This is a genomic window from Serratia sp. HNCC26DJ244, from assembly GCF_057180565.1.
In genome coordinates this window covers 173,014-288,356 of record NZ_JBXUGO010000003.1, presented here as the reverse complement: position 1 = coordinate 288,356, position 115,343 = coordinate 173,014, and the positions used below count along the sequence as shown (strand labels likewise).

At 48.8% G+C, this 115,343-nt stretch carries 111 protein-coding genes, 1 tRNA gene and 2 pseudogenes (2 of these 114 only partly in view); 46 read left to right on the top strand and 68 right to left on the bottom strand.

Annotated features, from left to right (window positions below; translation table 11 throughout):
• From dtpA to gstA, 3 genes are all read left to right on the top strand, one after another.
• Positions 1–1,125: the 3' portion of a dipeptide/tripeptide permease DtpA gene (gene dtpA, locus AC2A06_RS04415; RefSeq protein WP_473197770.1), read on the top strand. The gene continues 387 nt to the left of window position 1, outside the view; the window shows 1,125 of its 1,512 coding nt (coding positions 388–1,512); the start codon falls outside the window, past its left edge; it ends in the stop codon at positions 1,123–1,125.
• A gap of 234 nt (positions 1,126–1,359) precedes the next feature.
• Complete coding sequence (locus AC2A06_RS04410) at positions 1,360–1,623, top strand: YjbD family protein (RefSeq protein ID WP_037386039.1); 264 nt, start codon at positions 1,360–1,362, stop codon at positions 1,621–1,623.
• A 156-nt stretch (positions 1,624–1,779) separates the two neighbouring features.
• Positions 1,780–2,385, top strand: a complete 606-nt coding sequence (gstA, locus tag AC2A06_RS04405; protein ID WP_023490184.1) for a glutathione transferase GstA — start codon at positions 1,780–1,782, stop codon at positions 2,383–2,385.
• A gap of 162 nt (positions 2,386–2,547) precedes the next feature.
• On the opposite strand, the gene pdxY is transcribed toward gstA, so the two are convergent.
• The 4 genes and pseudogenes from pdxY to AC2A06_RS04385 form a co-directional block, all read right to left on the bottom strand.
• Positions 2,548–3,408 (bottom strand): pyridoxal kinase PdxY, encoded by an 861-nt coding sequence (gene pdxY, locus AC2A06_RS04400; RefSeq protein WP_023490183.1) that lies wholly within the window; start codon positions 3,406–3,408, stop codon positions 2,548–2,550.
• A 92-nt stretch (positions 3,409–3,500) separates the two neighbouring features.
• On the bottom strand, positions 3,501–4,775 hold the full coding sequence (gene tyrS / locus AC2A06_RS04395) for a tyrosine--tRNA ligase (RefSeq protein ID WP_484379481.1): 1,275 nt from the start codon (positions 4,773–4,775) through the stop codon (positions 3,501–3,503).
• A 140-nt stretch (positions 4,776–4,915) separates the two neighbouring features.
• Positions 4,916–5,569: a pyridoxamine 5'-phosphate oxidase gene (gene pdxH / locus AC2A06_RS04390; RefSeq protein ID WP_473197773.1), complete on the bottom strand. Its 654-nt coding sequence runs from the start codon at positions 5,567–5,569 to the stop codon at positions 4,916–4,918.
• Between the two features lie 33 nt (positions 5,570–5,602).
• Positions 5,603–5,704, bottom strand: a pseudogene (locus AC2A06_RS04385) (anhydro-N-acetylmuramic acid kinase); the annotation flags it as partial.
• Positions 5,705–6,189: 485 nt separating this feature from the next.
• Between AC2A06_RS04385 and AC2A06_RS04380 the strand changes: the two are divergent.
• Positions 6,190–6,654: an outer membrane lipoprotein gene (locus tag AC2A06_RS04380; RefSeq protein ID WP_484379480.1), complete on the top strand. Its 465-nt coding sequence runs from the start codon at positions 6,190–6,192 to the stop codon at positions 6,652–6,654.
• 199 nt (positions 6,655–6,853) lie between these two features.
• Here AC2A06_RS04380 and slyA read toward each other — a convergent pair whose 3' ends face one another.
• The 3 genes from slyA to AC2A06_RS04365 all read right to left on the bottom strand — a co-directional run bounded on the left by slyA (position 6,854) and on the right by AC2A06_RS04365 (position 9,168).
• Positions 6,854–7,288, bottom strand: coding sequence for a transcriptional regulator SlyA (gene slyA / locus AC2A06_RS04375; RefSeq protein WP_023490178.1), 435 nt, complete (start codon positions 7,286–7,288; stop codon positions 6,854–6,856).
• A 566-nt stretch (positions 7,289–7,854) separates the two neighbouring features.
• Positions 7,855–8,751 carry an aldo/keto reductase gene (locus AC2A06_RS04370; RefSeq protein ID WP_023490177.1) on the bottom strand — a complete coding sequence of 299 codons (897 nt, stop codon included), beginning with the start codon at positions 8,749–8,751 and terminating at the stop codon, positions 7,855–7,857.
• Positions 8,752–8,928: 177 nt separating this feature from the next.
• A complete protein-coding gene (locus AC2A06_RS04365; protein WP_023490176.1) occupies positions 8,929–9,168 on the bottom strand; it encodes a DUF1289 domain-containing protein in 240 nt (79 codons plus the stop codon).
• 123 nt (positions 9,169–9,291) lie between these two features.
• Here AC2A06_RS04365 and nemA point away from each other — a divergent pair, with 123 nt between their 5' ends.
• The 3 genes from nemA to rnt all read left to right on the top strand — a co-directional run bounded on the left by nemA (position 9,292) and on the right by rnt (position 11,917).
• A complete protein-coding gene (gene nemA / locus AC2A06_RS04360) occupies positions 9,292–10,389 on the top strand; it encodes an N-ethylmaleimide reductase (protein WP_484379479.1) in 1,098 nt (365 codons plus the stop codon).
• A gap of 182 nt (positions 10,390–10,571) precedes the next feature.
• The gene (gene gloA, locus AC2A06_RS04355) at positions 10,572–10,976 is read left to right on the top strand and encodes a lactoylglutathione lyase (RefSeq protein ID WP_484379478.1); all 405 of its coding nucleotides are present in this window, start codon (positions 10,572–10,574) and stop codon (positions 10,974–10,976) included.
• Positions 10,977–11,230: 254 nt separating this feature from the next.
• Positions 11,231–11,917 (top strand): ribonuclease T, encoded by a 687-nt coding sequence (rnt, locus tag AC2A06_RS04350; protein ID WP_023490173.1) that lies wholly within the window; start codon positions 11,231–11,233, stop codon positions 11,915–11,917.
• Positions 11,918–11,985: 68 nt separating this feature from the next.
• On the opposite strand, the gene AC2A06_RS04345 is transcribed toward rnt, so the two are convergent.
• Positions 11,986–12,333: a Grx4 family monothiol glutaredoxin gene (locus tag AC2A06_RS04345; RefSeq protein WP_473198010.1), complete on the bottom strand. Its 348-nt coding sequence runs from the start codon at positions 12,331–12,333 to the stop codon at positions 11,986–11,988.
• 459 nt (positions 12,334–12,792) lie between these two features.
• Here AC2A06_RS04345 and AC2A06_RS04340 point away from each other — a divergent pair, with 459 nt between their 5' ends.
• Positions 12,793–13,608: a C40 family peptidase gene (locus AC2A06_RS04340; RefSeq protein ID WP_484379477.1), complete on the top strand. Its 816-nt coding sequence runs from the start codon at positions 12,793–12,795 to the stop codon at positions 13,606–13,608.
• A gap of 216 nt (positions 13,609–13,824) precedes the next feature.
• Positions 13,825–14,403, top strand: a complete 579-nt coding sequence (sodB, locus tag AC2A06_RS04335) for a superoxide dismutase [Fe] (protein WP_023490170.1) — start codon at positions 13,825–13,827, stop codon at positions 14,401–14,403.
• A 150-nt stretch (positions 14,404–14,553) separates the two neighbouring features.
• Here sodB and cydH read toward each other — a convergent pair whose 3' ends face one another.
• Positions 14,554–14,643, bottom strand: a complete 90-nt coding sequence (gene cydH / locus AC2A06_RS04330; RefSeq protein ID WP_484379476.1) for a cytochrome bd-I oxidase subunit CydH — start codon at positions 14,641–14,643, stop codon at positions 14,554–14,556.
• Between the two features lie 689 nt (positions 14,644–15,332).
• Between cydH and purR the strand changes: the two genes are divergently transcribed.
• Positions 15,333–16,358 carry an HTH-type transcriptional repressor PurR gene (purR, locus tag AC2A06_RS04325; protein ID WP_484379475.1) on the top strand — a complete coding sequence of 342 codons (1,026 nt, stop codon included), beginning with the start codon at positions 15,333–15,335 and terminating at the stop codon, positions 16,356–16,358.
• On the opposite strand, the gene punR is transcribed toward purR, so the two are convergent.
• On the bottom strand, positions 16,355–17,299 hold the full coding sequence (gene punR, locus AC2A06_RS04320) for a DNA-binding transcriptional activator PunR (protein WP_484379474.1): 945 nt from the start codon (positions 17,297–17,299) through the stop codon (positions 16,355–16,357). The two genes, purR and punR, sit on opposite strands and share 4 nt — an antisense overlap.
• A gap of 129 nt (positions 17,300–17,428) precedes the next feature.
• Here punR and punC point away from each other — a divergent pair, with 129 nt between their 5' ends.
• Complete coding sequence (gene punC / locus AC2A06_RS04315) at positions 17,429–18,631, top strand: purine nucleoside transporter PunC (RefSeq protein WP_484379473.1); 1,203 nt, start codon at positions 17,429–17,431, stop codon at positions 18,629–18,631.
• A 130-nt stretch (positions 18,632–18,761) separates the two neighbouring features.
• Here the strand turns inward: punC and AC2A06_RS04310 are convergent, their stop codons facing one another.
• From AC2A06_RS04310 to AC2A06_RS04290, 5 genes are all read right to left on the bottom strand, one after another.
• Entirely contained in the window at positions 18,762–19,409 is a 648-nt protein-coding gene (locus tag AC2A06_RS04310) for a riboflavin synthase subunit alpha (RefSeq protein WP_484379472.1), read from the bottom strand.
• Between the two features lie 127 nt (positions 19,410–19,536).
• The gene (locus tag AC2A06_RS04305) at positions 19,537–21,462 is read right to left on the bottom strand and encodes a DNA topoisomerase III (RefSeq protein WP_484379471.1); all 1,926 of its coding nucleotides are present in this window, start codon (positions 21,460–21,462) and stop codon (positions 19,537–19,539) included.
• Positions 21,462–22,580: a tRNA 2-selenouridine(34) synthase MnmH gene (gene mnmH, locus AC2A06_RS04300; protein ID WP_484379470.1), complete on the bottom strand. Its 1,119-nt coding sequence runs from the start codon at positions 22,578–22,580 to the stop codon at positions 21,462–21,464. Before mnmH ends, AC2A06_RS04305 begins: the two co-directional genes overlap by 1 nt.
• Positions 22,574–23,623: a selenide, water dikinase SelD gene (gene selD, locus AC2A06_RS04295; protein ID WP_484379490.1), complete on the bottom strand. Its 1,050-nt coding sequence runs from the start codon at positions 23,621–23,623 to the stop codon at positions 22,574–22,576. Before selD ends, mnmH begins: the two co-directional genes overlap by 7 nt.
• Positions 23,624–23,872: 249 nt before the next feature.
• On the bottom strand, positions 23,873–24,424 hold the full coding sequence (locus AC2A06_RS04290; protein WP_484379469.1) for an NAD(P)H nitroreductase: 552 nt from the start codon (positions 24,422–24,424) through the stop codon (positions 23,873–23,875).
• 167 nt (positions 24,425–24,591) lie between these two features.
• Here AC2A06_RS04290 and sppA point away from each other — a divergent pair, with 167 nt between their 5' ends.
• The 3 genes from sppA (at position 24,592) to pncA (ending at position 28,233) form a co-directional block, all read left to right on the top strand.
• Complete coding sequence (gene sppA, locus AC2A06_RS04285; RefSeq protein WP_484379468.1) at positions 24,592–26,445, top strand: signal peptide peptidase SppA; 1,854 nt, start codon at positions 24,592–24,594, stop codon at positions 26,443–26,445.
• 121 nt (positions 26,446–26,566) lie between these two features.
• Positions 26,567–27,583 (top strand): asparaginase, encoded by a 1,017-nt coding sequence (ansA, locus tag AC2A06_RS04280; protein ID WP_484379467.1) that lies wholly within the window; start codon positions 26,567–26,569, stop codon positions 27,581–27,583.
• A 17-nt stretch (positions 27,584–27,600) separates the two neighbouring features.
• Positions 27,601–28,233 carry a bifunctional nicotinamidase/pyrazinamidase gene (gene pncA / locus AC2A06_RS04275; RefSeq protein ID WP_023490158.1) on the top strand — a complete coding sequence of 211 codons (633 nt, stop codon included), beginning with the start codon at positions 27,601–27,603 and terminating at the stop codon, positions 28,231–28,233.
• Between the two features lie 88 nt (positions 28,234–28,321).
• Here the strand turns inward: pncA and AC2A06_RS04270 are convergent, their stop codons facing one another.
• Positions 28,322–28,594: a YeaC family protein gene (locus AC2A06_RS04270; protein ID WP_473197790.1), complete on the bottom strand. Its 273-nt coding sequence runs from the start codon at positions 28,592–28,594 to the stop codon at positions 28,322–28,324.
• A gap of 128 nt (positions 28,595–28,722) precedes the next feature.
• Positions 28,723–29,124 carry a peptide-methionine (R)-S-oxide reductase MsrB gene (msrB, locus tag AC2A06_RS04265; RefSeq protein ID WP_484379466.1) on the bottom strand — a complete coding sequence of 134 codons (402 nt, stop codon included), beginning with the start codon at positions 29,122–29,124 and terminating at the stop codon, positions 28,723–28,725.
• 346 nt (positions 29,125–29,470) lie between these two features.
• On the opposite strand from msrB, the gene gapA reads away from it, so the two are divergent.
• Together gapA and AC2A06_RS04255 are read left to right on the top strand one after the other, a co-directional pair.
• A complete protein-coding gene (gene gapA / locus AC2A06_RS04260) occupies positions 29,471–30,466 on the top strand; it encodes a glyceraldehyde-3-phosphate dehydrogenase (RefSeq protein ID WP_023490155.1) in 996 nt (331 codons plus the stop codon).
• A gap of 207 nt (positions 30,467–30,673) precedes the next feature.
• Positions 30,674–31,549 carry a D-hexose-6-phosphate mutarotase gene (locus tag AC2A06_RS04255; protein WP_484379465.1) on the top strand — a complete coding sequence of 292 codons (876 nt, stop codon included), beginning with the start codon at positions 30,674–30,676 and terminating at the stop codon, positions 31,547–31,549.
• A 166-nt stretch (positions 31,550–31,715) separates the two neighbouring features.
• Here AC2A06_RS04255 and AC2A06_RS04250 read toward each other — a convergent pair whose 3' ends face one another.
• Positions 31,716–32,465 carry a MipA/OmpV family protein gene (locus AC2A06_RS04250; RefSeq protein ID WP_484379464.1) on the bottom strand — a complete coding sequence of 250 codons (750 nt, stop codon included), beginning with the start codon at positions 32,463–32,465 and terminating at the stop codon, positions 31,716–31,718.
• A gap of 447 nt (positions 32,466–32,912) precedes the next feature.
• Here AC2A06_RS04250 and yeaG point away from each other — a divergent pair, with 447 nt between their 5' ends.
• The 3 genes from yeaG (at position 32,913) to AC2A06_RS04235 (ending at position 36,971) form a co-directional block, all read left to right on the top strand.
• Positions 32,913–34,847 (top strand): protein kinase YeaG, encoded by a 1,935-nt coding sequence (gene yeaG / locus AC2A06_RS04245; RefSeq protein WP_473197794.1) that lies wholly within the window; start codon positions 32,913–32,915, stop codon positions 34,845–34,847.
• 139 nt (positions 34,848–34,986) lie between these two features.
• Entirely contained in the window at positions 34,987–36,258 is a 1,272-nt protein-coding gene (locus AC2A06_RS04240; protein WP_473197795.1) for a YeaH/YhbH family protein, read from the top strand.
• A gap of 155 nt (positions 36,259–36,413) precedes the next feature.
• Positions 36,414–36,971, top strand: a complete 558-nt coding sequence (locus tag AC2A06_RS04235) for a 3'-5' exonuclease (protein ID WP_484379463.1) — start codon at positions 36,414–36,416, stop codon at positions 36,969–36,971.
• A 36-nt stretch (positions 36,972–37,007) separates the two neighbouring features.
• On the opposite strand, the gene AC2A06_RS04230 is transcribed toward AC2A06_RS04235, so the two are convergent.
• On the bottom strand, positions 37,008–38,267 hold the full coding sequence (locus AC2A06_RS04230) for a D-amino acid dehydrogenase (RefSeq protein WP_484379462.1): 1,260 nt from the start codon (positions 38,265–38,267) through the stop codon (positions 37,008–37,010).
• Between the two features lie 409 nt (positions 38,268–38,676).
• Here AC2A06_RS04230 and AC2A06_RS04225 point away from each other — a divergent pair, with 409 nt between their 5' ends.
• On the top strand, positions 38,677–40,212 hold the full coding sequence (locus tag AC2A06_RS04225) for a SpoVR family protein (protein ID WP_484379461.1): 1,536 nt from the start codon (positions 38,677–38,679) through the stop codon (positions 40,210–40,212).
• A 63-nt stretch (positions 40,213–40,275) separates the two neighbouring features.
• Here AC2A06_RS04225 and fadR read toward each other — a convergent pair whose 3' ends face one another.
• The gene (fadR, locus tag AC2A06_RS04220; protein ID WP_023490147.1) at positions 40,276–40,998 is read right to left on the bottom strand and encodes a fatty acid metabolism transcriptional regulator FadR; all 723 of its coding nucleotides are present in this window, start codon (positions 40,996–40,998) and stop codon (positions 40,276–40,278) included.
• A gap of 256 nt (positions 40,999–41,254) precedes the next feature.
• On the opposite strand from fadR, the gene nhaB reads away from it, so the two are divergent.
• Both nhaB and dsbB read left to right on the top strand, forming a co-directional pair.
• The gene (gene nhaB / locus AC2A06_RS04215) at positions 41,255–42,838 is read left to right on the top strand and encodes a sodium/proton antiporter NhaB (RefSeq protein WP_484379460.1); all 1,584 of its coding nucleotides are present in this window, start codon (positions 41,255–41,257) and stop codon (positions 42,836–42,838) included.
• A gap of 188 nt (positions 42,839–43,026) precedes the next feature.
• Positions 43,027–43,563, top strand: coding sequence for a disulfide bond formation protein DsbB (gene dsbB, locus AC2A06_RS04210; RefSeq protein ID WP_037386030.1), 537 nt, complete (start codon positions 43,027–43,029; stop codon positions 43,561–43,563).
• A 131-nt stretch (positions 43,564–43,694) separates the two neighbouring features.
• Here dsbB and AC2A06_RS04205 read toward each other — a convergent pair whose 3' ends face one another.
• The 3 genes from AC2A06_RS04205 to AC2A06_RS04195 form a co-directional block, all read right to left on the bottom strand.
• Positions 43,695–44,141: a YcgN family cysteine cluster protein gene (locus tag AC2A06_RS04205; protein WP_023490835.1), complete on the bottom strand. Its 447-nt coding sequence runs from the start codon at positions 44,139–44,141 to the stop codon at positions 43,695–43,697.
• A 167-nt stretch (positions 44,142–44,308) separates the two neighbouring features.
• Entirely contained in the window at positions 44,309–44,965 is a 657-nt protein-coding gene (locus AC2A06_RS04200) for a fumarylacetoacetate hydrolase family protein (RefSeq protein WP_484379459.1), read from the bottom strand.
• 99 nt (positions 44,966–45,064) lie between these two features.
• Entirely contained in the window at positions 45,065–45,337 is a 273-nt protein-coding gene (locus AC2A06_RS04195; RefSeq protein ID WP_023490833.1) for a YcgL domain-containing protein, read from the bottom strand.
• A 136-nt stretch (positions 45,338–45,473) separates the two neighbouring features.
• On the opposite strand from AC2A06_RS04195, the gene minC reads away from it, so the two are divergent.
• The 3 genes from minC to minE are packed head-to-tail and all read left to right on the top strand — an operon-like array spanning position 45,474 to position 47,277.
• The gene (gene minC / locus AC2A06_RS04190) at positions 45,474–46,166 is read left to right on the top strand and encodes a septum site-determining protein MinC (protein ID WP_484379458.1); all 693 of its coding nucleotides are present in this window, start codon (positions 45,474–45,476) and stop codon (positions 46,164–46,166) included.
• Between the two features lie 25 nt (positions 46,167–46,191).
• Complete coding sequence (gene minD / locus AC2A06_RS04185) at positions 46,192–47,004, top strand: septum site-determining protein MinD (protein WP_023490831.1); 813 nt, start codon at positions 46,192–46,194, stop codon at positions 47,002–47,004.
• 3 nt (positions 47,005–47,007) lie between these two features.
• A complete protein-coding gene (minE, locus tag AC2A06_RS04180) occupies positions 47,008–47,277 on the top strand; it encodes a cell division topological specificity factor MinE (protein WP_023490830.1) in 270 nt (89 codons plus the stop codon).
• Between the two features lie 109 nt (positions 47,278–47,386).
• Here minE and rnd read toward each other — a convergent pair whose 3' ends face one another.
• The 5 genes from rnd to yoaA form a co-directional block, all read right to left on the bottom strand.
• A complete protein-coding gene (gene rnd / locus AC2A06_RS04175; RefSeq protein ID WP_484379457.1) occupies positions 47,387–48,508 on the bottom strand; it encodes a ribonuclease D in 1,122 nt (373 codons plus the stop codon).
• 87 nt (positions 48,509–48,595) lie between these two features.
• Positions 48,596–50,284, bottom strand: coding sequence for a long-chain-fatty-acid--CoA ligase FadD (gene fadD, locus AC2A06_RS04170; RefSeq protein WP_484379456.1), 1,689 nt, complete (start codon positions 50,282–50,284; stop codon positions 48,596–48,598).
• Between the two features lie 143 nt (positions 50,285–50,427).
• Positions 50,428–51,006 (bottom strand): Slp family lipoprotein, encoded by a 579-nt coding sequence (locus AC2A06_RS04165; protein ID WP_484379455.1) that lies wholly within the window; start codon positions 51,004–51,006, stop codon positions 50,428–50,430.
• Between the two features lie 105 nt (positions 51,007–51,111).
• On the bottom strand, positions 51,112–51,810 hold the full coding sequence (gene tsaB / locus AC2A06_RS04160; RefSeq protein ID WP_484379454.1) for a tRNA (adenosine(37)-N6)-threonylcarbamoyltransferase complex dimerization subunit type 1 TsaB: 699 nt from the start codon (positions 51,808–51,810) through the stop codon (positions 51,112–51,114).
• An 81-nt stretch (positions 51,811–51,891) separates the two neighbouring features.
• A complete protein-coding gene (yoaA, locus tag AC2A06_RS04155; RefSeq protein ID WP_484379453.1) occupies positions 51,892–53,796 on the bottom strand; it encodes a DNA repair helicase YoaA in 1,905 nt (634 codons plus the stop codon).
• 134 nt (positions 53,797–53,930) lie between these two features.
• Between yoaA and AC2A06_RS04150 the strand changes: the two genes are divergently transcribed.
• Complete coding sequence (locus AC2A06_RS04150) at positions 53,931–54,275, top strand: RidA family protein (RefSeq protein ID WP_023490824.1); 345 nt, start codon at positions 53,931–53,933, stop codon at positions 54,273–54,275.
• 40 nt (positions 54,276–54,315) lie between these two features.
• Here the strand turns inward: AC2A06_RS04150 and mdtI are convergent, their stop codons facing one another.
• The 4 genes from mdtI to zwf all read right to left on the bottom strand — a co-directional run bounded on the left by mdtI (position 54,316) and on the right by zwf (position 57,858).
• Positions 54,316–54,645 (bottom strand): multidrug/spermidine efflux SMR transporter subunit MdtI, encoded by a 330-nt coding sequence (mdtI, locus tag AC2A06_RS04145; RefSeq protein WP_023490823.1) that lies wholly within the window; start codon positions 54,643–54,645, stop codon positions 54,316–54,318.
• Positions 54,632–55,000, bottom strand: a complete 369-nt coding sequence (gene mdtJ / locus AC2A06_RS04140; protein ID WP_484379452.1) for a multidrug/spermidine efflux SMR transporter subunit MdtJ — start codon at positions 54,998–55,000, stop codon at positions 54,632–54,634. Before mdtJ ends, mdtI begins: the two co-directional genes overlap by 14 nt.
• A 571-nt stretch (positions 55,001–55,571) precedes the next feature.
• The gene (locus tag AC2A06_RS04135) at positions 55,572–56,213 is read right to left on the bottom strand and encodes a bifunctional 4-hydroxy-2-oxoglutarate aldolase/2-dehydro-3-deoxy-phosphogluconate aldolase (RefSeq protein ID WP_023490821.1); all 642 of its coding nucleotides are present in this window, start codon (positions 56,211–56,213) and stop codon (positions 55,572–55,574) included.
• A gap of 169 nt (positions 56,214–56,382) precedes the next feature.
• A complete protein-coding gene (gene zwf / locus AC2A06_RS04130) occupies positions 56,383–57,858 on the bottom strand; it encodes a glucose-6-phosphate dehydrogenase (RefSeq protein WP_023490820.1) in 1,476 nt (491 codons plus the stop codon).
• A 469-nt stretch (positions 57,859–58,327) separates the two neighbouring features.
• Between zwf and AC2A06_RS04125 the strand changes: the two genes are divergently transcribed.
• Positions 58,328–59,200 carry a MurR/RpiR family transcriptional regulator gene (locus tag AC2A06_RS04125; RefSeq protein WP_037386048.1) on the top strand — a complete coding sequence of 291 codons (873 nt, stop codon included), beginning with the start codon at positions 58,328–58,330 and terminating at the stop codon, positions 59,198–59,200.
• Positions 59,201–59,382: 182 nt separating this feature from the next.
• Positions 59,383–60,825 carry a pyruvate kinase gene (gene pyk, locus AC2A06_RS04120; protein ID WP_484379451.1) on the top strand — a complete coding sequence of 481 codons (1,443 nt, stop codon included), beginning with the start codon at positions 59,383–59,385 and terminating at the stop codon, positions 60,823–60,825.
• 118 nt (positions 60,826–60,943) lie between these two features.
• Here pyk and lpxM read toward each other — a convergent pair whose 3' ends face one another.
• The 3 genes from lpxM to znuA all read right to left on the bottom strand — a co-directional run bounded on the left by lpxM (position 60,944) and on the right by znuA (position 64,295).
• Positions 60,944–61,912, bottom strand: a complete 969-nt coding sequence (gene lpxM, locus AC2A06_RS04115; protein WP_037386045.1) for a lauroyl-Kdo(2)-lipid IV(A) myristoyltransferase — start codon at positions 61,910–61,912, stop codon at positions 60,944–60,946.
• Between the two features lie 67 nt (positions 61,913–61,979).
• Entirely contained in the window at positions 61,980–63,314 is a 1,335-nt protein-coding gene (gene mepM, locus AC2A06_RS04110; protein WP_023490816.1) for a murein DD-endopeptidase MepM, read from the bottom strand.
• Between the two features lie 21 nt (positions 63,315–63,335).
• On the bottom strand, positions 63,336–64,295 hold the full coding sequence (znuA, locus tag AC2A06_RS04105; protein ID WP_484379450.1) for a zinc ABC transporter substrate-binding protein ZnuA: 960 nt from the start codon (positions 64,293–64,295) through the stop codon (positions 63,336–63,338).
• 77 nt (positions 64,296–64,372) lie between these two features.
• Between znuA and znuC the strand changes: the two genes are divergently transcribed.
• Together znuC and znuB are read left to right on the top strand one after the other, a co-directional pair.
• Positions 64,373–65,122, top strand: a complete 750-nt coding sequence (gene znuC / locus AC2A06_RS04100) for a zinc ABC transporter ATP-binding protein ZnuC (RefSeq protein WP_023490814.1) — start codon at positions 64,373–64,375, stop codon at positions 65,120–65,122.
• Between the two features lie 3 nt (positions 65,123–65,125).
• A complete protein-coding gene (gene znuB / locus AC2A06_RS04095; protein WP_473197810.1) occupies positions 65,126–65,911 on the top strand; it encodes a zinc ABC transporter permease subunit ZnuB in 786 nt (261 codons plus the stop codon).
• Positions 65,912–65,961: 50 nt separating this feature from the next.
• Here the strand turns inward: znuB and ruvB are convergent, their stop codons facing one another.
• From ruvB to aspS, 6 genes are all read right to left on the bottom strand, one after another.
• A complete protein-coding gene (ruvB, locus tag AC2A06_RS04090) occupies positions 65,962–66,969 on the bottom strand; it encodes a Holliday junction branch migration DNA helicase RuvB (protein WP_473197811.1) in 1,008 nt (335 codons plus the stop codon).
• 18 nt (positions 66,970–66,987) lie between these two features.
• The gene (gene ruvA / locus AC2A06_RS04085) at positions 66,988–67,602 is read right to left on the bottom strand and encodes a Holliday junction branch migration protein RuvA (protein WP_473197812.1); all 615 of its coding nucleotides are present in this window, start codon (positions 67,600–67,602) and stop codon (positions 66,988–66,990) included.
• 145 nt (positions 67,603–67,747) lie between these two features.
• Positions 67,748–68,269, bottom strand: a complete 522-nt coding sequence (ruvC, locus tag AC2A06_RS04080; protein WP_473197813.1) for a crossover junction endodeoxyribonuclease RuvC — start codon at positions 68,267–68,269, stop codon at positions 67,748–67,750.
• A gap of 73 nt (positions 68,270–68,342) precedes the next feature.
• Positions 68,343–69,086 (bottom strand): YebC/PmpR family DNA-binding transcriptional regulator, encoded by a 744-nt coding sequence (locus tag AC2A06_RS04075; RefSeq protein ID WP_023490809.1) that lies wholly within the window; start codon positions 69,084–69,086, stop codon positions 68,343–68,345.
• A gap of 20 nt (positions 69,087–69,106) precedes the next feature.
• The gene (nudB, locus tag AC2A06_RS04070) at positions 69,107–69,553 is read right to left on the bottom strand and encodes a dihydroneopterin triphosphate diphosphatase (RefSeq protein ID WP_023490808.1); all 447 of its coding nucleotides are present in this window, start codon (positions 69,551–69,553) and stop codon (positions 69,107–69,109) included.
• On the bottom strand, positions 69,553–71,337 hold the full coding sequence (aspS, locus tag AC2A06_RS04065) for an aspartate--tRNA ligase (RefSeq protein ID WP_484379449.1): 1,785 nt from the start codon (positions 71,335–71,337) through the stop codon (positions 69,553–69,555). Before aspS ends, nudB begins: the two co-directional genes overlap by 1 nt.
• A 580-nt stretch (positions 71,338–71,917) precedes the next feature.
• Between aspS and AC2A06_RS04060 the strand changes: the two genes are divergently transcribed.
• The 4 genes from AC2A06_RS04060 to cmoB all read left to right on the top strand — a co-directional run bounded on the left by AC2A06_RS04060 (position 71,918) and on the right by cmoB (position 74,888).
• The gene (locus AC2A06_RS04060) at positions 71,918–72,490 is read left to right on the top strand and encodes a hydrolase (protein ID WP_484379448.1); all 573 of its coding nucleotides are present in this window, start codon (positions 71,918–71,920) and stop codon (positions 72,488–72,490) included.
• Positions 72,491–72,683: 193 nt separating this feature from the next.
• Positions 72,684–73,079: an MAPEG family protein gene (locus tag AC2A06_RS04055; protein WP_023490805.1), complete on the top strand. Its 396-nt coding sequence runs from the start codon at positions 72,684–72,686 to the stop codon at positions 73,077–73,079.
• Positions 73,080–73,176: 97 nt separating this feature from the next.
• Entirely contained in the window at positions 73,177–73,920 is a 744-nt protein-coding gene (gene cmoA / locus AC2A06_RS04050; RefSeq protein WP_484379447.1) for a carboxy-S-adenosyl-L-methionine synthase CmoA, read from the top strand.
• Positions 73,917–74,888 (top strand): tRNA 5-methoxyuridine(34)/uridine 5-oxyacetic acid(34) synthase CmoB, encoded by a 972-nt coding sequence (gene cmoB, locus AC2A06_RS04045; RefSeq protein WP_484379446.1) that lies wholly within the window; start codon positions 73,917–73,919, stop codon positions 74,886–74,888. The genes cmoA and cmoB overlap by 4 nt, the downstream gene beginning before the upstream one ends.
• Before the next feature lie 236 nt (positions 74,889–75,124).
• Here the strand turns inward: cmoB and cutC are convergent, their stop codons facing one another.
• Entirely contained in the window at positions 75,125–75,883 is a 759-nt protein-coding gene (cutC, locus tag AC2A06_RS04040; protein WP_484379445.1) for a copper homeostasis protein CutC, read from the bottom strand.
• A 211-nt stretch (positions 75,884–76,094) separates the two neighbouring features.
• The gene (locus tag AC2A06_RS04035; protein ID WP_484379444.1) at positions 76,095–76,658 is read right to left on the bottom strand and encodes a VOC family protein; all 564 of its coding nucleotides are present in this window, start codon (positions 76,656–76,658) and stop codon (positions 76,095–76,097) included.
• Positions 76,659–76,819: 161 nt separating this feature from the next.
• On the opposite strand from AC2A06_RS04035, the gene argS reads away from it, so the two are divergent.
• Positions 76,820–78,550, top strand: a complete 1,731-nt coding sequence (gene argS / locus AC2A06_RS04030) for an arginine--tRNA ligase (RefSeq protein WP_484379443.1) — start codon at positions 76,820–76,822, stop codon at positions 78,548–78,550.
• Positions 78,551–78,620: 70 nt separating this feature from the next.
• On the opposite strand, the gene AC2A06_RS04025 is transcribed toward argS, so the two are convergent.
• Complete coding sequence (locus tag AC2A06_RS04025; RefSeq protein WP_484379442.1) at positions 78,621–80,282, bottom strand: FAD-dependent oxidoreductase; 1,662 nt, start codon at positions 80,280–80,282, stop codon at positions 78,621–78,623.
• Between the two features lie 41 nt (positions 80,283–80,323).
• On the bottom strand, positions 80,324–81,184 hold the full coding sequence (locus AC2A06_RS04020) for an MBL fold metallo-hydrolase (RefSeq protein WP_484379441.1): 861 nt from the start codon (positions 81,182–81,184) through the stop codon (positions 80,324–80,326).
• Positions 81,185–81,298: 114 nt separating this feature from the next.
• On the opposite strand from AC2A06_RS04020, the gene AC2A06_RS04015 reads away from it, so the two are divergent.
• Genes AC2A06_RS04015 through AC2A06_RS04000 form a run of 4 tightly spaced genes read left to right on the top strand, consistent with a single transcriptional unit; the run spans position 81,299 to position 83,367 of the window.
• Positions 81,299–81,640 (top strand): ArsR/SmtB family transcription factor, encoded by a 342-nt coding sequence (locus AC2A06_RS04015; protein ID WP_023490799.1) that lies wholly within the window; start codon positions 81,299–81,301, stop codon positions 81,638–81,640.
• Entirely contained in the window at positions 81,630–82,058 is a 429-nt protein-coding gene (locus AC2A06_RS04010) for a YeeE/YedE family protein (protein ID WP_023490798.1), read from the top strand. The genes AC2A06_RS04015 and AC2A06_RS04010 overlap by 11 nt, the downstream gene beginning before the upstream one ends.
• Positions 82,059–82,096: 38 nt before the next feature.
• Entirely contained in the window at positions 82,097–82,528 is a 432-nt protein-coding gene (locus tag AC2A06_RS04005; protein WP_023490797.1) for a DUF6691 family protein, read from the top strand.
• Between the two features lie 41 nt (positions 82,529–82,569).
• Complete coding sequence (locus AC2A06_RS04000; RefSeq protein ID WP_484379440.1) at positions 82,570–83,367, top strand: sulfite exporter TauE/SafE family protein; 798 nt, start codon at positions 82,570–82,572, stop codon at positions 83,365–83,367.
• A 109-nt stretch (positions 83,368–83,476) separates the two neighbouring features.
• Here the strand turns inward: AC2A06_RS04000 and murJ are convergent, their stop codons facing one another.
• The 4 genes from murJ to rimJ form a co-directional block, all read right to left on the bottom strand.
• Positions 83,477–85,015, bottom strand: coding sequence for a murein biosynthesis integral membrane protein MurJ (murJ, locus tag AC2A06_RS03995; protein ID WP_023490795.1), 1,539 nt, complete (start codon positions 85,013–85,015; stop codon positions 83,477–83,479).
• Between the two features lie 133 nt (positions 85,016–85,148).
• Positions 85,149–86,066 (bottom strand): Gfo/Idh/MocA family protein, encoded by a 918-nt coding sequence (locus AC2A06_RS03990; protein ID WP_484379439.1) that lies wholly within the window; start codon positions 86,064–86,066, stop codon positions 85,149–85,151.
• A complete protein-coding gene (locus AC2A06_RS03985) occupies positions 86,059–86,703 on the bottom strand; it encodes a YceH family protein (protein ID WP_473197826.1) in 645 nt (214 codons plus the stop codon). The genes AC2A06_RS03990 and AC2A06_RS03985 overlap by 8 nt, the downstream gene beginning before the upstream one ends.
• A gap of 8 nt (positions 86,704–86,711) precedes the next feature.
• A complete protein-coding gene (rimJ, locus tag AC2A06_RS03980) occupies positions 86,712–87,296 on the bottom strand; it encodes a ribosomal protein S5-alanine N-acetyltransferase (RefSeq protein WP_473198011.1) in 585 nt (194 codons plus the stop codon).
• Positions 87,297–87,454: 158 nt separating this feature from the next.
• Here rimJ and mdtH point away from each other — a divergent pair, with 158 nt between their 5' ends.
• The 3 genes from mdtH to AC2A06_RS03965 all read left to right on the top strand — a co-directional run bounded on the left by mdtH (position 87,455) and on the right by AC2A06_RS03965 (position 90,085).
• Positions 87,455–88,660: a multidrug efflux MFS transporter MdtH gene (gene mdtH / locus AC2A06_RS03975; protein WP_484379438.1), complete on the top strand. Its 1,206-nt coding sequence runs from the start codon at positions 87,455–87,457 to the stop codon at positions 88,658–88,660.
• A 152-nt stretch (positions 88,661–88,812) separates the two neighbouring features.
• Positions 88,813–89,460, top strand: coding sequence for a glutaredoxin 2 (grxB, locus tag AC2A06_RS03970; protein WP_484379437.1), 648 nt, complete (start codon positions 88,813–88,815; stop codon positions 89,458–89,460).
• Between the two features lie 61 nt (positions 89,461–89,521).
• The gene (locus AC2A06_RS03965; RefSeq protein WP_484379436.1) at positions 89,522–90,085 is read left to right on the top strand and encodes a lipoprotein; all 564 of its coding nucleotides are present in this window, start codon (positions 89,522–89,524) and stop codon (positions 90,083–90,085) included.
• Positions 90,086–90,196: 111 nt separating this feature from the next.
• On the opposite strand, the gene AC2A06_RS03960 is transcribed toward AC2A06_RS03965, so the two are convergent.
• Complete coding sequence (locus AC2A06_RS03960) at positions 90,197–91,288, bottom strand: DUF4431 domain-containing protein (protein ID WP_484379435.1); 1,092 nt, start codon at positions 91,286–91,288, stop codon at positions 90,197–90,199.
• Between the two features lie 74 nt (positions 91,289–91,362).
• Here AC2A06_RS03960 and AC2A06_RS03955 point away from each other — a divergent pair, with 74 nt between their 5' ends.
• On the top strand, positions 91,363–92,346 hold the full coding sequence (locus AC2A06_RS03955) for a DUF4424 family protein (protein ID WP_484379434.1): 984 nt from the start codon (positions 91,363–91,365) through the stop codon (positions 92,344–92,346).
• 99 nt (positions 92,347–92,445) lie between these two features.
• On the opposite strand, the gene AC2A06_RS03950 is transcribed toward AC2A06_RS03955, so the two are convergent.
• The 3 genes from AC2A06_RS03950 to AC2A06_RS03940 form a co-directional block, all read right to left on the bottom strand.
• Complete coding sequence (locus AC2A06_RS03950) at positions 92,446–93,042, bottom strand: TorD/DmsD family molecular chaperone (protein WP_484379433.1); 597 nt, start codon at positions 93,040–93,042, stop codon at positions 92,446–92,448.
• 42 nt (positions 93,043–93,084) lie between these two features.
• Entirely contained in the window at positions 93,085–93,822 is a 738-nt protein-coding gene (locus tag AC2A06_RS03945; RefSeq protein ID WP_484379432.1) for a PHP domain-containing protein, read from the bottom strand.
• Positions 93,823–94,475: 653 nt separating this feature from the next.
• Positions 94,476–95,636, bottom strand: a complete 1,161-nt coding sequence (locus AC2A06_RS03940; protein ID WP_484379431.1) for a glycosyltransferase family 9 protein — start codon at positions 95,634–95,636, stop codon at positions 94,476–94,478.
• A 180-nt stretch (positions 95,637–95,816) separates the two neighbouring features.
• Between AC2A06_RS03940 and AC2A06_RS03935 the strand changes: the two genes are divergently transcribed.
• On the top strand, positions 95,817–96,002 hold the full coding sequence (locus AC2A06_RS03935) for a SymE family type I addiction module toxin (protein ID WP_484379489.1): 186 nt from the start codon (positions 95,817–95,819) through the stop codon (positions 96,000–96,002).
• Between the two features lie 62 nt (positions 96,003–96,064).
• On the opposite strand, the gene allS is transcribed toward AC2A06_RS03935, so the two are convergent.
• From allS to AC2A06_RS03895, 8 genes are all read right to left on the bottom strand, one after another.
• On the bottom strand, positions 96,065–97,027 hold the full coding sequence (allS, locus tag AC2A06_RS03930) for an HTH-type transcriptional activator AllS (RefSeq protein WP_484379430.1): 963 nt from the start codon (positions 97,025–97,027) through the stop codon (positions 96,065–96,067).
• A gap of 217 nt (positions 97,028–97,244) precedes the next feature.
• The gene (locus AC2A06_RS03925) at positions 97,245–98,558 is read right to left on the bottom strand and encodes an MFS transporter (RefSeq protein WP_484379429.1); all 1,314 of its coding nucleotides are present in this window, start codon (positions 98,556–98,558) and stop codon (positions 97,245–97,247) included.
• 270 nt (positions 98,559–98,828) lie between these two features.
• Positions 98,829–99,506 carry a hypothetical protein gene (locus AC2A06_RS03920; protein ID WP_023489925.1) on the bottom strand — a complete coding sequence of 226 codons (678 nt, stop codon included), beginning with the start codon at positions 99,504–99,506 and terminating at the stop codon, positions 98,829–98,831.
• Positions 99,507–99,639: 133 nt separating this feature from the next.
• Positions 99,640–100,338 (bottom strand): DUF5058 family protein, encoded by a 699-nt coding sequence (locus AC2A06_RS03915; RefSeq protein ID WP_023489924.1) that lies wholly within the window; start codon positions 100,336–100,338, stop codon positions 99,640–99,642.
• 75 nt (positions 100,339–100,413) lie between these two features.
• Entirely contained in the window at positions 100,414–101,823 is a 1,410-nt protein-coding gene (locus AC2A06_RS03910) for a YlbE family protein (RefSeq protein WP_484379428.1), read from the bottom strand.
• Complete coding sequence (gene fdrA, locus AC2A06_RS03905) at positions 101,823–103,367, bottom strand: acyl-CoA synthetase FdrA (protein WP_484379427.1); 1,545 nt, start codon at positions 103,365–103,367, stop codon at positions 101,823–101,825. Before fdrA ends, AC2A06_RS03910 begins: the two co-directional genes overlap by 1 nt.
• 616 nt (positions 103,368–103,983) lie before the next feature.
• Positions 103,984–105,045, bottom strand: a complete 1,062-nt coding sequence (locus AC2A06_RS03900) for an SEL1-like repeat protein (protein WP_484379426.1) — start codon at positions 105,043–105,045, stop codon at positions 103,984–103,986.
• 228 nt (positions 105,046–105,273) lie between these two features.
• Positions 105,274–105,414 carry a hypothetical protein gene (locus AC2A06_RS03895; protein WP_484379425.1) on the bottom strand — a complete coding sequence of 47 codons (141 nt, stop codon included), beginning with the start codon at positions 105,412–105,414 and terminating at the stop codon, positions 105,274–105,276.
• Positions 105,415–105,504: 90 nt separating this feature from the next.
• On the opposite strand from AC2A06_RS03895, the gene AC2A06_RS03890 reads away from it, so the two are divergent.
• Positions 105,505–105,594, top strand: a tRNA-Ser gene (locus tag AC2A06_RS03890).
• A gap of 318 nt (positions 105,595–105,912) precedes the next feature.
• Here AC2A06_RS03890 and katG read toward each other — a convergent pair.
• A complete protein-coding gene (katG, locus tag AC2A06_RS03885; protein ID WP_484379424.1) occupies positions 105,913–108,099 on the bottom strand; it encodes a catalase/peroxidase HPI in 2,187 nt (728 codons plus the stop codon).
• A 1,071-nt stretch (positions 108,100–109,170) separates the two neighbouring features.
• Here katG and dauA point away from each other — a divergent pair.
• A complete protein-coding gene (gene dauA, locus AC2A06_RS03880) occupies positions 109,171–110,862 on the top strand; it encodes a C4-dicarboxylic acid transporter DauA (RefSeq protein ID WP_484379423.1) in 1,692 nt (563 codons plus the stop codon).
• A 129-nt stretch (positions 110,863–110,991) separates the two neighbouring features.
• Here dauA and kdsA read toward each other — a convergent pair whose 3' ends face one another.
• The 6 genes and pseudogenes from kdsA to hemA all read right to left on the bottom strand — a co-directional run.
• A complete protein-coding gene (gene kdsA / locus AC2A06_RS03875; protein ID WP_473197840.1) occupies positions 110,992–111,846 on the bottom strand; it encodes a 3-deoxy-8-phosphooctulonate synthase in 855 nt (284 codons plus the stop codon).
• Between the two features lie 34 nt (positions 111,847–111,880).
• Positions 111,881–112,690 carry an invasion regulator SirB1 gene (gene sirB1 / locus AC2A06_RS03870; protein WP_023492099.1) on the bottom strand — a complete coding sequence of 270 codons (810 nt, stop codon included), beginning with the start codon at positions 112,688–112,690 and terminating at the stop codon, positions 111,881–111,883.
• A pseudogene (locus AC2A06_RS03865) lies at positions 112,687–113,062 on the bottom strand (SirB2 family protein). Before AC2A06_RS03865 ends, sirB1 begins: the two are co-directional and overlap by 4 nt.
• Positions 113,063–113,090: 28 nt before the next feature.
• Positions 113,091–113,945 carry a peptide chain release factor N(5)-glutamine methyltransferase gene (gene prmC / locus AC2A06_RS03860; protein ID WP_484379422.1) on the bottom strand — a complete coding sequence of 285 codons (855 nt, stop codon included), beginning with the start codon at positions 113,943–113,945 and terminating at the stop codon, positions 113,091–113,093.
• A complete protein-coding gene (gene prfA, locus AC2A06_RS03855; protein WP_023492096.1) occupies positions 113,945–115,030 on the bottom strand; it encodes a peptide chain release factor 1 in 1,086 nt (361 codons plus the stop codon). The genes prmC and prfA overlap by 1 nt, the downstream gene beginning before the upstream one ends.
• Before the next feature lie 39 nt (positions 115,031–115,069).
• A protein-coding gene (gene hemA, locus AC2A06_RS03850) for a glutamyl-tRNA reductase (protein WP_484379421.1) crosses the window boundary here: on the bottom strand, positions 115,070–115,343 show its end. It continues 983 nt past the right edge of the window; only the last 274 of its 1,257 coding nucleotides appear in the window; its start codon lies off the right edge, out of view — the gene reads right to left on this strand; it ends in the stop codon at positions 115,070–115,072.

Genomic DNA, 115,343 nt, shown 5'->3' with positions numbered 1-115,343 from the left:
AAAGCCAACCCCTCTTCTTTGCTGTCTACCTGCTATGAGAAAGATGACCCACGTTTGGACGGTGCATTTACCATGTACTATATGTCCATCAATATCGGTTCATTTTTCTCCATGCTGGCTACCCCATGGTTGGCCGCTAAATATGGCTGGAGTGTCGCCTTCTCACTGAGTGTGGTGGGGATGCTGATTACACTGGTCAATTTTATGATGTGCCGCAGTTGGGTTAAGCAATACGGCTCCAAACCCGACTTTCAACCGTTGCAGATACAGAAACTGCTGATGGTTCTTGTGGGGGTTGTGGTACTGATCGCAGTGTCCAGTTGGTTGCTGCATAACCAGACCATTGCACGCTGGGCGCTGGCAGTGATCTCTGTAGGGATCATTGTGATCTTTGCCAAGCAAACCTTTATGTTAGAAGGTGCGGCACGCCGCAAGATGATCGTCGCCTTTCTGCTGATGTTGGAAGCCGTGGTGTTTTTTGTGCTGTACAGCCAGATGCCAACCTCACTGAACTTCTTCGCTATCCATAATGTTGAACACAGTATTCTGGGGATTACCTTTGAACCAGAGCAATTCCAGGCATTGAACCCATTCTGGATCATGCTGGCCAGCCCACTCTTGGCGGCACTGTATAACAAGATGGGTGATCGCCTACCGATGCCACACAAGTTTGCCTTTGGGATGTTCCTCTGTTCCGGTGCCTTCCTGGTGCTGCCATGGGGCGCCACCTTCGCCAACGAACAAGGCATTGTATCGGTTAATTGGCTGATTCTGTGCTATGCCCTGCAAAGTATTGGTGAACTGATGATCTCTGGGCTGGGCCTGGCAATGGTCGCACAACTGGTTCCTCAGCGGCTGATGGGCTTTATCATGGGTTCCTGGTTCCTGACCACCGCAGCGGCAGCATTGATTGCCGGCAAGGTGGCAGGGCTGACTGCTGTCCCTGCTGATATCAACGATGCCCATGCCTCACTGGCAATTTACAGCCACGTATTTATGCAGATCGGCATTGTTACTGCGGTTATTGCCGTAATTATGGCGTTAACCGCACCGAAACTGTATCGCATGACGCTTGATACAGAGGAAGATACGGAAAATAAAGCACAAGTCGTGACAGCTAACTAAGTCTAACGCCCACCGCTGCAACTTGAATTATAACCAGTATTGACTCTGAATAATTTGAGTTGCAGCCTCCCGGAAGCTGTTAAATCACTCTCAGTGTAAACTGAACATAGCCAGCAACCACCGAGGGCAACACCCGTCCTGACGATATCTTGCAAAAAAATGGCGATAAACAACAAATTTTCGGTTATAAAACCAGTACAGTGGCAGTTCAACTTCACAACATAGGGTGTCATGATGAAAAAGTTAACGCTGAAAGAGATGACAGAAAGTGAACAACGTGAAGTAAAAACGGAGTTGGATAGAGCGCGCAAAAACCTTGAACGCCCGTTAACCAACTCTGAACAGAATAAGATTAAAGAGCAAGCCATTGACCGCATTATGGCGGCACGAGAAAAAATAGCCAAAGTGGCGCGGGCAGAACGCAAAGCCAACCGTGCCAAACCGACAGACAGCACCTTCAACTGGACAGCCTCCATCAGTACCCGGCCCCACCGTTAATCATTTACTATTTCAGCCCGGCTGCCAAAATAGGTGGCCGCGTTGATGTCGTTAAAAGGTAAAAAAATTGTTGGCAAAAACGCTGTAATTTTGCCGCCAGAGCACTAGGATGTGTAGTTGAACTTGTCTGTCCTTCATCTTATCAAGGAGTTTTCGATGAAATTGTTCTATAAAGCTGGCGCTTGTTCCCTGTCACCACATATTGTCTTGCGTGAAGCTGGACTCGATTTTACTGCGGAGAAAGTCGATTTAGCGCAAAAGATAACAGAAAGTGGCGCCAACTATCTGACAATCAACCCTAAAGGGCAAGTCCCGGCATTAGTGCTTGATGATGGTAGTCTATTAACCGAAGGTGTAGCGATTGTGCAATATCTGGCAGACCGCGTACCGGATCGTAATTTGCTCCCAGCAGCAGGAACCCTTGCCCGCTACCACGCGATCGAATGGTTGAACTATGTGGCCACTGAGATGCATAAAGGTTTTAGTCCGCTGTTTAACCCCAAGACACCTGATGAATATAAAGTCATTGTGCGTGAAAAGTTAGCGTCTCAATTCAGCTATCTGGATTCAGTGCTAGAGAAACAGGATTATCTGTTAGGTCAGCGTTTCAGCGTAGCCGATGCTTACCTGTTCAACGTGTTATGTTGGGCGCCGCATATGCAGTTTGATCTCAAAAAATACCCTCATCTGCAGGCTTACGTTGAGCGCGTAGCAGCGCGCCCTGCGGTAGAAGCGGCGTTAAAAGCTGAAGGTTTAAAGTAAGTTGATGACCCCGGCTACCAGTGAGCCGGGGATCTAGACCCAAATTCAATGAAGTTGCAGGTAGGCGGCAACTGAGCGAAGCCCCAGGAGCTTACACCAGTAAGTGACTGGGGTGAGTAAAGGCAGCCAACACCGCTGCAGCTCCATTGGTGACGGGTATATTTAACATTTTACTGCGCGGAACTGACATTCCGGCTCAACAATACGGTCTTGTGCTGCCACTACCTGCAACTCGTACTCCCCCATCGCCTGGGTGGTTAACATCACTTCATATACCGCCGCCGTAACATGTTCCAGTGCTTTAGCCAGCCCCTCCCCCTTAAGCAAGTTCACCAGTAGCAGGCCACTCGTCAAATCCCCCACCCCCACGGGATGGTGTGAGCCGAAATCCACCAGAGGACGGCTGATATGCCAGGCTTCGTCGGCGGTGACTAACAGCATCTCAAAACAATCCAAATCATAACCAGCTCGGCTGAGGTGTTTTATCAATACCACTTTCGGCCCTTTGGCGATCAACTCCCGCGCCGCAGCAATCGCCTGCTCAACATTATGAACATCATGCCCCGCCAACTTTTCCAGCTCCAACAGGTTCGGGGCCACAATATCGCAACAAGGCAAAGCTTGTTGGCAGAAGAACTCTGCGACACCCGGTGCCACAATGCAGCCCTTTTCAGGGTGACCCATCACCGGATCACAGAAATACCAGGCATTGGGATTAGCCTGTTTGACTTGGCGCACAATGTCCAGAATATGGCTGCCCTGCTCGGGTGAACCGATATAACCACTTAACACCGCATCGCAGGTTTTCAGTTTATCGATATTTGCAATGCCTTGGGTTATTTCTGTCAAGTGACTGGCAGGCATGACACAACCGGTCCACTGCCCGTACTGCGTATGATTAGAAAATTGCACGGTGTTCAGTGGCCAAACATTAACCCCCATTCGGCGCATGGGAAACTCTGCTGCACTGTTACCCGCGTGCCCGAAGACCACATGAGATTGTATGGAAAGAATATTTTTCATGAAAACAAACCTGGTTAAACATAAAAAAGAGGATCATCACCTGACAACCCAAAAAAACAAAGGGGCCAAATGGCCCCTGAGTACAAAGCTGATTATTCCCAATCAACCAGGCAGTAATGTTTTTTACCACGACGTAGTAGCGTGTAACGGCCAAACAGGCGGTCACTATCAGTAAACTGATATTCGGGATTAGATTGTTTTTCGCCGTTGATAGTCACTGCATTGGAGCTGATCATGGTCCGCGCCTGCCCCCGGGAAGGCACCAGCTCGGCATTGACCAACGCCTGCTGCAGGTCGGCATCATGCTCCAGCTTGATGGTTGGCATCCCATCTTGTGCCAATTGGGCAAAGTCTGCTGAAGTCATTTCATGCAAGGCACCGGAGAACAAGCTCTGGGTGATACGCTTCGCGGCGGCCAGCCCTTCAGCACCATGTACCATCCCTGTCACTTCTTCTGCCAGTACATATTGAGCACGTGGCGCTTTACCGCTATTTTTATCCTCTTCTTCAAGAGCATTAATCTCTTCAAGGCTCAAGAAGGTAAAGAATTTGAGGAAACGATAAACGTCTGCATCTGCGGTATTGATCCAGAACTGGTAGAATTTGTATGGGCTGGTTTTTTCTGGTGCCAGCCAGACCGCGCCCCCTTCTGTTTTACCAAATTTGGTGCCGTCCGCTTTGGTGATCAATGGTACCGTCAGGCCAAATACCTGCTTTTGATGCATACGACGGGTCAGATCAATACCTGAAGTAATGTTACCCCATTGATCCGACCCACCGATTTGCAACTCCACCTGATGACGGTTATAGAGTTCAGAAAAGTCAAACCCTTGCAGCAGATTGTACGAGAACTCGGTAAAAGAGATACCGGAATCATCACGGTTCAAACGCTGTTTTACCGCTTCTTTGTTGATCATCTGGTTGACAGAAAAGTGCTTGCCGATATCCCGCAAGAAAGTCAGCACATTCATACCACCAAACCAATCATAGTTGTTGGCTGCAATGGCACTGTTGCTGCCACAATCAAAATCAAGGAACGGGGAAACCTGCTTGCGAATTTTCTCGACCCATTCGTTAACCGTTTCTGTGGTGTTCAGCTTACGCTCAGCCGCTTTAAAGCTGGGATCACCAATCAGACCGGTGGCACCGCCGACCAACGCCACTGGCTGATGACCCGCCAGTTGGAAACGTTTCAGGCACAACAACGGCACCAGATGGCCCAAATGCAAGCTGTCTGCGGTCGGATCAAAGCCGCAATACAGCGCGATTGGCCCTTGCGCCAGTCGTTCTGCTAACGCGTCCTCATCCGTTACCTGGGCCACCAGGCCCCGCTCTTGCAATTGTTTAATCAGGTTGCTGCTAGCCATCAATTTCTCCATCTTTAAACGAATGTACCTTTGCCGGTACACAACCTTCACCCATTGGCGAAATAATAAAATTCGAGATAGCGCATAGAATAAAGCGCCAGCGATATCTGTGCCAGCGCTTAAAAGAGATTTTCTTGCTATTAGGGGGCTAGGCGGTCAATTTTCCAGTCATTTTCTACCCGTTGGTATAGGAAACGGTCATGTAACCGGTGCTCCCCTCCCTGCCAAAACTCAACAGAGTCAAATTTAACCCGAAAACCACCCCAGAAGCTGGGCACCGGTATTTCACCCTGTTGGAATTTTTGCTTCAACTCAAGAAACTTGCTTTCCAAGATGCCTCTGGTGGAAATACGTGTTGATTGTTGTGAAACCCAGGCACCAATCTGGCTATCTTTGGGGCGACTACTGAAATACTTCATCACCTCCAAAACAGATAAGCGTTCAGCCTGACCAAGGAAAGCCACCTGACGATCCAGCATATGCCAAGGGAAGAGCAGACTAATACGTGGATTATTCGCTAACTGCTGTGCTTTACGGCTACCGAGGTTAGTGTAAAAAACCAAGCCTTGGTCGTCATAATGTTTAAGCAAGACAATGCGCTGGAAAGGTTGCCCCTGCTCATCAACCGTAGCGACACACATCGCGGTGGGATCAGCCAGGCGCGCTTCACACGCCTGCTTTAACCAACGTTCGAACAAATCGAGCGGATTAGCCGTCAAATCGTGACGACGCAGCCCTCCTTTGATATATTCACGTCGCAAATCTGCCACATCAAATTCATTTTTATCAGTCATTTAGATTACCAACCAACAGTAAATTTATCAGATAGCCTGTTGGGCCACCGTATGTTCATCGATCGCAGCAAGGACTACATCAACCCCATCCAGACTGGTGCCAGACATAACACCGATATAGCGACCTGATCTCATAGCAATACCTTAGATTCTATTTCGAGTGACAATCGTTTTGGCCCCGTTATACTCATCACTATTCAACCTGACAACGTATTGCTGCAGCTTGAAGACGATAGGTATCTGCCCAAAATAATTCGAGTTGCTTGCAGGCAGTAAGTTCTAGAGTCCCCAGCAGCATAGCCCGCTATGTGACTGGGGCGATAGATGTTGCCAACATACTACCGACTTGAATTATGTATGAAGGGTATAATGCAATCTGAAGTATGATGAGTATACATGTGACTCAAAATATTTAGAGTATACTTGCTGAACATTTTTTATAAGCCTGATTTGAATATGCCCAAAATTATTCGAGTTGCTTGTAGCGGCAAATGAACGCTGGCGGCCCCGTAAGGGCGAGTCTCATTAATGAGGCGAATAACCGCCGTCAACACCCAAGCAGCCTGAATGATGACGAGTATCGATGGTCAAATCAGGATGATTAACCGCAGGAGTTTTATATGATTAAGCGTATTCTCGTTGTTGCTCTGACCGGGGTCATGTTGGCTGGATGTGCAGACCCAACAACATCCGGTGATGTCTATTCAGCCTCCCAGGCAAAGCGTGTACAGACTGTCACCTTTGGTACCGTAGTCTCTGTTCGCCCGGTACAAATTCAAGGTAGCGAAAGCGCAAATACCATTGGTGCTATCGGTGGCGCCGTACTGGGTGGGTTGCTAGGGAATACCATTGGTGGTGGTAGTGGCCGTAATATTGCAACCGCCGCAGGTGCAGTAGCCGGTGGCGTGGTGGGTAACAGTATAGGTAGTGTTGCCGGCCGCAGCAGTGGTGTCGAACTGGAAATCAAAACCGACAATAAAGAAAATATTGTCGTGGTACAACGTGCCAGTGCAACCCAGTTCAACCCTGGCCAGCGTGTTCGTATGGCGCAAAATGGTGATACTGTGACGGTTTCCCCACTGTAATATTTCCAGCCTAATGCGGTAGCAGCCAAACGATTGGCAAGTGAGGCTCATGGATGAGCCGGCCCATGCCTTCTGCGCATATCTTAAAATGAATAGCGCTGTATTAAAGAGTGCCTTTCGCTATTTTTTATCAAATAGAAACCGAAACCTAACAGAATATCAGGCTTCTATTTGATGCTATGCCGAAAAATCACCTGCTCTACGCTTGTTCTTGCAGCTTGATAATGTTTCGTTCAAGTTTGCTAATCAAACCGGTTAATAGTTTCAATTCTTCCGGCGAAATGCCATCAAGAATTTCCCCTCTGACCATAGTGATAGTTCGGTTCATTTCCTGAATAATCGGCTCAGCAGCCTCCGTGAGTTTAATCAGTTTGGCACGCCGATCATTAGTACAAACATGACGAGTAATCAGCCCTCTGGCTTCCAGTTGATCCAGTGTCCGTACCAGTGACGGCTGCTCGATGCCAATCGCTTTTGCTAATTGGTTTTGTGATTGTTCTGGCGGCAACCGATTAATGGTGTACAGAGTCAACCAATGAGTTTGTGTCAGCTCCAATGGCTTGAGCCGATAATCAATGAGCGCACGCCAAACACGAACCAATCGCGCTAAATCTGGACCCAATGTAGATTCCACTTATTTATCCTCATAATTAGCATGCTAATATTGATTTCCCGAAACCTGTTTTTAAGTTTATGCAAATTGCAAAACATCAGCAACTCGCATCAGGTAATAAGGTTATATTAAAAATACAAATGTATATGATTCATACTTTTGAATAATATCATGGTTCTACCAGTTATTGATTATCATTTACACTTTTTGAATTACTTCAACATGCAGACACCGGATACGATGAGTTGATATCACCACGATAGTCACGTGTCGCTTTAGCATACAAAGCCCACATGGATTGATTGGCCACATTAATAGTAAGGCTATTGTAACCATGCCTGTTCAGCACTGACCAAAACATCATCACCGAAAAAGACATTCAGCATCGAACATTAGACGCCGCGTTACAGGCGTTTCAACGGATGAGCGACTCTCGGAACCCGCAGTTGCTGATTTAGCAGGGCTGGTGATTTAGTACGGGTTAATTTGGCGGCTTTATTGTCATTACAGCAATTACAGCAAACAACAATTGCGGAGCAACCTGTATCTCGCTGATGCAGGTTGCTACCAATCAACGGAGGCCTGTCTTAAGGCACATCATAACCTAACGCCGCTTTACGAATCCGGAACCACTGCTGGCGGCTGAGCTCAAGTGAGGATGCCTTCAATGCTGACCGTACTCGGTCGATTTTACCCGTTCCGATAATCGGCAACGGTTGAGAGGGCAAGCGCATCACCCAAGCGTAAACCACTTGCTCAATGGTTTCAGCCCCTATCTCCTTGGCCACCGCATTCAGTTCATCACGTAATGGCTGGAATTGAGCATCACTGAATAGCCGCCCCCCACCAAGGCATGACCAAGCCATCGGTTTTATCCGCAGTTGTTGACACTGATCCAATGTACCATCAAGAATGGCGGGCTGGTGCAGCGGTGAAATTTCTACCTGGTTAGTGACCAATGCAAATGGCAAACGTGACTGTAACAGGGAAAACTGCGCAGGAGTAAAATTGGATACGCCAAAATAGCGTACTTTGCCGCTTTTATGCAGAGCAACAAAGGCTTCTGCAACTTCATCGGCATCCATTAGCGGGTCCGGGCGATGGATCAACAGCAGGTCGAGATAATCAGTATGCAGATTAGACAGTGACTGCTCAGCACTGTGCACAATATGCTCGTGGGTGGTGATATAATGACCTATGGTATTGCCTGGCTTGTCCAGGGTCGCGATACCACATTTTGACACCATCTCCATTTTTTGACGCAATGAAGGTTTCAGTTTGATTGCCTGACCAAAAGCTTGTTCACAGGCATAACCACCATAAATATCCGCGTGATCGGTTGTCGTCACGCCTAATTCAAGATGCTGTTCAATAAACGCCAGCAACTGTTGTGCTGACATGCCCCACTCCATCAACCGCCAGTAACCACAAATCATGCTCGAAAACTCGGGCCCCTGCGGTGATAGCTTAATACGATCCAGCATAATTAACCTCGTGACACTATTTAACTTAGCGCCAGCATACACAAGCGAACTATAACTGGGAATCTCAAAATAACCCTATTGAAATAGGTGCTTCATCTATTACGAATCGGCTAATGAATCGCCGACTCAAAATGAATTGCTGGCTCAAAATGAATTGCTGTCTCAAAACAAGCTGTCTCAAAATAAGGAAGGCTGCTCGGGTGGGATTTCATCCGGCTGCTTTTGCGCACGTTGCAAGCGCAGATAACGCTGGCGGCATAGACGCAGCACTTCGCGTTTCTGTGTATCGTTCATTTTCATCCAGCCAAAACGTTCCTCGCGGCTACGCAAGCAGCCACGACAATAACCGCGCTCATCCGCCTGGCAAATGCCACGGCACGGGCTAGGGATGTCAAAAAACTCAAGTTGCTGTGCCACGCATCCTCCGGCGTTGTATCCTTAAGTTTTTCACCTTACCTCAAGACTGTAATTTGAAACAACTTAGGTATATAACGATAGTATTAACTTAAGCGCATGGGTTGGTCTATATAAGGATATATTATGAAGCTCGAAAAGCTATTCTCTCCGATTAAAGTGGGTCATCTCACATTACCTAACCGCATATTTATGGCACCGTTGACGCGTCTACGCAGCATTGAACCTGGTGACATTCCTACCTCCTTGATGGCGGAACATTATGCGCAGCGTGCCAGTTCGGGGCTATTGATCAGTGAAGCGACCCAAATCTCTTACCAGGGAAAGGGTTATGCCGGTGCACCTGGCATACACACGCCAGAACAAATCGCTGCATGGCGTAAAATCACCCAAGCCGTTCATGAAAAACAGGGCCATATTGCCGTACAGTTATGGCATGTGGGGCGTATTTCCCATAATAGCTTGCAGCCCAACCACCAAGCCCCTGTGGCCCCTTCGGCGATTAATGCTGAAACCCGCACTACGGTTCGTGATGAAACCGGTGCCTTGACACGTATACCGACTTCGACTCCACGGGCGCTAGAACCCACTGAAATCCCACAGATAGTCAATGAGTTTCGTCAGGCAGCGGCCAATGCACTTGACGCCGGTTTTGACTATATTGAGCTGCATGCGGCACACGGTTATTTATTACATCAGTTTATGTCCCCCGAAGCTAACCAGCGCACGGACCAATATGGCGGCACGATTGAAAATCGTACCCGCCTGACTCTGGCGGTGCTTGATGCCACCATCGCAGAGATCGGTGCTGACCATGTCGGTATTCGCATTTCACCACTGGGCCCATTCAACGGTCTGGATAATGGGGACGATCAACAAGAAGCCGCGCTCTATCTAATTGAAGAGTTGAACAAGCGTCGCATTGCCTACCTGCATATTTCCGAGCCTGATTGGGCGGGTGGCGAACCCTTCTCGGTTGCTTTCCGCGATGCCATCCGTGCCCGTTTCAGTGGAGTGATTATCGGATCCGGTGGTTACACGGCAGAAAAAGCTGAAGTAATGATTGAGCAAGGTTTGGTCGATGCTGTCGCTTTTGGCCGCAGCTATATCTCCAACCCGGACCTGGTGGAACGTTTTAAGCAACGAGCCCCACTGAACGAACCGCAACCTGCTACCTTTTATGGCGGTGGTGCCGAAGGTTATACCGATTACCCAGTCCTATGACTCTGGGCCAGGGAAATTGACCGTCATAGCAATAAGTAAGCCAGCAGCAATTTCTTTTTTGTGACACCGTAACACTGATTATTGCTGTGTTCGTCTCGTTGAGTTGTCTTATAGGACAACGCTATACTGTTTCCGCTTCAATACATTGCCGTTCACTACGGCCTATCTACTTAGAGGGAATTATGCGCCTACTTCATACCATGATCCGCGTTGGTGATCTGCAACGCTCGATTGATTTTTATACCAAAGTATTGGGCATGCGTTTGCTGCGCACCAGCGAAAATGCCGAATATAAATACTCATTGGCGTTTGTTGGCTATACCGATGAAAAGGATGGCTCAGTAATCGAGCTCACTTATAACTGGGGAGTCGATAGCTATGACATGGGTTCCGCCTTTGGTCATCTGGCACTGGGCGTTGATGATGTGGCCGCTACCTGCGACATTATTCGCCAATCGGGAGGTAAAATCACTCGTGAAGCGGGCCCAGTAAAAGGGGGCACCACGGTGATTGCCTTCGTTGAAGATCCCGACGGTTACAAAATTGAACTGATCGAAAATAAGTATGTAGGTCATGGTCTAGGCTAATCGACGTTTAGGGCGCTTTAGCGCGCCCTTGTTTATACCCGTCACCAATGAAACTACAGGGTGTTGACTACGCGCGTTCGCCCTAGTCACATAGTTATCTATGTTCCCAGGGAGTTATGAACCTCATCCATGAGGTTCACCCTGCGGGCCAGCGCAAGCGCTGTTCAAAACGCACTGCGTTTTGTCCTGCAACACCATTGAACTTGGGTATATATCTGCTCTCTGCGCTGCATTAAGGGCATAAATTTGGCATAATGCGCGCTGTATTCGATCAAGATAAGAAACCGATGACCGAAAAAAATGATCTTAATGCCCTCAGTGGCCGTTTTCGTGGATTTTATCCCGTTGTTATTGATGTAGAAACTGCCGGATTTAACGCCAAGAGCGATGCGCTGCTGGAGATTGCCGCCGTCACCTTGAAAATGGATGAGCACGGTTGGTTACAACAAGATGAAGCGCTACATTTTCATATAGAACCGTTTGAAGGTGCCAACCTGCAACCGGAGGCGCTGGCTTTTAATGGCATTGACCCACATAACCCGCTGCGTGGTGCAGTGAGCGAATATGATGCGTTACACGCGATTTTTAAAGCGGTACGTAAAGGCATTAAAGACCAAGGGTGTAATCGCGCAATTATCGTCGCCCATAATGCCAACTTTGATCACAGCTTTCTGATGGCGGCAGCGGAACGTGCCAGCCTGAAACGTAACCCATTCCACCCGTTTGCCACCTTTGATACCGCCGCATTAAGTGGGTTGGTATTAGGGCAAACGGTTCTCGCTAAAGCCTGTATTACTGCGGGTATCGCGTTTGATAGCAGTCAGGCACACTCGGCGTTGTATGATACCGAGCAAACCGCCCTGCTATTCTGCGAATTGGTTAACCGCTGGAAACGCCTGGGCGGCTGGCCAATTACCGGGGACCTGACGGAAAAATCTTAAGCTCAGAGCAGGTTTGTTCCCTGCCTATACCAGGCAGGGAATGATTATCACTTAATATCTGCTCACTGTTATGGCTGTATCTCTTGCTGATCTTTGTATTTTTCAGCCGTTTGTTTGATTAATGGTTGCAGTTCACCACGCTGATACATCTCAACAATGATATCGCAACCACCAATCAATTCACCGTCTACCCATAATTGTGGGAATGTTGGCCAGTTAGCATACTTAGGCAACTCTGCACGAATATCCGGGTTTTGCAGAATATCCACATAGGCAAAGCGTTCACCACAAGCGGAGAGTGCCTGCACAGCCTGAGCAGAAAAACCACAACTGGGTAATTTCGGCGAGCCTTTCATATACAATAGAATGGGATTAGTGGAGATTTGCTGCTGAATTTTTTCAATCGTGCTCATTATTGCTTCCTCAAGCTATACCATGGCGACAAATACATCATACGGATATTGTAGCGGTAGCAACAGACCAAGAAAACACTATCTTTTGCATGGGTATGCTCCCTCCTCCGCCCTATACTTAAGTGATTTGATTGATTTGACACAGTGCGATGAAGGTTAAATAGCATTTATGCGCGCCCTAATGTTAAGCCAAGGCGGTGAGACTTATCCCTATGGTAAATATTTTTTGACGATCTGTGATTGATGAATAATAATTTTCAATGCTACTGCTGCACGCAATTTGATCTTTCAATGTGCTATTTTTTGACCTGATAAAAAGTCATTAATGTTTTCTCACAAAATAAATCATTATTTATGAGATCAATAGCACGTTATATGGTTAACTTCGGGATTATTGTACTCGGATTTAGCCAGTACATTATTTATACATTTTCTGTTTGAGCCAAGGTTGGTAATATCGACATGCGGTTAATTACAACATTTTTAATGCTGCTATTCACACAACTGTTCTTTAACCTTGCCCATGCTGCGCCGCGGGCTGATGTTTCTGCTGAGCAACGCAAAAACCACGTTAAGCAAGCTCAGCCAAATGCTGGTAAGAAAAAGAAAGCCGATAAAACCAGCAAAAAAGCAAAGCTCGCCTCTCCACCAAAAGCAGTAAAAGCGTCATCCTCTGCAGTGAAGACCAGCAATAAAACCAGCAGCCTGAAGTCAAAAACTAGCACCCGAAAAATCGCCGGTACTAAAGTGACCCCCAGCAAAAAAGGAAAAACAAAGGGTTATGGCCGTCATCGTGAAGCCGGTAAGGCTACGGCAAAATTGCTGACACAGGAAAAAACACTAAAACTTAGCCCTGAGCACAAAAAACGTTTTCAGCGTGCCAAGCAAACCGCCGTCAGTAAGCTGATGGGACAAATGGGTAAACCTTATAAGTGGGGAGGCTCATCACCAGGTACAGGGTTCGATTGCAGTGGTTTGATCTATTACGCCTACAAAGACGTCGTCAAGATCAAAATGCCGCGGACTGCTAACGAAATGTTCCACTTACGTGATGCCGCCCCTGTCAAACGTAGTGAATTGGAAACAGGTGATCTGGTGTTTTTCCGTATCAATAATCGCGGCACTGCGGATCATGTTGGTGTCTATATCGGTAACGGCAAGTTTATCCAGTCGCCACGCACGGGTGAAGAGATCCAAATCACTCAGTTGAATAATGACTACTGGCAAAACCACTATATTGGTGCCCGCCGTGTGGTTACACCTAAAAACATCCGCTAATCCACCTACCTGGCTGAGTAGTTAAACTCAGCCTCTCCTTTTTTTCTCTTGTTATTTAGTTAGTTACTCAATTAGTACACATTGGATCTTTTATTCACTCGGAAAGTTGATAAGATTAACAACTATGAAATATCTATAACAATTCTGTGTTTCCTCTCTCCGCGGCTCTGACTGGCGCTAACGAGAGAGAACTCTGTATATAAAAAGGAGAAAGCAATGCCGTTTCAATTACCTGCACTACCGTATGAAAAAAATGCGCTTGAGCCTCATATTTCCGCTGAAACTCTGGAATACCACTATGGTAAACACCATAACACCTATGTGGTTAACCTGAATAACTTAGTGAAAGGTACCGAGTTCGAAGACAAAACCCTGGAAGAGATCGTCAAAACTTCCACCGCTGGTATCTTCAACAACGCCGCACAGGTATGGAACCACACCTTCTATTGGCACTGCCTGTCACCACAAGGCGGCAATGAGCCAACGGGTGCTGTCGCTGAAGCCATCAACAAATCTTTCGGTTCTTTCGCTGCATTTAAAGATCAATTCACCGATGCCGCAATAAAGAACTTCGGCTCCGGCTGGACCTGGCTGGTGAAAAAAGCTGATGGTTCACTGGCAATCGTCAGTACTTCCAATGCAGCAACCCCACTGACTGGCGCTGACAAGCCGTTATTGACGGTTGACGTTTGGGAACATGCTTATTATATCGACTATCGTAATGCACGCCCTAAATACCTGGAAAACTTCTGGGCGTTGGTCAACTGGGCATTTGTAGCAGAAAACCTGGCTTAATCGCAGGCAATTGCTCAGAGAACAGTGACCTATAGAGCTGTTACTCATAAAGCTATTACCAATAAAGAAGGCGCGGAATTTTTCCGCGCCTTAATTTATTGTACTCGTCATTAACATTGCTGTGGCTGACCGCCCAGCAACCTGAATGAACTAATTCAATGCGGCAATAAGGCCGAACGTCACAATCATTACCAATGCACAGCAGGTGGTAAACAATGACATCTTCAAATTGGTATCCATAAACGTCTCCCTCTCTATGATCTTCGTCGTACTGTAAGTGGTATGGTTCCTGGTTGCCCTGTCGTGACGTAGCTGCCTTAGTAACCGGGGGGCTGCTTACTGATTTGCCCCGTTATGACTACTTATTGTTACTGCTCATTGCGACTACTCATTGCAACCGGAATAAACTCAGGTATGTGGTTACTCAAGCATAAGCGACGCAGCCAATACAGCAAATCATTTTTCCCACAGTTCGTGACTTATCTCTTGTTATCCCAGTAGTCTATGCCCCCATTACAATCTAAATGACGGCGTATCCGTTATGGCTCGAATAAACTTGATGTTAAATACATGATTAGCTCTTCCACTTTGCTGCAATATACGACAAAATCGCCCATTCATAACCGCATACCGGTGTAATGCCCTCCTGTTTAAGCGACTGACGAATTCAGTACTAAAAACTCAGTTTTCGCTTATCTAAATAGCTATGCCTCCAGGTGGGTATGATGCAGGTTAGCTGAGCGTTGAGCGCATGGATGCGCGATACGAGCCCCCACGGATGGGTTCACGGCGTGTCAGCGTTCCGCATCGTGCCCACAAGCCAGATGCTTAACGTGAAGCGACATCAGGTACGGTTATCTAGACAGGTAGGCAAACGATTAACATCATACCTACATAATGGACATGTAGGTTTAGGAGTCATTTTTTACATGGCAACGATTAAAGATGTAGCCAAGCGCGCGGGCGTTTCCACAACGACCGTTTCACACGTTATTAATAAAACGCGTTTCGTCGCCGAAGAGACTAAGGTAGCCGTTTGGGCTGCAATTAAGGAGCTACATTATTCGCCCAGTGCAGTGGCCCGTAGTCTGAAGGTTAATCATACCAAATCGGTGGGTTTGCTGGCGACCTCCAGCGAGTCCCCCTACTTTGCCGAAGTGATCGAGGCAGTAGAAAACAGTTGCTATAGCCAAGGCTATACCTTGATCTTATGCAACTCACACAATGATTTGGACAAGCAACGAGCCTATCTGTCGATGCTGGCGCAAAAACGCGTTGATGGCTTGCTGGTAATGTGCTCCGAATATCCAGAGCCTTTACTGGAAATGCTGGAAGATTACCGCAATATCCCTATGGTGGTCATGGATTGGGGCAGCGCACGCAAGGATTTTACTGATACCATTATTGATAATGCTTTTGCTGGCGGTTACCTGGCTGGCCGTTATCTTATCGAACGTGGGCACCGGGATATCGGCGCGATTCCTGGCCAACTTTCGCGTAATACCGGCGGTGGACGTCATCAGGGATTCCTCAAAGCGCTACAGGAAGCACATATCGACATCCGCGAAGAGTGGATCGTTCAAGGTGATTTCGAGCCGGACTCTGGTTACCAAGCCATGCACCAGATCCTGTCGCAAAAGCAACACCCAACCGCCGTTTTCTGTGGCGGTGATATTATGGCGATGGGTGCCATCTGTGCTGCTGATGAACTGGGGTTGCGCGTACCACAAGATATTTCGGTGATCGGGTATGACAATGTGCGTAATGCTCGCTACTTTACCCCGGCACTGACCACTATCCATCAACCCAAAGAACGCTTGGGTGAAATGGCCTTCACCATCCTGCTGGACCGCATTACCAGCAAGCGTGAACAATCCAAAGTAATCGAAATTCACCCAACCCTGATCGAACGCCGTTCCGTCGCCGATGGTCCTTTTATCGATTACCGTCGTTAATCGCTCACGCCGGGAAGCTGCAGACTTTCCGGCGAGTTCTCGCTCAGCCATTCCTGATTAAGCGTTTCACTGTCACCCAGATAGTTGAGTAACCAAGACATGGCGGGTGACTGCGCTTTTTGCTGCCAGGTAAGGCAACAAGCACTCGGAGGAAAGGGTTCACGCAGTTGTAACTCCACCAACTCTCCGCTTTGTACCAACGGTAATACCCGGTGGGCTGGCGCCATGCCCACACACAAGCCACTACATAGGCAATCTACCGCAGAAATCCAATCAGGCACCATTAAGCGCCGTTGGTTATCCAGCGACCAAGTTACCCGTTTGGGTAAATTCCGTGATGTATCCTCTAACACCAGCGAAGGGTAAGCGCGTAATTGCTCATCACTGAGGGGGCCTTTCATCGCCGCCAAAGGATGACTGGCGCTGACCACACAAAGCCAATTGATAAAGCCCATATCACGGAATGCATAGCCCCCCCCTACGGGCACAGCGCGTGTCGCACCGATAGCCATATCCACACGGCCATCAACCAAGGCATCCCATACCCCATTAAACACCTCTGGCTGCAGCACCAACTCCATATCAGAAAAATGGTGATAAAAATCCAGTAATAGCTGGCGGCTACGCTGTGGCTTTACAATCAAATCAACTGCAATTCTTAACTGACCACGCCAACCATTAGCAACCTGCTGGCACTGTCGACGCGCATCAAGCATTTTTTTGATAACAACTCGCGCCTCTTTAATAAACAGTGAGCCCGCAGGTGTTAATTCCACATTACGGTGATGGCGCACAAAGAGAGGGACCGCCAACCATTGTTCCAGTTGCCGCACGGTATAGCTCACCGCCGAAGGAACACGATGTAATTCCTGTGCTGCTGCGCTGAAACTCCCGGTACGTGCTACCGCATCAACGACATCTAACGAGTATTCAGACCACATAGTGATATTCTGCCTTCAAATTTTTTAATAGCACCTTGCAAATAATACCGTTTCACAACTAGAGATCCAGCCGTATACACTTGCCGCCGCTAAAAAAATCTGCGTAACATAATTTTAACGAGAAATACCATGCGAAATTTTGGATTTATGTTTTATCTTGCTGGCCTCAGCATGTTGGGGTACCTGGCTACCGACATGTATCTGCCGGCATTTGGTGCTATGCAACAGGAGTTGCAGATTTCCCCTGGGGCCATCAGTGCCAGTTTGAGTATTTTCCTGGCCGGGTTTGCCTTTGCTCAACTGCTGTGGGGGCCCTTGTCAGATCGCCTGGGGCGTAAACCGGTGCTCTTGGTTGGCCTAGTGCTATTCGCCTTCGGTTGCCTGGGTATGTTATGGGTGGAAAACGCAGTCCAACTGTGGTCACTGCGCTTTCTTCAAGCCATTGGGGTCTGTTCTGCTGCAGTCACCTGGCAAGCCATCGTGGTGGATCGCTACCGCGACGGTAAGGTCAACCGTGTTTTTGCCGCTATCATGCCGCTGGTCGCCCTCTCCCCCGCATTAGCACCACTCTGCGGTGCCTGGTTACTTAATCATATGGGCTGGCGTGCCATCTTTATTGTATTACTTGCCATCACATTATTATTGCTTATTCCTACCCTATTACTTAACGATCACAGCCGATTGGTACCCTCTACTGACAAACAACCCGGCAGCAGTTTCTATCAGATTTTAAAATCCCCGCGATTTAGCGGCAATGTGATGATTTTTGCTGCCTGTTCCGCCAGCTTTTTTGCTTGGCTGACTGGCTCACCATTTATCCTTGGTGATATGGGGTATAGCCCAAATGATATTGGCCTGAGCTATGTTCCGCAGACTCTGGCTTTTTTGCTGGGTGGATACAGTTGCCGCAGTGCCTTGAGTCGTATTTCCGGTAATGTCTTGTTGCCTTGGCTGCTGCTCGCCTATGGCTTCAGTATCCTGGCTTTATATTTACTGGCGACATTAACGGAACCCACGTTAACCACTCTGCTGATCCCATTCTGCTTTATGGCCTTAGTTAACGGTGCCAGCTACCCTATTCTGGTCAGTAATGCGCTCATGCCATTCCCTGAAAGCAGTGGTAAAGCCGCTGCATTGCAAAATACCATCCAATTGGGGCTATGTTTTGTTTCCAGTTTGCTGGTCTCGGCATTTATTAGCCAACCGTTGGTAGCAACCGTCACCATCATGCTCACTACGGTATTTTTGGTCGCTTTGGGCTATGTGATCCAACTTTATGGCGTCAATGAAAAACAGCGACGTTTACAACAAGAAAGTGCAGACTCAATCTGATGATGAGATGACTTTTGCCGAGCGCGATAAGCTATGGCAGCAAGTGTTTAGTGTCAAAGGCACCAAACACTTTGTCGGTCGAATAGTCGCAGCCCGGTCAAACCAGGGCTGCTTTAATCACTCTTAGGATTTACTGGGCTACTGTATTCGCTGCTACAGCCATAGCGGCTTCGCGGCTGGCAAGTACCCGCTCAACGGTATCAACCACGGCCTGGGTCTGCGGGTCGATCTCGATATTCACTTTATCGCCAAGGCGTCGCTTGCCCAACGTGGTACGCTCAAGGGTTTCCGGGATTAAGTGTACGCAAAAGCGGTTATTAACCACCTCACCAATGGTCAGGCTAATACCATCAATGCCGATATAGCCTTTATGCAGCACATATTTCATCAAATCATGTGTTGGCATCCGTAACCATACTTGACGGTTATTTTCCGAGGTGAAAATCTTGGCAACTTCAGCGGTGCAAATAATATGCCCAGACATTAGGTGACCACCAATCTCATCATTGAATTTGGCCGCCCTTTCGACGTTAACCTTATCGCCAAGTTTGAGATCACCAAGATTGGTCAAGCGTAACGTTTCTTTGATCAAATCAAACGTCACTTGGTTACCGTTAATGGCGGTTACCGTCAAGCAACAACCATTATGCGCCACCGAAGCGCCTAGCTCGAGCCCTGGCAACAGTTCAGCGGGCATTTCAATTGTATGGGTGCGAAAATTAGGTTTTTCATCAATGGCAACCAGCGCTGCGGTGCCCTGTACGATACCGGTAAACATGTTGGCCTCTTTTCTGAACTCAATGTGCTGTAAGCAGTTTGCCCCAGTTGGCAGTGAAAACCAAACTACTGAAGCAAAAAAATCGTGTTTCTAGCGCCTAATCAATCAAGCGATAGAGTATGGCGATTTACTCCGCTTTTTTTGCCACTTTGCGGGGACTTTTTTTCTGTTTTTTGCCCTCAGTCGGTGGCGAACTCGGCAAGCCACGGAACGCGACACTGGCGCGGCTCTGCTTGGCCTGATAGATCAATTCCTGCAAGGTGGCTTCCAGCGGTTGCATAAAGTCCTGATAACGGCAGTTTTTCTCGCTGATTTGGGTAAGTGTTGCTTCCCATTGGGCCGTCATATCAGGACGCGCCGCCATATCCGGTAATGAGTGGATCAAGGCTCGCCCGGTAGGGCTTGAATGAATATAGCGCCCTTTCTTGTAAAGAAAAGCGCGCTTAAAGAGCAACTCAATGATCCCTGCCCGCGTTGCCTCGGTCCCCAAGCCATCGGTCTCTCGCAAGATTTTTTTCAGCGCTTTATCTTGCACAAAACGGGCAATCCCCGTCATGGCAGAAAGCAGACTGGCATCAGTGAACGGTCTGGGGGGTTGCGTCTGCCGTTCAACCACTTCACCGCGTTCACACAGCAACTCATCCCCTTTAGCCACCACCGGTAATGGCGCCCCTTCATTTTCCTCATCACGCTCTTTGCTACCCAATAGGGTTCGCCAGCCTGCTTCAGCCAGAAAACGTGCCTTGGCTATAAATTTGCCACCCGTAATATCCAACTCAATGACGCACTTGCGGAACAAGGCATCCGGGCAAAACTGCATCAAATATTGCCGGGCTATTAGCGTATAAACATTCAATTCGTCTTGGCTCAGGTTAACTTTACCGCCCCGTGCCGTGGGAATGATGGCGTGATGCGCATCGACCTTTTTATCATCCCAGCAGCGGTTACGGCGTTCGCTGTCAATCACCGGCTGCGGGTAAAGGTCAGGCTGATGGGCACTGATGGCATTCAATACCGCATGCCGCCCGACAAAATGCTCCTCCGGTAAATAACGGCAATCAGAACGGGGATAGGTAATCAGTTTATGCGTTTCATACAACCGCTGGCAGATATCCAATACTTGTTGGGCACTGAGGTTATAACGTTTGGCAGCCTCTATTTGTAACGTAGACAGGGAAAAGGGCAATGGCGCAGTATCCGATTCACGCTTGTCATTATATGAAGTGACTTGGGCAGGCTGGCCTTCAATACGTTTGACCACATGCTCTGCCAAAGGCCGGTGCAGTAAACGACCCTCTTCATCCTGATACGGTTCACAAGACTCGCTGGGCTGCCATAAAGCAACAAATCGCTCTTCTTTTGGCGTCACAATGTGCGCTTTCACTTCGAAGAAATCTTTCGATACAAAGTCTTCAATTTCTTCGTCACGGCGCACCACCAATCCCAACACTGGTGTTTGCACCCGCCCGACAGATAACACGCCATCATAGCCGGCATTACGCCCCAGCAAGGTATAAGCGCGCGTCATATTGATGCCATACAGCCAATCAGCACGCGCACGGGCTAACGCAGAAACACACAAGGGAATAAAATCGCGGTTATCGCGCAGGCGTTCAACCGCCCGTTCGACCGCTTGAGGGTTAAGATCGTTAATCAGACACCGGCGCACGTTCTGCCGCTTTTCCACCGGCAGCGCCAAGTAATCCAACACTTCATCCACCAGCAGTTGCCCTTCTCTGTCAGGGTCACCGGCATGGATCACTTCATCGGCCTCGCCCAGTAGACGCTGGATGGCATTCAGTTGCTTGCTCACCGAGGGGCGCGGCTGTAACAGCCATTTTTGCGGGATAATTGGCAAGTCTGCCAATGACCAACGGGCATAACGACTATCGTAAACATCGGGTTGAGCCTGTTCCAGCAAGTGCCCGACACACCAGGTCACCACGTCATGACTGCCACAGGCAATGAACCCATCCCCACGGCGATGGGGCTTCGGCAATATATCAGCAATGGCACGGGCCAAACTCGGTTTCTCGGCTATAAACAGTCGCATTACTCACCGTTATTCTGGCTATAGGCCATTAAAAATTCTTTCACCTGCGCATAGTTTCCACGGAAAATCACGCGCTGGTTTTTCTTTTCCAATTGATAGCAATACATCGGATCATAGTAGTGTTGTAACAATGGCACCAACCACTGCTGGTGAGCATCACTGTTACCGGTGGCCCGTTGTAATTGCAGCGCTTCCTCCAACCTTTGTGTTAACTGCTGGAAGAGTTCCAACCCCAAACGGCGTCGAATGGCAAACAAGCCGTGATGCAAATACTCATCATATTGCTGCCAACCCTCCTGTTCACCGTAGGTCTGTTCGAAATCGGCTCGCATCCGGTCAATATACTCTTCCTGTAGCCTTGCCACGCGCACGTCAAATGGATCATCAATCACCACCACCGGTGCTTGCTGCATGGCATTGAATAAACTCAACGGCAGGCTATCAGAACCAATCGTCCGGCTTTCATCTTCCACTATCCACTTGCGACAGCCGCCATGCTGTTTTTTCAGCATCTGCACCGCCAATTGATTTTCAAAATCAATCTGGCTAGGTTGTTTGGTCAAGGTTCGGCCAAAAGATGAACCACGGTGATGGGCTAGATTTTCCAGGTCAATACCGGCCGCCATTTCATTAATCAGCAGCGTTTTACCGCAACCGGTATTGCCGCCAACGATCACCATCGGCAAGGTCATCGCCGATTCGAGTGTCTCCAGTAGAAAATGGCGCAGCGCTTTGTAACCACCAATAATCCGCGGATAATCGACCCCAGCCTCATGTAGCCACTGCTGTACCAGTTGAGAGCGCAATCCACCACGGAAACAGTAGAGATAACCGCTTGGCTGTTGTGCGACCTGTTCAATCCAGGCACGAGTCCGCTGCGCCCGTAACTCACCATTGACCAGGCTGTGCCCTAAAGCAATCGCCGCCTGTTGCCCCTGTTGTTTATAACAGGTCCCTACTATTTGGCGTTCGCGGTCATTCATCAGTGGCAAGTTGACTGTCAACGGGAATGCACCTTGCCGAAACTCGATGGGTGCACGTACATCAATAAGCGGAACATCCTCTAAGAAAATGCGCTGATAATCTTCCGTGTCACCCCGTAACTGCTGCGTTAGCACTCGATAACCTCAATCAATGGTTTACCAGGGCGTACGGCATGCAATTCACCTATGGCGTTGATGGCGATACCATGGCGTGCCGCAATCGCCTGCACGTCAGCCTCCGCTTGCGGCAGTACCGCCAGTAACAACCCGCCAGAGGTTTGTGGGTCACACAACAATTGGCGTTGCAGCTCAGTCATGGTACCAATCAGATGGCCGTAGCTTTCATAATTGCGTTGCGTCCCACCCGGTACGCAACCTTGTTTAATATAGGATTCTACCTCAGGTAACCGGGGTACCTGATCGAACCACAGTGTCGCTTGCAAGCCTGAGCCTTGACACATCTCAGTTAAGTGCCCAAGCAAACCAAAACCGGTCACGTCAGTCATTGCCGTGACACCGGCAACGTCAGCAAATTCAGCCCCAGGCTTATTTAATTGGCACATCACTTGGGTGGCCAACCCTTCATGCTCTGGGCGCAATTTGCTTTTCTTCTCTGCGGTGGTCAACACACCGATACCCAACGGTTTGGTTAAGAACAGCCTGGCTCCCGCTTGTGCTGCGCTATTTTTCTTTACCCGCTCGGTACTGACAATACCCGTAACAGCCAGGCCAAAAATGGGCTCGGGTGCATCAATCGAGTGCCCCCCAGCTAACGCAATACCAGCCTGCTGGCAAGCGTATCGCCCACCATCAATTACCTGTTGCGCCACCTCTGCGGGTAATGTGGCAATCGGCCAGCCTAGAATGGCAATCGCCATCAAGGGTTTCCCCCCCATCGCGTAGACATCACTAATGGCATTGGCCGCGGCAATGCGACCAAAATCAAACGGGTCATCGACAATCGGCATAAAGAAATCGGTGGTGCTGATAATACCGACACCCTGACCAATGTCATAAACGGCCGCATCATCACGGGTTTCATTCCCCACCAATAAATTAGGGTCAACAAACTTTTCCTGTTCGCTGTGCAATATCGTCTCAAGTACTTTCGGTGAGATTTTGCAGCCACAGCCAGCACCATGGCTGTACTGGGTTAAACGAATCGCTGGCAATGTCATAATCCACTCCCTCTGAGTAATGCGCGTCAGGATATCATAACGGGTTATTCCCATCGTCATTCAAACTGCAGAGGTGGGTACAGAAAGGTCCGAAAGGTAGATACCCTGTAGCTTGAATCAATGCGCTATAGGGTAGCGCTTGGCGAAGGGATTGATAAGCGGTGGTTGGCATAATGCGTGCGAATGCTCATAAATAGTGCAAAGCGACACCATGATTGGCCACTTTGCACCTGCTTGATCACAGATGGTTCAGAAGTAACTGACAAAAGTCGTGCTATCCGGCGCGACTACTTTTGCCGGGGCCTTCAACTGTGGTGTACCCAAATAAAGGAAGCCAACAATTTCATCCTGCTCACGGCAGCCGAAGGCTTCACGCACCAACGCATTTGCCGTCCAGACGCCAGTACGCCAGATGCCATTGAAGCCCTGTGACAATGCCGCCATCTGCATCGCCTGCACCGCACAACCGGCTGACACCACCTGTTCCCAGTGGGGCACTTTTGGGTTATCGCTGCAATGGGCAATCACCGTAATGATCAACGGCGCGCGTGAAGGGATCTGCTTGGCTTTCTCGATGGCGCTTTCACCCAGTTGGTCCTGTTGGGCCGCGCGCTGCAATAGTTCACTGAAACGCACTAATCCCTGGTTCTCAATCAGCACAAAGCGCCAGGGTTGCAGTGCACCATGGTCTGGAGCCCGTAAGCCTGCATTGATGATATTCTGACGCACTTCACCTTCAGGTGCAGGTGCTACCAGGCGCGATGCCGAACGGCGGTTGAGTAACAGTTCCAGTGCGTCCATGATTCATTCCTAATAACAATTTTTATTTCACGCACGTTAGCATAGCCCAACAAAGAGTGACAGTTTCTGCAATACTCTCTTTAACCAGCGAATTAAAAAGTTAAAGCTGACATTTGTTTAACCACTCATTACGATAGCGGCGTATACCACCCTATTTTGGAGAGCACATGCGCACATTGTGGCGATTTATTGCCGGTATTTTCAGATGGACCTGGCATCTAATCAATTTTGTCAGGGAGTTGATCCTCAACTTGTTCCTGATTTTTCTGATCCTGATTGGCGTGGGTATTTATCTCACCTTTCAGAATAATGTCTCAATGGAAATCCCCCGCGGGGCACTATTGGTTGATCTGAAAGGCACTGTGGTTGATAGCCCAGCCGTCAATAACCGCTTCCGTCTATTAGGGCGTGAACTACTGGGTACATCCAGTAATCGTCAGCAAGAAAACTCGCTGTTTGATTTGGTGGATACCCTTCGCAAAGCGAAGGACGATAAGAACATCACCGGAATGGTGTTGCAATTAAATGACTTTGTCGGTGCCGACCAACCCTCGTTGCAATATATCGGCAAAGCCCTGCGCGAATTCCGCGATAGCGGTAAACCGATCTATGCCATAGGTGATAGCTACAACCAGACACAATATTACCTCGCCAGCTACGCCACCAAGATTTATCTATCACCACTTGGTGCCGTAGACCTGCATGGCTTTGCCACCAATAATCTGTATTACAAAGCGTTATTGGAAAAAGTGAAGGTTACCACCAACATTTTCCGCGTGGGTACCTATAAATCTGCCGTAGAACCGCTGATTCGTAACGATATGTCGCCAGAGGCACGTGAAGCTGATAGCCGCTGGATTGGCGGATTATGGCAAAACTACCTGGATACGGTAGCGGCCAATCGTCAACTGACCCCAGACCAACTGTTCCCTGGTGCTGCCGATATCATCAACGGCCTCAAAGCCGCAGGGGGAGATACTGCACAGTTTGCCTTGAACAGCAAACTGGTGGATGAGCTCGCTTCCCGCCCCGTCATTGAAAATCAATTGGTGAAAACCTTTGGTTGGAATAAAACCAATAATAACTTCAATTCCGTCAGTATCTACGATTACCAACCTCAATCCCCCGCTGAACTGGGGGAAGAGATCGCCGTGGTTTTTGTTAGTGGCCCAATCATGGATGGCCCACAAACGGCGGGTAATGTTGGTAGCGATACCACCGCAGAACAATTACGCCAAGCCCGTCTCGATGCCAACATCAAAGCCGTGATACTGCGCGTCAATAGCCCTGGTGGCAGCGTCAGTGCTTCAGAAGTGATTCGTTCAGAATTGGTGGCCATTCGCGCTATTGGCAAACCGGTGGTGGTTTCTATGGGGGGGATGGCGGCTTCTGGGGGGTATTGGGTCTCCGCACCCGCAGATTATATTATTGCTAGCCCGAGCACTCTCACTGGTTCCATCGGCATTTTTGGCGTGATCAATACCTTTGAGAACACCCTCGATAGTATCGGTGTCAATACTGATGGCGTGGCGACGTCTCCATTGGCGGATATCGCCGTCACCAAGGCACTACCCGCTGAGTTCTCGCAAATGATGCAACAGAACATCGAGAATGGTTACAAAAAGTTCATCACGCTGGTGGCTGACTCTCGCAAGATGACCCCAGAACAGGTCGATCAAGTTGCTCAGGGCCACGTCTGGCTGGGTAGTGATGCCAGGAAAAATGGCCTGGTGGACCAACTGGGTGACTTTGATGATGCAGTGAAAAAAGCGGCGGAGTTAGCTAAACTGACCCACTGGCAACTCAGTTGGTTTGTTGATAACCCAAGTCTGGCGGATATCCTGCTTAGCCAGTTTAATGTCTCTATTCACGCCATGCTGCCAACCATGATTCAATCAATGCTGCCAGCACCATTGAACTCGCTGGCAAAAGCTGCGGCGGAGCAGCCTGGCCTCTTCAGCAACCTTAATGACCCGCAACATCGTTATGCTATCTGCCTGACCTGCGGTGAAGTTCGCTAACTGTTATCCCTAGGCTCATTCAGCATGGCGATAAATCTCTAGCCCGACAAAGTCGTCGGGCTTTTTTTTTGTTACCATCTCCCTATAATTTGCTCTATTAGCAGGTCATATGAGCCATACTATGCAAAAAAAATCCATCTACGTCGCCTACACAGGCGGCACTATCGGTATGCAGCGCTCGACGCAGGGTTATATTCCGGTATCCGGGCATCTACAGCACCAACTGTCACTGATGCCAGAATTCCATCGGCCAGAGATGCCAAACTTCACCATTCATGAATATGTGCCATTGATTGACTCTTCCGATATGACGCCAGAAGATTGGCAGCACATCGCTGACGATATTAAAAAGAATTATGATCAATACGATGGCTTTGTGATCCTGCATGGCACTGACACCATGGCCTATACCGCCTCTGCGCTCTCTTTTATGTTGGAGAATCTGGCCAAACCGGTGATTGTGACAGGGTCACAAATTCCTTTGGCTGAATTGCGTTCTGATGGTCAAACCAACCTATTGAATTCGCTCTACTTGGCGGCCAATTATCCAGTCAATGAAGTGAGTTTGTTTTTCAATAATAAGTTGTTTCGCGGTAACCGTACCACCAAGGCCCATGCCGATGGTTTTGATGCCTTTGCCTCGCCTAATCTGCCCCCGTTACTGGAAGCCGGGATCCACATCCGCCGTCAGACAGGCATCCCATCCCCGGTTTGCCGTGGGGAACTGGTGGTACATAACATCACGCCACAGCCGATCGGCGTAGTCACTATCTATCCGGGTATTTCTGCCGCGGTGGTACGTAATTTTCTGCTACAACCGGTAAAAGCCCTGATTCTGCGCTGCTATGGTGTGGGCAATGCCCCACAAAAAGCCGAATTGTTGGATGAGCTACGCGATGCCTCAGCACGTGGCACTGTAGTAGTGAATCTGACCCAATGTATTTCAGGTAGAGTCAATATGGGGGGATATGCTACCGGTAATGCGCTGGCCCATGCAGGCGTTGTTAGCGGGTTTGATATGACCGTGGAGGCAGCATTAACCAAGCTGCATTACCTGCTGAGCCAACCCTTGACACCCGAGGAGATCCGCAACCTGATGCAGCAGGATCTACGTGGTGAACTGAGCGTGGCAGATTAACCCCTATTGGAGCTGAGATGAAGTCCGCCTTGTTATTAATCGATTTACAAAATGACTTTTGCCCCGGTGGCGCGTTAGCGGTAGCCGAAGGTGATGCCACCATTGCCATCGCCAATCAGGCGATTGACGCTTGTGGTGCGCGCAACGAACCGGTTATTGCCAGCCAGGACTGGCATCCGGCTAATCATCGCAGCTTTGCCATTCATGCTAACGCACCCGTGGGCACCTTGGGTGAACTTGAAGGTTTGCCACAGGTCTGGTGGCCAGTGCACTGCGTCCAGCATAGCTCGGGGGCCGCACTGCACCCTCAGCTTCAGCGCCAACAAATCGCAGCGGTGTTTCGTAAAGGGGAAGATCCTAACATTGATAGCTACAGTGCTTTCTTTGATAACGGCCACCGCACCTCAACCCTTTTGGATAGTTGGTTGAAAACACACGGTGTTACCCAACTTGCAGTGATGGGATTGGCCACTGATTACTGCGTAAAATTCAGCGTATTAGATGCATTGAGCCTGGGTTATCAAACTCAGGTGATTATTGATGGCTGCCGTGGTGTCAATTTGCAGCCCGAAGATAGCCAACGTGCTTTAGCGGAAATGCAGCAAGCGGGGGCAAAATTGGTGACGCTGTCACAATTTATCAACCGCTAATATCTCCTGCACTATTCCCAGCACTATCCCCTTCACTCTCCCCGGTGGGCTGCCCTGTAGCACTAACAACCTCGGGGAGGTTCGCTTGCTACTGTGGTTTCAATTTTACCAGCGGCTCTGCCATAAACTGCTGCTTCAGTTCCTGTTTGCTTTTCATCACAATCTGCCCATCAGTGCCAATACTCATATGTTGTGCTTCAACATTGTGCATTGATTGCCAGAGCATCACCGCTTGCAGACTGTTTTCTTTCTGTTCTGCTGTCAGCGCGACCCCATCGGGCCATTTACCCAGTTCTACCGCCTGGCGCAAACGCTGATAAATTTCCGGCGTCATGCAAGCAATCAAGTCTTTTACTTCCATCAGTCAGTTTTCCTTTAGATGATAATAACCGATAGCTAGCTGAATCGATTTTGTTAATTCTTGATACACATAGACCCGCTTGCCACCTATTCCCGCCGTCTACTCGAATTATGACGGAGAATCACCTGTTAACCCAGCGTCTGCTCGCCACTGTTGTCATCAGTGAAACTCAGTGAGGCAGAGTTGACACAGTAGCGTTCCCCCGTTGGCTGTGGACCATCCGGGAAAACATGCCCCAAATGAGCATCGCAGCTGGCACAGCGGATCTCTACACGTTGCATATTGTGTGAATTATCATCAAGATAACGAATGGCATCAGCAGAAACGGGCTGATAAAAGCTTGGCCAACCGCAGCCTGGATCATACTTGCTGGCGGAGTAAAACAGCGGCGCGTGACAGCACAAACAGTGATACATGCCCTCACGCTGGTTATGCAACAATTTGCCCGAAAAAGGCGCTTCAGTCCCCTGTTGCTGCGTCACATGGTGTTGAATGTCATTCAACTCCGTGCGCAATTGATTTTTAGTCATTTGTGCGATTTCCGCCCTTTACCATCACCAACCAAAACAAAACTCAATAATAACAAAAAAACAACAACACCAAGAGGGTTTTTAACCTAGACTGTAGCGGATGTGATGTGTGTAGCGATAAGACGTGATCTTAATCACACATATTGTATTTACTATCTTTATACTTAATAATTTATCCCCATATCAAGCGGAGACCAAGCGCAAATTGTGTGTGCAAATAGCGAACAAAACAGGCACTAGGTTTTGATTTGCAGCAACAATTGACACGATTCCGCTTGACGCTTGGCAAGGTTTTGGTAATTCTACAACCAACCTTTTATTCACTAACAAATAGCTGGTGGAATATATGACTATCAAAGTAGGTATCAACGGTTTTGGCCGTATCGGTCGCATTGTTTTCCGTGCTGCTCAAGAGCGTTCTGACATTGAGATCGTTGCAATCAACGATCTGTTAGATGCAGAATACATGGCTTACATGCTGAAGTATGACTCTACCCATGGCCGTTTCAACGGTACAGTAGAAGTTAAAGACGGCCATCTGGTTGTTAACGGTAAAACCATCCGTTGTACCTCAGAAAGAGATCCGGCTAACCTGAAGTGGAACGAAGTCAATGTTGACGTCGTTGCTGAAGCAACTGGCCTGTTCCTGACTGACGAAACTGCACGTAAGCACATCGCTGCCGGCGCTAAAAAAGTGGTTCTGACTGGGCCATCTAAAGATGATACCCCAATGTTCGTTATGGGCGTAAACCATAAGGCTTACGCGGGTCAGGAAATCGTTTCTAACGCATCTTGCACCACCAACTGCCTGGCCCCTCTGGCTAAAGTGATCAACGACAAGTTTGGCATCGTTGAAGCACTGATGACTACTGTTCACGCAACAACTGCAACTCAGAAAACTGTTGATGGTCCGTCTCATAAAGACTGGCGCGGCGGCCGTGGTGCGGCTCAGAACATCATCCCTTCTTCTACCGGTGCAGCTAAAGCGGTTGGTAAAGTTATCCCAGAATTGAACGGCAAGTTGACAGGTATGGCGTTCCGCGTTCCTACTCCTAACGTGTCTGTGGTTGACCTGACTGCTCGCCTGGCAAAACCAGCTTCTTACAAAGAAATCTGTGCTGCTATCAAAGCCGCTTCTGAAGGCGAACTGAAAGGCGTTCTGGGCTATACCGAAGACGAAGTGGTCTCTACTGACTTTAATGGTGAGAAACTGACTTCTGTATTCGATGCCAAAGCAGGTATCGCTCTGAGCGACACTTTTGTGAAGCTGGTTTCTTGGTACGATAACGAAACCGGTTACTCAAACAAAGTACTGGATCTGATCGCTCACATCTCCAAGTAATCGTAGATGTGGTGTTGATTATAAGGGCGACATTCGTGTCGCCCTTTTTGTACCTGTCCTCTTACCAACCACAGTGTCGTCAACTGTACAGCCCGATCTGACCATTTATCTAAGTTGCGTCTTGTAAATGAGTGGGCAATCTGGCAACTGTTTGCAGCAGTTTAGGCGACAGATATCTCTGTTTTTGCGCCGAATAGAGGCCTTAGCATGAACGAAAAAATTTTCACCTTGCCCGTTACCGAGCAATTATCCCCTTCTATTAGCCTGCGCCAATTGGATGAATTACCCATCGTAGTGGTTTCTCATCCTAAAACTCGGGCTGCCATCACCTTACAAGGCGCACATTTACTGGCTTGGCAACCCAATGAAGATCAGCCCGTCATCTGGTTAAGTAACAATACCCCCTTCAAAGCTGGAGTCGCTATCCGTGGCGGTGTACCCATCTGTTGGCCATGGTTTGGCCCAGTCAATAACCCGGCCCACGGATTTGCCCGTAATGTCCCTTGGCAATTAGTCGCCTATGATGAAGATCAAGAAAATGTCAGCCTGACCTTCAAATTGCAGGATAATGCAGAAACCCGAAAACTGTGGCCACATGCCTTTAGCCTGACGGCTCACTTTAAGTTCGGTACCGAATGCGATATCGCGCTAGAGTCGCAAGGTGACTATCAAGCTACCGCCGCACTCCATTCCTATTTCCAAATCGGGGATATTGACAAGATTAAAGTTGCCGGTTTAGGTGAACACGTTATTGATAAAGTAGCAGAAGGTATTGAAGCGCATCAGGTGGGTGAACTGGAATTTACCGGTCGGACAGACCGTATCTATACCCAGCCAGCTGCCACTAGTCTGATTAAAGACCCGGTATTGCAGCGCACAATTGAAGTGAATCACCAGCATATCAGTGATGTTGTCGCTTGGAACCCAGGGGTTGAACTCTCTTGCAGCATGGCCGATATGCCGAATGACGGTTATAAAACCATGGTCTGCGTAGAAACGGCTCGTGTCACCAAACCCTTGCTGGTTACCCACGAACAGCCTGCCCGTTTGGCAGTTAAAATCCGCAGCATCAAAAATCGTTGAGTTAATAAACCGAGGTGAAAGCTATCCATTGCTTTCGCCTTGCTGGTTTACTATGGGGATGGCAAAACACGCAGTACAGTAACCTGCATCTCAGTGGTAGCCAAGCAGCCTACTTCTTAACGCCCTTTTTTAGTGCAACAGCGCACTAAAAAAGAGCACAACACCATTAAAAACTATAGGAAATCCCTGTCAATAGCGAACCGGAATAGGATTTATCCACCATTGGGCTGTCTTTAATTTCACTGGCCAAACTGGTGTAACGCCCAGTGAAGAAGCCAGTCCAGTTGGTGTTGATTTGATATTGGGTGGTCAGTTCAAGATAAGGTGACACACTACTGCTCGGTGTATAGGTATTGAAACCACTACGGCGTGACTCATTACCATTAACGCCAAAATAATATTTATTCTGGTTTGAGCTATTCATGGTCATCCCCAGCGCAGGGATAATACGCCAGTCACCTGTCTGGAAGCGGTATAGATAAGCCACATCGCCTATCAGGCCATTGCTGTTATTCAACACATCACCGACCAAGGTGCTGCGGATTGTTCCCCAATCAGCATTATATGAATAAGCCATACCGCCCATTAACGTACTGCGGCGCTTATCCAACTGCTTCATACGATCGTCATCACTATCATCGGGGTCAAAATTCAGCGGCGAATAGAGTACGATAACACTTAACTGGTTTTGCTGGTCGCGCCACAGGTTATAACCCGCCATCAATGAACGGAAGTGAAAGTTTTCCCCTTCGTAATTGATAATAGGAACGGGATAAACGCGGTCCTGATAACCACGATAAGGGCCAGGTGTGAGCAATGCTGAAGCACCCAGTGACCAAGTTCCTGCCTGAGCATTGTGAGCACAAGTGACCGCGGCAACAATAATCGCTAATGTTTTTAATGAAGGTATTTTCACGATGTTTTCCCATACATAAAAAAGGTAAATGTCATAACGTAAATAGTTTATGTGAAAATATGTTTCCGTGTGTGATATTTACAATAAAAAACAGTTATAAGTCAATAAATGAGCAGATAACGCTCATTTATTCTGCTGAATTAGCCCCTACTTCTCGTCTATTCTACGCCGCCCCTCCAGTCTCTCCGCAGTAACAGCGAGTGAGTCATTGATATGGCTTAAAAAAAATTTTATTGATGCAGGAAATTTTCCAGTATGCAACTAGACTTATATCGGAAGGTGGATTTATCCTGAGGTCGGTTGAATAAAGCGCAACTCGCGATAATAAATCTATCATGTTGGCATACGAGTTGCTGTACTCAGTTATGCTTCCCACTTTCAGGAGCCACAATATAAACACCAGCTCCTTTTTTAACCTGTGCTAATAACGAAAGGACGGGCATCGCCATGAACATATTTGACCACTATCGTCAGCGCTACGAAGCAGCCAAGGACGAAGAGTTCACACTGCAGGAATTTCTTACCATTTGCCGGCAAGATCGCAGTGCATATGCCAATGCAGCAGAACGGCTGTTGATGGCTATCGGTGAACCAGTCATGGTGGATACCGCGCTTGAATCGCGCATGTCACGCCTGTTTTCCAACCGGGTCATCGCACGTTATCCTGCATTCGAGGAATTCTACGGCATGGAGGAAGCTATCGAGCAGATAGTTTCTTACTTGAAACACGCCGCACAAGGACTTGAAGAGAAGAAACAGATCCTTTATCTGTTGGGCCCAGTAGGTGGTGGTAAATCATCCCTTGCTGAACGGCTAAAAGACTTGATGCAACGTGTCCCTATTTACACGCTGAGTGCTAATGGTGAACGTAGCCCGGTAAACGATCACCCATTATGCCTGTTCAACCCACAGGAAGACGCCACTATTCTGGAGCAGGAATACAATATTCCTCGGCGTTATCTTGGCAGCATTATGTCGCCATGGGCAGCCAAACGTCTGCATGAATTCGGTGGTGACATCACTAAATTCAAAGTAGTGAAGGTTCGTCCATCCATTCTGGAACAGATAGCTATCGCCAAAACTGAACCCGGTGATGAGAATAACCAGGATATCTCTGCCTTGGTAGGTAAAGTAGATATCCGCAAGTTGGAGAACTATGCCCAGAACGATCCGGATGCCTACGGCTATTCCGGTGCCTTGTGTCGTGCCAACCAAGGTATTATGGAATTTGTCGAGATGTTCAAGGCACCGATCAAAGTGCTGCACCCTCTGCTGACCGCCACTCAGGAAGGTAACTACAACGGTACTGAGGGGATCTCTGCCCTGCCATTCAGCGGCATTATTCTGGCGCACTCTAACGAGTCAGAATGGGTCACTTTCCGCAACAACAAAAACAATGAGGCCTTCCTTGACCGGGTTTATATCGTCAAGGTGCCTTACTGCCTGCGGGTGTCCGAAGAGATCAAAATCTACGACAAACTGTTGGATCACAGTGAGCTAACCCATGCCCCTTGTGCCCCTGGTACGTTAGAGACTCTGGCACGCTTTACCGTATTGTCACGTCTTAAAGAGCCAGAAAACTCCAGTATTCACTCAAAGATGCGTGTCTACGACGGTGAAAGCCTGAAAGATACCGACCCTAAAGCCAAGTCATATCAAGAGTATCGTGACTATGCTGGGGTTGATGAGGGCATGAATGGCCTTTCAACCCGTTTTGCCTTCAAGATACTGTCTCGGGTCTTCAACTTTGATCATGCCGAGGTGGCTGCAAACCCGGTACATTTGTTCTACGTGCTTGAGCGACAAATAGAACGTGAACAATTCCCGCAAGAACAGGCAGAAAAATATCTGGAGCACCTGAAAGGCTACCTAATACCGAAGTATGCCGAGTTTATCGGTAAAGAGATCCAGACAGCTTATCTGGAATCCTACTCGGAATATGGTCAAAACATTTTTGATCGCTACGTGACCTATGCCGATTTCTGGATCCAGGATCAGGAATACCGTGATCCCGATACCGGTCAACTGTTTGATCGCGAGTCTTTAAACGCCGAACTGGAGAAAATTGAAAAACCAGCAGGTATCAGTAATCCAAAAGATTTCCGCAACGAAATCGTTAATTTTGTCCTGCGGGCTCGTGCCAATAACAGCGGCCGCAATCCTAATTGGACCAGTTACGAGAAGTTGCGCACCGTCATCGAGAAAAAAATGTTCTCGAATACGGAGGAGTTACTGCCCGTTATTTCCTTCAATGCCAAAACCTCAACGGATGAGCAGAAAAAACATGATGATTTTGTCGACCGTATGATGGAGAAAGGCTACACCCGTAAACAGGTTCGCCTGCTGTGCGAATGGTATCTGCGGGTCAGAAAATCTTCATGATGTAAGCTACATGACGTCATATACCTCGGTGGTTTCAAGTGACCGCGTGCGCCCAAGGAAGGGCGAGTCATTACGCCAAGCTTGAATGATCGTGGGTATATGCTTTATGGCTTGCCGGGCAACGTTGTTTGGGGGATGTATGGCCTATTTCATTGATCGACGGTTAAATGGCAAAAACAAGAGCATGGTGAACCGCCAGCGCTTCTTGCGTCGCTATAAGTCGCAAATCAAACAGTCGATAGCTGAAGCCATCAATAAACGTTCGGTCACCGACGTAGACAGTGGGGAATCCGTGTCGATTCCTAGCGGCGATATCAGCGAACCCATGTTTCATCAAGGCTCTGGCGGTAAACGTCAGCGTGTTCATCCAGGCAACGACCATTTTGTGCAAAATGACCGTATCGAGCGCTCCCAAGGTGGCGGTGGCGGCGGTGGAAGTGGCCAAGGGGATGCCAGTCAGAATGGTGAAGGCCAGGATGAATTTGTGTTCCAAATCTCCAAAGATGAATATCTCGATTTACTGTTTGAAGACTTGGCGTTGCCTAATCTGAAGAAGAATCAGTATAAGCAGCTTACCGAGTTCAAAACCCATCGTGCTGGTTACACGGCAAACGGCGTGCCTGCCAATATCAGTGTGGTGCGCTCGTTGCAAAACTCATTGGCACGACGTACTGCTATGACGGCAGGTAAACGGCGTACTCTGCATGAACTGGAAAATAGTCTCAGCCTGTTGGAAAACAGCGAACCTGCTCAATTACTGGAAGAGGAACGCCTGCGTAAGGAGATTGCTGAGCTACGTAAAAAAATTGAAAGTGTGCCATTTATTGATACTTTTGACCTACGCTATAAAAACTATGAGCGCCGCCCTGAACCTTCCAGTCAGGCGGTGATGTTCTGCCTGATGGATGTCTCTGGTTCAATGGATCAGCCAACCAAAGATATGGCCAAACGTTTTTATATTCTGCTGTATCTCTTCCTCAGCAGAACCTATAAAAATGTCGAGGTGGTATACATTCGCCACCATACGCAGGCCAAAGAAGTGGACGAGCAAGAGTTCTTCTATTCTCAGGAAACTGGCGGCACTATCGTTTCCAGTGCACTGAAGTTAATGAACGAAGTGATAGAAGAGCGCTACGACCCTGCTCAATGGAATATTTATGCCGCTCAAGCTTCAGATGGCGATAACTGGGCTGATGATTCGCCTCTGTGTTACGAGTTGTTGGCAAAAAATACGTTGCCGATGGTGCGTTACTATTGTTATATCGAAATCACCCGCCGTGCTCATCAGACCCTGTGGCGGGAGTATGAACATTTACAAGCAACCTTTAAAAACTTCGCCATGCAGCCAATACGTGAGCCGGAGGATATTTACCCTGTATTCAGGGAACTGTTCCAGAAGCAAACCGTATAGTGTTATGACGACCCACACAGCCAGTCAACTGACTGGCTGTGTGACCTCTTTTATTAAACGGCAAGCTATACACGCCCGAGCTCCGAGCAACTCTCCCCTGCCTGTTTATTGATAATGGTGTACCATCAGCGCAATACCACGCCGAGGAAACCCGCATGCACCACCTGATGTTAGATATTGAAACCCTGGATATCACCCCCAGCGCAGTGATCCTGGCGGTTGCCGCCGTGTTCTTTGACCCCAAAACGGGTGAGCTAGGCGCAGAATTTGATGTTGCGGTCAACTGTCAGCAAGAGCAACCCGGGCGAACCATCAGTCTGGAAATCGTCGCTTGGTGGGCAAAACAATCAGATGAGGCACGCAAATTAGCTTTTGGCGGCACAGAAAGCCTGAAACGCGTATTAACCGCTCTGAGTCGTTTTATTCATATAAACAGTACGGATACCGTGAAAGTGTGGGGCAACGGTAAAGAGTTTGATTGCGTTATTTTGGAACATGCTTTCAAGCAACTGGGCATGCCCTGCCCGTGGAAATTCTGGGATACACAAGATGTCCGCACCATTATCACCTTAGCCGAGTTAAATGGCTTCAACCCCAAAAAACAGCGAGCCTTTGAAGGCACGCCGCACCGGGCGTTGGATGATGCCAAACATCAGGCACGTTATGTGGCTGATGCCATCTCCGCACTTTATTATCGCAAGACCGTATTGTAGAAAACGGACCGATCTTAGATAAGCGCATTATCCCGCTTAAACAGCGCTAGTATAGCGCCCTACCGCCAAATCGTCAGAGGCTATCGCGGGTGTAATACCAGAAACCAGATCCGCCAGCAGTTGCCCGGAACCACAAGCCATGGTCCAGCCCAAGGTACCATGCCCGGTATTCAGATAGAGATTTTTCAGGGGCGTTTTACCAACGATCGGCGTACCATCAGGGGTCATTGGCCGCAATCCTGTCCAGAACGAGGCTTGCTCAATTCGCCCCCCATGAGGATAAAGGTCACGCACCACCATCTCCAACGTTGCTCTACGTTTCTGTTCTAACTGGGTATTAAAACCGACAATCTCCGCCATGCCTCCCACACGAATACGTTGGTCAAACCGCGTAATGGCGATTTTATAGGTTTCATCCAGCACGGTTGAGCTGGGTGCAGCCATTTCATCTGCAATCGGAATGGTTAACGAATAGCCCTTCAGAGGATAGACCGGTATCGGAAACCAATCACCCAGCAATGCCGTCGAATAAGCCCCTAGCGCCATGACATAGCTATCTGCTTTTATCAGATCACGACCACATTGCACCCCGATGACTTTATCTCCCTCGACGCATAAGCGATCAATTGTTTGATTGAAGAGGAAATTAACCCCCGCCAATTTTGCCATTTCTGCCAATCGTTGGGTAAACAGCTGGCAATCTCCCGTTTCATCATTGGGCAACTGTAAGCCGCCCACTAATTTGTGAGCCACCTGCGCCAATGCCGGTTCAACGGTGGACAATTGATTGGCAGACAATAACTGGTAAGCAACACCAGCCTCCTCCAACACCGCGATATCTTTGCTGGCGTTATCGAACTGCTGTTGAGAGCGGAACAGTTGTAATGTGCCTTTTTGACGACCTTCATACTGGATCCCGGTCTCCTGACGCAGCAGTTTAAGGCAATCACGGCTATATTCCGCCAACCGCACCATGCGGCTTTTATTGGTCTTATAGTGACTGATGTCGCAATTTTTCAACATCTGCCACATCCAATGCAGTTGAAAACAACTGCCATCAAGATGAATAGCCAACGGAGCATGCCGCTGGAACATCCATTTAATCGCCTTTAATGGCACCCCCGGTGCGGCCCAGGGAGCTGCATAGCCAGGGGATATTTGCCCGGCATTCGCCGCGCTAGTCTCAAGTGCTGGCCCCGGTTGACGATCGATAACCGTTACTTGATGACCAGCTTTTGCCAAGTACCAGGCGCTACTCACCCCCACCACACCACTGCCTAAAATTAGCACTCGCATCTCTCACCCCTGCATGGCTTTCACCCAGCATAATTATCCCCTTCATTCTTCAAGCTGCTTGGGTGTTAGCTGCGCTCTATCACCCCAGTCACATAGTCAGCTATGCTCCTGGGGATTCCTTCGCTGGCTGCCTACAAGCAATCCGAATAATTTTGGGTATAGCCATGGTGAAGAATTAATTCAGTGATAGTCAACTCGGCAAAATGAGTCAACTATACTGATAATACTCACAATAAGTGGTTTCAGTCCCTCTTTAAGTGACAGCAGCAGCAACTTGGATAAGTCTAATACCTAAATCACCTCATTTTTATCAATCGCAGATGATTTCAAACGATTTATTGTGACTTAGACTATCATTGTAAAAGGGTCTGCCAAATGAGCGGGATCTGTTAATAACGAGGGTGCGCTGATGACTACTTCGACACATAAAAAAGTGAAGGCAGATAAACGTCTGAGCGATGGACCGGACTGGACGTTCGACCTGCTGCGAGTTTATCTGGAACAGATTGATCGTGTCGCCAAGCATTACCGGCTCGACACCTATCCACACCAGATCGAGGTTATTACCTCCGAACAGATGATGGATGCCTATTCCAGCGTCGGGATGCCGATTAACTATACGCACTGGTCATTCGGCAAAAAATTCATTGAAACTGAGCAGCGTTATAAGCATGGTCAGCAAGGCCTGGCCTACGAGATCGTTATCAATTCCAACCCTTGTATCGCTTATCTGATGGAAGAAAACACCATCACCATGCAAGCTCTGGTGATGGCGCATGCTTGCTATGGGCATAACTCGTTTTTCAAAAATAATTATCTGTTCCGCAGTTGGACGGATGCCAGTTCGATTGTCGATTATCTGTTGTTCGCACGCCATTACATCAGTCAGTGTGAGGAGCGTTATGGTGTGGAAGAAGTGGAAAAACTGCTCGATTCCTGCCATGCCTTGATGAACTACGGTGTTGATCGCTATAAACGACCACAAAAAATCTCACTGGTGGAAGAGAAAGCACGTCAGAAAGTGCGTGAAGAGTATCTGCAGAGCCAGGTAAATTCTCTGTGGAAAACCTTACCACGTATCGCGCGTGAAGAGTCGCCGGGGCAAGCATTGCGTTTCCCCCGTGAACCACAGGAAAACATTCTCTATTTTATGGAGAAAAATGCGCCGTTACTGGAGCCATGGCAACGGGAAATTTTGCGCATTGTGCGTAAAGTAAGCCAATATTTCTATCCGCAAAAACAGACTCAGGTCATGAACGAAGGGTGGGCAACCTTTTGGCACTACACCATCCTGAACCATCTCTACGATGAAGGACGGGTAACGGATCGCTTTATGCTGGAGTTTTTACACAGCCATACTAATGTGGTCTATCAACCGCCCTACAATAGCCCCTATTATAATGGGATTAACCCTTATGCATTAGGCTTTGCCATGTATCAGGACATTAAGCGTATCTGCCAATCACCAACGGAAGAGGATCGCTACTGGTTCCCGGATATTGCCGGCAAAGACTGGCTGGATACCTTACATTTCGCCATGCGTGACTTTAAGGATGAGAGTTTTATCAGCCAGTTCCTGTCACCCAAGCTGATGCGCGACTTCCGCCTATTTAGCGTATTGGATGACGATCACAACAATTATCTGGAAATTTCGGCGATCCACAACGAGGAAGGCTACCGTGCGATTCGCCAAGCGCTGTCAGCACAATATAACCTCAGTAATCTCGAGCCAAATATCCAAGTCTGGAATGTTGACCTGCGCGGTGATCGCTCTTTGACATTACGTCATATTCCGCAAGACAGAGCACCATTAGACAAAAGCCGCAAAGATGTGATGAAACACCTGCACAGATTGTGGGGATTCGATATTATCCTGGAACAACAAAATGAAGATGGCAGTATAGAGTTGCTTGACCGTTGCCCACCAAGGCCAACGCAATTATAGCCTCAATCCGCTTCAGTTCATTCAAGCTGCAGGGCTCCTCTGCAGCTTGAATCTCATGGAGACCTATCTACGATGTGCTTCGGCCAGATCACTTGGCATGGTACCTTGCATACTCTGCCAGATAGCCCCACTCTCTTTACCGTAATTACGGACACAATCCATCACTTGGTCGTACATTTTCTCATGGCACAGGCTCGACAATTTATTGTAAAAGCTGAGTGCCAACTGACGTGCTTCTGGATTTGAAAAATAATATCGCCCAACCCGGATATAGAGGCCTTTCAAGCCGTTAATGATCAAGCCATAAATCGGATTACCTGAGGCGAACGCCAGGCCACGAAATACTTCATAATCAAGCTGATCGAAGGCATCAGTCTGCTCATCAGCCTGTGTGGCTTTAGCTAATATTTCTAGCGCCTGCTCCGGATGGTTGCGCACAGCGGCGCGGATAAAAATAGACGCGATATTGGTACGTACCGCCAGCAAATTATCAATCAACTGTGGCACGCTATTATGATCAAGACGTGCCAGCGTCTCTAAGATATTAAGACCTGAAGTTTCCCAAAAATTGTTCACTTTGGTGGGCTTACCATGTTGAATGGTCAACCAGCCATCGCGGGCCAATCGCTGTAATACCTCACGTAAAGTGGTGCGCGTAACGCCAATCAATTCTGAAAGCTCACGCTCTGCAGGCAAGATAGAGCCGGGCGGGAAACGATTATTCCAAATACTTTCAATAAGATATTCTTCCGCAAAACCGGCAGGGCTCTGGGCCTTTATAACCATGTGTAATGTCCGTGGCGATGATCATCAATAATTGTAATCGTCTGATCATACCAGATCACTATGGCATCACATAGTATGAGCAAAAGGCAATAAACGAAAGTGTGCATAATCCGACAAAAAACCACTTCTATTCGATGCTATGCAAACAGACGCAAGGCAAGATAAGTTAAATGGTGACGGGTATATATTTACCTGAAACACTGAGTTAGGTAAGCTCAACCTCGTGCGCACTCATTTTAAGGCTTCTCGAAACAACATGACTATAACAATTCGTTCCGCATTGATGAAAAATTTTCTCGGGGATTCTCCCGACTGGTATAAATGGGTGATCATCAGTTTTCTGCTGCTCAATCCGCTGGTCTTTTTTCTGGTCAGTCCCTTCGTGGCAGGTTGGTTGCTGGTGGTGCAGTTTATCTTCACCTTAGCGATGGCATTAAAATGCTACCCACTACAACCCGGTGGATTATTGGCTATTGAGGCCACCTTGATCGGCATGACTAGCCCGGCACATATCGGCGAGGAAATTGCCAATAATCTTGAAGTGCTGCTGCTACTGATATTCATGGTCGCTGGCATCTATTTTATGAAGCAATTGCTGCTATTTCTTTTTACCAAGCTATTGCTTAGTATCCGCTCAAAAATGCTGCTTTCTCTCGCCTTCTGTGGTGCTGCTGCCTTCCTGTCCGCCTTTCTGGATGCTCTGACGGTGATAGCCGTGGTTATCAGTGTCGGTACCGGTTTTTATGCTATCTATTACAATGTGGTGGCTAAACAAGCAGATAATAATTCGCAAATTGCCGATGACAGCCTCATTGATAATCCTGAACATCAGCAAATCATGGAACAATTCCGCAGTTTCTTGCGCAGCCTGCTGATGCATGCTGGCATAGGGACCGCACTCGGCGGGGTAATGACCATGGTTGGGGAGCCGCAAAACCTGATCATCGCCAAAAATGCAGGCTGGGGATTTATCGAATTTTTTCTACACATGACCCCCGTAACGCTGCCAGTCTTCGTTTGTGGGCTACTGGTTTGTCTTTTGGTTGAGCGTTTTCGGTTGTTTGATTACGGAACCAAACTACCAGAACCGGTGCGTGAAGTACTCAAAGAGTTCGATCGTAAGGCAAGCGCCAAGCGTAACCGTCAAGAAAAAGTCAAACTAGTGATACAGGCATTGGTTGGCGTATGGTTGGTAGTGGCTCTCGCTTTCCACTTAGCCGAGGTTGGTTTGATTGGCCTGTCGGTTATTATTCTGGTCACTTCATTCTGTGGCGTCACCGATGAACATGCCATTGGCAAAGCGTTTCAAGAAGCCTTGCCTTTCACCGCCCTGCTGACGGTCTTTTTCACTGTCGTGGCTATCATTATCGAGCAACAACTGTTTAGTCCGGTGATCCAGTTTGTCCTTCAGGCCCCACCAAGCACGCAGATTTCCCTGTTCTATCTGTTCAACGGCCTGCTCTCTTCCGTTTCAGATAACGTTTTTGTAGGAACGGTGTATATCAATGAAGCTAGAGCCGCACTAGAACAGGGGCTTATTTCCCTCAAACAGTTCGAAATGCTAGCCGTCGCCATTAACACCGGTACCAATTTGCCTTCTGTTGCCACACCTAATGGCCAAGCTGCCTTTCTGTTTTTGTTAACCTCATCGCTGGCACCACTGCTACGTATCTCTTATGGGCGTATGGTCTGGATGGCGTTACCTTATACGCTGGTACTGACACTGGTTGGCTTATTATGTGTGCACTATGCCTTAGCGCCCGTGACCGAAACTCTAACTCAATGGAACTGGTTATCCCCGCCGTCACTTAACGTCATCACCTCAGTAACGGCACATTAGGTTATAGTATCCACAATATTAGTCATGATTAAATGACGACGCCTCAATTGCCTACTAAACCAGCAAACGAGGCGCCATTAATCCTTTACTGGCTAATATTTTTCATTGAATCAGTGACTGGTGGCTGGCAGCGGGGGAAAATTGGTTTACACTCCCTGTTCAATAGCTTACTGCATGGAAGAGTATATATGTTGCAATTCTTTAACCGCTGCTCCAAAGGGCGCGGGGCTTGGATCTTGATGGCTCTGACTGCACTGGCACTGGAGTTAACCGCACTCTATTTCCAACACGTTATGTTGCTGCAACCTTGTGTCATGTGCATCTACGAACGCGTTGCTCTGTTTGGCATCCTGGCCGCGTCACTGATTGGCGCAATAGCACCGAAAAGCGCCTTACGCTATCTTGCTATCCTATTGTGGCTCTATAGCGCCGGGGAAGGTCTACGCTTGGCGTGGAAACATACCATGATCCAACTACACCCATCGCCCTTCAATACCTGTGACTTTTTTGTCAATTTCCCTAGCTGGCTCCCCTTGGATAAATGGGCTCCTGCCATATTCCACGCATCGGGTGACTGTTCGCTACTTCAATGGCAATTTCTCTCATTGGAGATGCCGCAATGGTTAATCGGCATCTTTGCCGCCTACCTGTTGGTGGGTATTCTGGTACTGATCAGCCAATTTGTACGCCCGCGTAAGCGTGATCTGTTTGGACGTTCCTATTAAATTTTCGGGATGGGGTTTTCGGGATGGGGTTGATTTCAAGGATGAAAAATGAGTCGACCTTGGTGATGGAAAGAACGCCATCACCATTTAAACGCTAACTCGAAGCAACCTGGCTAACGCCTGTCAGCAAATTACTTCGCCCAACCAGGTTTGTTTAAAATGTGATCCTGCCAGTCCACCACTTCACTCTCGCGCACCGCAATATGGCGCACAGAGATGCGTTCGCCATGCATCGCTGCTTTTGAACCACTGATTAACGGGTGCCAGGTTGGTAAAGTGTGACCTTCACCAATCAGGCGGTAGGCACAGGTGGGGGGCAACCACTCGAAACTTTTGAGGTTCTCACGCGTCAACTTGATGCAATCTTCCTCCAGTTCAAAGCGCTGTTCATAGTGACGGCACTGGCAGGATTTTATATTAAGCTGATCACAAGCCACATTGGTGAAATAAATCTCATCGGTATCTTCATCGATCAATTTATTCAAGCAACATTGCCCACAGCCATCACACAGTGACTCCCACTCTGCTTCAGACATTTCATCCAGCGTTTTCTGTTGCCAAAAAGGAGGTTGTGACATATTGGTGGTTTCCGAAGATAGAGAAATAACGGCCAGCAGGCTTCAAGGGGCACTATATAGCATACCCACACGCCTGCACGCTACCAGATATCTCCTCGCTTGAGAAACCAATGGGCGGCCTGCTTGGGCAAAATAGTGTTGGCAAGCCGCAAGACGGTGGTGTGAAATTAGATAACCCGCGTAGTGAGTGATTTGCCATTAAGCGATATTTTCAACGTATCACCAGCGGTCATCGGACCTACACCTTGCGGGGTACCAGTCAAAATGATATCGCCAGGGCGCAACGTGAAGAAACGGCTCATATAGGCAATCAACGGTATAATCGGCGTGATCATATCGCGGGTGTTTCCTTGCTGACGCAATTGATCATTAAGCGTCAAGGTCAGTTCCGCATTTTGCGGATCACCAAATTCAGCCACTGGAATAAACCCTGAAATGGGGCAAGAACCATCAAACCCTTTCGCTTTCTCCCAAGGTTGCCCGGCCTTTTTGAACCCAGCTTGTAATTCACGCAACGTTAAGTCGAGAGCGACACCGTACCCTGCTATAGCCCGAAACACACGATCTTCATTGGCTTGCTTCAGCGGCGAACCGATCAGCACCGCCAACTCAACCTCATGATGCAGTTCCCCAAACTCTTTAGGGATTGCTATCGGCTGACGGATATCGCACAAGGCAGTTTCAGGTTTAATAAATAATACCGGCTCAGCGGATACCTTATTGCCCATCTCCTTGATGTGGTCGGCATAATTGCTGCCGACGCACACCACCTTACTTACCGGAAAATCGAGCAACGCACCTTGCCAGTCTCTATGTTGATACATTCCGTTTCTCCCAACCACAATGTCAAAATTATATACTCTTCGCCATTCACGCTATAGTCAACTGCAACATCATTGAATAGTGATGTGCTGAACAGTGGATTATTTCTTGCCGGATGAACAATGCTGATTCATTAAATTTTCTACCGGCGGCGGGACTTGCAGATAAAACCCTTGCTCTTTTAGCGCCTCTTTCACTTTTTCGATATCCGCCGAGGCCAATTTTTTACGCTCATTCAATGAAAGCATCATCGATAACTGCGGTATACCAAAACTTTTCAGCAGTTCTTCGGGCACACGAGAAAAATCGTCTTTTTTTTCAACATAAAGGTAAGTTTGATCACGTTTAGGGCTTCTATAGATCACACAATGCATTTTTAAAACTCTATTTAATTGAGACTGCGGCTTGCCTGGATATAACTCTGACTATAACATGTTTATGATACGTCGGAATATCGTACCCCGAGTGGTATTCAGGGGATTTAACGTTGCTGAAACTGAGTCAGGATAGATGTCACAATCGCCAATTGAGCTAAAAGGCAGCAGTTTTACCCTATCGGTTGTTCATTTGCATCATTCGGACCCCGAGGTAATTCGTCAGGCACTGCAAGAGAAAGTAAACCAGGCGCCCGCTTTTCTCAAAAATGCCCCTGTTGTCATCAATGTTGCTGCACTGGACAGTGACGCAAACTGGAAACAACTGCAGCAGGCTTTCACTTCTGCGGGGTTGCGTGTGGTTGGCATCAGCGGATGCAAAGATGAGCAGCAAAAACGCGCTTTTGCCCGTGCAGGTTTACCCATGCTCAACGAGGGGAAAGCACAGAAAGCCGCTCCACCCGCCCCAGCCGCTCCTGTTATACCGGATAATGCCCCTGCTAAAACGCGCATCATCAATACGCCAGTGCGTTCAGGCCAACAAATTTATGCTCGTAACAGCGATTTAATCATCACCAACAATGTCAGTGCTGGCGCTGAATTGATCGCCGATGGCAATATTCATATCTATGGCTCGCTACGCGGGCGGGCATTGGCTGGTGCCTCTGGCGATCCACAATGTCAGATTTTTTGCACCTCCCTGAGTGCTGAGCTAGTCTCTATTGCAGGGCAATATTGGGTGAGCGACCAGATACCGGTTGATTTTTTCGGCCATGCGGTACGCCTCAGCCTATTGAATAATACATTAACCATACAACCTTTAAATTAAGCCCTTTTGACAAGGAATACTTTTCATGGCACGCGTTATTGTTGTTACCTCGGGTAAAGGGGGCGTTGGCAAGACCACATCAAGTGCAGCCATTGCTACCGGCTTAGCCCAAAAAGGCAAGAAGACTGTCGTGATCGATTTTGATATCGGCCTGCGTAACCTTGACCTCATCATGGGATGTGAACGCCGGGTAGTTTATGATTTTGTTAACGTTATTCAGGGTGATGCCACACTGAACCAGGCGTTAATCAAAGACAAACGTACCGAAAATCTGCACATTCTGCCCGCTTCGCAGACGCGTGATAAAGACGCGCTTACTTACGAAGGTGTTGAGAAGGTACTCAATGATCTCGACGAGATGGGTTTTGAATTTATCGTCTGTGACTCTCCTGCCGGGATCGAAACTGGCGCATTAATGGCGCTCTATTTCGCTGATGAAGCCATTATTACCACTAACCCTGAGGTCTCTTCCGTTCGTGACTCTGACCGCATTCTAGGCATTTTAGCCTCCAAGTCACGCCGTGCCGAAAAAGGCGAAGAGCCTATCAAGGAACATCTGCTGTTGACTCGCTACAATGCAGGGCGTGTTAACCGTGGCGATATGTTGAGCATGGAAGATGTGCTGGAAATTCTGCGTATTCCGCTGGTCGGTGTGATCCCGGAAGATCAATCCGTATTGCGCGCGTCCAACCAAGGGGAACCTGTTATTCTGGATAAAGAGTCGGATGCCGGTAAGGCCTATGACGATACTGTTTATCGCCTGTTAGGCGAAGAGCGTCCATTCCGCTTCATCGAAGAAGAGAAAAAGGGCTTCCTGAAACGCCTTTTTGGGGGATAAATCATGGCTTTGTTAGACTTCTTTCTGTCCCGCAAAAAATCGACAGCCAGCGTAGCCAAGGAGCGGTTGCAGATTATCGTCGCAGAACGTCGTCGCGGTGATAGTGAACCACGCTATCTACCTGATTTGAAACGCGATATCTTGGCTGTAATTTGTAAATATGTTCAAATTGACCCTGAAATGTTACATGTACAATTCGAACATAAAGGCGACGATATTTCAGTGCTTGAACTTAATGTGACACTGCCGGAATCGGAAGAGTCCACTAAATGATCGCTCTCTATTAGCCCCCTGAATCTTCTATCAGGGGGCAATCATGGTCAGAACCAATTTAGGTCAACTAGCCGAGACTCAAATAGCCAATTGCCCCCACAAGTCAGCGCTAGCTACCCTGCAAAATAGCTTGTAGTGGTGCTGTCAATAAGGCTCCACGCCAACCACTGATTAACTCTGGTTGTGTATCATTCTCTTTTAATTTCCAATGCCAGTTCAGCAATTGATTGATCTGCCGCCGTGAAGCTAGCAATTCTGCACTTAAACCACTCTGTTCACTGACTGCCGTAATCACCGCTTTTATTTCTTTAAACACTCGCTTATAGCCTGGTTGATCAATCAGGTTAAGCAACGGCTCAGGCAAGTCAGACTCATCAAGGGCATTAGCCTGCGCCACCAAGGCCAGTAAGGTGTTACCATGGTAGCGGATCTCTTGCCCACTCAGGCCTAACGCATCAAGTTCACCCAATGAGCCAGGCATATAACGCGCCACTGCCCACAGATTCTCTTCACGCACCACGAAATTGACAGCCAGATCACGCTCACGTGCCTGCTGTAGCCGCCAGGCAGCTAATAGCTGCAAACAGCCTAATTGACGTGGAGTTAACTGCCAGGCATTAGTAATTTCACGATACGCCAGTTCAGGGCGTAACGTTTCACTACGACGCTGGCAAAGTAACAGACACTCATCGGCGGCGGCGGCAGTCCACCCTGCGGTTTCAGTTTCCTGCACCAATTGTTTCGCCATGGGCAGCAAGTAAAGCACATCCGCCGCAGCATAACTGCACTGGCGCTCAGTCAATGGTCGTGCTATCCAGTCGGTACGAGATTCGCTCTTATCTAGCTCAACATGCATATATTCCGCGACGAGTTTGGCAAAACCACATGAAAGTGTATGGCCACCGAATGCCGCCAGGATCTGCGTATCCACCATCGGGCTCGGTAGTGTCTTGAATGCGTTCAAAAAAACCTCAAGATCTTCACTACCTGCATGTAAAAATTTCACTACCGCACAATCTGTCAGTAAATCAATAAAGGGTTGCCACTGCGTGATTGGCAGTGGATCGATCAAAGAAAGTTGCTCACCATCATATAATTGAATCAAGCCTAACTGTGGATAATAGGTGCGTGTGCGGACAAACTCCGTATCGAGTGCCACCTGAGCATAATTTCTTGCCTGCTCGCAGACCTGCTGCAAGCCAGCATCGGTAGTGATCAACTGATAATTCAAAACATCATTCTCTTGGTCATTTTAAGGTTCAAACGCAACAAAGCCGGTATTCACCGGCCTGGTTGATAACTTGCGATAACAATTCGCCTAGGCTGCATCTTCCGTGTTCAGCTTTTTCTGTTCATCTCGTAATTCTCGCCGCAAAATTTTACCCACGTTTGATTTCGGCAATTCGTCGCGAAATTCAACAATTTTGGGCACTTTATAGCCGGTAAGGTGGCGGCGACAATGGATCAATAACTCCTCTTTAGTGAGTGTCTGGTCTTTCTTCACCACACAAACCTTGACCTGCTCACCTGATACGCCATTTGGAACACCAATCGCTGCACACTCCAACACTTTCGGATGCTGACTGACAACCTCTTCAATTTCATTCGGATAAACGTTGAATCCCGATACCAGGATCATATCCTTCTTACGATCAATAATACGGATAAAACCTTCACCATCCACGGTAACAATATCACCGGTTGCTAACCAACCATCGCGTAATACTTCTGCGGTAGCTTCTGGCCGCTGCCAATAACCTAACATAACTTGTGGCCCTTTAATCCAAAGCTCACCCGGTTCACCAGGCGCCACCTCATGGCCTTGATCATCCACCAGGCGAATCTCCGTTGAAGGAACCGGCAGGCCAATACTGCCACTGTAGTGCGTTAAATCATGTGGATTACCTGATACCAGCGGGGAACACTCCGTCAATCCATACCCTTCCAACAGATGTTTACCCGTCAGTTTCTCCCATCTATCCGCCACCGCTTTCTGCACCGCCATACCACCGCCGACAGAAAGCCTTAACGAAGAGAAATCCAATTTTTGGAAATCCTCATTGTTAAGCAGTGCATTAAATAGTGTATTGACCCCGGCTATGGCACTAAATGGATATTTTGCCAACTCTTTTACCAGGCCAGGAATATCACGCGGGTTAGTGATCAACAGGCTTCTACCACCCAGTTCGATAAACAGCAGGCAGTTTATGGTCAGCGCAAAAATGTGATAAAGAGGCAACGCCGTCACCACCAACTCTTGCCCTTCATTTAGCACCGGGGCATAGGCCCCCTTCGCCTGTGCCAGGTTGGCCTGCATATTGCGATGAGTCAGCATGGCACCTTTAGCAACCCCGGTGGTGCCACCGGTATATTGCAGGAAAGCCAAATCACTATTGATAACATCTGGCTTCACATATTGCATGTGGCGGCCTTGTTGCAAAACGCGACGAAATGAAATCGCATCAGGCAAATCGTATTTGGGAACCAACCGTTTGATATATTTGATAATAAAGTTAACCAAGGTTCCTTTCGCGCCAGAAAGCTGATCCCCCATGCGCGTCAGAATCACATGTTTTACCTGCGTGTTGAACACCACCCGTTCTAGGGTATGAGCAAAGTTAGAGGCAACAACAATCGCTCTGGCACCACTGTCATTTAACTGGTGTTCCAATTCGCGTGGTGTATAGAGTGGGTTAACATTGACCACTACCATCCCGGCACGCAAGATACCGAACATGGCAATCGGATATTGCAGCAAATTAGGCATCATCAACGCAACACGGTCACCTTTTTGCAGCTTTAACTCATTTTGCAGATAGGCGGCAAACGCCCGACTACGCTCTTCCAACTTGCGGAAGGTCATCACCTCCCCCATGTTGATAAATGCAGGTTGATCCGCAAAGCGCGAGGCTGAATTTTCGAACAATTCGATCAATGATGTGTACTGGTCAGCATCAATTTCTGCCGGAACATCTGCTGGATAGCGTTTTAGCCAGACTTTTTCCAAGGGTCACCTCTAAAATCATTACAAGCTGTTATCGTGGCCACAAAAAACGCCACAAACATTAACGATATTTTAACTCAGCCCACTGACTCACGTTTCAAACAATATACAGGTTGCGATATATATCACTAATTACTGGCAACGACTTACTCTGTCACCACAGTCTGCACCTGAGCTGGGCCTGGAGAGTACCAACCATTGCCAGGTCCCCACGGACGATGATGCCAACCCCACGGATCCATCGGTTGTGGTGGCATGACAATTTGCTGGGTAACATGCCAACGCTTGAAACCGCTCGCATTCATGGTCACAAAGCGGTATGGCGTCATGCCAATTTTCCCCTCCAGCACACCGGTGATGGGCCCAACCACCGTCACGAGTTGCCCCTTGAAATCCACAGGATCAAGGAAACCGTTAATGGCGGCCAATACCCGACCTTGAGAGGGTTCACCTAGCACTGGACGAGCCCCTGCATCTAACGGCACTGTGGCTATTTCCAGCACGGTACGCCCAGGCTCATTCGCTACCCCGACCACCGTACCACCAAAGCGGGCTTCAGCACCGGTGAACTGTTTCGGCGCATTTTGCACCACAATCAGTCTTTCAACCGGCGTTGGTGAGGTTCCTTTAATCGCATCAGGAATAGTGACACATCCAGAAAGCAGCAACAGGCTGCTAGAGATGACCAGCATGACGCCTTTTTTATTTAAAATAGGTGTTAACATCCCATAGCCTCCTGTTATACCCGCCACCATTCAAACGGCTGCGACATGGGTTACTGCTATCCCAATGCTCATCTATCCCAACGCTTATACAGTAATCATAGGCGATTAACGGCCAGGTAGTTTCTTCCAGGTCACTTCATTACGCAGATAAGTGGGCTCGCTCTGTTCTACCGGAACCGTCAACCCCTGCTGCCAAGCCATTAGTGCCAAAGGCAGCATATCCTCAGCCTGCGGTAACAGCGTCTTACCATCAGAAAGAGTCAGTAATGTGCCAGCAACCAGATCAGGATAAGCTTCCCAGCCAGTTCCTGCATGAGACCAAGCTCCCTGTAAACGTTGCGCACGTTCTAACACTTGTGGAGGGGAAAGGACTGCCTCCCCTTCACTTTCCAACCAGCCACCCTCTTGCTGACGTTCAAACGCTCCCCAGTACACTTCGCCCATACGCGCATCAATGGCAGCTAAAACACGTTGCGACCCCGTCATCCGCCAAGCCCCTTGCGCCAGTGTTTGCAAGGTGGAAATGCCCAGCATCGGCAGATCAGCTCCCAACGCCAACCCTTGGGCAATACCAATACCGATACGTACCCCGGTGAAGCTCCCCGGGCCGCGGCCAAAAGCGAGTGCATCAAGTTGAGAAAGTGTTAATCCGCAGCTAGCCAGTAGTTGTTGGACCATGGGCAGAATACGCTGGGTATGTTCCCGCGGACAGAGTTCAAACAAGGCGTGAGTTTCGCCATGATCCCAGATAGCAACAGAACATGCTTCTGTCGCTGTATCGATCGCTAAAATTCGCGTAGACATGCCAGACCCCAGGCAGGAAAAATCAGTAATTTCATCTATAAGGCGCACATTGTAGCACGTCCCCGAGGTCGAGCCTATCCGCTAACGTCCGGCCCGAAGAAAGGCAATAGCCTCGGATAAATCACGGGTGCGGGGTGCAGGCGGTAAGCTCTTGAGGAAGACTTCCCCATACGGTCGCATCACCAATCGATTATCACAAATCACCAATACCCCGCGATCATCGCTATCACGGATTAAACGGCCAACCCCCTGTTTCAGGGTAATGACAGCGTCAGGCAGTTGAACGTCGTTGAAAGGGTCACCACCACGCAAGCGGCAATCTTCAATACGTGCTTTCAGCAAGGGGTCATCTGGTGAGGTAAAGGGCAACTTATCAATAATCACGCAAGAGAGGGTGTCGCCACGCACATCCACCCCTTCCCAGAAACTACTGGTTGCTACCAGCAAGGCATTCCCCGCCTCAACAAACTGTGCCAACAATTGGCCTTTGCTGGTTTCTCCTTGCAGTAGTACCGGCAACGTCAGCATGGCACGGAACTCTTCAGCCAGCTCACGCATCATCTGATGGGAAGTACAGAGGAAAAAACAACGCCCTTGGTTTGCTTCGATCATCGGCCGCAACATACGTGCTAATTGCCGTGCCGCCCCAGGCTGATTGGGTGCTGGCAGGAAGCGCGGTACGCACAAAATCGCCTGGTTGGCATAATCAAATGGGCTGGGCAATAACAGTGTTTTCGCCTTATTCAGCCCCAAGCGTTCAGTAAAGTGCCCCATTTGTTCATTAACCGACAGCGTCGCCGAAGTAAAAATCCAACTACCCGGTTTATCATTGAGCATTTCACGAAACCGCTCAGCCACTGTTAATGGCGTCAACGCCAATACAAAATGACGTGAGTTGCACTCATACCAATAGCTGAAACCCGGTTCATTGACTTCTTTCAAGCGCTTGAGGCGCGTGCGATATTGCGCAGCCCGTTCAAACGCCGCATCCAGTAAGGCTGAACGGCCTAGAGAAAGTTTGACCACGTCATAACACAACTCCAATGCATCATCGAGTAACAGCAAGGCCCGTTGCACATTGGGCTGGGCCAAAACTTCACGCAAATTACCACGGAACCCCGGTTCACCTAATGCCAAGCGGAAATCCTGGGTACTTTGGCTGAGGCGATCAGCGCTTTTTTGCAACTGTGCGGTATCACGGACTTCGGTACGATAGGCAATCGTAATATCTTTTGCCAAATCGAGTAATTGGCGACTGGTCAGTTGCTTGCCAAAGTATTGGCTGGCAATATCGGGTATCTGGTGAGCTTCGTCAAAGATCATCACATCAGCTTCTGGGATCAATTCAGCAAAACCCCCCTCTTTGACCACCATATCTGCCAGGAATAGATGATGATTGACCACCACCACATCAGCTTCCATCGCCCGGCGGCGCGCCTTAACGACAAAACAGTCCTTATACTGCGGGCAGTCCCCCCCCAGACAATTATCATTAGTGCTGGTCACCAGTGGCCAAACAAAGCTGTCTTCTGCCACATCTCGGCATAAGCTGATGTCCCCTTCTTCAGTCTGCGATGACCAACTACGCAGATGCACCAGATCGATTAGCGTTTGCCCCGCCAACTCACCGCCAGCCATCGATTGTTGCTCCAGGCGCTCCAGACATAAATAGTTGGAACGCCCCTTTAGCAACGCTAATCGACCTTGGTATTTTAATGCATTGGCTACCGTGGGGAGATCACGCGCATAGAGTTGATCCTGTAATGCTTTAGAGCCGGTGGAAATAATCACCTTACGCTTTGAACGCAATGCCGGGGCCAAATAGGCATAGGTTTTACCGGTACCGGTTCCTGCTTCGACCACCAGCTCCTGTTTGAAGTTAATCGCTTCTGTCACCGCATTGGCCATCAGCCTTTGTGGTTCACGGGGTTTAAAGCCTTTGATGGCCTGCGCTAATGCGCCTTCGGGTGCAAAATCGTCTATCACGCTATCTCTCTGGCCGAATCATCCAGCGGTGATTATGCCAAGGCTGCTGCTCCGCTACCACCGACTTGATCGATACACACTTCTTATTGCCATTGTGATAATCTTGCCAATATTAAAAACCGGGAGATAACTGAATGAATATTGAGCGAATTGATCCAGCGCAGCGTTGGTCCGAAGCCGTGATCCATAATGACACTATCTATTACACCAGCGTGCCCGAAAACCTGGATGAAGATGCCACAGCACAAACCACTAATGCACTTGCCGCCATTGATACCCTGCTGGCCCGCGTTGGGTCCGATAAAAGCCGGATTTTAGACGCCACCATTTTTTTGGCAAATGGTGATGATTTTGCCGCCATGAATACCGCTTGGGATGCCTGGGTCGTGGCCGGTAGTGCACCGGTTCGTTGTACGGTAGAAGCGCGCTTGATGAACCCGAAATTTAAAGTGGAAATCAAAATTATCGCCGCGATGTAATAGAAACCGCAGGTCCCCGCCTGCGGCATCTATTTTGTTTTTATGCCAACTTGATAATAACCATGCCAGTCAACAGCAACAGTAACCCAAGCCAGCCTTTGGTGTTCAAGCGTTGGCCGAACAAGATCCAGCCAGCCGCAATAGTCGCGGCAATGCCGAATCCCCCCCACAGCGCATAAGCAACCGACAAATCGATCCCTTTAACCGCCTGCGCCAATGCACTAAACGCCGCCAACACTGAGAGTAGTGAAAGTAACCCCAGCCAGATTTTGCGAAAACCATCTGACATTTTCAGAAAAATATTCGCCACGATCTCCAGCACGATGGCTAATGCCAGAAAGCCAATGTGGTATAACTCAAGCTGTTGCATGGTTGTCTCCACCTGGCTTTTTCTGTATTGGTGCTTTGTCAGTGCCGGATTTCACGAGCAAAATGCCGATAAGCAACGCGGTCAATCCCAACACTTTTAGTGAGGAAATCGGTTCATCAAACAACATGACGCTAAATAGCGTAATAAACAGAATACCAATCCCTTCCCACAGTGCATACGCCACCCCCAACGCAACCCGCTTCACCGCCAATGACAACATGATGTAAGAACCAGTAATCATTACATACATCATTATATGCCCGGCCATACCGCCACTAACGCTGGCGTATTTCATCGCCAAGGTACCAATAATTTCAGCAACGATAGCAACCGCTAAAAATATCCAATAAATCATTATGCTTCTCCCGAACTACAGATAATGCACGCCAAGGCGTGTTATTTCTGGTCTCTCCCCGTCGGCACCCAAGCAGGTATAGTGCTCATTGCAACTTAGATGAATCTGAGGAAAAACTATTTATCCGGCTATACCAAAACACCGGTTAGAGGGAGAAAAAGCTATAGTTCGCTGCACCAGTGATACTCACTGGCAAGGATGGCAGAAAGGAATAGTTGGTAAGTAGAGGTTCTGAGGGTAACGCCATTTATTATCATCATAATTATTCTATATTTACAGCCACTAGTAGTGTGGTTCGCTTAATATCCTCATAAATGTAAAATTATTCACTGCGCTAGTTGTACCATAGTAAAAATAATAAAGCAAAGTGCCTTGTTCACTGATAGAGCAAAAAAAGCTTGAAAATAAGCGTGTTAACTTTTTGACTGAGCGAGTTGTGCCAGTAGCATCGTGGGGATTAAATAATGATAAGGATAAAAAAGGCCCAGGTTGCTTACCTGAGCCTGATAAAAATAAACCGAGTAAATTCGCTCGCTACATCCCTATAAGGGAGTCTAAGCCTTGTGTAGGTTTAGGCGGTTGCGCCTTTAACGGCTTCACGAGCCAGCTCGGTGATACGAGCATAATCGCCTTTTTCCAACGCATCTGCCGGTACCAGCCATGAACCACCAATACACAATACGCTTTTCAGCGCCAGGTAATCACGGTAATTGTTCGGGGTGATCCCGCCAGTCGGGCAGAAACGGATTTGTGGGAAAGGCCCGGCGATCGCTTGTAAGGCTTTAACACCACCGTTAGCTTCCGCAGGGAAGAATTTGAATTCACGCAAACCATAATCCATCCCTAACATCAACTCGGAAACCGTGCTAATACCCGGGATTAACGGGATTTTACCTGCGGTGGCGGCTTTCAACAGCTCAGGTGTCAGCCCTGGGCTGATCACAAATTGCGCCCCGGCCTCCGTCACTTCATGCAATTGTTGTGTATTGATGACGGTACCCGCACCAATAATCGCTTCTGGTACTTCTTTGGCGATGGCACGAACCGCATCCATCGCACAAGCAGTACGTAGTGTCACTTCCAGTACACGCACACCACCAGCGACCAGTGCTTTAGCCAGCGGTACCGCATGTTCCAGCTTATTAATTACAATTACCGGAACCACTGGGCCTGCCGTCAGGATCTGCTCTGCACTGGTTTTCCAATTATTCATTGTCATTATCTCCACTACTTGCGATTGATATATATGGCATACCCTGCCACAGGGCACCGCATTACTGCGGTTTCCGATCGTCTCTTTACTCTTTCCTACACCATAAAAGCGCTATCCCCAGTGAATCTACCGGGGTAGCGTGGTTCAAACTGGCATCAAACTAAAATAATTACTCAAACTCATTCCAGGAACGGCCATCACGTGTAATCATGGCTACAGAAGCAATCGGCCCCCAAGTCCCCGACTGATAGGGCTTGGGTGCTTCGTTATCCGCTTTCCAGGCATCCATGATCGAATCAACCCATTTCCAAGCCTCTTCCACTTCATCACGGCGCACAAACAGAGCTTGTATACCGCGCATCGCCTCTAACAACAGCCGCTCGTAAGCATCCGCGATATGTTCCTGGTTAAAGGTTTCTGAAAAGCTCAAATCCAGCTTGGTGGTTTGCAAGCGATGCTTATGATCCAGACCGGGCACTTTATTCAATACTTGAATTTCAATCCCTTCGTCTGGCTGCAGGCGAATCGTCAATTTGTTTTGTGGAAGCTGCTGGTAAGAGTCACGGAACAGATTCAGTGGCGGGTTTTTAAAGTACACCACCACTTCTGAACATTTAGTCGGCAGGCGTTTACCCGTACGCAGATAGAATGGCACGCCCGCCCATTGCCAGTTATCGATATCCACACGAATGGAAACAAAGGTTTCAGTATTGCTGCGCTTATTCGCGCCCTCTTCTTCCAGATAGCCCGGAACCTTATTGCCTTGTACAAAGCCCGCCGTGTACTGGCCACGTACCGTGGTTTCCCGCACATTAGTCTGATCAATGCGGCGTAGCGAACGTAATACTTTTACTTTTTCATCGCGGATACGATCAGTGGTCAAGTCTGCCGGTGGCGACATGGCAATCATGGTCAGGATCTGTAGCAGGTGGTTCTGGACCATATCACGCATCTGTCCTGCCTGATCAAAATAGCCCCAGCGACCTTCAATCCCCACCTCTTCCGCTACCGTGATCTGCACATGGTCAATGGTGCGATTATCCCAGTTGGAGGCGAACAGTGAGTTAGCAAAGCGCAATGCCAATAGATTGAGTACCGTCTCTTTACCCAAATAGTGGTCAATACGGTAAACCTGGCATTCGCTAAAATACTCAGCAACCTGATCATTAATCTCCCGTGACGACGCCAGATCAGTACCCAGCGGTTTTTCCATCACCACCCGCGCGGGTTCTTTATTCAGCTTGGCCTCCCCCAACCCCCTGCAAACTGCGCCAAAGGTACTGGGTGGCATTGCAAAATAATTGATCGTGGTACGATGTTTCTGATCCAGCATCTTGCCAAGATTGATAAAATTCTTGCTGTTATTGACATCCAGATTACAGAAGTCCAGACGAGCACTTAACGTTGCCCACAACTGCTCGTCGAGGGGTTCTTTCATAAAGGTGGTAAGCGCTTCCTTAACCACGTTGCAATAGGCTGCCTTATCCCACTCGGCACGACCCACACCGATAATTCGGGTATCAGGATGGATATGGCCTGCTTTCTCCAATTGATATAGAGAAGGCAGCAATTTACGACGCGCCAAATCGCCTTTTGCGCCGAAAATAACCAGGTCACATGCCTGGGCTGTAGAGGTTACCGCCATACTCATCTCCTCACTGCAAGATATTTGTAATTTTCTTACGTCACTAATGTACTCTTTTTGACTACGGTCCGTAAACCCAGTTTACCGCCGTTGTCATACCAACAGTCAGTGTGACGACATAAACAACATAATGATTTTATTAATTTTACAGCGATAAAAATAGTGATCAAAAAGAAGAAAAAAATAACAAAAAATGCATTACACTCTCTCTTTAGTTATCTTAACAGCAAGTAAAGCTGTAATTTTCTATCTTTTTTGACGCCTTTTTACCATTGTGAAAGTTAGACACAGGTCATAATCTGGTGAAATAAACCCATTTTTCCTTTGTCCATACTGCCCATGGTTTACCACAGGGAGTATATTTCCCTAAACTGACATTAATTTCACCTTTGATTGAAATCGCTATATCCTATAAATTCAAGTTTCAGCTTGAATGGCGGCGGGTATAAACCATGAGCACACTCGTTATATGAATATGCTGGAAAAAATCCAGAGTTACCTGGAACTATTGAGCAAATCTGAAAGGAAAGTCGCTGAAGTCATCCTTTCCTCACCTCAAACCGCCATTCACTCCAGCATCGCCCGACTGGCAACCATGGCCGATGTCAGTGAACCTACCGTCAATCGGTTTTGCCGCCGTCTTGATACTAAAGGGTTTCCCGACTTCAAATTACATTTGGCACAAAGTCTGGCCAACGGTACACCTTATGTAAACCGTAATGTAGAAGAAGATGACAGCGTGAGTGCCTACACCGATAAAATTTTTGAATCGGTCATGGCCTGCCTGGATATCGCCAAGGCAAATCTCGACATCGCGGCCATTAATCGTGCGGTTGATCTGCTGACACAAGCGAAGAAAATCTCTTTCTTCGGTTTAGGCGCTTCGGCTGCGGTCGCGCATGATGCCATGAACAAATTTTTCCGTTTCAATATCCCTGTGGTCTATTTTGATGACATCGTTATGCAACGTATGGGGTGTATGAATTCAACAGAAGGTGATGTGGTGGTGTTGATTTCGCACACCGGGCGCACTAAAAATCTGGTGGAAATGGCGCATCTGGCGCGTGAGAACGATGCCACCGTCATAGCTATTACCTCCCGTGATACCCCTTTGGCGAAAGAAGCCACCCTTGCCCTGCTGTTAGATGTACCAGAAGATACAGATGTCTATATGCCAATGGTGTCACGCATTGCTCAATTAACGCTCATCGACGTACTGGCAACGGGATTTACTTTACGTCGCGGCGCTAAATTCAGAGATAACTTGAAGCGGGTCAAGGAAGCGTTGAAGGAATCGCGCTTTGATAAGGCAGGTGTCATGCCTGACAATATTGACACCTGAACGATTAAAAAACGCCATTCTGAGCTAATGCTAAGAATGACGGAGTTTAACCCTGCGCGTCGCAGGTTCGTGCGGATAATCTGGCTGAAACAGTGACCCACTGAAAGTGGTTGTTTTGTCCGTTTTGGTTATCCTCTTTCATTGTAATACTATTTTTGCTTCACCAGTCAACGGAGTAATACATGTCCAGACGACTCAGAAGGACCAAGATCGTTACCACACTAGGCCCAGCTACTGACCGCGACAATAATCTGGAAAAGGTCATTGCCGCCGGAGCCAACGTAGTGCGCCTTAACTTTTCTCATGGCACAGCAGAAGATCAGTTGGCCAGAGCAGATAAAGTTCGTGAAATTGCGGCCAGATTAGGCCGCCATGTCGCTATTTTAGGCGACCTCCAAGGACCCAAAATCCGTGTTTCCACATTTAAGGAAGGTAAAATTTTCCTTAATATTGGTGATAAATTCCTGCTCGATGCCAATTTGTCTGTGGGTGAAGGCGACAAAGAAAAAGTGGGCATCGATTATAAAGGCCTGCCTGCCGATGTGGTCCCAGGTGATATTCTGTTGCTGGATGATGGCCGGGTACAACTGAAAGTGCTCGAAGTCCAGGGAATGAAAGTGTTTACCGAAGTGACCGTTGGTGGCCCCCTGTCGAATAATAAAGGCATCAACAAACTCGGTGGAGGCCTCTCTGCTGATGCGCTGACTGAAAAAGATAAGGCCGATATCATTACCGCTGCCAAAATTGGCGTCGACTATCTGGCGGTTTCCTTCCCTCGTACCGGTGAAGATCTAAACTACGCACGTCGTCTGGCTCGTGATGCTGGCTGTAATGCCAAAATTGTCTCAAAAGTAGAGCGTGCAGAGGCAGTACAAAGCGATGAAGCCATGGATGACATCATTCTGGCTTCCGACGTGGTGATGGTTGCACGTGGCGATTTAGGGGTGGAAATTGGTGACCCGGAACTGGTTGGTATCCAGAAAAAACTGATCCGTCGTGCCCGGAAGCTTAATCGCGCGGTGATCACCGCGACTCAAATGATGGAGTCGATGATCACTAACCCAATGCCAACCCGTGCTGAAGTGATGGATGTGGCCAACGCTGTCTTGGACGGTACTGATGCGGTCATGTTATCTGCTGAAACTGCGGCAGGACAATACCCAGCAGAAACGGTGGCTGCCATGGCACGCGTTTGCCTGGGCGCAGAGAAAATCCCCAGTATCAACGTTTCCAAGCATCGTCTGGACGTGCAGTTCGACAATATTGAAGAAGCGATTGCCATGTCTACCATGTATGCGGCCAATCACCTGAAAGGGGTTACCGCGATCATCGCCATGACCGAGTCTGGTCGTACCGCATTGATGATGTCTCGTATCAGTTCCGGCCTGCCCATCTTCGCCATGTCACGCCATGAACATACCCTGAACCTGACTGCACTCTACCGTGGTGTGACGCCAGTGTACTTCGGTAGCCACAGCGATGGGGTGGGTGCCGCTAATGATGCGGTGAGCCGCCTGCGTGATAAAGGCTATCTGGTCTCTGGCGACTTGGTGCTGGTCACCCAAGGTGATGAGATGGGTACCGTTGGCACCACCAATACCTGCCGCATCCTGCGCGTCGAGTAATGAAGAAATCGGTGCTTTGGTATTTTGGTCTTAAAGCATAAAAGCCAGTCCGCAACCGGACTGGCTTTTTAGTGATATCCTTGAGCATAGAGTGCATCTTAAACCCTCTAAGCAAAGCTTAGCGGTATAGATCATCCCGCGAATAGGGTTCGGTTTCACCCTCTTTGCGCGTTTTCAGCAATTTCAGTATCCAGGTATACTGCTCTGGATTTGGGCCTACCAGATTTTCAACTTCTTCATTCATTCGCCGTGCAATTCGATGATCGTCAGCATCAGCCAGATCATCCATCGGTTCACGGATATAAATATCCAACATACTGGTTTTTCCGTCATAGACGGGGAACAGTGGCACAATTGCCGCTTTGCAGACTTTCATCAGGCGGCCAACAGCGGGCAAGGTGGCTTTATAAGTCGCAAAGAAATCAACAAACTGGCTGTGTTCAGCACCATGATCCTGATCAGGTAAGTAGTAACCCCAATAACCTTGACGTACCGAACTGATAAAAGGCTTAATGCCATCATTACGTGCATGCATGCGCCCACCAAATTTACGACGCACGGTATTCCATAAATAATCCACCAAGGGATTACTCTGGTTGTGGAACATCGCCGCCATAGGTTGACCACGCGCCGCCATCAGCATCGCCGGCACATCCACCGCCCAGCCATGTGGCACCAGAAAGATCACATTACGACCTTCCTGACGAATTTTGTCCAACACCGCCTCACCGTGCCAGCGCACACGTTTCAATACTTTTTCAGGTTGGGTACAGGCCAGTTCAGCCATCAGAACCATCGACTGTGGTGCACTGGCGAACATCTCATCGATGATATGTTCACGCTCGGCCTCAGATAAATCTGGCAGGCAATACAATAGATTGATGCGAGCCCGACGGCGAGCCCCTTTGGCAACCTTTCCTGTCAGCTTGCCAAGCTTGCCAAGTAACGGATCCCGTACCTTGGCAGGTATCAAAGCAATACCCGCCATCAACCCAACACCTAACCAAACTCCCCAATAGCGCGGATGGTAGAAAGTTTTCTGGAATTGAGGAATAAACTCCAGATTGGATTTTTTCTCTTCTTGTATCAACTTGCTCTTGCCTCTAAGCATGCTCGCAAAAATCATCACCCTGCACTACAGGTCTCAGCGGTAATTAATTCAGTTGCAACTGTGGCGCTACCTCTTTCACTAGTGCCAGATAATCAGTGCGATCTTTGCCAGTCAAACCTTCAGAACGAGGCAGTTTAGCCGTCATAGGGTTCACCGCCTGCTTATTGTTCCACAACTCAAAGTGCAAATGTGGGCCTGTGGAACGGCCGGTGTTACCAGATAGCGCGATGCGATCACCACGTTTCACTTTCTGCCCTGGTTTAACCAACAGTTTTTTCAGGTGCATATAGTGAGTGGTATATTGACGCCCATGGCGAATGGCCACATAGTTCCCGGCTGCACCACTGTGCTTGGCAATCACCACCTCGCCATCACCTACCGCCACCACTGGCGTGCCGACAGGCATGGAGAAGTCAACGCCCTTATGAGGCGCAACACGCCCCGTCACTGGGTTAACGCGGCGTGGACTGAAACCAGAAGTAATACGGAACTGTTTCATGGTTGGGAAACGCATAAAGCCACGGGCCAACCCAGAGCCCTCACGATCATAGAATTTGCCATCTTCAGCACGGATAGCATAGTAATCTTTACCACCGCTGTTCATCCGTACCCCTAACAATTGGCTCTGTTCGCTCTTACCATCAAACTCTTCGCGCGACATCAGCACCGCAAACTGATCTCCTTTACGCAATTTACTCAAATCGAGCTGCCACTGTAATGCCTTAACCACGGCACTAATTTCTGCACGTGACAGGCCTACAGCCGCAGCGCTGTTAACAAAGCTGCCATTGAGCTGGCCATTAACTACCGTGTTGCGCCATTCACCCTTCTGCGTCTCAACGGTTTCTTTGAACGTATTACCTATGCGCTCATAAATTCGCGTTTCACGACGGGAGACCTCCCAAGTCAAACTTTGCATATCCCCTGCCTCATTGAGGGTCCAGGAAAGTTGTTGGCCGATCTTCAGATTACGTAATTCCCGATTCTGTGATGCCAGCATCGAAACATCTGACATTTCGATACCGTACTCAGTCAGAATACTACCTAAGGTGTCACCCGTAGAAACCACATACTCATTTTGCCCAGCGGTCTTTTGGTCCAGCTCATCTTGAGGAATATTGTCATCGGGAGTGGGTTGATCCGCATCGATAGGTTCACTGGCTTCAGGCAATAAGCTTCTTACCTGACTAGGTTCTAGCTCGACGCTTTTCACTTCTGGTCCAGCTGCTGTAACAGCCGGAGCATGTTCTGGGTGATAAACTGTGGGCCGCCAGATGGCAACGGCTAGCGTAACAACGGTCAACGACCCCAACATCACGCGGTGGGGCCGAGGCAGGTTGCTATACGCTAGGGTGATAGTTTTTACTACCTTCTGCACTCAATACTATCCTTCTTGTCTTTACTTCAGACAGCTCAGGTACTGGTTAGACAACGCTTGCAGGAAATTCCCGTAGCTCTCTTTTCCCAGTCCAATGCCACTGCCCAACGGGTCCAGCGTTCCAGAACGCACTTGTGTCCCTTTGGCAACGGCATTAATAACGGCCGGTCTGAATTGTGGCTCAGCAAAAACGCAAACTGCTTTCTGCTCAACCAACTGTGTTCGAATTTGATGTAAACGCTGCGCGCCAGGCTGAATTTCAGGGTTAACGGTAAAATGCCCCAATGGGCTCAAGCCGAAGTGTTTTTCAAAGTAGCCATAAGCATCATGAAAAACAAAATATCCCTTACTTTGCACTGGCGTCAGTATTCTAACAAGATTTTTGTCAGTTTGCGCTAGCTGATCCTCGAACTGGCGCAGGTTTGCATCTAATTTGTCCTTATTTTGCGGCATAAGTTCCAACAACCTGTCATGAATCGCGATCGCCGTCACTTTTGCTATCTCTGGTGACAGCCACATGTGCTGATTGTATTCGCCATGGTTATGTTCATTTTCTGCTGCCGTAGCGCTATCTGTCGCATGCTTATGGTCATGATCATGGTCATGCTTCTGGTTATGGTCATGCTCATCATCCCCTTTAATCAGCAAAGGTTGCACTGCTGGCAGTTCACTGATGGCCAATTGTTTATTGGCTGGGATCTGCTTCAAGGATTTACTTAAAAACGCCTCCATATCTGGCCCCACCCATAGCACCAAATCGGCACTCTGCAAGCGTTTGATATCTGATGGACGCAAAGCAAAATCATGAGGTGATGCACCATCCGGCAATAAAACTTCTGTTGGCATTACCCCATCAGCAATGGCGGAGGCGATAAAGCCTAAAGGGCGAATCGATGTCACAACTGCAGCGGTCGCACTGCCTGCCATCATCAGTGAACCGGCAATTAACGTATATTGCAGCCATTTATTTTTGTGTACCATGTGGGTCATCCTGTCGTTTTGAATTATGTGATGTGATATTATAACATTCGGTTTATTCCGCAAAGTTAATTACAACTATGTCAACACTGGTAACATTAAAAAACATCTCCGTTGCATTTGGCAGCCGTAACGTTCTGAGCCATATTTCACTCAACCTGCAGGCTGGGCGTATTCTCACGCTGCTTGGGCCTAATGGTGCAGGTAAATCAACACTGGTTCGCGTTGTGCTTGGGCTGGTGCCCCCCACAGAAGGCCGTATTCAATGCCAACCCGGGCTACGTATTGGCTATGTGCCACAGAAGCTGCATCTTGATGCCACCCTCCCCTTAACGGTCGGCCGTTTTATGCGCCTTAAGCCCGGGGTGAAACAAGCGGATATTTTACCCGCACTCAAGCGGGTGCAGGCTGCCCATTTACTCGAACAACCGATGCAAAAACTGTCCGGGGGTGAAAACCAGCGGGTACTGCTGGCCCGAGCCTTATTAAATCAGCCACAGCTTTTGGTACTGGATGAACCCACTCAAGGGGTAGACGTTAGTGGCCAGTTGGCATTGTATAATTTGATCGACCAACTACGTAAAGAGTTGGACTGCGCAGTGCTCATGGTGTCTCATGACCTGCACCTGGTAATGGCAAAAACCGATGAAGTACTCTGCTTAAATCAACATATCTGTTGTTCTGGCACCCCGGAAGTGGTCTCCATGCACCCTGAATTTATCGCCATGTTTGGTCAACGCGGGGCAGAACAACTAGCCATTTACCGTCATCATCATAATCACCGGCACGATTTACACGGCAAAATCGTGCTGAAAAGCCAAGGGCAGTAAACGATGATTGAACTGTTATTTCCCGGCTGGCTCGCCGGTGTGTTATTAGCTGCCGCTGCAGGTCCACTGGGTTCTTTCGTGGTGTGGCGTCGCATGTCTTACTTTGGCGATACCCTGGCTCATGCATCCTTACTGGGTGTTGCTTTCGGTTTATTATTGGGTGTTAACCCATTCTATGCCGTCATTGCGGCCACGTTGCTACTGGCGTTATTGCTGGTTTGGCTGGAACATCGTCCACAACTGGCTATTGATACCTTGCTGGGTATCCTGGCTCACAGTGCCCTGTCACTGGGTTTGGTGGTGGTGGCACTGATGTCTAATGTCCGTGTCGATTTGATGGCATATCTGTTTGGGGATTTGCTGTCCGTCACCCTCAGTGATATTTGGCTGATCGCCAGTGGCGTGGTAGTGGTACTGCTGTTGTTATGGTGGCAATGGCGGCCATTGTTATCCATGACCATCAGCCCTGAAATGGCGCATGTGGATGGTGTGAATATCTCCCGCAGCCGGACCATTTTAATGCTAGTCACCGCTTTAACCATCGGCTTGGCAATGAAATTTGTCGGCGCTCTGATTATTACCTCATTACTGATCATTCCCGCGGCGGCAGCACGCCGTTTTGCCCGTACACCGGAGCAAATGGCAGGTTATGCGGTCATAATAGGGATGATTGCGGTGACAGGTGGGCTCGCATTTTCAGCCTGTTACGATACACCGGCGGGCCCTTCCGTGGTGCTCTGTGCAGCGGTGTTGTTTGTGCTGAGTCTGTCAAAAAAGCAGTTGGCTTAGTGTGATGCTTAGGGGCGGTCAAGCTGCCCCTAAAATAGCATGTCACCGCATTAATCCGCTGGGCGCTCAATACCAAAATGCTTGTAGGCATGGTTGGTCGCCATCCGTCCTCTGGGGGTGCGCTGAATAAATCCCTGTTGGATCAGAAAAGGTTCGATCACATCTTCTATGGTTTCACGTTCTTCACCAATTGCCGCAGCCAAGTTATCCAGCCCGACCGGCCCACCGGTAAATTTGTCAATAATCGCCAATAATAATTTGCGATCCATATAGTCGAAACCTTCCGCATCCACATTGAGCAGATCCAAGGCCTGCATCGCCACTTCGCCATTAATCTCCCCATTGGCCCGTACTTCGGCAAAATCACGTACCCGGCGCAACAAACGGTTGGCGATACGGGGCGTACCACGGGCCCGCCTGGCTACCTCATGGGCACCATCAGCGGAAAGCGTCAAGCCCAGACAATTGGCACTGCGCGTAACGATATGTTCGAGATCAGCCACCTGATAAAACTCCAGACGCTGCACAATCCCAAAACGGTCACGTAGCGGAGAGGTCAACGAACCCGCGCGCGTGGTTGCGCCAACCAGCGTAAACGGGGGGAGGTCGAGCTTAATTGAACGCGCTGCCGGACCTTCGCCGATCATAATATCCAGTTGGTAATCTTCCATCGCCGGATACAACACTTCCTCTACTACCGGTGACAGGCGATGTATTTCATCGATAAACAGAACGTCGTGCGGCTCTAAATTGGTGAGCATCGCCGCCAGATCGCCGGCTTTCTCAAGTACCGGGCCCGAGGTGGTCCGTAAATTCACCCCCATCTCATTGGCTACAATGTTGGCCAGCGTGGTTTTCCCCAAACCTGGGGGGCCAAAAATCAACAGATGATCAAGGGCATCACCACGCTGCCTGGCTGCCTGAATAAAGATTTCCATCTGTTCCCGCACATGAGGCTGCCCCACATATTCCGTTAGCAGCTTAGGGCGGATAGCACGGTCCAACACGTCTTCTTCATTCAGCGGTTCGGCAGAAATCAGGCGGTCGGCTTCAATCATTTTCTACCCCTTGCAACCTTAGAGAGCGGCACGTAAGGCATCGCGGATTAAGGTTTCGCAATCTGCCCCCGGTTTAGCAATTTTGCTGATCATACGGCTGGCTTCTTGGGGTTTATAGCCCAGAGACACCAATGCGGATACCGCTTCTGCTTCATTATCCCTTTCAGCCATTTTGGCCGCACTGACAGGTAAAGGGATCTCACTACTACTATTAAACAGATCACCATTTAACCCTTTGAAGCGGTCTTTCATTTCTACGACCAGACGTTCTGCGGTCTTTTTCCCTACCCCGGGTAACTTGATCAGAGCAGTGATCTCCTCACGCTCCACCGCGCTGACAAACTGTTGCGCAGACATACCCGAGAGAATAGCCAGGGCCAGCTTGGGCCCCACCCCATTAACCTTGATCAACTCGCGAAACAGTGCCCGTTCCTGTTTATCATTGAAGCCATACAGGAGTTGAGCATCTTCGCGCACCACAAATTGGGTAAATACGATAGCTTCTTGCCCCAGTTCCGGTAGCTCATAGAAGCAGGTCATTGGCATATGCACTTCATAGCCAACACCGTTGGCTTCCAATAGCACCAGCGGTGGCTGCTTTTCCAGAATAACCCCTCTGAGACGACCTATCATTACCCCTCCTGAATAAACACTGCCTGTGGCGTAGGTGACACATTAATGATAAAGCTTATACCATAAAAAAGGCTGGATGAATATCCAGCCCATAGCGACTCAACACTTTTTTAGTGGCAACGAGGTTAGTGGCAATGTCACCCCATTATCGTACGCGACCCCGCGCCAGATTGAGCCGCCCTTCGTTCATGCGCAACAGATTCTGGCTGAGATGACAATGAGTAATAGCAATCGCCAAGGCATCGGCAGCGTCCGCCTGCGGATTGGCAGAAAGTTTCAACAATGAGCGAACCATATGCTGAACTTGCGCTTTTTCTGCCGCACCGGTACCGACCACTGTCTGTTTTACCTGGCGTGCTGCATACTCAAACACTTCCAACTGTTGATTAACCGCAGCGACAATCGCTACCCCTCTCGCCTGCCCTAATTTAAGTGCCGAGTCCGGATTTTTAGCCATAAAGACTTGTTCGATGGCAAAAAAATCGGGTCTAAACTGAGTGATAATTTCACTCACCCCGGCATAAATCAGTTTAAGCCGCGTTGGCATATCATCTGTCGAGGTACGGATACAGCCGCTGGCAATATAAATTAATTGGCGGCCTTGCTGACGGATAAGACCATAACCGGTGACGCGTGAGCCGGGATCGATACCCAGTATGATCGCCATTGCTACCACCACCTTGCATTAAGCATTGATTTTACCCGGCGTTGCCAACCGGCAACGCCGCTGGTCAGCCACATTACAGCGTCGCGGCAATCTCATCAGAGATTTCACCATTGTGGTAAACCTCCTGAACATCATCGCAATCTTCCAGCATATCGATCAGCCGCAGTAATTTTGGTGCGGTTTCTTCATCCATATCGGCTTTCGTCGATGGGATCATCGATACTTCTGCCGCTTCAGCTTCAAACCCGGTAGCCGTCAATGCATCTTTGACTTCACCCAAATTTTCCCAAGCGGTGAAAACATCAATAGCGCCATCGTCATAAGCCACAATATCTTCCGCACCCGCCTCAAGCGCCGCTTCCATCACCGAGTCTTCATCCAGACCTGGTGCATAGGTGATCACGCCTTTTTTGGTAAACAGATAGGCTACCGAGCCATCGGTGCCGAGGTTACCACCACATTTACTGAAAGCATGGCGAACTTCTGCCACGGTACGGTTACGGTTGTCACTCAGGCACTCAATCATCACTGCCGTACCGCCAGGGCCATAACCTTCATAGATGATGGTTTCCATATTGGAATCATCATCACCGCCGACACCACGAGCAATGGCACGGTTTAGCGTGTCACGCGTCATGTTATTAGACAGTGCCTTATCAATAGCGGCGCGCAAACGTGGGTTGGACCCAGGATCGCCCCCGCCTAGTTTGGCGGCAGTCACCAACTCGCGGATAATTTTAGTGAAAATCTTACCGCGTTTAGAGTCTTGTGCTGCTTTGCGGTGTTTTGTGTTGGCCCATTTACTATGACCTGCCATAAAAATATCTCCAAAAAAAACTACTGGACAGAGTGAATCACAAACTCTTCAATCGCCTGCTGATTGCTCCAGGATTTAGTCAGTTTGACCGCCTCGCTAGCTGCAAGCCATTGATATGCATGATGCTCGGTAAGTACCGGAGCACGCTCTTCAGGCAACGCCAGGCAGAACCAGTGCTCTTTATTATGTAAAGTTCCTGGTGCATAGCGATGCCGCAAGTGAGCAAAAAGTTCAAATTCCACACAGCGCTGGCAATCAAGCAACGGCAGATTTTCTGCCGCAATATCAATGCCAACCTCTTCCATCACTTCGCGCTGTGCAGCATGCTGCGGCAATTCATCGGCTTCCAGGCTGCCAGTCACTGACTGCCAGAACGCCATATCATCTCGCCGCTGCAACATCAGCACCCGACCACTGGCGGGTGAGTAAATCACCACCAGAATCGACTCGGGCCGCTTATAATTCATCACTCGCTCTCTTGTTCTGAGGCGGTTTTCTTCACCACGCTAATCGCTAACTCTTGCAAAGATGCCGGGTTGGCAAAGCTTGGTGCATCGGTCATCAGACAGGCTGCCGCGGTGGTTTTCGGGAAGGCAATAACATCACGAATGTTTTCGGTACCCGTCAATAACATCACCAGACGATCAAGACCAAAAGCCAAACCTGCATGAGGTGGTGTGCCATATTTCAAGGCATCCAGCAAGAAGCCAAACTTCTCACGCTGTTCTTGTTGGTTGATACCCAGGATGCCAAATACCGTTTGCTGCATTTCACTGCGGTGAATACGTACTGAGCCGCCCCCCACTTCATAACCGTTCAGTACCATGTCATAAGCATTGGCTATGGCAGATAGTGGATCTTGCTGTAACGCCTCTGGGCTCATATCGCGAGGTGCCGTGAATGGGTGGTGCATCGCGGACAGGCCACCCTCGCCATCCTCTTCAAACATGGGGAAGTCAACCACCCACAGTGGTGCCCAGCTATCTAATTTGGTCAGGGACAAATCACGGCCTAACTTCAAGCGCAACGCACCCATCGCATCAGTCACAATTTTAACGTTGTCGGCACCAAAGAACAGGATATCACCGCTTTGTGCATCACAACGGGACAAAATCGCTTCCAACACCTCAGGGCTCAAAAATTTGGCAACCGGGCTCTGAACACCCTCCAGACCTGCGCCACGGTCATTGACCTTCAGCCACGCCAACCCTTTAGCACCGTAAATATTGACAAATGCGGTATATTCGTCGATCTGCTTGCGGGTCAACTGAGCCCCACCCGGTACACGGATGACCGCTACGCGCCCTTTGGCATCATTAGCCGGGCCAGAAAATACTTTGAATTCAACCTGTTTTACCAAGTCAGCTACATCCACCAGCTCGAGCGGATTACGCAGATCAGGCTTATCGGAACCAAAACGGCGCATCGCTTCGGCAAAGGTCATCACTGGGAATTTACCCAGTTCCACCCCTTTTACCTCCAGCCATAAGTCATGCGCCAGTTTCTCCATGATTTCACGCACCTGCGGTGCGGTCATAAACGAGGTTTCCACATCAATCTGAGTAAACTCAGGCTGACGATCCGCGCGCAAGTCTTCGTCACGGAAGCATTTGACTATCTGATAGTAACGGTCAAAGCCAGACATCATCAGCAACTGCTTGAACAATTGTGGAGACTGCGGCAACGCATAGAATTTGCCTTTATGCACGCGACTAGGGACCAGATAATCACGGGCCCCTTCTGGCGTAGCTTTGGTCAGCATCGGGGTTTCAATATCGAGAAAACCATGGCTATCCATAAAACGACGCACAAAGCTGGTGATCTTGGCACGGGTTTTCAGGCGTTCTGCCATTTCCGGGCGGCGCAGATCCAGGTAGCGATACTTTAGACGCGCTTCTTCAGTATTGATCTGATTGGCATCCAGCGGCATTGGTTCAGAGCGGTTGATAATCTCCAACCCATGGGCAAACACTTCCACTTCACCCGTGCTCATCTCTTTATTGCTCTGGTTCTCCGGGCGCGCACGCACAGTACCAACAACTTGAATGCAAAACTCGTTACGCAGTTCAAAGGCTTTATCGAAAGCTACTTTTTGGTCAGGATCGAAGAAAACCTGCACAATGCCTTCGCGATCACGCATATCAATAAAGATCAGACCGCCTAAATCACGACGACGGTTGACCCAACCACACAAAGTGACTTCTTTGCCAACGTGGGTCAGATTCAACTGCCCGCAATATTCAGTACGCATACGCTATCCTTTTGACTTAAACAGATCCCGCCGGAAATGAGGCATTATTGCTGCTGTCCGCACGGCTGCTATCTGATGAATGTTTACTTGCCCGTAGTAAAATCTGTAGCGCCCAAGCGCCCTCTGTCACTGCCAGAACGCAAAGCCGCCAACACGGGCTACAACACGGCGAGTCATCTCTCAACCCTGTAGCTGAAAATTTTTGCCGTTTCTATCACAACTTGAATGAACCGGATAGACCAACAGGCATCGCTCATTGGAATGAAGATCGGTAAAAAAGGCGGACATTATAAAGGAAATTCATGCGCCAGATAAGTGCGAAGCGCGCATTGTTGCCATGCAAATAGCTATCCGAGATCAGAGTTAAATCACTTTATGCCCGTTATCGCTAACACACCACCAACTGGCGTAACACATTGAGTAACCACTTTTCCATTATCTCCGAACTCATTTCGCCTAGTATCTCCGCCCTGGCTGACGGTTCCGCTACGTTTTATCGGCCAAACATTCAAGTTATCGTTACTGCTGTGGCTTGAATGACCTAGAATAGACTATTACCCATTCCATAAGGAGATGTCCCATGTTGAAGCTTGATGCCCAAACCACCGCCCTAGTACTGATAGACCTGCAAAAAGGCATTCTGCCCTTTGCTGCCGGCCCTCACAGCGCCACTCAGGTGGTCAACCATGCAGCCCATCTGGCAGGTCGTTTCCGTGCACTGAATGCGCCGGTGTTTCTGGTGCGTGTCGGTTGGTCTGACTCTTTTGCCGAAGCGCTGAAACAACCAGTGGACAAGCCATCCCCCGCGCCAATTGGCGGGCTGCCTGACTTCTGGTGGGATTACCCGGAAGAGCTCGGGGTGCAAGAAAGCGACATATCCATCATTAAGCGCCAATGGGGTGCGTTCTACGGTACCGATCTTGATCTGCAACTACGCCGCCGTGGTATTAAAACTATCGTGCTGGGCGGTATCGCCACCAATATCGGGGTAGAGTCTACTGCGCGTAATGCCTGGGAACATGGCTATGAATTGGTGATTGCCGAAGATATGTGCAGTACCTACAGTAGCGAAATGCATCAGTTCGCCTGCGACAATATCTTCCCGCGTATCGCTCGTGTTCGCAGTACCAATGTGATCCTCAACGCATTGTAACGCCCCACATATATAAAACCAGGGAGGGCAGCGTCATGCCCCTGGTTATTATGTGAACAACCAATGTGTATTGCGATAATAAACCGTCAAAAACTAACCTTATAACGGAGATAACATCGTTTTTTCCGCGACAGCCACATTAATGACAGCTATCATATTTACTGCCTGATTTGGTTAGGGAATGGAGTTAAAAATGGTAAGCGCGCTCTATGTAGTGCTTGGCGCATTGTTATTGCTCAAACTCTCTTTTGACGTAGTCAGACTAAGAATGCAATACCAGGTTGCCTTCGGTGACGGTGGTTTTTATGAGCTGCAAACCGCCATCCGTGTACATGGTAATGCCGTGGAGTACATCCCTATCGCCATGATAATGCTCCTGATCATGGAGATGAATGGTGCTCAAGTCTGGATGGTACATCTTTGCGGGCTGCTATTAATGATTGGCAGATTGGTTCACTATTACGGTCTGCACCACCGCGATGTTAGCTGGCGCCGTTCAGGTATGGCTGCTACCTACGTTTCTTTGATACTGATGGTGATCGCCAATCTCTTTTACCTGCCATGGGATATGATTTTCAGCCTGCAATAGCGGTATCTGATTTCAGGTGGCCATGCGCCGCCTGCTTCTGCCGCAACTGATTTTCTGCTAGCATGCTCCCTTTCCTATTCTGACCTGATTTGCCGCTATGCCAAACCGCGATACTCTTTTTTCCGCCCCGATTGCCAAACTGGGTGACTGGACCTTTGACGAACGTGTCGCTGAAGTTTTTCCAGACATGATCCAGCGTTCAGTTCCTGGTTATTCCAACATTATCTCGATGATTGGTATGTTGGCTGAACGTTTTGTACAGCCAAACAGCCAGGTTTATGACTTGGGTTGTTCGCTGGGCGCCGCCACGCTATCAATGCGCAGGAATATCAAAGTGCCGGGTTGCAACATCATTGCCATTGATAACTCTCCCGCCATGGTTGAACGTTGCCGCCGCCATCTTGATGCATTCCGCGCCGAAACACCGGTTGAGGTGATCGAAGCGGATATCCTCGACATCAATATTGAGAACGCCTCTCTGGTGGTGCTGAACTTTACTCTGCAATTTCTTGAACCTGCAGACCGCTTGCGTCTGCTCACCCAGGTTTATGACGGGTTGCGGCCTGGTGGCGCGCTGGTGCTGTCAGAAAAATTCAACTTTGAAGACACTAAGGTGGATGAACTGCTATTTAATATGCACCATGACTTCAAGCGTGCCAACGGCTACAGCGAACTGGAAATCAGTCAAAAACGCAGTATGTTGGAAAATGTCATGCTGACAGACTCTGTCGCCACACATAAAACCAGGCTGCAACAAGCCGGGTTTGAACATGCTGAAGTGTGGTTTCAATGCTTCAATTTTGGTTCGTTGATTGCCCTGAAATCAGGAGCCAGCGCATGATTGAGTTTGGAGATTTTTATCAGCGCATCGCCAAAAGCCCGCTAAGCCATTGGCTGGATACGCTACCGGCGCAAATCAGCGCTTGGCAACGGGAATCGCTGCACGGCAAATTTAAGCAGTGGTTCAACTCGGTGGAATATCTGCCCTCACTGATGCCCACCCAGCTCGACTTGCTGCATGGGGTACAAGCCAGTATCGATCCGCCGCTTTCACCCGGTCAGTTGGAAGGGATCGAAAAAATGCTGCGCTCCTTGATGCCATGGCGCAAAGGGCCCTTTTCGCTGTATGGCATTGATATCGATACCGAATGGCACTCTGACTGGAAGTGGGATCGCGTATTGCCGCATATTTCGCCCTTAGCTGGCCGCACCATTCTTGATGTGGGTTGTGGCAGTGGCTACCACCTTTGGCGCATGATTGGGGCTGGGGCGCATTTAGCCGTCGGCATTGACCCGATGCAACTATTCTTGTGTCAGTTTGAAGCAATCCGCAAACTGTTAGGCGGCGATCAGCGCGCCCATGTATTACCGCTAGGCATTGAACAATTACCGAATCTAGCAGCCTTCGATACCGTTTTTTCTATGGGGGTGCTCTATCATCGCCGCTCACCATTGGACCATCTCTATCAGTTAAAAAATCAACTGGTTTCAGAAGGTGAACTGGTGCTAGAAACCTTGGTTGTGGCGGGTGATCAACATCAAGTGTTAGTGCCGGGTGATCGTTATGCTCAAATGCGTAACGTCTATTTTATCCCCTCTGCCGAGGCACTGAAATACTGGCTGGAAAAGTGTGGTTTTGTGGATGTGAAAATTGCTGATATCTGCCCCACAACAACCGCAGAACAGCGCCGTACCGATTGGATGACCAGCGAATCATTGGCTGAGTTTCTTGATCCTGACGACCACAGCAAAACGGTAGAAGGTTATCCAGCCCCCGTCCGTGCGGTACTCATTGCCAAAAAACCTTAAATTTCAATACTAAAAGCAGAATAGAACTGACCATTGTCTATTCTGCTATCTGACAGAATGGCTTTTACTTCAAATTTACATTTTGAAAACATTTAAACACTGTGCATTTATCAATTATTAACTAAATTTAAAGTGTTGGTATTTCACCAACACCAGTGAAATCTTAGCCCTGAACACCTCTACCCTGTTCAGGGCTTTTTTTATTTCCGTCACGCTGTCATAGAGAAAGATGCGCATCAGCCCCGGGTTGCCGCTGGTGCTAACATCGCCAATGAATTTTTCATCGCCTCAACCATCTCACCATCGACACAATAATGACTGAATTCATCAAATTCATTGTCGGAACACATGGTAACTCCCGCCTTACGGTAACGCATGGTAGAAGGTACTGTATGACCGGCCGAGCTATGGAGCTCCTGAATTCCAATATCGACAAACTTATGTAAATTGCTCAAGCGTACCCCGGCGCCAGCCATTACCACCGGGCCTTTACTGGCACGTAGCAGATCACGCAACAACGGTAGCCCCAACTCAGCATTTTGTTGCTGACCAGAGGTAAGAATACGCGCCACCCCCAACTGGGTCAGTTGTTCTAACGCCATCATCGGGTTTTGGCACATATCGAATGCACGGTGGAAAGTTACCGCCATATTGCCACTCAAGGCCATGACTTCCTGCATGCGTGGCATATCGATATGCCCTTCGCCATCCAGCATCCCTACCACGACGCCAGCAAACCCCATATCACGCAGTTGAGCGATATCCCGCTTGATGATGTCAAACTCAACGTCGCTATAACAAAAATCCCCTCCCCGTGGGCGTACTATCGGATGAACGGGTATCGTTATGCGTTCCCGTGCTAACTGCAACGCACCAAAACTCGGTGTTAATCCCCCGTCACTTTGGCTGGCACATAACTCGATTCGATCAGCTCCCGCCTGCTCAGCAGTGATGGCACAATCTACGCCATAACAACAAACTTCCAACTTAATCATTCACGCCTCCAGATAACGGCTAAAAATACTTCCATTGCTTGATGGCCCATCCTCTTGACGTCATCTCCCTTTATCAACTTGGCTATCAACAAATCAGTGCGAGGCGACAACTATGCCACTCAGTTTTCAATAATGCCTAGAGCAGGGTCACAGCAAGAAGGTTAAATCAGCCATATCGTCCCCCATACAACTTACGACCCGTCACTTTCATTCAGGTACGCCCGTTAGTGACAACGTCACGGATGGAGTAAGGGTGAAATTTAATAGTGACCTGACCGTCACTCACCGCCAAGGTCGGATTCGCCAAGGACTCATCTTCAGATTTTGGCCAGCTCTGTTTCAAGCTAATTCCGGGCTGCAGCAGTGCTTCATCCGCCAGTTGTTCCAATGCTCGGGTATATAAGGTCGCGGGATCACCGGCCAGGACTAATTCCACATGTTCCCAGCCTTCATGGGGATAACGTTTCTTCCCTGGATACGGCAGTTCTATACAGTCGATCTGCCATGGCCCCACCTGCAACGGCACCGTTAAGTCAAACAGACAGATGACGCGCCCATTAATGATGTTTTCAGAAAGCAGAACACCGCACTGCAGCAACCCCCGCCGCCAACGTTCAGCAGTGCTATCTTGATGGCAACGCAGCGAAATATGGTCGGCGTGATACTGTGATAACTCAAGGTGTAACTTTTGCGCAAATTCGCTCAATGCTTGTTCAAAGCGGGGTAAATCCAGCGCCAGATCGTTAAGTTCGTTAATTGATAAAAGGTCAGTCATGATGTTAATCATCTCTTACTCGTTACATCGGCTAATAATCTCATAGTTTACCGGAACAATCTCGCCGCTGATGCCATGGACAAATGCAGCCAATTACTGACGTAGCGCCGCGAATCGGTTACAATTACAGGCTGTTTTATGTTTGTCATTAAGGTAACCCGGTGAATATTCAGGCTCTTCTATCAGATAAAGTCAGCCAGGCGCTGATTGCCGCAGGTGCGCCAGCGGATTGTGAAGCTCAGGTTCGTCAATCGGCCAAAGCACAGTTTGGTGATTATCAGGCTAACGGTGTGATGTCCGTTGCTAAAAAACTGGGGATGCCACCGCGACAACTGGCAGAGAAAGTCGTCCAGTTGCTGGAACTAGGCGATATTGCCAATAAAGTAGAAATTGCCGGCCCGGGATTTATCAATATCTTTCTCAACAGTGACTGGGTAGCCCAGCAGGCTGATGCCATTCTGTTCGCCCCCAAACTGGGTATTGCCCCGGTTAAGCCGCAGACCATCGTCATTGATTACTCTGCCCCCAACGTGGCCAAAGAGATGCATGTCGGCAACCTGCGCTCCACCATCATTGGTGATGCCGCTGCCCGTACTCAAGAATTTCTCGGCCATAAAGTGATCCGTGCCAACCATGTGGGTGACTGGGGTACCCAGTTCGGCATGTTGATTGCTTATCTGGAAAAGATGCAAAACGAAAACGCCAGCGATATGGAACTGGCGGATTTGGAGCAGTTTTACCGCGAAGCCAAGAAAAATTACGATGAAGATGAAGCCTTTGCCCTACGTGCCCGTGGTTATGTGGTGAAGTTGCAAGGGGGAGATGAATACTGTTTGAAGATGTGGCGCAAACTGGTGGATATCACCATGGCGCAGAACCAACTCTCCTACGACCGCTTAAATGTCACCCTGACCAACGATGATGTGATGGGGGAAAGCCTCTACAACACCATGTTGCCCGCTATCGTCGCTGATCTGAAAGCCAAGGGGTTGGCGGTAGAAAGTGAAGGTGCCACCGTGGTCTTTCTGGACGAATACAAAAATAAAGATGGCGACCCGATGGGGGTCATTATCCAGAAAAAAGATGGCGGTTACCTGTACACCACTACCGATATTGCCTGTGCAAAATACCGTTTTGAAACTTTGGGTGCTGACCGCATTCTTTATTACATCGACTCACGCCAACATCAGCACCTGATGCAAGCCTGGGCTATCGTGCGCAAAGCAGGCTACGTGCCGGACTCGGTAACCCTGGAGCACCATATGTTCGGCATGATGCTGGGTAAAGATGGTAAACCGTTCAAGACCCGCACAGGTGGCACGGTGAAACTGTCTGAACTGTTAGATGAGGCCATCGAGCGTGCTAACAAGCTGATTGCTGATAAAAATCCGCAGATGCCTGGGGATGAAATACAAGCTATTGCCAATGTAGTGGGTATTGGTGCAATAAAATACGCGGATTTGTCAAAAAATCGCACTACCGACTATATGTTCGATTGGGACAACATGTTGGCCTTTGAGGGCAATACCGCCCCCTACATGCAATATGCATATAGCCGTGTTGCGTCGGTGTTCAAACGTGCTGATGTGGCTGAAAGCGACCTGACCTTGCCGTTGGTAATAACCGAAGAACGCGAACAGCTGTTGGCTACCCGCCTGCTACAGTTCGAAGAAACCCTCACGGTAGTGGCCCGCGAAGGTACACCTCATGTGATGTGTGCTTACCTGTACGATTTGGCTGGGCTGTTCTCCGCTTTCTACGAGCATTGCCAGATCCTCAATGCCCAAATCGAACAAACCCGCCAGAGTCGCCTGAAGTTGGCGCTGCTGACCGCTAAAACGCTAAAAATCGGCCTGGATACACTGGGGATCGCTACCGTCGAGCGCATGTAATAGCCACGATAGCGTTAAAAAAGGTCGCTGCGGCGACCTTTTTACTTATTGCAGATTAGTCTGCCTGTATTTAAGCAAGCGACCACTGATATACTTTATAGCCCCCAGTAAGATTTCTTGCCCTAAAACCCGATTGCATCAGCAATCGATAGGCAACATGACCACGCAGGCCCGATTGGCAGCCAATCAGAATCTCTTTTTCTTGCGGTAACTCGCTCAGACGAGAACGTAATTCATCTAAAGGAATATGTAGCGCCGCAGGATATTGCCCTAATGTTTTCAATTCATCGGCGGTTCGTATATCCAGCAAACATTGCTGTGCGGGGTCAAGATTAAGAATATCGCTTACATGGCAAATGCGAGTATCACCATTGATAACGTTACTTGCCAACATCCCAACTTGGTTAACGATATCACGCGCACTATTGAACGGTGGTGCGTAACACAATTCAAGGTCTTCCAGATCCTGCACTTTCAGGTTGGCTCGCTGCGCTACCGCAAGCACATCAATACATTTGTCGATCCCCGCTTTACCCACCGCTTGAGCCCCCAGGATATCGCCACTACCGGGGGCAAACAGTAATTTTAACGAAACTGGCGAACTCCCCGGGTAATAGCTGGCATGGTTAGCGGCATGGACATACACTTTTTCGTAGTCGATATTCATGCGGCGCAGCACTTTCTCATTTAACCCGACGCTGGCTATCGCATGGTCAAACACTTTACAGATGGCCGTCGCCTGGCTACCTTTATAGCGTTTAGCCCCACCGAGCATGTTCTCTGCCGCGATACGGCCTTGGCGGTTGGCAGGCCCCGCCAGCGGCACCAGCATCGCATCACCGGTGACCCATTCCGCCGTTTCGACCACATCACCCACCGCATAGATACTCGGGTCTGAGGTCCGCATAAACTCATCAACCAGGATCCCGCCATGCGGCCCCAGCACCAATTCAGCACTCTTGGCGAGTTGTATGTCGGGTTTTACCCCTATCGCCATCAACACCATGCCTGTTGCCAGCTTTTCACCATTATTGAGACTAAGCATCAAACCTTGCGGGGCATCAACCTGTTCAATGGCCGCCAATCCGCATTGCAAACGCAAATCGACACCCTTTTGCCGTAGCACCTGGTGTAATGTGGCGGCCATTTCAGCATCAACCGGGGCCATCACTTGTGACCCTAATTCCAGTAATGTGACCGAGAACCCCAGGTTAACCAGCGCTTCCACCATTTCCAGGCCAATAAATCCCCCGCCAACCACAGTGGCGTGGGTTAACTGATGGTGATGGAGATGCGCCAGAATTTTATCCATATCCGGCAGCGTGCGTAGCGTGAACACGCCTGGGAGGTCAATGCCAGGCATCGCAGGGCGAATAGGGTTACCCCCGGTACTTAACAGAAGTTGGTCATAGCTCTCATGATAAACCTCGCCAGTCTGTTCATTTCTAATGTGGAGTCGTTTGTTATTGGCATCAATCTGCAATACCTGATGTTCAATACGGACATCAATATTGAAGCGTTGAATAAAATCCTGTGGCGTTTTCAGTAGCAATTGCTGACGGTCGGGGATCTCCCCCCCAATGTGATAAGGCAGGCCGCAATTAGCAAAAGAGACATAGGCTCCACGCTCTAACAGAATAATCTGCGCCGTTTCAGACAAACGCCTGGCCCTCACCGCAGCCGAGGCACCACCGGCCACACCACCGACAATCACTATTTTGGTCTTACTCATGGTCAATACCTTCCTGTTTCAGGCAACAATAACCTGCACAATTACAGATGATTTAAAGGAATTTTGATGTAATGGATACCGTTATCCTCTGCGGGTGGGAATTCACCCGCGCGGATATTGATCTGGATGGACGGCAACAGAAGCACAGGGACGGCCAGCGTTTTGTCCCGCGCCTGCCGCAGCGCCACAAACGTAGCCTGAGTGTTACCATCATGGACATGAACATTACTCTTTCGCTGTTCAGCGACTGTCGTTTGCCATTGGGCTTCTCGGCTTGAAGGAGGATAGTCATGGCAAACATATAGACGTGTTTCAGCAGGAAAACTGAGGATCTTGCGGATGGAGTGATAGAGCTGCTGCGCATCCCCGCCGGGAAAATCACAACGCGCGGTTCCTACATCCGGCATAAACAGAGTATCGCCAAGGAAAATGGCATCACCCACCTTAAATGCCATATCGGCTGGCGTATGACCAGGAACATGCAAAACCTGCACGTCCAATGACCCTAGCGCAAGAATTTCCCCGTCTGTCAGCAGATGGTCAAACTGTGAACCATCCAGAGCAAAGGTCTGTTCAAGATTAAAAATGGTCTTGAATATCCGTTGAACTTCAACGATTTTTTCGCTGATGGCGATTTTACCGCCTACCTTCTTACGTAAATAGTGGGCTGCCGAAAGATGGTCAGCATGAGCATGCGTCTCCAACAACCAAGTTATGGTCAGTTGCTGCTGCTTCACATAATCAATCAACCGATCAGCTGACGCCATCCAAGTCCGGCCAGATTTCGGATCATAGTCCAGAACAGGGTCAATAATGGCCGCTTGCCCTCCAATCTTCTCAGCTAACACATAACTGATGGTACCGGTAGTCGGCTCGTAAAAACCTTCGATAAGTGGGGACATGACAAACTCCTTATCTGTACCTTAGATAGCTTGTTTTTAACCGATGTTGCTTTAATTATACAATAATATATTATATAAATATATATAGTATTCTCATGACGTGAAAGAGGACCAATGAATAACGCGTTAATTGATCAACAAAAAATGCGCGATGCTGCCAGTACAGCGGCTGGCGTATTGCGCACCTTGGCTAATGAAGACCGCCTGTTGCTACTGTGCCACCTCAGTCAAGGGGAAGCCTCGGTGGGGCAAATGGAAAGTGCACTGGGGATTGGTCAGCCAACATTGTCACAACAGTTGGGGGTGATGCGCCGCCAGCAACTCGTCGCCACACGCCGTGAAGGAAAACAGATTTTCTACCGTATCGATGACCCCAATGTATTGATATTACTGAGTACGCTATACCAACTTTACTGTCCAAAAGATCAAACAGGAGGTGTTAACCATGACCATTAATCTGGTGCAATTTACCCCACTTATGAGTTTCTTCGGTGGGATCCTGATCGGAGCTGCAGCCTGGATATTGATATTCTTCTGCGGGCGTATCGCCGGCATCAGCGGTATTATCGGCGGGTTACTCTCCTCAAACACCACCGATCGTGGTTGGCGCCTGGCTTTTCTGATTGGCATTATTGCCTCACCGCTGCTGTATGGTCTTTTCCACCCTCTTCCCGCTAGCGAAATTTCAGCATCATGGCCCATCGTGATTATTGCTGGGCTGCTGGTTGGTGTCGGTACGCGTTATGGGTCTGGGTGTACCAGTGGCCACGGCGTCTGTGGATTGTCACGTTTATCCCCCCGTTCACTGGTGGCTACGCTGACGTTTATGGGAGTGGCATTTATCACTGTTTGGCTGATGGGCTTACTGGGTTAGAAGTCTGTGCTCACTCGTTAACTTTTTTAGGGGGATATATGAATCTGTTTTTTTCACTACTGGCAGGACTCGTATTTGGTATTGGATTACTGGTTAGCGGCATGGCGAATCCCGCCAAGGTAATTGGCTTTTTAGATATTACCCGCGTCTGGGATCCTTCACTGGCTTTTGTCATGGGGGGAGCTATCAGTGTGGGTTTCTTCGCCTTTCGTTCGGTGAAGCGCCGCACCCAATCTGTTTGTGGTGGCAATATCAACCTGCCAACCAGCAAACAGATTGATAAGCGTTTAATCGGGGGGGCTATCCTGTTTGGTATTGGCTGGGGGTTGGCGGGTATTTGCCCCGGTCCTGGGTTGGTCCTGCTTGGTGCTGGAATCACTAAAGGTATTGGTTTTGTGGTTGCCATGCTCACTGGCATGCTGCTTTTCGAACAAATTGAGAAAGCCAGAGCGAAACGTCAGGCAAAGTAATATTGACCGATGCACGATCAGTCACACAACAGGAATGAACCATGACCCTCTCGTTACTATTAGCGCTATGCGTGGGGATGGTGCTCGGCATCACGGGTGCCGGTGGCGGAATTTTTGCTATTCCCGCACTGATGATGGGCATGGCATGGGCTCCGCAACAGGCAGCTCCGGTGGCCTTGGTGGCCGTTGCCGGAAGTGCTGCCTTGGGAGCAATCGAAGCCTGGCGCAAAGGATTGGTTCGTTACCGTGCCGCCATCGTGATGACGCTGGCGGGGATCCCCATGACAGGTGTTGGGTTATTCGTTGCCCAACGCACTTCTCCCACATTACTGACCCTACTGTTTGCAGCTGTGTTGCTGACCATCGCGTGGAGATTAATGCGGACGCCGATGATAGCAGTCACCCATACTTACCCTGTTGTACTGGATGAACAAACCGGGCGATTTATCTGGGTGTTAAATACCTGGCTGCTGTTTCTCGCTTTTGGGGCGATAACCGGTTTTATGACCGGGCTATTGGCGGTGGGGGGCGGTTTTATTATTGTCCCTTTACTACGCCAATTTTCTCCCTTGTCGATTCACCATTGTATTGCCACTTCATTGCTGGTGGTGGCCATGGTCAGTCTCGGCGGGATTGTGACGGCAATGATGCAGGGTGCCACCCTGCCGTTACCATTCACGCTGTGGTTTATGATCAGTATGGTAACAGGCATGTTTATTGGCCGCAGGGTAAGTCATTATTTACCTGAGCCGATGGTGCAAAAAGGATTCGCCGGGCTACTGATCATCGTCGCCCTTGGGATGGTATTTAATGCGGTGATAACAAAGCCCATCGGCTAACAACCGTCAATGGGCAATAAAAGACACTGGCAAGCCAAAGAAAGTAGCGCTGGAAGCCGCGCTTAAACTGGGGTGACGGCAAAACCTGGGATTCCGGCGTAGAACCCCATTACTGTACTACCCGGCGCGAAAAATCTCTTGGTCGGAAACCTAACAGGCCCAAAGTTGCAAAGTAGGCAACGATACCCGCCACCACCACCAGTGATAAGCGTAACAAGCGTATTGGCATGTGCCCCTGAGACCAGTCAGGCATCAGCCACATAACCCCCAGCAGCACCGCCGACATCACCAATACTGCGGTGATCAGTTTAACGAGAAATATTCCCCACCCGGGTTGCGGCTGAAAGATCTGCTGTTTACGCAACTGCCAGTAAAGCAGCGACGCATTCAAACAGGCTGCCAGACCAATCGACAATGAAAGCCCAGCATGCTTTAACGGCCCAATAAACATCAGGTTCATCACCTGGGTCATAATCAAGGTAATAATGGCAATCTTCACCGGGGTTTTAATGTCTTGCCTTGAGTAAAACCCTGGAGCCAACACTTTAACCACAATCAACCCCATCAACCCCACCGAATAGGCCACCAAGGCACGTTGAGTCATCAGCGTATCAAAATCGGTAAATTTGCCATATTGGAACAGAGAGGCGATCAGCGGTTTAGCCAGAATACCCAGAGCAATGGCACTTGGCAGCGCCAGTACAAAACATAAACGCAAGCCCCAATCCATCAGGCGGTTATATTCTTCGTGGTTACCACTGGAGAAGCTCTTTGCCAATGACGGCAGCAAAATCGTGCCTAGCGCTACCCCCAGCACCCCAGAGGGGAACTCCATCAAGCGGTCCGCATAATACATCCAGGATACCGAACCCGAGACCAGGAACGAGGCAAAGATGGTATTGATAATTAAAGAAATCTGGCTGGCGGAAACGCCGAGGATCGCCGGCCCCATCAGGCGCATCACCCGCCATACCCCCGCATCATTCAACTTCAACCGTGGCAGCACCAACATGCCGATTTTTTTCAAATGGGGTAATTGGTAGCCCAGTTGCAGTATGCCCCCCACCACCACCGCCCAGGCCAACGCCATAACCGGCGGGTGAAAATAGGGCGCGGCAAACAGGGCAAAACCGATCATGCTGACGTTTAACAGCGTGGGGGCAAAAGCCGGAATCGAAAACCGGTTCCAGGTATTAAGAATAGCCCCCACCAAAGAAGCGAGGGAAATCAATAGAATATAAGGAAAGGTGATGCGCAACAGGGACGACGTCAACGCAAATTTATCTGGCGTATCGGTAAACCCCGGGGCGGTAATATAAATCACCCAAGGGGCCGCCAACATACCAAGCAAGGTCACCAGCGCCAACACCAAGGTCAACAAACCAGCCACATAGGCCACAAAGGTACGGGTGGCCTCTTCCCCTTGTTGGCTCTTGTATTCGGCCAAAATAGGAACAAAGGCTTGGGAGAATGCTCCCTCGGCAAAAATGCGGCGTAACAGATTAGGCAATTTGAATGCCACAAAAAATGCATCCGTGGCCATCCCTGCGCCAAAAATACGTGCCACAATGGCGTCACGTATAAAACCTAGCACCCGCGAAAACATCGTCATCGAGCTAACGGCTGCCAGTGATTTAAGTAGATTCATGCGGTTTTTCTAATTGAGTCTGACGGATAAATGTCAACGCCTGCATTGGCAGGCGTCAGTGGAATAACCGTAGTCTACGGGGGGAACAAGGTAATAGCTACTACCATCTATCACGGTAAATATCACGGCAAAGTTACCTCACATCACCAAGCATTTTTTCGATCACCTGTTGCGCGTAAATGGCCTGTTCACCGCTGGTTTCCGGCGTGGTCTGGTTACTCACTGCCTGAATAAAGTGCTGCACCGCCCCTTCAAAGCCGCGCTGGGCCAAAAGGGTTTGCCAGCCAGGTACCGGTTGCTCAACAATGCCTTGTCGGTCTTCACGCGACCATTGGCGCATCTCATCCACTTGATAGACTGCGCCTTCCGTCACCGCTTGCACCCTCTCCCGCTGACTTCCCGCCTTACGGTGCATACTGGTGGTGATTAGGGTTTCACCAGCAGAAAAGTGGTGCTCGGCATAGCACATTTGCCCGGCATCATTAGCCCGCAAGCAACCACTGAGCAAATTGGCTGAGCCACCGGCTAGCCAGATTGCCGTATCCACCACATGCAAATAATCGTCTAATAGTGTGAAACAGAGATCCTTTGGCCCGACACTATCTGCCCGGTGCTTATCCATACGAATTGACGCTGGCTGCTGCATTTGCTGTTTTAATTGGCGATACAAGGGGGCAAAACGGCGATTAAAACCGACCATCAACGCCTTGCCCTGTTTGTTTGCCAGCTCGATCAGTTGCTCACTTTGCGCCAAGGTTTCAGCCAAGGGTTTATCAACATAAACATGGACCCCGGATTTAAGTAATTCCCCTACAACCTGAAAATGGCTGGCGGTGCTGCTATGTACAAAGACCGCATCACACTGTTGCGCCAAGCTATCAAGCCGTGGAAAACAGTGCATACGGTAACTATCGCAAACTTGCTGTGCTCTCTGCTGATTGGGTGAGAAGCCGCCCACCAGTTGCCACTCTACAGCCCGGCTAAGCAAGGGCAGATAGGCTTTTTGCGCAATCCCCCCCAACCCAACCACGCCGATGCGTAATTTACTCATGCTCCCCCCGGGTCAGGAGTTGCTGCAATTGTTGCTTTAATTCCGCCACGTTGGCTTCCAACACCGCCACCCGTTCTGCCAGCGAGCCATTAATCGGCGTGGTTTCTTCTGCTGGGGCTGCCTCGATCTCCCCGCTGAAAAGATGCATAAATCGGCTTTCCCGTTTACCCGGCTCACGAGGTAAACGTACCACAAACGGACCATCGTCACGGGCAGTCAATTGCTGCAAAACCGCTTCCACCTCACTCACATCACCGAACTCATACATGCGGTTGGTACGGGTACGCAATTCACCGGGCGTCTGTGCGCCACGCAGTAGTAAAGTGGTGATCACGGCCAATTCCGCCGGTGATAACTTCAGTTGACCAAACTCTGAATTGCAAAAACGCTGCTCATATTTGACCACCCGGTTACCGAAGCCACTCAACGTACGCAAGAAATGTTTTCTCAGCAGTAAATCGAGAATTTGCTGTACCTCGTTTTCCGCCAACTCCATCACCGGCTCGCGGTTAGTTTTCTGGTTACAGGCCAGGGTAATGGCATTTAAGGAAAGCGGATACTGTTCGGGCGTGGTCACCTGCTTCTCCAGTAGGCAACCAATGACTCTGGCTTCTTTACCATTTAATTCATATTTCATTTACGGCCTCAGCTTGGTGATAACCACTCTTTATGGGTCAACGCGGTCAGGACATGATCTTGCCACTGTCCGTCAATTAATAGGTAGTCCTTGGCATAACCCTCACGCTCAAAACCTAACCGCGCCAACAAGGCACCGCTGCGTTGATTGTGGGGCATATAGTTCGCCATAATGCGATGCATCCGCTGTTGCCGTTGCATATAACGAATAGCAGACTGCAACGCTTCATACATCAACCCTTGCCCCTGCCATTTTGCGCCTAGAGAATAACCCAGAAAACAGGCATGAAATGAACCACGCAGGACATTACTGAAATTAGCCACGCCATAGACTTCATGTTCATCAGGGTCGAGCAAAATAAAATAATAAGCCGCACCCTGTTTTTGCATCTCAGTGATCATCTCCAGCCGAACCTGCCAACCGGAGGGATAGCAATGACTCTCATCCCGTGTCGGTTCCCACGGTTTGAGGAATGCACGGTTTTCGGCATAATACTCTGCCAGGCGGTGGGCATCTCTTTCGTAAACTAAACGAACCACCAGCCGATCGGTGGTTAAGCGCACTTTCGGTGATGCTGAACGATAGCCAAACATCATATCCCCTGCAGTCAAAACAGTTTTTTTAGAGTATATAATTATTATTGATAAAAAAATATTTTCCCTGCCCTCTAGCGGTCTTCTGCCATTAAGTAGAGTATAAACGGTAGGTCTTTATTCCCTTCTTTTCACTTATTATATTGCCGTGGTGAAGCATGTCCCTGGTATCACAAGCTCGGAGCTTCGGTAAGTATTTCTTACTGTTAAATAATCTGTTAGTGGTTTTAGGCGTTTTTGTGGTCTTCCCGCTGATTTCCATTCGTTTTGTCGACCAACTCGGCTGGGCTGCGGTGGTGGTTGGGGCGGCGCTGGGTCTGCGCCAGTTGATCCAGCAAGGCTTGGGCATCTTTGGTGGGGCCATTGCTGACCGTTTTGGTGCCAAACCGATGATTGTCACCGGCATGTTGCTCCGCGCGGCGGGCTTTGCCACCATGGCCATGGCGGATCAACCATGGATATTGTGGTTGTCCTGCGCCCTTTCCGCGCTTGGTGGCACTCTGTTCGATCCCCCCCGTACCGCGCTGGTCGTCAAGCTCACTCGGCCACATGAACGTAGTCGTTTCTATTCACTTCTGATGATGCAAGATAGTGCCGGTGCAGTCGTCGGCGCGTTAATCGGTAGTTGGCTTTTACAATATGACTTCCATTTTGTCTGCTGGACCGGTGCCGGTATTTTCATGCTGACTGCCGGTTGGAATGCTTGGTTACTGCCCGCCTATCGTATTTCCAGCATCCGCGCGCCGATGAAAGAAGGCATGATGCGGGTAGTGCGTGATCGCCGTTTCGTTATCTATGTGCTGACACTCACCGGCTATTATATTCTGGGCGTTCAAGTGATGCTGATGTTACCGATTATTGTGAATGAGGTGGCTGGTTCAGCCTCTGCGGTTAAATGGATGTATGCCATTGAAGCGGTGCTATCTCTCTCATTGCTTTACCCATTGGCACGCTGGAGCGAAAAACGTTTCCGTTTGGAACAGCGTCTGATGGCAGGTTTGCTGATAATGACCGTCAGCCTGTTACCTATCGGTTTTGTGAATAGCCTACAGGTGCTTTTTACCTTGATTTGCTGTTTTTATTTAGGAACCATCATTTCAGAACCGGCCCGGGAAACATTAAATGCCTCATTGGCTGATCACCGAGCGCGCGGCAGTTATATGGGCTTTAGTCGCTTAGGGCTGGCCTTGGGTGGGGCATTAGGTTATACCGGTGGTGGCTGGATATACGATACCGGTCACGCCTTGGGTAGGCCGGAATTACCTTGGTTCCTGTTAGGACTAGTAGGCTTTATCACCTTATTTGCCCTATACTGGCAGTTTAATCCCCGCACGGCGGCACCTGCGGTACTACGTGGTGGCTGATGCCCCAAAAAGATTAAACCAGCAATAGAGATTATACCCGCGCTCATGCGAATTTTAGCCAGACGACAACAGAGTAACGCTCACCACTGAGCCCCTCTGCAATTCCAATGATAACGGGGATATCACCCTCAAGCCTGATTATGGGAGCTAATATGAAACTATTTATCTACGATCACTGCCCATTCTGCGTTAAAGCACGCATGATTTTTGGCCTGAAAAATCTGCCAGTGCGGCTGGTCACCTTACTTAATGATGATGAACATACACCGATCAGCATGATCGGCCAAAAAATGGTACCGATCCTGCAAAAAGACGATGGCAGTTATATGCCAGAAAGCATGGATATCGTTCATTATGTCGATAATCTGGATGGCAAACCGCTTCTGACCGGGGAAACCAACCCTGCAATCAGTGAATGGTTAAAACAGACAAGCAGTTTTAGCGGTAAGTTACTCTTCCCCCGTATTGCCACTGCTGATTTTGAAGAGTTTGCTACTGACAGCGCTCGCCACTACTTTACCGAAAAGAAACAGGCTTTTGCAGGGGATTTTACTACGCTACTGGCTGATAGCGCCGATTATATTGTGCAACTGGAAGAAGCACTGCAACAGCTTTCGCCACTGATCCACTCCCCAGATGCGGTGAATGGCACGCTTTCAGCAGACGACATTCATCTCTTCCCACTGCTACGCTCACTGTCGATTGTGGCCGGTGTCACCCTGCCCAGTAACGTCGAAGCCTACCGTAACCGTATGGCACAACGTAGTGACATCCCACTGCTATTTGATATGGAGCAATAGACTTCTACGTTATAACTCTCTTAACCCAGAGCAATTCTGTTAACCGCTTTATGAGGCATGAATGAAAAAGATCCTGATGGGTGTCGTTGCCCTGATATTTGCCGGTGTTCTTACCGGTTGTACTCCCCTGACTCAATACACCGTCAGCGAACAGGAAGTGAATGATTACCTGCAGAAACACAATAATTATCAAAAACAGATCGGCATCCCCGGTGTCGTCGACACCAATATTGTTCTTACGCAGTTACAAAGCCAAATTGGCCGCACTGAACCGGGTAAAGTCACCCTGACCGGCAATGCCAAGGTCGACATTAGTTCGATTCTTGGGCCACAGACCGCTGAGTTGCAACTGACATTAAAAGCACAACCGGTTTATGACCGTGAGAAAGGCGCCATTTTTCTTAAAGAGTTGGAGTTAGTGGATTACAAAGTTCAGCCAGAGAAAATCGATACCGTGGTAAAAGCGTTGATACCTTACTTGAATCAATCGCTGAAAGCTTATTTCGATCTGCAACCGGTGTTTGTGCTGAACACGCAGGACAGCAAAGTCCAAGAATTAGCACGTAAATTTGCTAAGGGTTTGGAAGTGAAGCCAGGTCAGTTGGTGATCCCGTTAACTGATTAAAATGCGTAGCAGCCCCCGGGTTATGCGGTTAGAAATTGGCTGATTTGCCAGTAATTCACCCATTTGACCTCCTTGCCAGGAGGTCAAATGGACTGTACAGACCGCTCTGATCTACTGTGCAGTGATACGGAAAATGTTGTTCAGCACTAACGGCGTATGATGAGCGGAACTCAGTGCTAATGAAATATCGCCGCCCACCACCACTTTCTTGCCAAGCAACGCAGTGAATGCTGCTCGTTCCTCTGCGCTAAGCATCAACTGCATCTGCGTATTCCAGTCAGGCTGGGCAACATCAGCATCGCGAACACAAGCCAGTGGTTGGTCCAAGGCAATCACCCAGTAGGAATCACCGCCGGTGCCTTGCTCACGCAACAGACCACTCAACCTGAGGGTATCCCCTGCCTGCACACAACGTTGTCGCAAACTGTTAGCGGTCTCGGCCAAATACCCGTCTAAAATCCAGTGATTATACAACGGCCAGTGAACTGTCGATTGCTGCGTTAAAACCATATTTTCTGGTATGGTACGCCAAGTTCCTTTATCTGTTTTTTGCAAAATAACGTCAATCTCACCTCTCTCTTCACTATAGCGGCTGAGACTATCTCCGCTCGCTTTACCAAAGAAACGCGCATAATTTTCGCTGGCACAGAGTTCGGTCACCACGAATTTCACTGCTGGGTGTGGGACATTGAGCGTTAAAGTATTAACGTCACCTATATAGCTGTCACGCAAACCATCCAGAATCTGAGTCCGTAATGGATCGTCTTTATAAACTGGCTGGCATATGTTCTTGCGCCCCTGCGCTTCCACCTTGTTCTGCACCGTCTGCCGTTGCAACACCGTCCCGTTATCATAGAAACAGTGTGCCTGTTCTGGTGCTGCTACATCATTATCCAAGTTAACCGCACTCATCCAACCTTTGTCTGTACGGATCAGAATGCGATCATAAACATGATATTGGTTATTTTTGCCCGCCAGAAATTGATTACTTGGGTCCTTTAACAGCCCGCAAAAATAGGCAATATCGCCTTTACTTGAAATCTGCTTAATATAAAACAGGGTATCAGCCAAATTAAGTTCTTTACGCAGATCCTGAGCGATATTTTGCCGGGTATAGCTATCTTTCTTCAGCAGTTCCATATCTCCGTCACCCGCATAGCTATGGGCGCAAAGTAGTAATAACAAAAGTAAGCAATAACGCATCCCTTAACCCCTCGAAGAACAGCTGTTTTCCCGTTATGATAAATGCCCTGCTACTTAACTGGAATCATTTTTATATGCAAGCAAGGCAAGGTGTTGTTTTCCTGTTGCTACTCTTGTGCAGCTTCGCCCAGGCCAATGATAGCGCATGGGGGGATGTTAACGGTTCAATTAAGCTGATGAAACAAAGTGATATCAGCATGGCGAAAGAACGGCTCTCTATCAGTACCGAGCGCATCAACGTCGATTATCTATTCGTTAATCACGGCCAACAGGATGTTGTGTTACCCATGGCGTTCCCTATGCCAGAAATCATCCAAAACCAGGGAGAAGATCGCGCCGCTGGTATCAGTAACTTTAAGCTCAGTGTAAATGGTAAATCGGTGGAAACGGAATCCCGTTGGGTGGTTACACTGCATGATAAACAGACCGGACAAACTGAAGATATTACCGAGAAAATGCTACAGACAGGCTGGACAATTCCAAAATTACGCCAGACATTACACTATGATGATGGTTTTATTTACAGAGATGACGAGAAGCTGCCGCAACTCCCCGCTGAATGGTTTGACCATGACTACCCTCGTTTTACTCTGCAGCAATTTTTCCTTTGGCAGCAAGCCTTCCCCGCAGGGAAAGAGGTTATAATTCAACACAGTTACACGCCTAGCCTGTCTACTGGCGTGCCAACAAGTTTTAAGTGGATTCTAGGTGATGGCACCAAAGACAATGAAGGGAATAAGTGCTTAAACACCACAAACCTTGACCAATTAAAAAAATTGTCCATGACAATTCCCAAACAAAACAGCGATAGCGATGATACCTATGTGGACTGGGAGCAACTGGACTATATCCTGACAACCGGTGCTAACTGGCGAAATGGGGTTATTGAGGACTTTACCCTGCGCATCCACAAAAATGCGCCTGATGATGTGGTCGTCACCTGTTTTAAACACCCACTGACACAGGTTGACCCACTCACGCTGGAGTTTAAGCAACAGAACTTCAAACCGGAAAACGACCTGAGTATCACCTTCTATTCAAACCCGTGGGGTAAATAAAAGCGCCGCTAATCGGCTGATACAAGATGCAGGATAAAACACCGGGTTTTATCCTGCAGTTAGAAATATGGGGTCTCTGCCCACCCCTAATACATCGACTCACTCTGTTTCGTCAGGCTCACTGTCTTGTTGCTCTTGTTGCTCTTGTTGCTCATATTCCGCCAACTCATCACGCATTGCAGCGATAGCATCGCGAGTCATTAGCGCCAGCGTGCGATAAAAACCGCTGGTGGCATGGGCTTCAACCTTGCCAAGAAAACGACCACACCATGGCAACAGAAACTGATCGAACAGGGTAATTTGTGCCTGTACTTCATCTTCCTGTGATTGATCTTCCAGCCAGGAAGCGGCCAACAGCAGTAAACCAAAGTGATCAGCAGGGGCATCACCTAATGGCATCCCACGCTGTTGCAGGAACTGGCGTACCTCCATTTCACTGGCATCGGCAACATAAGCCGAGCGGAATGGGGAAACGGCACATTCACTACCAACAAACAGGGCATTAAAATCCACAGTTAGTAGAGGATCATTGGCATGCTGTTGTAAACGCGCTAATAACTCATCCTGTTCCAGCGGCCAATTCTGTTGCAACTTTCCTTCTGTTATCAGGGTAAACAGCGGTTGCAACAGGGGGTCTTGCGGCTGACGATAAAACAGCGAGCCCAACACCCGGCAAACAACGGAAAACTCATTCATGGGCAAATCCTATTCTCAGACCAAAATTTTTACGTGACAACGTCACAGACCACTTAATTCTGCTATTACTGGTTTTCCGCGTTGTTCCAGAAAATTTAACAGACGGCGCGGGGACACATTGAGTATTCGCTCCTGCGGGAAATTGACAGCATCAATGACACGTTCACAATGCTCAAAATCCCCAAGGCTAAACGCCACATGGGAATCAGACCCTAACGCCAGCCAGCCGCCTGCATCACGCACTGCCGCCGCGATGGCCCGGCAATTATCTTCACTCCCCTTACGGGAATGGCTAAACGACGAGTTATTCAACTCAAGTGCCACCTGATATTTTGCCGCTGCGGCTGCAACCAAAGGAATATCAATGGCGTATTTGGGGTTACCCGGATGGCTAATAATATGTACGTTCCCCTGAGCCATGGCAGCAATCAGCGCCTCGGTGTTAGCGGCTTTATCTTGTGGGGGAAATACCGGCTCATGAAATCCGGCAATAATCAGATCAACCTCATCCAGCATCGGGCCAGTACAATCAATATCCCCGGCCAAATTTTTAATATTGGCCTCGATACCACGTAAAATACCAACACCATCCACCAGGCGCGGCCATACTCGCATATTCATAAAATGCCAATAATGCGGGGCATCAGCCATATCAGGCCCATGGTCTGTAATAGCAAACAGCTTGATACCTTTGCGTTTTGCCTCAGTAATATAGTCACTCAGGGTGCTGTAGGCATGGGTACTGGCAACAGTATGCATATGTAAATCAACGGGGTACATTATTTCTCCTTCTTTGCTACCGGTAGGGTGTCCAACCGCGGCAACGTGCATGGCGACGGGGCTATCATACCAGTTAACGTTGGCAACCACAGTGCAACAATGCGTCTAAGCAACAATAATCTTATTTGGTCGGCCGTTCTTGTGAGCACCGTATCTGGTAGCTCTATTGACGGTGGTAGCAGATTTTTCTGCATTAGCCCATCAGCACTAGCAACCTTTGCTGTTAACTATCCGGTGAGGTGTCTGAGTAGCTGAAGGATCACGCCTGGAAAGTGTGTATACGCGCAAGTGTATCGGGGTTCGACAAAATGGCCTGCCATTTGGGACGGCCGCAAGCCACCCGAAGTGGTGAGCCCCGTGAATCAAGCCCTCCCTCAGCGCTATATTACAGCCCCAGTATTTTGATAACGTCGGTTTCTCGGTATGCCATTAAATTTTGCCTTCTGTTGTTTTGTCTTGTCCTGTGTGGTCATACAGCCAACGAATCCCCTACCATACTTTCAACTTACCTTAATATTTTCAGTAGGCGAGATCCTGTTTCTAAATAAGCGCCTTTCCGCTTATTTAGCTTGCAAGCCAGGCATGAGTCTCTATTTATATGATTCAATGCGACACGGCATAAATATAAATTACAACTGAGTCGCATATCTGATTTACGCTCTAACCCCCCCGAGAAAACCTCTTCGGTTTATCTCGTGCAATATAAGGTTAGGAACCTCATCCACATTAGATATTTTTCTATTATGAACAATTATCTGACTTGCATTTTCATAACCTGGTGCCCACAAGTCATTATTATCGACAACATCTTTGTAAACGGAAATTAGTGGTTTTTCCCACGCGGCTGATATATGTACAATGGATGTGTCTGGAGATATGATAAAATCAGCTTCACTAATTAATGCCATGACATGATGTAATGACATAAAAGGGTTTGTTATGACATTGTCGGGAAGTGATATAGTGAGTTCCTTCCGATGATCAAGAATAATAATATTGATATTACTTGATTTTTTGTTAAGCATATCAATGATATTTGATAGCTGCTCTTGGGAGAAATTTCTCTCTGAACTTCCCGTAAAAGCATTAATAATAACCTTCACTCTATCATCCCAAACGTTAAGGTAACTCTTTACTTCGTTAACAATAGCGTCAGGGATGTGTAAATCATAGGCTTGACTGCTTGTAAATTTAATTCCCATGTGATTAGCAACTAGAGAAATTGCTTGTGTCACATGTTCTTTACCATTTTCAAATGCAATGGAATAACTGTAGTGATTAATACAACTCCATTTGTTAAACCCAAGGACAAACTTTGCATTTATATCCCGAAAAAGCATCATCCGATGTACTGGCGTATCGAATAAACACAGATCAATAATAAGATCATAATTATTTTTATTCAATTTATTAATTGCCGAATCAGCAACGGTATGCTTAAAGCTTTTTAGAAAAACCGCATTATTACAATCATCTGCCTCGTAGACATCTCTAACATAGGGGTTGTGTTTTATCGCTACACTACTTGATTTGGTAAGTAATAAATCAACCGTATAACCAGCCTCATAAAGACCCTTTACAAGTGGAGTAGAAATCACCACATCACCAATTGTTCCTTCATTGCGCAGGAGTAGTATCGTTTTGACAGACTTGATATCAAACACCTCTTTTCTACGCTTATCCCAGAGAATCTTAGCAAAATATATCTTAATATTAAGCCTTACCTCTTTCAGATAATAATTCTTTTTCCTATTCCACTCCCTTAATTTTCTGAATCGACCCGTTGAAATAGAAATCTCCAAATTCTTACTCACAACACACTCCATTTTCCTTAAAAAGACGTTCATCTATAAGTTGAGATAAATGTTTAACTAACTCACTACTTATCGATATAGGTGATCATGACAATGCTGCATATGTATATCTTACCGAATGGTAATCCCAAATAGTGACATAATAAATCAAAATCCCACAGATCCCAAGCCCGTAAGAGTATTGTGGGCTATCGCCCCAACGGTGGCAGGCCGACCCCGTTACCGCAACTGACCATCAAGGGCCGATGGCTGGAAGCGCTGGGGTTTAACAAGGGCCAACCCGTGAGCATTATTGCGGAACAGGGCCAACTGATTATCCGCGCAACCACCAGCACGGAGGGGCCTCTGAGCCGATCCCCGAATTAACGTTGTCCGAGCAGTGTTATCTGCAGTGTAACAACAGCCGATTTGCTGAAATATCCATATCCTCAATCATCTAAGGGGTCTGAATTATCAAGCAAACGCATGAAAGGGGTGACCAAGGGATCCTTTGCGTCAAAAAGTTGCAACAGATATTCGGTGATTTTCCCTGCACTACTGGTGCGCCACACCAATGAAAGAGGGGAAGGTTTACGGCCTACCCACGCCAGATTAAGCTCTGCCAGCCGCCCTTTGGCGATCTCTTCATGCGCAATAACCGCAGGCAGAAAACCGATACCGAGCCCGATCTCATGGCAGGTGATCTTGGTTGCCATGTCTGGCACCAAAAGTTCCTGCTGGCCGGCCAGTCGCCAAGGGGCTCGTTTCTGTAACCGATTGGAACTGTCTTCTATGTTTACCACCGGATAGTGCCGCAATTCTTGTTGGGTAATGGGTTCCGCAGCTGCAAGCAGCCGGTGATCCGGCGCGGCTACGCAGAGCCAATTGATAACGCCCATCGCCCTACTCTGAAAATCATCACTCATCGCATGAAAACCTGGTGCCCCTATCGCCAACTGGCCATCGTTGTACTGCATCTGATCCCATACCCCCATAAAAACGGCCATCTCCAACTTGAAGACAGTAAAGGGAAAACGTTGGTTTAAATGCGCCAGGAGGTAGCTGGCGGCGTTGGAATCATAAATAAGGTTGTTGAAGACCAACTTGAAGTTCGGTTCAATACCGTCATTAACCTGTTTAAGGGAGTCCGGCATGGTCTGTAACCATTCCAGTATCTGGGTGGCTTTCTCAAACAGCATCTCACCTGAGGGCGTGAGCTTTAATTTACGCGTGGTGCGTTCTATAAGCACCGTGTCCATATTGGCTTCTATCGTCTTGATTCGGTAACTGATAGCGGCAGTCGATCGATGCAGAACCTCAGCGGCTGCCGAAAAACTTTTTAGCTGAGCTACCGTCACAAAGGTACGTAGCTCTTCGAGGTCAATATTAGATTTCTGTTTGAGATCGAACATGGTTAAGTCCACCGATCCAGGACGGCCCGACACAAAGGAAATTCTAGCATGATTATCAACGCATTAGTTTAATCTTTATAGGCAGATCTTAGCACGATGATGCAATGGTGCTACGCATGCCCCCAGGTGTTAAATACTTATCTTTCTCTGCAACTTGCTTATTCACCCCCGATTAATCAGGTCATATTAAGTAACTGAATAATTTAATTATGATTCCTTACCTTTTTGATTCGGTTACGTCAGCCATTGCAGGTTTTGTCATCACCACACACACAAACGCTAATGCCAGTGCAGCGCCGAGGTAAATAGAAACGGGCAAACTGCTGTTGTATTGATGGATGAGATAGAGGCAGATTGAAGGGGCCAGTGCGCCGCCAAAAATACCCGCAGTTTGAAACCCGAGACCTGCCCCGGTGAAACGCACGTGGACCGGGAACATAGCGGGCATATGTGCAGCAAGTGGTGCCCACATTGCAGCCAGCAAAAAGAGGGCGACAAAGGCGGTAAGCACGATGATAGTCGGATCCCGCATATCAACCAGCATGAAAAAGATAAATCCCCAAGCAATATTGGCTAAGGCTCCACAAGAGATAACAGCGCGGGTAGTGAATTTATCCGCCAGATAACCGAATACCGGGATACCGATGGCCTGGCCGATAGAGGCTGCGATACTGGCATTGAGAGCAATCTGCTTATCCATGCCGATAAATGGCAGATAAACCAGCAAGAAGAGCGCAAATACATAAAAAGCAATATCACTGCCGATACGTGAGCCGATTGCCAGTAATAATGTTCGCCAATGATTCCTGCAGATATCAATAATGGGAATGCTCTTGCGCTGTTGCAGAACTTGCTTGTTCGCCACAAATTCCGGTGATTCATCGATGGATCGGCGAACATAAAAGCCGATAGCCACCAGCAGGCCGCTAGCAAGAAAAGGAATACGCCAGCCCCAAGCGATAAAATCCTCGGGCGGTAAAACTGCATTGATAACGGCGAATACACCGCTGGCAATCAAAAAACCAATGGGCGAAGCAAGTTGTACCATGCTACCTAAAAAGGCGCGCACCTTACTCCCTGCTGCAAATTCATTCACCATCAGCGCCGCGCCCCCCCACTCGCCGCCAAGAGCCAAACCCTGTAACAAGCGTAACAGGCAAAGGCCGACTGCCCCCCATATCCCTGCCGTTCCATAGGCAGGAAGGCAGCCGATCAAAAAGGTTGCCCCTCCCATCAGCAACAGCGCCAACACCAGCATGTTCTTTCGGCTAAAACGATCGCCAAAATGACCAAAGATAACCGCGCCTAAAGGTCTGGTCACAAAGGCGATGCCATAAGTTACCAGCGACATCAGCAGCGCGAGTTCTGTCGATACCTGGGAAAAAAAGACCGCTGGAAAAACCAAGGCGGCGGCCGTGCCATAAATGAAATGGTCATAAAATTCGAGTGTCGTTCCAGCAAGGCTCGCCAAAGTCACCCGCAGAAGTGAAGATTGCTTTTTAGACTCACCGCTATTTTTAGCCTCTGCCATCTCACTATCCTTTCATGTGAAATAAATGTCACTCATGAGTAATGTTTAATTTTTTATAAAATTCTCACAGCGCATCGTTAAGCCAAATTATACAATTACTCACTACTGTACCGCTTTATTGTCATCTCAATTTATTTAACCGGGTTTTAAATATGAGTATTTATTGCCAAGATATTTAACCGCTCTCCAGTTTTAACCGTTTTGGTTAATGATTTTAATGAGAACACCCAGATTTAAATCGGAGCGTATCTCATCAAAAAATAATCGCTATCAGGTTGGTTGCTTTATATCGCTACGATAGAGAACAAAAGCTGCTGCTACCGTTGCCACTATCGCAAAAATAATATGCCAGTAGCCCGGGATCACATTTGCAGCAAATAATTTAAGCAGCAAAGGCACACCGATGGCAACCGGGATCACTTTCGGATACTTAATAGCGAAAGTGACCATCAAGGCACCGAAAACCGCCGGAACCGTGTAAGACTTGAGCGCATCCACCGCCGGGCCAGGCAATACAGACAACAGGAAAGAGCCGCATATTACGCCAACACAGATAAATGCCGTCGTCGTGGTTGTCGCGCCGATAATCGCGAGTGTCGACACCACTTCTGCCTCGCGTGAACCTGGCTCAACCTTGGCCAAATCCTGGGCAATGGCGGCAGCGGGTAACTTGGTTGTGCCTATATTGCCGGTCAAAAAGGCGAGATATGTGCCCGACAGACCCAGTGCGGGGTAAAAACTGATGGGTTCGATCAGCCAGATAAACCCGAAGGACGCCACAATCAGCAACACATCATTCCACAACCAGTCCACGGGTGGGAAAATGCCGTGAACCAGGTAGAGATAAAGTATCGGAAAAGTGGTCGTCACACAGGCCGTTAGCAGAGTAACCCGGCCAATTTTGTGGACCGGATTGACCCACTGTTGAACGTAATTTGTGTTGTCCATAATTTTGCATCCTGATCAATCTATTCGCTAATCGGTTAACTCATGCCGATCATCGAGGGTTGATATGTTATGTCGAGCCATAAATCATCGATTCTATTGGCTCCAATACGATTAAATCTTCCTGGTAGCCAGGTTATCCGACAATGGATTGGACAATAGCCCCAGCAATGGTACCGACTAGCATGGCTATCCCCAGGCTATATTCCTTCAACTTCTCCACCCGTTGGGAGATCACATAGAGCACATAGGTGGCAATACCCGCAACCAACCAGGCACCGACGTTGCCACCACCATGAATAATAGTGCCAGAGCTCAGGTTACCGTAGATGGCACACATCGCGGCACCGCTGACCAACGCCAGGATCTTGGGGTTTTTGTTGACCACCTTGGTGCGAATCTTCTCCAGATGACCGGCGAAGAAAACGGCGGATAACATCGAGCCCATACCATTCAGAGCCATACCAAACCAGGCGACAAACAGCACCACAACGGTGAAATCAACCCCTCCGAAAGTGACACCTGCGGCGTCCGCACCAAACTTGGCGGCAGCCATCTCATTGGTGGCCGAAACGATAATAGATAGACGCATCCAGGTTATCGGCCCCCCCAGTACCGCCATCATGCCCACCAATACGATCAGGATACCCAGGGCCGGGCCAACGGCAGTGACCATCCCTACCTTGAAGGACTTGGCACAAATTTCATCTGACATTCCGAGCAGCTTGGCATTCTTACGTGCCAGCTTGTAGTAGGCATAGCCCTGTCCTACAACGACCATAATAGTGATACTACAGAGCAGCCATAGCAGCGGGCTGTTAATGATTTCATTCATTTGACACTTCCTTATAACTGATCATTTTGTCGCGGACCGTTATGCGGGCCGCAGACAAAATGGAATAAGTTGAAATCAGAACACTTCTGCACAACGCAGCAGCGCCTTCTCGAAGCAATCGATAGGTGGATTAGTGATACCCGCCCCGATCTGCCCCTCTCCAGCCTTCTTGTGTACGCTACCGGTGGTGATGATCGGCAGAATGCCTGTCTCTACGACCTTGCGAATGTCGATACCGGTGGGCGAACCACGAAAATCGAGCACGGGTTGAGAGAAGTTCATATTCTCGAACAGCGTAATTTCATACATTTTCTTAGAGATTTCGATGCCATCAGCGGCAGTTCCCCCCACCAGTTGGACAATAGCGGGGGCACCGCTTAAGGCAAACCCCCCAATGCCAGCGGTCTCAGTGATCGCAGAATCCCCCATATCTGGGTTGGCATCATCGTCGCCATACCCGGGGAAGTAGAGCGCCTTGACCATCTGAGCCGGCCCCGTGAACCACTGATCCTTGAGGCCAGAAACACGGATACCGAAATCCACGCCGTTACGGGCCAGGGCGGTCACCATGGTACTTTTCTCGACGCCGTGAGCGACATCCAGACACACCTTGGAGGAAGGCATACTGATACTCAGGAAGTAGCCATCATTGCCGTTAATAAAATCGACCACCGGTTGCAAACGCTCGTGAGGCAGCCCGGTTTTCAACAGCAAGGGAAACAGTGCCCGTAAAAACAGACTGGTACCGGCCTTGTTACGGTTATGCCCTTCATCCCCCATGTGCAGTGCCTGGAATTGCAGTGACTTAGTGTCGATGCCTTCGCTCTGGGAGAGCGCCAGGTGCATGACTTCACGGAATTCAGAACGCATCCACTTCAAGCGCTCGATCACCTCAGGGCCGAAGGCACCATAGCGCATCACCTTGCCGCCCATGCCTTCTGGTACTGGGCAATAAGCGTAGTTGCCGTGGGCCTTGTTCTTGAAGACTTGCACCACCATGGAGTAGGAAATGACCCCGGCCATCGCGCCAACGGCGTTATGCTCATGGCAAGGTGCAAACTTGATTTTGCCGGAAGCGGCAAGCGCTTCAGCTTGCTGTTGATCAGCCGCCAGACCTTCGAGGATCAGCGCACCAATCACTGCGCCCTGCATCGGGCCGCACATGCGTTGCCAAGTAATAGGTGGCCCTGCGTGCAGTATGGTGTAAGGCGTCATACCGGGGATGACATCCTTGGCTTGCTGATAATCCACCAGGAAGGGAGCGGCTTCCATAAAGAGGTCAATGGCCTTCTGGTTTGCTTGGCTGATCTCTTCACTATCGAGCTTGGTCAAGGCAGCCAACAATACCTTGTTCCCCCCCGCTGGCGGCCGCCACTCAACCTGAACACTGTCGACGCTCTGGGAGAGCAACTCATTGTTGAAATTCTCGGCACCGAAATTGATAGTTTTTAACTCGCTATTGAAAAGGGAATTAATTTTACTCATTACTGAATTCCTCTGATGATTTCGGCGGCGATACGTGCGGCATGAGCGTTGTTCTTACCTAGAATCACCCCAGCGGACTCAAGCTTTTGCATTTGCAGTTTCATGATTTGCGGATCCTTGTCTGTTCCCAGCACATAGCCGACGAAAATCACTTCTCGTCCCTGCTGCTGAGCCACCTTCTTGGCCGCCTCGATGCCTTCCAGCGTGACGCCAGCCGGATCTTCGTTTGAACCAAAGCCCAGCACTACATCGAACAGTATGACTGCGGTTTGCGGGTCAGCAGCTTCCTGGACAAGCCGCAGATTACGCAGGGTAGGATCGATCATCGGATGAGGCTTACCAACGGTGAAAGCATCATCCCCCATATCGACAAAGCTGTTTTTCACGCTCTCATGCGGATTGGCCAGCTTCTCTTGCTGTTTCTTGGCAACGTTGCTGTAGCAAGGTAAGCCAGGGCACTGATTCTTGAAGATGATACGAGCTTCATCGGTGAGTGTGCCGCCACAGAAGACTCCACGCAGATATTTCTGGTTGGCATCTAACCGTTTGCTCAGTTCTGCAGCCAACGCTGTATCCACTGCTACCGGTTCAACCCTGCCGCAAGCATTCAACAAAGCAACGGCCTTCTGTGCGCCCTCTTCCAACGTATTAGCAAAATGCAGGTTGGCATCAGCGGCACGGCTTACACCTTCGTTCAGGAAGCAGACCACGACCGGTTTACCGACCTGTTTGGCTAGATTACTCACCTTCTCGGCCACAGAAACTTCAGGTGGCTTGGAGACCAGCACGATGAGGTCAGTCTCTGGATCTTGTGCTAATGCTTGCAGTGCATCGCACATCATGACGGCATTGATGCTCTTGGAGAGATCACGCCCGCCAGTGCCGATAACCTGACTAATGCCATAGCCATACTGGTCCAGCAACACGGTGATTTCCTGTGTACCGGTACCGGATGCGCCAATCACCCCAACACGCCCCTGATTGACCACATTAGCAAAGCAGAGTGCCTTCTGGTTGATGATGGCGGTGCCACAGTCGGGGCCCATCATCAGCAGACCCTTTTCATGGGCCAGGGATTTCAGCATCAATTCGTCTTCAATGCTGACGTTATCACTGAACATCATCACGTGTAGATCGTGTTGCAGCGCCTTCTTCGCTTCCAGCACCGCATACTCACCTGGCAGAGAGATGACCACCATGTTTGCGTCTGGGGATGCATTTAGGGCAGATTTGATACCAACGGGTTTATTCTTACTGGCAACACCGTTGCTGCGCTTCACCAACCCTTTTTCAATAGATTCAAATGCCTGGGCGGCGTTATCTTCATTGTCCAGGCTAAATGAAATGATAAGATCATTTGGCGTTGCTGCCTCAGCCTCTGGCGTACTCATTCCGCTGTCCCGTAGTAGCGTTTTGTTGAGATCACTCCCCATACTGACAGAAAGATTCAGCACACCGTCCAGGCTGGCCAGACGCTTAGTTATTCCCATCAGGGTGACAGAGTCAAAATAGGTGTTCTTTTTTATTAAACAGAATATCTTCAACTTAATTTCTCCTAATGAACACTCAAATCGTAATTCGTTGATAATATTTCCGATAAGTTATTTATAAATTACCGTAACCTGCATCAATAAATAATTAAACACATGCCAACCAAGGCTTGCTTATTACTCAATGCGCCTATTATCATAAGTTAGCAATTAAAATAGCATGGTTATATCTAAGACCATTTAATGGTTTTAGTTTAAACAATAACTTTAACTCACCAATTAACTGATGGTTATATACTGTTACAGCACTGCAGATTAAAATTAACCATATGGTGTATATTAAACTCACAACAATACAGATTCAATCGACGTATGAGTTAATCTAAAATACTATTAGAAAAAACTTAATAATGATCTGCATCAATAAATAACAGTGATCTAAATCAAACTTTAATTTAGACTTAAGTCCCTCATGATAATTAAAGTTCAATTTATTATATTTAATAGTTGATAAATTAGACCTAGATCACTTACAAAATAAGAATAGCCTTTTGGGGAATTCTCTAAATTATTCGAGTGGCTTGTAGGCGGTAAATCCTGACCGGCGGGGAGAGAGTCTATGAATCAAGCCCGCCCTCAGCGCCACATTCTGGTTCAACAGAAATGACTGTTATTGAGCGAGCATCTCAAGCTTGCGTTTAGCTTCTACCTGGCCTTGTTCTGCGGCCTTACGATACAATATATCTGCTCGTGCTTTATCTTGTTCGACTCCCAAGCCCTGTTCATACATGAGGCCTAGTGCGTATTGCGCGCCCGCATCACCTTGTTCTACCGCTTTGCGAAACCATTCAATAGACACCGCAATATCTTGAGCTACACCTTCGCCTTTGTTATACATCACGCCGAGATTGTATTGAGAACGCGCATCACCTTGCCCTGCTGCTTTGCGGTACCATTGCACCGCTTGCTGTTCATCTTGTTTAACCCCAATGCCGTGGGCATACATGACACCCAAGTTATATTGTGCACCAGCAGCCCCTTGTTCGGCTGCCTTGCGATACCATTTCACTGCTTGCGACAGATTTTTTTCGACACCTTGACCTTGTTCATACATGGCGCCAAGGTTGTTCTGGGCATCAATGTCCCCCTTTTCCGCCGCCTTACGATACCAAGCGACAGCCTGTTTATCATCTTTTGCTACGCCTTGCCCTGTTGCGTATAAAAGGCCTAAATGAAATTGTGCCCCGGCATTTCCCTGCTGGGCCGCTTTTTCAAACCAAACAGCCGCCTGTTCAGTATTTTTTGTCACCCCTAGACCACGAAAATAGCAAAGACCCAGCAGATACTGTGCATCACTCACCCCTTGTTCTGCTGACTTACCAAACCACATCACGGCCTGGGCACTATCTTTCTCTACCCCTTTTCCATTCAAGTAGAGTGCGCCAAGTACCACCTGAGCTTTGGCATTATTCTGTTCTGCCGCTTTGCGAAACCAATATACCGCTTGTTTTTCATCTTTTTCTGTCCCTTCTCCATTGGCATACATGGTGCCAACCAAAAATTGCACTTTGGCATCCCCACGTTGGGCCAGCGGTAACCATTGATTTAAGGCTTCCGAATAATCTTTTTTTTTGAAGGCGGTCATACCACGATCAAAATCCGCCATTGCCGATGAAATAAATAAAACGCACAGCATTCCTGCTGCTACAACTCGACGCAAAACAGTAAGCATAAACTCCCCTTCAAGGTGAACCGTTATCATGTATGAAAAACTGGCAGGTTATTGAGTGATCTCCGCAAATGACGAAGAACAAAGCCGCTATCCACAAACTATTATCCTATCCATGATACGGCTCGCCCCTTGGCTTTCGCAATATCATTTAATTAACCGTGGTCTATATAGCAAAAAACTCCCTACCAGCGAATCGTGGTAGAGGAGTTTAGGGTCGGGCTAAACCTGTTAGAAGTTGTACTTGGCCCCCAACATCACGCCAGTATCACTGTAACCGTTGAAGTAGCTCAGGTTATTGGCCACACTTTTACCCAGCTTGAAGGTGAAACATTGACTGACTTTGCAGCAAAGCGACCACAGCTTAGCCATCTGAGCTAAAACTATAAAAATATTCTTGACCGCTTAGCCGAGTCTCCCTATAGTACCGCCCCGTTGCACACAGTGTTGTGCAACAAAAACGGTGAGGTGTCTGAGTGGCTGAAGGAGCACGCCTGGAAAGTGTGTATACGCGAAAGTGTATCGAGGGTTCGAACCCCTCTCTCACCGCCAAATTAAGAGAAAAAGCCTGAATTTGCGTTCAGGCTTTTTTGCTTTTATATTCCCCCACACTGAGAGGCTTTTGCCTTCAGTTACTTTTCCTTGTCCCATGTTGGACTAATACCTAATAAACACACCTGCTGATACTGCCAACGAATCCCCTACAGTGCTGGTTCTTCAACCTGCCTTGGTGCTAGCTACTTGTCGGCAGCGGCATGATCCAAGAGCGGTAAAAAAAGAAGCTGCAACATTATCCGCTGCAGCCTTCTTCAAAAGCTTAACTGACAAGGATTAAGCTTGATGCTGGTGCTTTTTCAAGTGCTGACTTATCTAATTCAGGTCGAAGCGATCATTGTTCATCACTTTGTTCCAAGCTTTAACGAAGTCACGGATAAATTTCTCTTTGCCATCTTGTTGAGCATAGACCTCGGCGTAAGCGCGCAACACCGAGTTTGAACCAAACACCAGATCGACACGGGTTGCAGTCCACTTTATAGCTCCACTCTGACGATCCACGATCTGGTAAGCATTGCGACCGATCGGTTTCCAGCTGTAATTCATATCGGTCAGGTTGATAAAGAAGTCGTTACTCAGTACCCCGACCTTGTCGGTAAAGACACCATGTGACGAGCCCCCATGGTTGGCGCCAAGTACCCGTATGCCGCCGACGAGGACGGTCATTTCACGTGCTGTGAGTCCTAACAACTGGGCACGATCGAGCAGCATTTCTTCCGGTTGTACTTTGTAGTGATCTTTCTGCCAATTGCGAAAACCATCGTGCAATGGTTCAAGGAAGGCAATCGACTCGGAGTCTGTCTGCTCGGCGCTTGCATCGCCTCGCCCTGGTGAAAAGGGAACGACGATCTCGACACCAGCTAGCCGAGCGGCCTGTTCCACTGCTGCACTACCACCAAGGACTATCAGGTCAGCCAAGCTGATAGGCTTGGCCAGTGTGGACTGCAAAGCGTTCAAGGCATTGAGCACTTTTTCAAGACGAGCCGGTTCGTTCCCTTCCCAATTCTTCATCGGTGCGAGACGAATACGCGCACCATTGGCCCCACCGCGGAAATCGGAGGCTCGGAAGGTACGGGCGCTGTCCCATGCTGTTGCGATCAGATCAGCAGGAGCGATACCGCAAGCCAGCAGCTTACCTTTGAGCTCCTCGATCTCCTCGGAGGAGAGTTGATAATTTACAGTTGGCACCGGATCTTGCCATACCAGTACTTCACTCGGCACTTCTGGGCCGAGATAGCGGCTGCGTGGCCCCATGTCCCTGTGAGTCAGTTTGAACCAGGCGCGGGCAAAAGCATCAGAAAAGAGCGCCTGATCGGCGGCGAAACGCTCTGAGATTTCCCGGTATATGGGGTCAAAGCGTAAGGCCATGTCTGCGTCGGTCATGATAGGGTTGCAGCGGATGGATGGGTCCTCCACATCCACCGGGCGATCCTCTTCTTTGATCGTAACCGGCTCCCATTGCCAGGCACCGGCCGGACTCTTCTTGAGCCACCAATCATGGCCAAGTAACATCTTGAAGTAACCATTATCCCAACGGGTTGGGTGGCTGGTCCACGCTCCCTCGATACCACTCGTCACCGTATCGCGACCAATGCCGCGGGTTTCATTGTTTATCCAGCCAAGCCCTTGCTCGTGTACATCGGCCCCCTCGGGGGCTGGTCCCAAACGAGCGGCACTGCCGTTACCATGGGCTTTACCGACAGTGTGACCACCGGCGGTCAGGGCGACGGTCTCTTCATCGTTCATACCCATGCGGGCAAAAGTGACACGCATGTCGTGCGCAGTTTTGATAGGGTCTGGGGTGCCATCGACGCCTTCAGGGTTCACATAGATGAGACCCATCATCACCGCCGCCAGCGGATTCTCAAGGTCTCTTTCACCGCTATAACGGCTACCTTCGCTACCGCTCGGTGCTAACCACTCTTTTTCTGCTCCCCAGTAAATATCCTTCTCAGGATGCCAGATATCCTCACGGCCACCAGCAAAGCCGAAAGTTTTAAGCCCCATAGACTCGTAGGCTACGTTACCTGCCAGAATCATCAGGTCAGCCCAGGAGATCTTGTTGCCGTATTTCTGTTTGATGGGCCACAGTAAGCGGCGAGCCTTGTCCAGGTTACCGTTATCAGGCCAACTATTGAGGGGAGCGAAACGCTGGTTGCCAGTGTTAGCTCCACCGCGGCCGTCAGTAGCACGGTAAGTGCCCGCAGAGTGCCACGCCATGCGGATCATCAGACCACCATAGTGACCCCAGTCTGCTGGCCACCAAGGTTGGCTGTCGGTCATCAGAGCATGGAGGTCGGCTTTGAGAGCACTGTAGTCAAGACTGTTGAAGGCTTCAGCATAATCGAAAGACTCATCCATGGGATTGGTCTTGCTGTCATGTTGGTGGAGGATGTCAAGATTGAGGGCGTTGGGCCACCAGACTTGATGCTCTTGGCTGGCGGAAGTATTGGCGCCAGTTGTAAAGGGACATTGACCGACCCCACTAGATATTTTTTCCATTTGTGATCCTTTTCATTTTTATAACAGCATTGAGATGTTTTGCTGCGATAGTATTTTCAGTGAGCTAACAGGCATTATTTATTGCAAACAGCGATGAAAAAGCAAAATAAGCAAACTATCCGTCGAGATTTCGGCTCTTACATCCCACAAGTTTAGTTCTTCTTCTCGTGATGCGCCGCCCTTGGTTTATCACATTGTGCAGTAGCATCAATGTGGCTTGCTTACTGAGATGCTGCTGCATTAAAAACAATACTTACGTACAATGTTTATGGCACGGGTGGCTTGATGCTAGGTCCCTGTATGCGGGGTTCAACTTTTTGACAAGGTAAATAGCGTTTTGATTTTAAGTCGCACAAATTGCTGCCCCCAGCACTCTGCTCTATCCCCTGACATGCTTATAAATGTCTTTGTTTCGAGTCATGTAGCTTTGCCTATGTCCGCAGTGTCGTGTGCGTCAGCAACCTATTTGTATGTTGTGAAAAAGTAACAGAAAACGACTATTGGCCCTTAATTGCTCAGAAACGTGCTCAGAAACGGACACCATTCGCTTAAAAGCTTAAAAGCTTAAAAGCTAAAAAGCTAAAAAGCCGCTATCGGGTTGGGTGATATAGGCTATTTGTCTGAAACAAGAACATTCTACGTGGCATTACACTTATTTGTAATTTAACAATTACTATCGAATTAATAGACAAAACAGATTACTCGGTGAGCAATAGTCGGTTTGGTATCCGCCACACTAGAGGGCAGCTTTAGATAAAGTCACAACTGCTACGACCTAACTAGCCTGCCATTTAAACGGTGACAGCCGCCCGCAGGGTAAGCGCAGAGAATCAAGCCCTCTCTCACCGCCAAATTAAACAAAAAAGCCAGAATGCAAATTCAGGCTTTTTTGTTATCTTGAAAATCTTATTCATATTCTTGCTGCAAATACTCCACACTCTCTTGATGCAAGACATACACTTTTTTACATAAAGGTGTATGGTAGCTGGTAACAATTCGAGACGGGATACACTATGCCCAGCCATATGCCCCGCCATTTGTTCTCTTTTCGAGATTTGGTTTACTAGCCCGATGAAAACCCAAAGAATTAACCAAATACGCCCCTTCAGTGCATTAATCGACGCCTGTTGGCGAGAACCTTATTCCCTGCAGCGTTTATTAAAAGACGCCATCGCCGGCGTGACAGTTGGCATTATTGCCATCCCGTTGGCAATGGCGCTGGCCATTGCCAGTGGTGTCCCCCCACAATATGGGCTCTATACTGCCGCCATTGCCGGTATAGTTATCGCGGTCAGCGGCGGTTCACGCTACAGCGTTTCTGGCCCGACAGCGGCATTTGTGGTGATCCTGTTCCCAGTTTCACAGCAATTTGGGCTTTCTGGCTTATTGATTGCCACCCTGCTTTCAGGCATATTCCTGCTGATTATGGGGCTGGCTCGCTTCGGGCGTTTAATTGAATACATCCCGCTCTCTGTGACCCTCGGTTTTACCTCTGGCATCGCCATTACTATCGCCACTATGCAGGTGAAAGATTTTTTTGGTCTGCAGTTAAGCGAAATGCCAGAAAACTATATCGGCAAGGTCTATGCCCTGCTGTACGCGCTACCTACCCTGAATTTTGCTGATACCTTGATAGGCGTAGTCACTTTACTGGTATTGCTGATATGGCCAAAACTTGGCTGGCGTATTCCTGGCCACTTGCCCGCTTTACTGGCTGGAACGATGGTAATGGCCATTCTGGCGTATTTTGACTTCCAGGTCGCCACCATCGGCTCCCGTTTCAGTTTCCAACTTGCCGATGGCAGCCAAGGCCAGGGGATACCCCCTATCCTGCCACAATGGGTATTACCGTGGGAATTACCCGCTGCCAATGGCAAAACCACCGCGTTAAGTTGGCATCTGTTTTCAGCTTTGCTGCCTGCTGCATTTTCCATGGCGATGCTCGGTGCTATTGAATCGCTGTTATGCGCCGTGGTACTCGATGGGATGACCAGCAAAAAACACCATTCCAATGGTGAATTGATCGGTCAGGGCATGGGTAATATTATCGCCCCATTCTTTGGTGGGATCACCGCCACCGCTGCCATCGCCCGGTCAGCAGCCAACGTGCGTGCCGGGGCAACATCACCGATATCCGCAATTATTCACTCACTGATGGTGCTGCTGGCGTTACTGCTACTGGCTCCCTGGCTCTCCTATTTGCCACTGGCGGCGATGGCATCCCTGTTGTTATTGGTGGCCTGGAATATGAGTGAAGCGCATAAAGTGGTTTATTTACTGCGGCGCGCCCCTAAGGATGACATTCTCGTCATGCTACTCTGCCTGTCGCTCACGGTGTTATTTGATATGGTGATCGCCATTACCGTGGGTATTGTACTGGCTTCACTGCTCTTTATGCGGCGTATCGCCCGGATGACCAAGTTAAGTGAGCTGAGTGCGGCAGATGACCGCCTGATAATGCGCGTTAATGGCCCACTGTTTTTCGCCGCTGCTGAACGTATTTTCAACGAACTGACGTTACGTGGTGAAGGCTATCGCACCATTATCTTGCAATGGGATGCCGTGCCGGTGCTGGACGCCGGGGGGTTAAATGCACTGCAGCGCTATATTGATGCCTTACCGCCAGGTAAGGAGTTGGTGATCACCGATATGCCTTTCCAACCGTTGAAAACCCTGGCCCGAGCCCGAATGCAACCCATCGACGGGAAATTATATTTCTACCCTACGTTGCCTGATGCTCTAAAGGCGCTGGACGCTCAATAACAACATGGGTCATAACTATAGTGGTCATAATAACACTGGCCCATAACTATACTGGCCCATAACTACTCTGTCTCAATAACTACATTGGCCCGGCTACTTACGCCAGGCCAGTTGCTTACCGCCAACAGCTTAATTACTGGTATCCAGCTCCGGGAAGCTTTTCACCAAGTCATCAATCGCTTTCATCTGCTTCAAGAAAGGCTCCAGCTTATCTAACGGCAATGCTGATGGGCCATCACACTGGGCATTCTTCGGATCGGGATGCGCTTCAATAAACAAGCCAGCCAGCCCCACCGCCATGCCAGCCCGGGCCAGTTCGCTGACCTGTGCACGGCGGCCACCAGATGCGCTGCCAAAAGGATCGCGGGTTTGCAGGGCGTGGGTGACATCAAAAATCACCGGATGACCACCAGTGACATTTTTCATCACATTAATGCCCAACATATCTACCACCAGATTGTCATAGCCAAAGTTGCTGCCACGATCACACAAGATAACCTGATCGTTGCCACCTTCTTTAAACTTCTCGACAATATTGCCCATCTGCCCGGGGCTAACAAACTGTGGCTTCTTAACGTTGATCACCGCACCCGTTTTAGCCATAGCTTCAACCAGATCGGTCTGGCGCGCCAAAAAGGCGGGTAACTGAATCACATCCACCACTTCGGCCACCGGTTGTGCCTGAGCAACCTCATGCACATCGGTGATCACCTTAACGCCAAAGGTATTTTTCAGTTCCTGAAAAATCTTCATCCCTTCTTCCAGGCCCGGCCCACGGTAAGAGTGGATAGAAGAACGGTTGGCTTTATCAAAAGAGGCTTTGAAAACATAGGGAATACCCAACTTCTGGGTTACGTTCACATAGTGTTCGCAAATACGCATGGCTAAATCACGCGATTCCAGCACATTCATACCGCCAAACAGCACAAACGGAAGATCGTTCGCTACCTTGATATCACCAATGCTAACCACTTTTTGTTTCATGTTTGCGCCTTTTTTAATGATCAATTGAAATAACTTAATGCAGCGTAACCTGTTTTAAATCAATGGAATGGATTTGAATTTTAATCACTTCACTCACCGGATCTTCCGGGCACTGCTCGATAAAATAGTTAAGATCAGTAACCGCCACATGGTTGCATTCCAAGTGCGCATAAATCAACCCACGATCACGGATTTCATAAGGGTCCTCCGGGTCGAAGCTCAACACCGTTTCACTGGCACGCAAGGCCATTTCCATCTGTTTCTCTTCCATTAACGCGACTTTCAGCGTATCAAGCATTTTACGCACCACATTAACATTTTCTGCTTCATCCAGGTCGTCATCTTCCAATTCCGCCCCCAGCCCCAGGTTGCCTTTAATCCACACCTCTAACTGATGCTCATTGAGCGTTTCGCCATTGAGTGGGTTGATTAGCCACATCTCTTCATCTAACCAGTCAGCACGCAGGATTAATTGGGTTGGAAAAATCACTGGCATCAACGGCAAATCCAGTTGATGGGCAATATGCAGAAAAATGGTGCCTAGCGACACCGATGCCCCTTGGCGAGCGTCGAGCACTTTATCTAACCAGATGGCATCAGAAAGACGGTAGACGCCACTGGAACCCCCGAACCCCCAGGTTTTGAAAAATAAGGCGATCAGCGCATCCAGTTGTTCTTCTTGAGTCAGATCTGCCGAGATGCTTGCCCGGGCTTCGGTGACCAACTGTTGCAACTTGCGTTTAACCTGATTGACTGGGAAATCACCTCTTATGGCCTGTGATACCAAGATCACTCCCTCACTGAGGAGTGAAGTATTAAATTCAAAATCGGTAATGCTACTCATAGGTATCCCATCAAAAACGGTATTTTCGTTGTGGCAAGTTTAATGATCAGGTACAGGCACCCCAGTGCCAGCACAAACGCCAAATGCGCAAACGCCTGCTTGGTGTTCTGTTACCCAAGGCAACATGACCCAGCAGGATATAAATAATAACGCCAAATAACTTTTCGGTCAGCCATGTGTCGCCACCCAGTAGCGGATAAGTTCCACCAAGCACCAATAACGTCACATGTTAAAAACAGCAGCGTATCATTGATATAGGGCACTATTTCCACCCAACGCCGCTGTATTATTGACCACCCTGCCACGGCCAAAAAACCACAACACAAATAGGCTAATACTGATCGCTAACGCTAATATGTGCGGCTGCTTCAGCCCTTGATGGCCATCATCACATCCCTGATTACTGTGGAGGTTTCTGGCCCAGTGTCACCCGCTCATTGCCGCCATAATCACGGTACGTATCAACCGCAATAAACCCAGCATGCTGCAATAAAGCGCGTACTGCCTCCCCTTGCTGCCAACCATGTTCTAGCAATAACCACCCTTGTGGCTGTAAAAAGCCGGGAGCTTGCTGCACGATAGCCGCCAAGTCCGCCAAACCACTCTCTGCCGCCACTAACGCACTATCAGGCTCAAAACGCACATCACCTTGCAGCAGATGAGGATCATTTTTATCAATATAAGGTGGGTTACTGACAATCAGAGTAAATTGCTGGCCAATAACCGGCATAAACCAGCTGCCTTGCAAGAAATGTGCATTGCTGATGGCCAATTTTCGTGCATTATGTTGTGACAGTGTCACGGCTTCCGGCTGCAGATCAACACCGGTTACCTGGCAATCGGGCCGTTCACTGGCGAGAGCCAACGCAATGGCTCCGCTGCCGGTGCCTAGATCCAAAATGCGACAGGGCGCGGTGGGTAAGCGCGCCAATGCCTGTTCAACCAAACATTCGGTATCTGGACGCGGGATCAGGGTCGCCGGGGATACCGACAATGGCAACGACCAGAATTCGCGTTCACCAATTAGATAGGCCACCGGTTCACCTTGCTCGCGGCGAAGCAGTAAACCCTCTAATTGCGCTATCTGCGGCTCAGTCAGCAGCGTCTCACCAAAGGCCAACAGGAAAGTTCTGGCATGGCCGGTAACGAAACCCAATAGGATCTCGGCATCCCGCTTGGCGCTGTTATTGTGTGTCAAGCGGGTATCGTGTTTCAAACGGGATACCGCGGTTTTCAGCCAGGATTGATAATCCATTAGTCTGACTCAGCAGAGAGCGCCGCCAGTTGGTCAGCCTGATATTCCTGCACAATCGGCTGGATCAGCATATCCAATTTGCCTTCCATCACTTCATCCAGGCGATAAAGTGTCAAGTTGATGCGGTGATCAGTCACGCGCCCCTGCGGGAAGTTATAAGTCCGGTTGCGGTCTGAACGATCGCCGCTGCCCAGCAGGTTGCGGCGGGTAGACGCTTCAGCTTGTTGACGTTTGGCCATCTCTGCTGCACGAATACGCGCCCCCAGTACCGACATCGCCTTGGCTTTGTTTTTGTGCTGTGAACGTTCATCCTGGCACTCCACCACGATGCCAGTTGGCAAGTGGGTAATGCGGATAGCCGAATCGGTGGTGTTTACGTGTTGCCCACCGGCACCGGAGGAGCGAAAGGTATCAATCTTCAAATCAGCCGGGTTAATATCCGGCAATTCCGCCTCAGGAACTTCCGGCATCACCGCCACCGTACAAGCCGAGGTGTGAATGCGCCCCTGGGACTCGGTTTCCGGCACCCGCTGTACACGATGCCCACCCGACTCAAACTTTAATTGACCGTATACACCCTCACCAGAGACTTTGGCGATCACCTCTTTGTAACCACCGTGCTCCCCATCATTGGCGCTCATCACTTCAACACGCCAACGGCGCGCTTCAGCATAACGGCTATACATGCGGAACAAATCACCGGCAAAAATAGCCGCTTCATCCCCACCGGTACCGGCGCGAACTTCCAGGAAGCAACTGCGTTCATCATCAGGATCTTTGGGCAACAACAAGACCTGTAACTGCTGCTCCAGCTCTTCTGACGCGGCCTTCGCCTGTTTCAACTCATCCTGCGCCATTTCACGCATTTCCGGATCATCCAGCATCATTTCTGCCGTCGCCAAATCTTCCTGCACCTGGCGCCATTGCAAAAAGCAGCTGCTGACATCCGTCAACTGTGCATATTCACGCGATAACCCGCGAAACCGATCCTGATCGGCAATAACCCCGGCATCGCCGAGTAACGCCTGAACTTCTTCATGGCGCTCTTGTAACGCTTCCAGTTTGGCAACAATAGAAGGTTTCATGCGTGATTTTAAACCCTGTTATATAGAAGATAACTCATGCTAATCCAGCCCGAGGCTGTCGCGTAAAAGTTGTAACCGCTCCATATCGCCATCACCGGCGGCCTGCTGGAGGGATTTTGTCGGCGCATGAATAAGGCGATTAGTCAATTTATAGGCCAACTCTTGAATGACTTGCTGCACATCAGCGCCCTGAGCAATCGCAGACAGGGCTTTGGATTCCATTTCCGCCCGGATCTGATCAGCCTGCGAACGGTAATCTCTGATGGTTTCTATTGCCCCTTGTGCCCGTAGCCAGGTCATAAAGTGACTACTT

Coding starts and splice junctions, on each gene's coding strand:
- AC2A06_RS04410 (WP_037386039.1), top strand. CDS start 1,360: ATGAAAAAGTTAACGCTGAAAGAGATGACAGAAAGTGAACAACGTGAA.
- gstA (WP_023490184.1), top strand. CDS start 1,780: ATGAAATTGTTCTATAAAGCTGGCGCTTGTTCCCTGTCACCACATATT.
- pdxY (WP_023490183.1), bottom strand. CDS start 3,408: ATGAAAAATATTCTTTCCATACAATCTCATGTGGTCTTCGGGCACGCG.
- tyrS (WP_484379481.1), bottom strand. CDS start 4,775: ATGGCTAGCAGCAACCTGATTAAACAATTGCAAGAGCGGGGCCTGGTG.
- pdxH (WP_473197773.1), bottom strand. CDS start 5,569: ATGACTGATAAAAATGAATTTGATGTGGCAGATTTGCGACGTGAATAT.
- AC2A06_RS04380 (WP_484379480.1), top strand. CDS start 6,190: ATGATTAAGCGTATTCTCGTTGTTGCTCTGACCGGGGTCATGTTGGCT.
- AC2A06_RS04370 (WP_023490177.1), bottom strand. CDS start 8,751: ATGCTGGATCGTATTAAGCTATCACCGCAGGGGCCCGAGTTTTCGAGC.
- nemA (WP_484379479.1), top strand. CDS start 9,292: ATGAAGCTCGAAAAGCTATTCTCTCCGATTAAAGTGGGTCATCTCACA.
- gloA (WP_484379478.1), top strand. CDS start 10,572: ATGCGCCTACTTCATACCATGATCCGCGTTGGTGATCTGCAACGCTCG.
- rnt (WP_023490173.1), top strand. CDS start 11,231: ATGCGCGCTGTATTCGATCAAGATAAGAAACCGATGACCGAAAAAAAT.
- AC2A06_RS04340 (WP_484379477.1), top strand. CDS start 12,793: ATGCGGTTAATTACAACATTTTTAATGCTGCTATTCACACAACTGTTC.
- sodB (WP_023490170.1), top strand. CDS start 13,825: ATGCCGTTTCAATTACCTGCACTACCGTATGAAAAAAATGCGCTTGAG.
- cydH (WP_484379476.1), bottom strand. CDS start 14,643: ATGGATACCAATTTGAAGATGTCATTGTTTACCACCTGCTGTGCATTG.
- purR (WP_484379475.1), top strand. CDS start 15,333: ATGGCAACGATTAAAGATGTAGCCAAGCGCGCGGGCGTTTCCACAACG.
- punR (WP_484379474.1), bottom strand. CDS start 17,299: ATGTGGTCTGAATACTCGTTAGATGTCGTTGATGCGGTAGCACGTACC.
- punC (WP_484379473.1), top strand. CDS start 17,429: ATGCGAAATTTTGGATTTATGTTTTATCTTGCTGGCCTCAGCATGTTG.
- AC2A06_RS04310 (WP_484379472.1), bottom strand. CDS start 19,409: ATGTTTACCGGTATCGTACAGGGCACCGCAGCGCTGGTTGCCATTGAT.
- AC2A06_RS04305 (WP_484379471.1), bottom strand. CDS start 21,462: ATGCGACTGTTTATAGCCGAGAAACCGAGTTTGGCCCGTGCCATTGCT.
- selD (WP_484379490.1), bottom strand. CDS start 23,623: ATGACATTGCCAGCGATTCGTTTAACCCAGTACAGCCATGGTGCTGGC.
- AC2A06_RS04290 (WP_484379469.1), bottom strand. CDS start 24,424: ATGGACGCACTGGAACTGTTACTCAACCGCCGTTCGGCATCGCGCCTG.
- sppA (WP_484379468.1), top strand. CDS start 24,592: ATGCGCACATTGTGGCGATTTATTGCCGGTATTTTCAGATGGACCTGG.
- ansA (WP_484379467.1), top strand. CDS start 26,567: ATGCAAAAAAAATCCATCTACGTCGCCTACACAGGCGGCACTATCGGT.
- pncA (WP_023490158.1), top strand. CDS start 27,601: ATGAAGTCCGCCTTGTTATTAATCGATTTACAAAATGACTTTTGCCCC.
- AC2A06_RS04270 (WP_473197790.1), bottom strand. CDS start 28,594: ATGGAAGTAAAAGACTTGATTGCTTGCATGACGCCGGAAATTTATCAG.
- msrB (WP_484379466.1), bottom strand. CDS start 29,124: ATGACTAAAAATCAATTGCGCACGGAGTTGAATGACATTCAACACCAT.
- gapA (WP_023490155.1), top strand. CDS start 29,471: ATGACTATCAAAGTAGGTATCAACGGTTTTGGCCGTATCGGTCGCATT.
- AC2A06_RS04255 (WP_484379465.1), top strand. CDS start 30,674: ATGAACGAAAAAATTTTCACCTTGCCCGTTACCGAGCAATTATCCCCT.
- yeaG (WP_473197794.1), top strand. CDS start 32,913: ATGAACATATTTGACCACTATCGTCAGCGCTACGAAGCAGCCAAGGAC.
- AC2A06_RS04240 (WP_473197795.1), top strand. CDS start 34,987: ATGGCCTATTTCATTGATCGACGGTTAAATGGCAAAAACAAGAGCATG.
- AC2A06_RS04235 (WP_484379463.1), top strand. CDS start 36,414: ATGCACCACCTGATGTTAGATATTGAAACCCTGGATATCACCCCCAGC.
- AC2A06_RS04230 (WP_484379462.1), bottom strand. CDS start 38,267: ATGCGAGTGCTAATTTTAGGCAGTGGTGTGGTGGGGGTGAGTAGCGCC.
- AC2A06_RS04225 (WP_484379461.1), top strand. CDS start 38,677: ATGACTACTTCGACACATAAAAAAGTGAAGGCAGATAAACGTCTGAGC.
- fadR (WP_023490147.1), bottom strand. CDS start 40,998: ATGGTTATAAAGGCCCAGAGCCCTGCCGGTTTTGCGGAAGAATATCTT.
- nhaB (WP_484379460.1), top strand. CDS start 41,255: ATGACTATAACAATTCGTTCCGCATTGATGAAAAATTTTCTCGGGGAT.
- dsbB (WP_037386030.1), top strand. CDS start 43,027: ATGTTGCAATTCTTTAACCGCTGCTCCAAAGGGCGCGGGGCTTGGATC.
- AC2A06_RS04205 (WP_023490835.1), bottom strand. CDS start 44,141: ATGTCACAACCTCCTTTTTGGCAACAGAAAACGCTGGATGAAATGTCT.
- AC2A06_RS04200 (WP_484379459.1), bottom strand. CDS start 44,965: ATGTATCAACATAGAGACTGGCAAGGTGCGTTGCTCGATTTTCCGGTA.
- AC2A06_RS04195 (WP_023490833.1), bottom strand. CDS start 45,337: ATGCATTGTGTGATCTATAGAAGCCCTAAACGTGATCAAACTTACCTT.
- minC (WP_484379458.1), top strand. CDS start 45,474: ATGTCACAATCGCCAATTGAGCTAAAAGGCAGCAGTTTTACCCTATCG.
- minD (WP_023490831.1), top strand. CDS start 46,192: ATGGCACGCGTTATTGTTGTTACCTCGGGTAAAGGGGGCGTTGGCAAG.
- minE (WP_023490830.1), top strand. CDS start 47,008: ATGGCTTTGTTAGACTTCTTTCTGTCCCGCAAAAAATCGACAGCCAGC.
- AC2A06_RS04165 (WP_484379455.1), bottom strand. CDS start 51,006: ATGTTAACACCTATTTTAAATAAAAAAGGCGTCATGCTGGTCATCTCT.
- tsaB (WP_484379454.1), bottom strand. CDS start 51,810: ATGTCTACGCGAATTTTAGCGATCGATACAGCGACAGAAGCATGTTCT.
- AC2A06_RS04150 (WP_023490824.1), top strand. CDS start 53,931: ATGAATATTGAGCGAATTGATCCAGCGCAGCGTTGGTCCGAAGCCGTG.
- mdtI (WP_023490823.1), bottom strand. CDS start 54,645: ATGCAACAGCTTGAGTTATACCACATTGGCTTTCTGGCATTAGCCATC.
- mdtJ (WP_484379452.1), bottom strand. CDS start 55,000: ATGATTTATTGGATATTTTTAGCGGTTGCTATCGTTGCTGAAATTATT.
- AC2A06_RS04135 (WP_023490821.1), bottom strand. CDS start 56,213: ATGAATAATTGGAAAACCAGTGCAGAGCAGATCCTGACGGCAGGCCCA.
- zwf (WP_023490820.1), bottom strand. CDS start 57,858: ATGGCGGTAACCTCTACAGCCCAGGCATGTGACCTGGTTATTTTCGGC.
- AC2A06_RS04125 (WP_037386048.1), top strand. CDS start 58,328: ATGAATATGCTGGAAAAAATCCAGAGTTACCTGGAACTATTGAGCAAA.
- pyk (WP_484379451.1), top strand. CDS start 59,383: ATGTCCAGACGACTCAGAAGGACCAAGATCGTTACCACACTAGGCCCA.
- znuA (WP_484379450.1), bottom strand. CDS start 64,295: ATGGTACACAAAAATAAATGGCTGCAATATACGTTAATTGCCGGTTCA.
- znuC (WP_023490814.1), top strand. CDS start 64,373: ATGTCAACACTGGTAACATTAAAAAACATCTCCGTTGCATTTGGCAGC.
- znuB (WP_473197810.1), top strand. CDS start 65,126: ATGATTGAACTGTTATTTCCCGGCTGGCTCGCCGGTGTGTTATTAGCT.
- ruvB (WP_473197811.1), bottom strand. CDS start 66,969: ATGATTGAAGCCGACCGCCTGATTTCTGCCGAACCGCTGAATGAAGAA.
- ruvA (WP_473197812.1), bottom strand. CDS start 67,602: ATGATAGGTCGTCTCAGAGGGGTTATTCTGGAAAAGCAGCCACCGCTG.
- ruvC (WP_473197813.1), bottom strand. CDS start 68,269: ATGGCGATCATACTGGGTATCGATCCCGGCTCACGCGTCACCGGTTAT.
- AC2A06_RS04075 (WP_023490809.1), bottom strand. CDS start 69,086: ATGGCAGGTCATAGTAAATGGGCCAACACAAAACACCGCAAAGCAGCA.
- nudB (WP_023490808.1), bottom strand. CDS start 69,553: ATGAATTATAAGCGGCCCGAGTCGATTCTGGTGGTGATTTACTCACCC.
- aspS (WP_484379449.1), bottom strand. CDS start 71,337: ATGCGTACTGAATATTGCGGGCAGTTGAATCTGACCCACGTTGGCAAA.
- AC2A06_RS04060 (WP_484379448.1), top strand. CDS start 71,918: ATGTTGAAGCTTGATGCCCAAACCACCGCCCTAGTACTGATAGACCTG.
- AC2A06_RS04055 (WP_023490805.1), top strand. CDS start 72,684: ATGGTAAGCGCGCTCTATGTAGTGCTTGGCGCATTGTTATTGCTCAAA.
- cmoA (WP_484379447.1), top strand. CDS start 73,177: ATGCCAAACCGCGATACTCTTTTTTCCGCCCCGATTGCCAAACTGGGT.
- cmoB (WP_484379446.1), top strand. CDS start 73,917: ATGATTGAGTTTGGAGATTTTTATCAGCGCATCGCCAAAAGCCCGCTA.
- cutC (WP_484379445.1), bottom strand. CDS start 75,883: ATGATTAAGTTGGAAGTTTGTTGTTATGGCGTAGATTGTGCCATCACT.
- AC2A06_RS04035 (WP_484379444.1), bottom strand. CDS start 76,658: ATGACTGACCTTTTATCAATTAACGAACTTAACGATCTGGCGCTGGAT.
- AC2A06_RS04025 (WP_484379442.1), bottom strand. CDS start 80,282: ATGAGTAAGACCAAAATAGTGATTGTCGGTGGTGTGGCCGGTGGTGCC.
- AC2A06_RS04020 (WP_484379441.1), bottom strand. CDS start 81,184: ATGTCCCCACTTATCGAAGGTTTTTACGAGCCGACTACCGGTACCATC.
- AC2A06_RS04015 (WP_023490799.1), top strand. CDS start 81,299: ATGAATAACGCGTTAATTGATCAACAAAAAATGCGCGATGCTGCCAGT.
- AC2A06_RS04010 (WP_023490798.1), top strand. CDS start 81,630: ATGACCATTAATCTGGTGCAATTTACCCCACTTATGAGTTTCTTCGGT.
- AC2A06_RS04005 (WP_023490797.1), top strand. CDS start 82,097: ATGAATCTGTTTTTTTCACTACTGGCAGGACTCGTATTTGGTATTGGA.
- AC2A06_RS04000 (WP_484379440.1), top strand. CDS start 82,570: ATGACCCTCTCGTTACTATTAGCGCTATGCGTGGGGATGGTGCTCGGC.
- murJ (WP_023490795.1), bottom strand. CDS start 85,015: ATGAATCTACTTAAATCACTGGCAGCCGTTAGCTCGATGACGATGTTT.
- AC2A06_RS03990 (WP_484379439.1), bottom strand. CDS start 86,066: ATGAGTAAATTACGCATCGGCGTGGTTGGGTTGGGGGGGATTGCGCAA.
- AC2A06_RS03985 (WP_473197826.1), bottom strand. CDS start 86,703: ATGAAATATGAATTAAATGGTAAAGAAGCCAGAGTCATTGGTTGCCTA.
- rimJ (WP_473198011.1), bottom strand. CDS start 87,296: ATGTTTGGCTATCGTTCAGCATCACCGAAAGTGCGCTTAACCACCGAT.
- mdtH (WP_484379438.1), top strand. CDS start 87,455: ATGTCCCTGGTATCACAAGCTCGGAGCTTCGGTAAGTATTTCTTACTG.
- grxB (WP_484379437.1), top strand. CDS start 88,813: ATGAAACTATTTATCTACGATCACTGCCCATTCTGCGTTAAAGCACGC.
- AC2A06_RS03965 (WP_484379436.1), top strand. CDS start 89,522: ATGAAAAAGATCCTGATGGGTGTCGTTGCCCTGATATTTGCCGGTGTT.
- AC2A06_RS03960 (WP_484379435.1), bottom strand. CDS start 91,288: ATGCGTTATTGCTTACTTTTGTTATTACTACTTTGCGCCCATAGCTAT.
- AC2A06_RS03955 (WP_484379434.1), top strand. CDS start 91,363: ATGCAAGCAAGGCAAGGTGTTGTTTTCCTGTTGCTACTCTTGTGCAGC.
- AC2A06_RS03950 (WP_484379433.1), bottom strand. CDS start 93,042: ATGAATGAGTTTTCCGTTGTTTGCCGGGTGTTGGGCTCGCTGTTTTAT.
- AC2A06_RS03945 (WP_484379432.1), bottom strand. CDS start 93,822: ATGTACCCCGTTGATTTACATATGCATACTGTTGCCAGTACCCATGCC.
- allS (WP_484379430.1), bottom strand. CDS start 97,027: ATGTTCGATCTCAAACAGAAATCTAATATTGACCTCGAAGAGCTACGT.
- AC2A06_RS03925 (WP_484379429.1), bottom strand. CDS start 98,558: ATGGCAGAGGCTAAAAATAGCGGTGAGTCTAAAAAGCAATCTTCACTT.
- AC2A06_RS03920 (WP_023489925.1), bottom strand. CDS start 99,506: ATGGACAACACAAATTACGTTCAACAGTGGGTCAATCCGGTCCACAAA.
- AC2A06_RS03915 (WP_023489924.1), bottom strand. CDS start 100,338: ATGAATGAAATCATTAACAGCCCGCTGCTATGGCTGCTCTGTAGTATC.
- AC2A06_RS03910 (WP_484379428.1), bottom strand. CDS start 101,823: ATGAGTAAAATTAATTCCCTTTTCAATAGCGAGTTAAAAACTATCAAT.
- AC2A06_RS03900 (WP_484379426.1), bottom strand. CDS start 105,045: ATGCTTACTGTTTTGCGTCGAGTTGTAGCAGCAGGAATGCTGTGCGTT.
- AC2A06_RS03895 (WP_484379425.1), bottom strand. CDS start 105,414: ATGGCTAAGCTGTGGTCGCTTTGCTGCAAAGTCAGTCAATGTTTCACC.
- katG (WP_484379424.1), bottom strand. CDS start 108,099: ATGGAAAAAATATCTAGTGGGGTCGGTCAATGTCCCTTTACAACTGGC.
- dauA (WP_484379423.1), top strand. CDS start 109,171: ATGAAAACCCAAAGAATTAACCAAATACGCCCCTTCAGTGCATTAATC.
- kdsA (WP_473197840.1), bottom strand. CDS start 111,846: ATGAAACAAAAAGTGGTTAGCATTGGTGATATCAAGGTAGCGAACGAT.
- sirB1 (WP_023492099.1), bottom strand. CDS start 112,690: ATGAGTAGCATTACCGATTTTGAATTTAATACTTCACTCCTCAGTGAG.
- prmC (WP_484379422.1), bottom strand. CDS start 113,945: ATGGATTATCAATCCTGGCTGAAAACCGCGGTATCCCGTTTGAAACAC.
- prfA (WP_023492096.1), bottom strand. CDS start 115,030: ATGAAACCTTCTATTGTTGCCAAACTGGAAGCGTTACAAGAGCGCCAT.